Annotated in this window: 103 protein-coding genes and 2 tRNA genes (1 of these 105 running past the window's edge); 59 read left to right on the top strand and 46 right to left on the bottom strand. The window is 31.1% G+C overall.

All coding sequences use genetic code 11. From position 1 onward, the window contains the following. The 16 genes from ilvD to argH all read left to right on the top strand — a co-directional run. Positions 1-1,305, top strand: the 3' portion of a protein-coding gene (ilvD, locus tag CHB63_RS15600; RefSeq protein WP_089379416.1) for a dihydroxy-acid dehydratase. 378 nt of this gene lie to the left of the window's left edge; the window shows 1,305 of its 1,683 coding nt (coding positions 379-1,683); its start codon lies beyond the left edge, outside the window; it ends in the stop codon at positions 1,303-1,305. A gap of 4 nt (positions 1,306-1,309) precedes the next feature. After that, positions 1,310-3,043: a biosynthetic-type acetolactate synthase large subunit gene (gene ilvB, locus CHB63_RS15595; RefSeq protein ID WP_089379415.1), complete on the top strand. Its 1,734-nt coding sequence runs from the start codon at positions 1,310-1,312 to the stop codon at positions 3,041-3,043. Positions 3,044-3,045: 2 nt separating this feature from the next. Beyond that, complete coding sequence (ilvN, locus tag CHB63_RS15590) at positions 3,046-3,567, top strand: acetolactate synthase small subunit (protein WP_089379414.1); 522 nt, start codon at positions 3,046-3,048, stop codon at positions 3,565-3,567. 21 nt (positions 3,568-3,588) lie between these two features. Continuing rightward, complete coding sequence (gene ilvC / locus CHB63_RS15585) at positions 3,589-5,061, top strand: ketol-acid reductoisomerase (RefSeq protein WP_089379413.1); 1,473 nt, start codon at positions 3,589-3,591, stop codon at positions 5,059-5,061. An 8-nt stretch (positions 5,062-5,069) separates the two neighbouring features. After that, complete coding sequence (gene ilvA / locus CHB63_RS15580) at positions 5,070-6,335, top strand: threonine ammonia-lyase IlvA (protein ID WP_089379412.1); 1,266 nt, start codon at positions 5,070-5,072, stop codon at positions 6,333-6,335. 417 nt (positions 6,336-6,752) lie between these two features. After that, positions 6,753-7,367: a GNAT family N-acetyltransferase gene (locus CHB63_RS15575; protein WP_089379411.1), complete on the top strand. Its 615-nt coding sequence runs from the start codon at positions 6,753-6,755 to the stop codon at positions 7,365-7,367. A 1-nt stretch (position 7,368) separates the two neighbouring features. Continuing rightward, positions 7,369-8,556, top strand: coding sequence for an argininosuccinate synthase (argG, locus tag CHB63_RS15570; protein ID WP_089379410.1), 1,188 nt, complete (start codon positions 7,369-7,371; stop codon positions 8,554-8,556). Beyond that, positions 8,553-9,530: an N-acetyl-gamma-glutamyl-phosphate reductase gene (gene argC / locus CHB63_RS15565; protein WP_089379409.1), complete on the top strand. Its 978-nt coding sequence runs from the start codon at positions 8,553-8,555 to the stop codon at positions 9,528-9,530. Before argG ends, argC begins: the two co-directional genes overlap by 4 nt. Positions 9,531-9,553: 23 nt before the next feature. Beyond that, the gene (gene proC, locus CHB63_RS15560; RefSeq protein ID WP_089379408.1) at positions 9,554-10,348 is read left to right on the top strand and encodes a pyrroline-5-carboxylate reductase; all 795 of its coding nucleotides are present in this window, start codon (positions 9,554-9,556) and stop codon (positions 10,346-10,348) included. 11 nt (positions 10,349-10,359) lie between these two features. Beyond that, positions 10,360-11,490: an aspartate aminotransferase family protein gene (locus CHB63_RS15555; RefSeq protein WP_089379407.1), complete on the top strand. Its 1,131-nt coding sequence runs from the start codon at positions 10,360-10,362 to the stop codon at positions 11,488-11,490. Then, positions 11,487-12,680 (top strand): glutamate-5-semialdehyde dehydrogenase, encoded by a 1,194-nt coding sequence (locus CHB63_RS15550; protein ID WP_089379406.1) that lies wholly within the window; start codon positions 11,487-11,489, stop codon positions 12,678-12,680. The genes CHB63_RS15555 and CHB63_RS15550 overlap by 4 nt, the downstream gene beginning before the upstream one ends. Beyond that, positions 12,664-13,440, top strand: coding sequence for a glutamate 5-kinase (proB, locus tag CHB63_RS15545; protein WP_089379405.1), 777 nt, complete (start codon positions 12,664-12,666; stop codon positions 13,438-13,440). Before CHB63_RS15550 ends, proB begins: the two co-directional genes overlap by 17 nt. A gap of 2 nt (positions 13,441-13,442) precedes the next feature. Beyond that, on the top strand, positions 13,443-14,390 hold the full coding sequence (locus CHB63_RS15540; RefSeq protein ID WP_089379404.1) for an N-acetylornithine carbamoyltransferase: 948 nt from the start codon (positions 13,443-13,445) through the stop codon (positions 14,388-14,390). 131 nt (positions 14,391-14,521) lie between these two features. After that, on the top strand, positions 14,522-15,307 hold the full coding sequence (gene argB, locus CHB63_RS15535; RefSeq protein WP_089379403.1) for an acetylglutamate kinase: 786 nt from the start codon (positions 14,522-14,524) through the stop codon (positions 15,305-15,307). Continuing rightward, positions 15,307-16,365: a M20 family metallo-hydrolase gene (locus CHB63_RS15530; protein ID WP_089379402.1), complete on the top strand. Its 1,059-nt coding sequence runs from the start codon at positions 15,307-15,309 to the stop codon at positions 16,363-16,365. Before argB ends, CHB63_RS15530 begins: the two co-directional genes overlap by 1 nt. A gap of 87 nt (positions 16,366-16,452) precedes the next feature. Then, a complete protein-coding gene (gene argH, locus CHB63_RS15525; RefSeq protein ID WP_089379401.1) occupies positions 16,453-17,730 on the top strand; it encodes an argininosuccinate lyase in 1,278 nt (425 codons plus the stop codon). On the opposite strand, the gene CHB63_RS15520 is transcribed toward argH, so the two are convergent. Genes CHB63_RS15520 through CHB63_RS15510 form a run of 3 tightly spaced genes read right to left on the bottom strand, consistent with a single transcriptional unit; the run spans position 17,727 to position 19,794 of the window. Next, on the bottom strand, positions 17,727-18,413 hold the full coding sequence (locus tag CHB63_RS15520; protein WP_089379400.1) for an RluA family pseudouridine synthase: 687 nt from the start codon (positions 18,411-18,413) through the stop codon (positions 17,727-17,729). The two genes, argH and CHB63_RS15520, sit on opposite strands and share 4 nt — an antisense overlap. Position 18,414: 1 nt before the next feature. Then, entirely contained in the window at positions 18,415-19,026 is a 612-nt protein-coding gene (yihA, locus tag CHB63_RS15515; RefSeq protein WP_089379399.1) for a ribosome biogenesis GTP-binding protein YihA/YsxC, read from the bottom strand. Between the two features lie 3 nt (positions 19,027-19,029). After that, the gene (locus CHB63_RS15510; protein WP_089379398.1) at positions 19,030-19,794 is read right to left on the bottom strand and encodes an alpha/beta fold hydrolase; all 765 of its coding nucleotides are present in this window, start codon (positions 19,792-19,794) and stop codon (positions 19,030-19,032) included. A 207-nt stretch (positions 19,795-20,001) separates the two neighbouring features. Here CHB63_RS15510 and CHB63_RS15505 point away from each other — a divergent pair, with 207 nt between their 5' ends. The 16 genes from CHB63_RS15505 (at position 20,002) to CHB63_RS15435 (ending at position 36,861) form a co-directional block, all read left to right on the top strand. After that, entirely contained in the window at positions 20,002-20,475 is a 474-nt protein-coding gene (locus tag CHB63_RS15505) for a division/cell wall cluster transcriptional repressor MraZ (protein ID WP_089379397.1), read from the top strand. Continuing rightward, the gene (gene rsmH / locus CHB63_RS15500) at positions 20,462-21,358 is read left to right on the top strand and encodes a 16S rRNA (cytosine(1402)-N(4))-methyltransferase RsmH (RefSeq protein ID WP_089379528.1); all 897 of its coding nucleotides are present in this window, start codon (positions 20,462-20,464) and stop codon (positions 21,356-21,358) included. Before CHB63_RS15505 ends, rsmH begins: the two co-directional genes overlap by 14 nt. After that, positions 21,359-21,685 (top strand): FtsL-like putative cell division protein, encoded by a 327-nt coding sequence (locus tag CHB63_RS15495; RefSeq protein ID WP_317043616.1) that lies wholly within the window; start codon positions 21,359-21,361, stop codon positions 21,683-21,685. Positions 21,686-21,693: 8 nt separating this feature from the next. Further along, positions 21,694-23,679: a penicillin-binding protein gene (locus CHB63_RS15490; RefSeq protein WP_089379396.1), complete on the top strand. Its 1,986-nt coding sequence runs from the start codon at positions 21,694-21,696 to the stop codon at positions 23,677-23,679. Further along, positions 23,680-25,143, top strand: coding sequence for a UDP-N-acetylmuramoyl-L-alanyl-D-glutamate--2,6-diaminopimelate ligase (locus CHB63_RS15485; RefSeq protein ID WP_089379395.1), 1,464 nt, complete (start codon positions 23,680-23,682; stop codon positions 25,141-25,143). Positions 25,144-25,146: 3 nt separating this feature from the next. After that, complete coding sequence (mraY, locus tag CHB63_RS17220; RefSeq protein ID WP_176420410.1) at positions 25,147-26,373, top strand: phospho-N-acetylmuramoyl-pentapeptide-transferase; 1,227 nt, start codon at positions 25,147-25,149, stop codon at positions 26,371-26,373. Continuing rightward, entirely contained in the window at positions 26,374-27,705 is a 1,332-nt protein-coding gene (murD, locus tag CHB63_RS17215; protein WP_176420408.1) for a UDP-N-acetylmuramoyl-L-alanine--D-glutamate ligase, read from the top strand. It begins immediately after the preceding gene. Further along, positions 27,706-28,899 carry an FtsW/RodA/SpoVE family cell cycle protein gene (locus CHB63_RS15475; protein ID WP_089379394.1) on the top strand — a complete coding sequence of 398 codons (1,194 nt, stop codon included), beginning with the start codon at positions 27,706-27,708 and terminating at the stop codon, positions 28,897-28,899. It begins immediately after the preceding gene. Then, positions 28,883-29,977: an undecaprenyldiphospho-muramoylpentapeptide beta-N-acetylglucosaminyltransferase gene (gene murG / locus CHB63_RS15470; RefSeq protein ID WP_089379393.1), complete on the top strand. Its 1,095-nt coding sequence runs from the start codon at positions 28,883-28,885 to the stop codon at positions 29,975-29,977. Before CHB63_RS15475 ends, murG begins: the two co-directional genes overlap by 17 nt. Continuing rightward, entirely contained in the window at positions 29,978-31,324 is a 1,347-nt protein-coding gene (gene murC / locus CHB63_RS15465) for a UDP-N-acetylmuramate--L-alanine ligase (RefSeq protein ID WP_089379392.1), read from the top strand. Further along, the gene (locus CHB63_RS15460) at positions 31,314-32,036 is read left to right on the top strand and encodes a cell division protein FtsQ/DivIB (RefSeq protein ID WP_089379391.1); all 723 of its coding nucleotides are present in this window, start codon (positions 31,314-31,316) and stop codon (positions 32,034-32,036) included. Before murC ends, CHB63_RS15460 begins: the two co-directional genes overlap by 11 nt. 3 nt (positions 32,037-32,039) lie before the next feature. Beyond that, a complete protein-coding gene (ftsA, locus tag CHB63_RS15455) occupies positions 32,040-33,374 on the top strand; it encodes a cell division protein FtsA (RefSeq protein ID WP_089379390.1) in 1,335 nt (444 codons plus the stop codon). Between the two features lie 50 nt (positions 33,375-33,424). Continuing rightward, positions 33,425-35,362 carry a cell division protein FtsZ gene (ftsZ, locus tag CHB63_RS15450; RefSeq protein WP_245857044.1) on the top strand — a complete coding sequence of 646 codons (1,938 nt, stop codon included), beginning with the start codon at positions 33,425-33,427 and terminating at the stop codon, positions 35,360-35,362. A gap of 119 nt (positions 35,363-35,481) precedes the next feature. Further along, entirely contained in the window at positions 35,482-35,931 is a 450-nt protein-coding gene (locus CHB63_RS15445) for a GatB/YqeY domain-containing protein (protein ID WP_089379388.1), read from the top strand. 15 nt (positions 35,932-35,946) lie between these two features. Continuing rightward, a tRNA-Arg gene (locus CHB63_RS15440) sits at positions 35,947-36,020 on the top strand. 64 nt (positions 36,021-36,084) lie between these two features. Beyond that, the gene (locus tag CHB63_RS15435; protein WP_176420407.1) at positions 36,085-36,861 is read left to right on the top strand and encodes a zinc-dependent peptidase; all 777 of its coding nucleotides are present in this window, start codon (positions 36,085-36,087) and stop codon (positions 36,859-36,861) included. On the opposite strand, the gene CHB63_RS15430 is transcribed toward CHB63_RS15435, so the two are convergent. Genes CHB63_RS15430 through modA form a run of 4 tightly spaced genes read right to left on the bottom strand, consistent with a single transcriptional unit; the run spans position 36,858 to position 39,570 of the window. Continuing rightward, complete coding sequence (locus CHB63_RS15430; protein ID WP_089379386.1) at positions 36,858-37,733, bottom strand: sulfate/molybdate ABC transporter ATP-binding protein; 876 nt, start codon at positions 37,731-37,733, stop codon at positions 36,858-36,860. The two genes, CHB63_RS15435 and CHB63_RS15430, sit on opposite strands and share 4 nt — an antisense overlap. Continuing rightward, a complete protein-coding gene (modB, locus tag CHB63_RS15425) occupies positions 37,730-38,401 on the bottom strand; it encodes a molybdate ABC transporter permease subunit (protein ID WP_217898427.1) in 672 nt (223 codons plus the stop codon). The genes CHB63_RS15430 and modB overlap by 4 nt, the downstream gene beginning before the upstream one ends. Then, entirely contained in the window at positions 38,401-38,799 is a 399-nt protein-coding gene (locus CHB63_RS15420) for a TOBE domain-containing protein (RefSeq protein WP_089379384.1), read from the bottom strand. The genes modB and CHB63_RS15420 overlap by 1 nt, the downstream gene beginning before the upstream one ends. Next, complete coding sequence (modA, locus tag CHB63_RS15415; RefSeq protein ID WP_089379383.1) at positions 38,800-39,570, bottom strand: molybdate ABC transporter substrate-binding protein; 771 nt, start codon at positions 39,568-39,570, stop codon at positions 38,800-38,802. Between the two features lie 123 nt (positions 39,571-39,693). Between modA and CHB63_RS15410 the strand changes: the two genes are divergently transcribed. Then, entirely contained in the window at positions 39,694-40,128 is a 435-nt protein-coding gene (locus tag CHB63_RS15410; RefSeq protein ID WP_089379382.1) for a CBS domain-containing protein, read from the top strand. Here the strand turns inward: CHB63_RS15410 and rpe are convergent. Further along, positions 40,125-40,787 carry a ribulose-phosphate 3-epimerase gene (rpe, locus tag CHB63_RS15405; protein ID WP_089379381.1) on the bottom strand — a complete coding sequence of 221 codons (663 nt, stop codon included), beginning with the start codon at positions 40,785-40,787 and terminating at the stop codon, positions 40,125-40,127. The genes CHB63_RS15410 and rpe overlap by 4 nt on opposite strands. A 107-nt stretch (positions 40,788-40,894) precedes the next feature. After that, positions 40,895-41,758 carry a sigma-70 family RNA polymerase sigma factor gene (locus tag CHB63_RS15400; RefSeq protein ID WP_089379380.1) on the bottom strand — a complete coding sequence of 288 codons (864 nt, stop codon included), beginning with the start codon at positions 41,756-41,758 and terminating at the stop codon, positions 40,895-40,897. Positions 41,759-41,906: 148 nt separating this feature from the next. Between CHB63_RS15400 and CHB63_RS15395 the strand changes: the two genes are divergently transcribed. The 3 genes from CHB63_RS15395 to CHB63_RS15385 are packed head-to-tail and all read left to right on the top strand — an operon-like array spanning position 41,907 to position 43,524. Next, positions 41,907-42,476, top strand: coding sequence for an RNA polymerase sigma factor (locus tag CHB63_RS15395; RefSeq protein ID WP_089379379.1), 570 nt, complete (start codon positions 41,907-41,909; stop codon positions 42,474-42,476). Further along, positions 42,476-42,673, top strand: a complete 198-nt coding sequence (locus CHB63_RS15390; RefSeq protein ID WP_089379378.1) for a hypothetical protein — start codon at positions 42,476-42,478, stop codon at positions 42,671-42,673. The genes CHB63_RS15395 and CHB63_RS15390 overlap by 1 nt, the downstream gene beginning before the upstream one ends. A gap of 26 nt (positions 42,674-42,699) precedes the next feature. Beyond that, complete coding sequence (locus CHB63_RS15385) at positions 42,700-43,524, top strand: mechanosensitive ion channel family protein (protein WP_089379377.1); 825 nt, start codon at positions 42,700-42,702, stop codon at positions 43,522-43,524. Between the two features lie 410 nt (positions 43,525-43,934). Here the strand turns inward: CHB63_RS15385 and CHB63_RS15380 are convergent, their stop codons facing one another. Both CHB63_RS15380 and rpsO read right to left on the bottom strand, forming a co-directional pair. Continuing rightward, complete coding sequence (locus tag CHB63_RS15380; protein ID WP_089379376.1) at positions 43,935-46,163, bottom strand: polyribonucleotide nucleotidyltransferase; 2,229 nt, start codon at positions 46,161-46,163, stop codon at positions 43,935-43,937. Between the two features lie 129 nt (positions 46,164-46,292). Further along, a complete protein-coding gene (gene rpsO, locus CHB63_RS15375) occupies positions 46,293-46,562 on the bottom strand; it encodes a 30S ribosomal protein S15 (protein WP_089379375.1) in 270 nt (89 codons plus the stop codon). 208 nt (positions 46,563-46,770) lie between these two features. On the opposite strand from rpsO, the gene CHB63_RS15370 reads away from it, so the two are divergent. Continuing rightward, positions 46,771-47,640: a hypothetical protein gene (locus CHB63_RS15370; RefSeq protein WP_089379374.1), complete on the top strand. Its 870-nt coding sequence runs from the start codon at positions 46,771-46,773 to the stop codon at positions 47,638-47,640. 62 nt (positions 47,641-47,702) lie between these two features. Here the strand turns inward: CHB63_RS15370 and accD are convergent, their stop codons facing one another. The 3 genes from accD to tamL form a co-directional block, all read right to left on the bottom strand. Then, on the bottom strand, positions 47,703-48,563 hold the full coding sequence (accD, locus tag CHB63_RS15365) for an acetyl-CoA carboxylase, carboxyltransferase subunit beta (protein WP_089379373.1): 861 nt from the start codon (positions 48,561-48,563) through the stop codon (positions 47,703-47,705). Between the two features lie 104 nt (positions 48,564-48,667). Continuing rightward, complete coding sequence (gene fbaA, locus CHB63_RS15360) at positions 48,668-49,735, bottom strand: class II fructose-bisphosphate aldolase (RefSeq protein ID WP_089379372.1); 1,068 nt, start codon at positions 49,733-49,735, stop codon at positions 48,668-48,670. A 107-nt stretch (positions 49,736-49,842) separates the two neighbouring features. Further along, positions 49,843-52,308, bottom strand: coding sequence for a translocation and assembly module lipoprotein TamL (tamL, locus tag CHB63_RS15355; protein ID WP_245857039.1), 2,466 nt, complete (start codon positions 52,306-52,308; stop codon positions 49,843-49,845). Positions 52,309-52,386: 78 nt separating this feature from the next. Between tamL and CHB63_RS15350 the strand changes: the two genes are divergently transcribed. Continuing rightward, the gene (locus tag CHB63_RS15350; protein WP_089379371.1) at positions 52,387-53,115 is read left to right on the top strand and encodes a TrmH family RNA methyltransferase; all 729 of its coding nucleotides are present in this window, start codon (positions 52,387-52,389) and stop codon (positions 53,113-53,115) included. Here CHB63_RS15350 and porT read toward each other — a convergent pair. From porT to CHB63_RS15325, 5 genes are all read right to left on the bottom strand, one after another. Beyond that, entirely contained in the window at positions 53,112-53,804 is a 693-nt protein-coding gene (gene porT, locus CHB63_RS15345; protein ID WP_089379370.1) for a type IX secretion/gliding motility protein PorT/SprT, read from the bottom strand. The two genes, CHB63_RS15350 and porT, sit on opposite strands and share 4 nt — an antisense overlap. 3 nt (positions 53,805-53,807) lie before the next feature. Next, positions 53,808-54,536, bottom strand: a complete 729-nt coding sequence (gene ubiE / locus CHB63_RS15340) for a bifunctional demethylmenaquinone methyltransferase/2-methoxy-6-polyprenyl-1,4-benzoquinol methylase UbiE (RefSeq protein WP_089379369.1) — start codon at positions 54,534-54,536, stop codon at positions 53,808-53,810. A gap of 8 nt (positions 54,537-54,544) precedes the next feature. Beyond that, positions 54,545-55,447, bottom strand: coding sequence for a NifU family protein (locus CHB63_RS15335; protein WP_089379368.1), 903 nt, complete (start codon positions 55,445-55,447; stop codon positions 54,545-54,547). 104 nt (positions 55,448-55,551) lie between these two features. Then, positions 55,552-56,895, bottom strand: coding sequence for an OmpP1/FadL family transporter (locus CHB63_RS15330; protein ID WP_089379367.1), 1,344 nt, complete (start codon positions 56,893-56,895; stop codon positions 55,552-55,554). Between the two features lie 30 nt (positions 56,896-56,925). Continuing rightward, on the bottom strand, positions 56,926-58,158 hold the full coding sequence (locus tag CHB63_RS15325) for a hypothetical protein (protein WP_089379366.1): 1,233 nt from the start codon (positions 58,156-58,158) through the stop codon (positions 56,926-56,928). A 105-nt stretch (positions 58,159-58,263) separates the two neighbouring features. Between CHB63_RS15325 and proS the strand changes: the two genes are divergently transcribed. The 3 genes from proS to rpsT all read left to right on the top strand — a co-directional run bounded on the left by proS (position 58,264) and on the right by rpsT (position 60,181). After that, positions 58,264-59,742: a proline--tRNA ligase gene (gene proS / locus CHB63_RS15320; protein ID WP_089379365.1), complete on the top strand. Its 1,479-nt coding sequence runs from the start codon at positions 58,264-58,266 to the stop codon at positions 59,740-59,742. Between the two features lie 90 nt (positions 59,743-59,832). Continuing rightward, positions 59,833-59,904, top strand: a tRNA-Glu gene (locus CHB63_RS15315). Between the two features lie 25 nt (positions 59,905-59,929). Beyond that, the gene (gene rpsT, locus CHB63_RS15310; protein WP_089379364.1) at positions 59,930-60,181 is read left to right on the top strand and encodes a 30S ribosomal protein S20; all 252 of its coding nucleotides are present in this window, start codon (positions 59,930-59,932) and stop codon (positions 60,179-60,181) included. Between the two features lie 74 nt (positions 60,182-60,255). Here rpsT and rodA read toward each other — a convergent pair whose 3' ends face one another. The 7 genes from rodA to CHB63_RS15275 form a co-directional block, all read right to left on the bottom strand. After that, entirely contained in the window at positions 60,256-61,533 is a 1,278-nt protein-coding gene (gene rodA / locus CHB63_RS15305; RefSeq protein ID WP_089379363.1) for a rod shape-determining protein RodA, read from the bottom strand. Next, complete coding sequence (gene mrdA, locus CHB63_RS15300) at positions 61,523-63,379, bottom strand: penicillin-binding protein 2 (RefSeq protein WP_089379362.1); 1,857 nt, start codon at positions 63,377-63,379, stop codon at positions 61,523-61,525. The genes rodA and mrdA overlap by 11 nt, the downstream gene beginning before the upstream one ends. Then, entirely contained in the window at positions 63,380-63,886 is a 507-nt protein-coding gene (mreD, locus tag CHB63_RS15295) for a rod shape-determining protein MreD (RefSeq protein WP_089379361.1), read from the bottom strand. It lies immediately after the preceding gene. Next, entirely contained in the window at positions 63,879-64,709 is an 831-nt protein-coding gene (gene mreC, locus CHB63_RS15290; RefSeq protein ID WP_089379360.1) for a rod shape-determining protein MreC, read from the bottom strand. The genes mreD and mreC overlap by 8 nt, the downstream gene beginning before the upstream one ends. Before the next feature lie 21 nt (positions 64,710-64,730). After that, positions 64,731-65,759, bottom strand: coding sequence for a rod shape-determining protein (locus CHB63_RS15285; RefSeq protein ID WP_089379359.1), 1,029 nt, complete (start codon positions 65,757-65,759; stop codon positions 64,731-64,733). Positions 65,760-65,812: 53 nt separating this feature from the next. Then, positions 65,813-67,339 carry a bifunctional phosphoribosylaminoimidazolecarboxamide formyltransferase/IMP cyclohydrolase gene (gene purH / locus CHB63_RS15280; protein WP_089379358.1) on the bottom strand — a complete coding sequence of 509 codons (1,527 nt, stop codon included), beginning with the start codon at positions 67,337-67,339 and terminating at the stop codon, positions 65,813-65,815. Positions 67,340-67,695: 356 nt separating this feature from the next. Next, positions 67,696-68,148: a GAF domain-containing protein gene (locus tag CHB63_RS15275; protein ID WP_089379357.1), complete on the bottom strand. Its 453-nt coding sequence runs from the start codon at positions 68,146-68,148 to the stop codon at positions 67,696-67,698. Positions 68,149-68,187: 39 nt separating this feature from the next. Here CHB63_RS15275 and xrtF point away from each other — a divergent pair, with 39 nt between their 5' ends. The 3 genes from xrtF (at position 68,188) to CHB63_RS15260 (ending at position 69,657) form a co-directional block, all read left to right on the top strand. After that, positions 68,188-68,724 (top strand): exosortase family protein XrtF, encoded by a 537-nt coding sequence (gene xrtF, locus CHB63_RS15270; RefSeq protein ID WP_089379356.1) that lies wholly within the window; start codon positions 68,188-68,190, stop codon positions 68,722-68,724. Beyond that, positions 68,721-69,167, top strand: a complete 447-nt coding sequence (locus tag CHB63_RS15265; protein ID WP_089379355.1) for an exosortase F system-associated membrane protein — start codon at positions 68,721-68,723, stop codon at positions 69,165-69,167. Before xrtF ends, CHB63_RS15265 begins: the two co-directional genes overlap by 4 nt. Before the next feature lie 85 nt (positions 69,168-69,252). After that, entirely contained in the window at positions 69,253-69,657 is a 405-nt protein-coding gene (locus CHB63_RS15260; protein ID WP_089379354.1) for a heavy metal-binding domain-containing protein, read from the top strand. Between the two features lie 72 nt (positions 69,658-69,729). Here CHB63_RS15260 and CHB63_RS15255 read toward each other — a convergent pair whose 3' ends face one another. The 8 genes from CHB63_RS15255 to miaB form a co-directional block, all read right to left on the bottom strand. Next, positions 69,730-70,302, bottom strand: coding sequence for an adenine phosphoribosyltransferase (locus CHB63_RS15255; protein WP_089379353.1), 573 nt, complete (start codon positions 70,300-70,302; stop codon positions 69,730-69,732). A 141-nt stretch (positions 70,303-70,443) separates the two neighbouring features. Continuing rightward, on the bottom strand, positions 70,444-72,081 hold the full coding sequence (gene groL, locus CHB63_RS15250; RefSeq protein ID WP_089379352.1) for a chaperonin GroEL: 1,638 nt from the start codon (positions 72,079-72,081) through the stop codon (positions 70,444-70,446). A gap of 123 nt (positions 72,082-72,204) precedes the next feature. Then, positions 72,205-72,483 (bottom strand): co-chaperone GroES, encoded by a 279-nt coding sequence (locus CHB63_RS15245; RefSeq protein WP_089379351.1) that lies wholly within the window; start codon positions 72,481-72,483, stop codon positions 72,205-72,207. A 156-nt stretch (positions 72,484-72,639) separates the two neighbouring features. Then, positions 72,640-72,981: a preprotein translocase subunit SecG gene (secG, locus tag CHB63_RS15240; RefSeq protein WP_089379350.1), complete on the bottom strand. Its 342-nt coding sequence runs from the start codon at positions 72,979-72,981 to the stop codon at positions 72,640-72,642. Next, a complete protein-coding gene (locus CHB63_RS15235; protein WP_089379349.1) occupies positions 72,978-73,811 on the bottom strand; it encodes a hypothetical protein in 834 nt (277 codons plus the stop codon). The genes secG and CHB63_RS15235 overlap by 4 nt, the downstream gene beginning before the upstream one ends. 3 nt (positions 73,812-73,814) lie before the next feature. Beyond that, positions 73,815-74,324 (bottom strand): LptE family protein, encoded by a 510-nt coding sequence (locus tag CHB63_RS15230; RefSeq protein ID WP_089379348.1) that lies wholly within the window; start codon positions 74,322-74,324, stop codon positions 73,815-73,817. Between the two features lie 51 nt (positions 74,325-74,375). Then, on the bottom strand, positions 74,376-75,617 hold the full coding sequence (locus tag CHB63_RS15225) for a sigma-54 interaction domain-containing protein (RefSeq protein WP_089379347.1): 1,242 nt from the start codon (positions 75,615-75,617) through the stop codon (positions 74,376-74,378). 5 nt (positions 75,618-75,622) lie between these two features. Beyond that, entirely contained in the window at positions 75,623-77,056 is a 1,434-nt protein-coding gene (gene miaB / locus CHB63_RS15220) for a tRNA (N6-isopentenyl adenosine(37)-C2)-methylthiotransferase MiaB (RefSeq protein ID WP_089379346.1), read from the bottom strand. 262 nt (positions 77,057-77,318) lie between these two features. On the opposite strand from miaB, the gene CHB63_RS15215 reads away from it, so the two are divergent. From CHB63_RS15215 to CHB63_RS15180, 8 genes are all read left to right on the top strand, one after another. After that, the gene (locus CHB63_RS15215; RefSeq protein WP_089379345.1) at positions 77,319-78,569 is read left to right on the top strand and encodes an LVIVD repeat-containing protein; all 1,251 of its coding nucleotides are present in this window, start codon (positions 77,319-77,321) and stop codon (positions 78,567-78,569) included. Between the two features lie 149 nt (positions 78,570-78,718). Beyond that, a complete protein-coding gene (gene topA / locus CHB63_RS15210) occupies positions 78,719-81,217 on the top strand; it encodes a type I DNA topoisomerase (protein ID WP_089379525.1) in 2,499 nt (832 codons plus the stop codon). A gap of 49 nt (positions 81,218-81,266) precedes the next feature. Next, entirely contained in the window at positions 81,267-82,427 is a 1,161-nt protein-coding gene (locus CHB63_RS15205) for a formimidoylglutamase (protein WP_089379344.1), read from the top strand. Positions 82,428-82,541: 114 nt separating this feature from the next. Further along, the gene (porK, locus tag CHB63_RS15200; RefSeq protein WP_089379343.1) at positions 82,542-83,903 is read left to right on the top strand and encodes a T9SS ring complex lipoprotein PorK/GldK; all 1,362 of its coding nucleotides are present in this window, start codon (positions 82,542-82,544) and stop codon (positions 83,901-83,903) included. 40 nt (positions 83,904-83,943) lie between these two features. After that, positions 83,944-84,591, top strand: coding sequence for a type IX secretion system motor protein PorL/GldL (porL, locus tag CHB63_RS15195; RefSeq protein ID WP_089379342.1), 648 nt, complete (start codon positions 83,944-83,946; stop codon positions 84,589-84,591). A gap of 44 nt (positions 84,592-84,635) precedes the next feature. Beyond that, positions 84,636-86,177, top strand: coding sequence for a type IX secretion system motor protein PorM/GldM (gene porM / locus CHB63_RS15190; protein WP_089379341.1), 1,542 nt, complete (start codon positions 84,636-84,638; stop codon positions 86,175-86,177). A gap of 10 nt (positions 86,178-86,187) precedes the next feature. Then, the gene (porN, locus tag CHB63_RS15185; RefSeq protein ID WP_317043614.1) at positions 86,188-87,090 is read left to right on the top strand and encodes a type IX secretion system ring subunit PorN/GldN; all 903 of its coding nucleotides are present in this window, start codon (positions 86,188-86,190) and stop codon (positions 87,088-87,090) included. 76 nt (positions 87,091-87,166) lie between these two features. Beyond that, positions 87,167-88,207, top strand: coding sequence for an NAD(P)/FAD-dependent oxidoreductase (locus CHB63_RS15180; RefSeq protein ID WP_089379339.1), 1,041 nt, complete (start codon positions 87,167-87,169; stop codon positions 88,205-88,207). On the opposite strand, the gene CHB63_RS15175 is transcribed toward CHB63_RS15180, so the two are convergent. Beyond that, entirely contained in the window at positions 88,188-88,577 is a 390-nt protein-coding gene (locus tag CHB63_RS15175; protein ID WP_089379338.1) for a DUF983 domain-containing protein, read from the bottom strand. The two genes, CHB63_RS15180 and CHB63_RS15175, sit on opposite strands and share 20 nt — an antisense overlap. A 127-nt stretch (positions 88,578-88,704) precedes the next feature. On the opposite strand from CHB63_RS15175, the gene CHB63_RS15170 reads away from it, so the two are divergent. From CHB63_RS15170 to CHB63_RS15155, 4 genes are read left to right on the top strand one after another with little or no spacing between them, the layout of a single operon-like run. Then, complete coding sequence (locus CHB63_RS15170; protein WP_089379337.1) at positions 88,705-90,624, top strand: ABC-F family ATP-binding cassette domain-containing protein; 1,920 nt, start codon at positions 88,705-88,707, stop codon at positions 90,622-90,624. Continuing rightward, complete coding sequence (locus CHB63_RS15165; RefSeq protein WP_089379336.1) at positions 90,615-91,547, top strand: 1-aminocyclopropane-1-carboxylate deaminase/D-cysteine desulfhydrase; 933 nt, start codon at positions 90,615-90,617, stop codon at positions 91,545-91,547. The genes CHB63_RS15170 and CHB63_RS15165 overlap by 10 nt, the downstream gene beginning before the upstream one ends. Before the next feature lie 2 nt (positions 91,548-91,549). After that, positions 91,550-92,347 (top strand): glucosaminidase domain-containing protein, encoded by a 798-nt coding sequence (locus CHB63_RS15160; protein ID WP_089379335.1) that lies wholly within the window; start codon positions 91,550-91,552, stop codon positions 92,345-92,347. 14 nt (positions 92,348-92,361) lie between these two features. Then, positions 92,362-92,919 (top strand): sugar O-acetyltransferase, encoded by a 558-nt coding sequence (locus CHB63_RS15155; RefSeq protein ID WP_089379334.1) that lies wholly within the window; start codon positions 92,362-92,364, stop codon positions 92,917-92,919. A gap of 116 nt (positions 92,920-93,035) precedes the next feature. On the opposite strand, the gene CHB63_RS15150 is transcribed toward CHB63_RS15155, so the two are convergent. Beyond that, positions 93,036-93,515, bottom strand: coding sequence for a hypothetical protein (locus tag CHB63_RS15150; protein WP_089379333.1), 480 nt, complete (start codon positions 93,513-93,515; stop codon positions 93,036-93,038). A gap of 163 nt (positions 93,516-93,678) precedes the next feature. Here CHB63_RS15150 and CHB63_RS15145 point away from each other — a divergent pair, with 163 nt between their 5' ends. Together CHB63_RS15145 and CHB63_RS15140 are read left to right on the top strand one after the other, a co-directional pair. Continuing rightward, the gene (locus CHB63_RS15145; RefSeq protein WP_394335319.1) at positions 93,679-95,616 is read left to right on the top strand and encodes a YgiQ family radical SAM protein; all 1,938 of its coding nucleotides are present in this window, start codon (positions 93,679-93,681) and stop codon (positions 95,614-95,616) included. A 69-nt stretch (positions 95,617-95,685) separates the two neighbouring features. After that, on the top strand, positions 95,686-97,278 hold the full coding sequence (locus CHB63_RS15140; RefSeq protein ID WP_089379331.1) for a mechanosensitive ion channel family protein: 1,593 nt from the start codon (positions 95,686-95,688) through the stop codon (positions 97,276-97,278). 82 nt (positions 97,279-97,360) lie between these two features. Here the strand turns inward: CHB63_RS15140 and CHB63_RS15135 are convergent, their stop codons facing one another. The 7 genes from CHB63_RS15135 to CHB63_RS15105 form a co-directional block, all read right to left on the bottom strand. Continuing rightward, positions 97,361-98,347: a PorP/SprF family type IX secretion system membrane protein gene (locus tag CHB63_RS15135; protein WP_089379330.1), complete on the bottom strand. Its 987-nt coding sequence runs from the start codon at positions 98,345-98,347 to the stop codon at positions 97,361-97,363. A 12-nt stretch (positions 98,348-98,359) separates the two neighbouring features. Beyond that, positions 98,360-106,426 carry a T9SS type B sorting domain-containing protein gene (locus CHB63_RS15130; RefSeq protein WP_089379329.1) on the bottom strand — a complete coding sequence of 2,689 codons (8,067 nt, stop codon included), beginning with the start codon at positions 106,424-106,426 and terminating at the stop codon, positions 98,360-98,362. Between the two features lie 215 nt (positions 106,427-106,641). Further along, entirely contained in the window at positions 106,642-107,148 is a 507-nt protein-coding gene (locus CHB63_RS15125) for a phage tail protein (RefSeq protein WP_089379328.1), read from the bottom strand. Positions 107,149-107,169: 21 nt separating this feature from the next. Further along, positions 107,170-107,676, bottom strand: coding sequence for a phage tail protein (locus CHB63_RS15120; RefSeq protein WP_089379327.1), 507 nt, complete (start codon positions 107,674-107,676; stop codon positions 107,170-107,172). A 23-nt stretch (positions 107,677-107,699) separates the two neighbouring features. Continuing rightward, positions 107,700-108,212, bottom strand: a complete 513-nt coding sequence (locus tag CHB63_RS15115) for a phage tail protein (protein ID WP_089379326.1) — start codon at positions 108,210-108,212, stop codon at positions 107,700-107,702. 41 nt (positions 108,213-108,253) lie between these two features. After that, the gene (locus CHB63_RS15110) at positions 108,254-108,610 is read right to left on the bottom strand and encodes a hypothetical protein (RefSeq protein ID WP_089379325.1); all 357 of its coding nucleotides are present in this window, start codon (positions 108,608-108,610) and stop codon (positions 108,254-108,256) included. Between the two features lie 43 nt (positions 108,611-108,653). Beyond that, positions 108,654-109,208: a peptidase associated/transthyretin-like domain-containing protein gene (locus CHB63_RS15105; RefSeq protein WP_141107325.1), complete on the bottom strand. Its 555-nt coding sequence runs from the start codon at positions 109,206-109,208 to the stop codon at positions 108,654-108,656. A 238-nt stretch (positions 109,209-109,446) separates the two neighbouring features. On the opposite strand from CHB63_RS15105, the gene CHB63_RS15100 reads away from it, so the two are divergent. Then, positions 109,447-111,099, top strand: coding sequence for a dipeptidyl-peptidase 3 family protein (locus CHB63_RS15100; protein ID WP_089379323.1), 1,653 nt, complete (start codon positions 109,447-109,449; stop codon positions 111,097-111,099). A gap of 67 nt (positions 111,100-111,166) precedes the next feature. On the opposite strand, the gene CHB63_RS15095 is transcribed toward CHB63_RS15100, so the two are convergent. From CHB63_RS15095 to CHB63_RS17210, 3 genes are all read right to left on the bottom strand, one after another. After that, positions 111,167-113,665, bottom strand: a complete 2,499-nt coding sequence (locus CHB63_RS15095) for a zinc-dependent metalloprotease (protein ID WP_089379322.1) — start codon at positions 113,663-113,665, stop codon at positions 111,167-111,169. Between the two features lie 174 nt (positions 113,666-113,839). Then, complete coding sequence (locus tag CHB63_RS15090; protein WP_141107324.1) at positions 113,840-114,421, bottom strand: hypothetical protein; 582 nt, start codon at positions 114,419-114,421, stop codon at positions 113,840-113,842. 10 nt (positions 114,422-114,431) lie between these two features. Continuing rightward, the coding region (locus CHB63_RS17210) for a hypothetical protein (protein WP_217898422.1) at positions 114,432-115,343 on the bottom strand (912 nt) is incomplete at its 5' end.

Below are 115,343 nucleotides of genomic sequence, written 5' to 3'. Positions count from 1 at the left end.
ATGCCAGGAGCAATTATGGCGATGTTACGTTTAAATAGACCATCTTTAATGGTTTATGGAGGTACAATTGCTTCAGGAAGATATAAAGGAAGAAAACTAAATATAGTTTCTGCATTTGAGGCTTTAGGTCAAAAAATTGCAGGCGATATTTCAGAAGAAAAATACAAAGAGATTATAAAAAATGCAATTCCAGGAGCTGGAGCTTGTGGCGGTATGTATACAGCAAATACAATGGCTTCATCTATTGAAGCTTTAGGGTTTGCACTGCCTTATAATTCATCAATTCCAGCGGAAAATCCTATTAAAGAAAACGAAAGTGAGCGCATTGCTGCTGCAATTAAAAACTTATTAGAATTAGATTTAAAACCTTTAGATATTATTACTAAAAAATCGTTGGAAAATGCGGTTGCTTTGGTGAATGCTTTAGGTGGATCTACAAATGCAGTTTTACATTATTTGGCAATTGCACACGCGGCAGGAATTGAATTCACTTTAGATGATTTTCAACGTGTAAGCGATAGAACTCCTTTAATTGCAGATTTAAAACCAAGTGGTGAATATTTAATGGAAGATGTTCATGGAGTTGGTGGAACACCAGCGGTAATGAAATATTTATTAGAAAAAGGGTATTTACATGGGGATTGTATGACAATAACCGGTAAAACTTTAGCTGAAAATTTAGCTGATGTAAAAGCCTTAAGTTTTGAAGAAGATCAACAAGTAATTCACCCAACTGAAAAAGCCTTAAAATCTTCAGGAAATCTTCAAATTTTATTTGGAAACTTAGCAACCGAAGGTTCAGTGGCAAAAATAAGCGGTAAAGAAGGAAACTTGTTTGAAGGAAAAGCAGTAGTATTTGATGGAGAAGATGCAGCAAATGCAGGTATTGGAGCTGGTAAAGTTTCAAAAGGGGATGTTGTAGTAATAAGATATGTCGGTCCAAAAGGTGGTCCGGGAATGCCAGAAATGTTGAAACCAACTTCTATGATTATGGGTGCTGGTTTAGGTAAAACAGTTGCGTTAATTACAGATGGTCGTTTTTCCGGTGGAACGCACGGATTTGTTGTTGGACATATTACTCCAGAAGCGCAAAGTGGTGGTGCATTAGGATTATTAAAAGATGGAGATATTATTGTAATTGATGCTACAAATAAAAAAATAAATGTGAAATTAACTGATGATGAGTTGGCTAAAAGAAAAGCAAAATGGAAAGCTCCAGAGTTGAAGCACAAAAAAGGAATTTTATATAAATATGCAAAAACCGTTTCGTCAGCATCAGAAGGTTGTGTAACGGATAAATTTTAATTTTATGGAAACATTGAATAAGGAAGCTCAACAAAAACAAACTGCTAATACCGTTAGAATTTCAGGTGCAGAAGCAGTAATAAAATGTTTGTTGGAAGAAGGTGCTGATATGGCTTTTGGATATCCAGGAGGGGCAATTATGCCTGTTTATGATGAGATTTATAAATATCAAGATAAGTTTCATCATGTTTTAACTCGTCATGAACAAGGAGCTGCACACGCTGCTCAAGGTTTTGCTCGTGTAACTGGGAAGCCTGGTATTGTATTTGCAACATCGGGGCCAGGAGCAACAAACTTAGTTACGGGTATTGCTGATGCTCAAATTGATTCCACGCCCTTGGTGTGTATAACTGGTCAGGTAGCATCACATTTATTAGGTTCAGATGCTTTTCAGGAAACCGATATTATTGGAATTTCAACACCGGTTACAAAATGGAATTTTCAAATTACAAAAGCTTCAGAAATTCCAGAAGTAATTGCAAAAGCATTTTACATTGCAAAATCTGGTCGTCCGGGTCCTGTTTTAATTGATATTACAAAAGATGCGCAATTAGGTGAATTAGATTTTTCATATAAAAAATGTGAAAAAGTTAGAAGCTATAGAGCAGTTCCAAAGTTTGATATTGAAAAAATAAAAGAAGCGGCAACGGCAATTAATAATGCAAAAAAACCATTTATTGTTTGGGGGCAAGGTGTTATTATTGGTGAAGCTGAAAAAGAGTTTAAAAGTTTTATTGAAAAAACAGATATTCCTTCGGCTTCAACAGTTTTAGGGCTTTCAGCATTAGAAACAAAACATCCATTACACGTGGGGATGGTTGGGATGCATGGTAATTATGCGCCAAACGTGTTAACCAATTCTTGTGATGTATTAATTGCTATTGGAATGCGTTTTGATGATCGTGTTACAGGAAACTTAGCTACGTATGCAAAACAAGCAAAAGTGATTCATTTTGATATTGACCCTGCGGAAATTGATAAAAATGTAAAAACGGATATTGCTGTTTTAGGCGACGTTAAAGAAACATTAGCAGAAATAATGAATTATGTTGACACTGCCAATCATAAAAATTGGATGAAAGAATTTGATAAACTATATCAAATTGAAAATGATAGTGTAATTAAAGATCAGTTAAATCCTTCGAAAAAAGGATTAACAATGGGTGAAGTTTTAGGTGGAATTAATAAAGAAACCAATGGTGATGCTGTTATCGTTTCAGATGTTGGTCAGCACCAAATGTTTGCGTGTCGTTATGCTGATTTTATAAAAACAAGAAGTAGTGTTACTTCTGGTGGTTTGGGTACTATGGGATTTGCATTACCAGCAGCTATTGGCGCTAAAATTGGAACTCCAGATAGAGAAGTAATTGCAATTATTGGAGATGGAGGTTACCAGATGACTTGTAATGAATTAGGCACAATACTTCAAACAAAAGCGGCTGTTAAAATAGTAGTGTTAAATAATGGCTACTTAGGAATGGTTCGTCAATGGCAAGAACTATTTTTTGATAAGCGATATGCTTCAACAGAAATGGTAAGTCCAGATTTTGTAAAATTGGCTGAAGCATATGATATTGAAGCAAAACGAGTTTCAAATCGTGAAGATTTAGCAGCAGCAATAAAATCAATGGTTGAATCAAAAGATTCTTACTTTTTGGAAGTTGTAATTGAGAAAGAAGATAATGTATTTCCAATGATACCAACAGGAGCAAGTGTTTCAGATATAAGATTAAGTTAATTATGGAAGAAAATCAAAATTTTACAGTTTCGGTTTATACTGAAAATAATATTGGAATATTGAACCGTATTTCAGCAATATTTTTAAAACGTCATATCAATATTGAAAGCATGACTGTTTCAAAATCTGAAATTGAAAACGTACATAGGTTTACATTTGTAGTAATTGTTCCAAAAACGTTGATTAGAAAAGTTGTTGGTCAATTAGAAAAACAAATTGAAGTTATTCGTGCTTTTTATCATACCGAAGATGAAATTATTTATAATGAAACAGCATTATTTAAAATTTCGTCAGAACATTTATATGATGAACAAATTCAGAATAAATTAAAATTTAGAAGAGCACATATTATTTCAATAACAGAACGTTATTTTGTAATAGAAGCTTCAGGTTTAAAAAATGATATTGACAATATGTACGAAAAACTACAACCATATGGTTTGTTGCAGTTTGTACGTTCAGGGCGCATTGCAATAACACGACCTAAAATGGCAATATCAGAATTATTAGCAGAAATTAATTAAAAGAATACAAATACTAAAAAAATGGCAAATTATTTTAATACACTTTCATTAAGAGATAAATTAGATCAATTAGGAAAATGTAGGTTTATGGATTCTTCGGAATTCGGTGATGGTGTAAATGCATTAATTGGGAAGAAAATTGTAATTGTAGGTTGTGGAGCGCAAGGTTTAAACCAAGGGTTAAATATGAGAGATTCAGGTTTAGATGTTTCTTATACTTTAAGACCAACTGCTATTTCTGAAAAAAGACAATCGTTTTTAAATGCTTCTGAAAATAAATTTAAAGTTGGAACTTATGAAGAAATGATTCCAACAGCCGATTTATTAATCAATTTAACACCAGATAAACAACACACTGCTGTTGTATCCGCTGTAATGCCTTTAATGAAAAAAGGTTCAACTTTATCGTATTCTCACGGATTTAATATTGTTGAAGAAGGAATGCAAGTAAGAAAAGATATTACCGTTATTATGGTAGCACCAAAATCACCAGGATCTGAAGTTCGTGAAGAATTTAAGAGAGGATTTGGTGTGCCAACTTTAATTGCTGTACATCCAGAAAATGATCCAGAAGGAAAAGGATGGGATTATGCAAAAGCATATGCAGTTGGAACAGGTGGACATACTGCAGGAGTTTTAGAATCTTCATTTGTAGCTGAGGTAAAATCTGATTTAATGGGTGAGCAAACTATTCTTTGCGGTTTGTTACAAACGGGGTCTATTTTATGTTTCGACAAAATGGTAGCTGAAGGTGTTGAAGCTGGTTATGCATCAAAATTAATTCAATATGGTTGGGAAACTATTACAGAAGCTTTAAAATATGGTGGTATTACAAATATGATGGATCGTTTATCGAATCCAGCAAAAATTGCAGCATTTAATGCTTCCGAAGAATTAAAAGATATTATGCGTCCGTTGTTCCAAAAACATATGGACGATATTATGAGTGGTCATTTTTCTAGAACAATGATGGAAGATTGGGCAAATGATGATGTGAACTTATTAACTTGGAGAGCAGCAACCGGAGAAACTGCCTTTGAAAAAACTCCTGCAGCGGACATTGAAATTTCTGAACAAGAATATTTTGATAATGGTGTGTTAATGGTAGCAATGGTAAAAGCTGGTGTTGAATTGGCTTTTGAAGCAATGACAGAATCTGGAATTATTGATGAATCTGCTTATTATGAGTCGTTACATGAAACGCCATTAATTGCAAATACAATTGCACGTAAAAAATTATACGAAATGAATAGTGTAATTTCTGATACTGCAGAGTATGGATGTTATTTGTTTGATCATGCGTGTAAGCCTTTAATTGCAGATTACGTTAAAAAAACAGCAAATAATTATGTTGGTAGACCTTTTAATGAGGGTTCAAACGGAGTGGATAATAAAGAATTAATTGAAGTAAATGATGCAATAAGAAACCATCCAGTTGAAGAAATTGGTGAGTTTTTAAGAACTTCGATGACTGCAATGACTAAAATTGTTTAAACGATAAAATTTTGGGTGAAACTATTAAAAATAGCCTTTCATTAGAAAATATTTATAAAGCTCAACAGAGCATCAAAGGGGTTGTGCAAGCAACTCCTTTGGTTTTTATGAAGAATTTTTCTGAATATTATAGTGCAAACATCTACTTTAAAAGAGAAGATGTTCAAGTTGTTCGTTCCTATAAAATTAGAGGAGCTTATAATAAAATTCAAGGTTTATCTAAAAGTGAATTAGCTAACGGAATTGTTTGCGCTAGTGCTGGGAATCACGCGCAAGGAGTAGCTTTTGCTTGTAAAAAGCTAGAAACAAATTGTACTATTTTTATGCCGGTTACAACTCCAAATCAAAAAATTGATCAAGTTAGAATGTTTGGTGGTGAGTTTGTTACCATTCAGCTTTATGGAGATAGTTTTGATGATAGCCAAAAAGCGGCATCAGAATTCTGTTTTGAAAATAAAAGTACATATGTGCATCCATTTGATGATTTGGATGTAATTGCTGGTCAGGGAACTGTTGGATTGGAGATATTAAACGACTGTGATTCTCAAATTGACTATTTATTTATGCCTGTTGGTGGTGGAGGTTTAGCATCTGGTGTTGGAAGTGTTTTTAAGGTTTTAAGCCCAACAACAAAGCTAATTGGAGTAGAGCCAAAAGGAGCGCCATCATTAACAATATCATTAGAAAAAGGAGAAAATACTACATTAACTGAAATTGAAAAATTTGTTGATGGAGCGGCAGTAAAAAGAATGGGAGAAATAACCTTCGAGTTTTGTAAAAATTTATTAGATGCCACAGATACTATTTGCGAAGGTTTAATTTGTTCAACAATACTTAAAGTCTATAATGAAAATGCCTTAGTAGTTGAACCAGCTGGAGCACTTTCAATTGCGGCTTTGGAACAACATAAAGAGCAGATAAAAGGTAAAACAGTTGTTTGTATAGTAAGTGGAGGTAATAATGATATTACCAGAATGGAAGAAATGAAAGAACGGGCTTTATTGTACCAAGGATTAAAGCATTATTTTATAATTAAATTTCCCCAAAGAGCCGGTGCATTAAAAGAATTTGTTGTTGATGTATTAGGTCCAAATGATGATATAGCATATTTTGAGTATACTAAAAAGAATAACAGAGATAAAGGACCGGCAGTTATAGGAATAGAACTAGACTCCAAAGATGATTTTGAGCCTTTGGTTGAAAGGATGAAACAAAAAGGTTTCTTAGGTGAATACTTAAATGAGAACCCTGAGCTATTTCAATTTTTGATTTAGTGATGAAACCTCTTCTAAAACGTTATTTGTTAATTTTTAATAGTTTAAATTGTGATTTTGTTAATTATTCAACAATTAATATTTTGTATTACAATTTTATGTAATATTGTACTAATGAAAGTATATAATTTAAATACAACTGTTTTAACTCCCTCGCCTACTTTTAGGATGCGCCGCTTTATGCGTTAATTTTTCGTGCCCAAAAAAACAGTTTATTCATTTTATTTTCATTTCTATTTTGTATCATATTTTTAACATACTATTTAATTTATATTTTTTAATTATTTCAAATTTTTTTATTGAAATGATAAATCATTTTTTGCGCCCAATTTGGGCGTATCATTTTTTTAAAAACGGTTTTTCCGTTGCTACGGTAATTCATAAAATTTTTAATATTCAATTTAATAAAATAAGCCAATGAAGGTTGTAATTGCTAACGAGTCGCATGTGAAATATGCTCAATTAATTTGTGAAACTATAGAAGATTCCGCAAAAGTGAGAGGTACAGGTATTGCACAGCGAACGCCGGAATATATAACTAAAAAAATAGTGAATGGAAATGCTGTTATAGCAATTCATGAAGATCAATTTGCAGGTTTTTGCTATATAGAATTATGGGATAATTTAAAGTTTGTTGTAAATTCAGGATTAATAGTACATCCAGATTATAGAAATCAAGGTTTAGCAAAAAAAATAAAAAAGAAAATTTTAGAATATTCAAAAGAGAAATATCCAGAAGCTAAAATATTTGGTATTACCACAGGTTTGGCGGTTATGAAAATTAATTACGATTTAGGTTATCAGCCGGTTACATTTTCTGAACTAACAACTGATGAAGCTTTTTGGAATGGATGTCAGACATGTAAAAATTATGATATTTTAACGCGTACAAACCGAAAAATGTGTTTGTGTACTGGAATGTTGTATGATCCAAAACATGAAAAAAATATAAAAGAGCATAAATATGACTCAAAAGTATTGAGTAGATTAAAAAAAATTAAACAAGCATTATTTCTGAAAAAAAATAAATAACATGGAAAAAGTAGTTGTAGCATACAGTGGTGGTTTAGATACTTCTTATTGTGTAAAATATTTACAAAATGAATTAAACTTAGAAGTTCATAGTGTATTGGTAAATACAGGTGGATTTTCTTCGGAAGAATTAAAAGTTGTTGAGAAAAAAGCCTATGAAATGGGTGTAGTTTCTCATACCAACCAGAATATTTTAGAAGATTATTACCAAAAAGCTATCAAATTTATGGTTTATGGTAATGTTTTAAAAAATAATACATACCCATTATCTGTAAGTGCAGAACGAGTTTTTCAAGCTATTGAGGTAGTTGAATATGCTAAAAAAATAAACGCAAAATATATTGCACATGGAAGTACAGGAGCTGGAAATGATCAAGTTCGTTTTGATATGATTTTTCAGACTTTAGCTCCAAATATTGAAATAATAACACCAATTAGAGATTTAAAATTATCCAGACAAGAGGAAATTGAATATTTAGAGAAACACGGTGTTGATTATCCTTGGTCTAAAGCTAAATACTCAATTAATAAAGGTATTTGGGGAACAAGTGTTGGAGGTGTTGAAACGTTAACATCTCATAAACCTCTACCAGAAGAAGCATATCCAAGTCAGTTAGAAAAAACCGAACCCACAGATATTAAATTACACTTTAAAAAGGGCGAAATTGTTGGAATAAATGATGAGTTTGATACTTCAGTAAATACAATTTTAAAGATTGAAGAAATTGCTTCAAAATATGCAATAGGAAGAGATATTCATGTTGGTGATACCATTGTAGGTATTAAAGGTAGAGTTGGTTTTGAAGCTGCAGCAGCTACAGTAATTATTAAAGCACATCATTTATTAGAAAAACACGTGCTTTCTAAATGGCAACAAAACTTAAAAGAGAATTTAGGTAGTACTTATGGAATGTTATTGCACGATGGTCAGTATTTTGAACCAGCCATGAGAGATATCGAAGCTTATTTAACAAATTCTCAAAAAACAGTAACGGGAGAAGTTTTTGTAACGTTGAAACCTTATCATTTTAGTTTAAACGGAATTGAATCTAAACACGATTTAATGAAGTCTAAATTTGGTGAATATGGCGAAACCAACAAAGCTTGGACGGCAGAAGATGCCAAAGGATTTATTAAAATTCTTGGAACAGCAAATAAAATATATCACAGTGTAAATTCAGAATTATGATTAAAGTAGGAATCGTTGGGGGAGCAGGATATACAGCAGGAGAATTAATAAGACTAATTGTTAATCACTCTAAAATTGAACTTGATTTTGTATACAGCACATCTAATGCAGGTAATTATATTTATCAAGTGCATCAGGATTTATTAGGCGCATTAGATTTAAAATTTTCCAATAAAGTAAATACAAATGTTGATGTGCTTTTTTTGTGTTTAGGTCACGGAAATTCAAAAAAGTTTTTAGAAACTAATTTCTTTTCAAAGAACACAAAAATAATTGATTTAAGTAATGATTTTAGATTGGAAGCTGATGCAGTTTTTCAAGGTAGAGAATTTGTTTACGGAATTCCAGAATCCAAAAAAAGTGAAATTGAAAATGCCCAAAATATAGCAAATCCAGGTTGTTTTGCAACTACAATTCAATTAGCCTTATTGCCTTTAGCTAATGCTTCAAAAATAAATAGTTCTGTACATATTAACGCAACTACAGGTTCGACTGGGGCTGGAGTTTCACCAATGGCTACAACTCATTTTAGTTGGAGAGATAATAACTTTTCAGTTTACAAAGCTTTTACCCATCAGCATTTAGGTGAGATAGGAGAAAGTATTATAGGCCTTCAAAAAGATTTTTCTCAAGAATTATTTTTTATTCCAAATAGAGGAAATTTTAGTAGAGGAATTTTCGCCTCTATTTATTTAAAATTTGACGAAAGTATTGAAAAGGCTTATAAATTATTTGAAGATTTTTATAAAGAAGCTGAATTCACCCACATTTCAAAAACACCAATTCATTTAAAACAAGTTGTAAACACCAATAATTGTTTCTTGCATTTAGAAAAGCATGGAGATATGCTGTTAATTACATCCGTAATTGACAATTTATTAAAAGGAGCATCTGGACAAGCAATTCAGAATATGAACCTACTATTTGGCTTCAATCAAACGGAAGGATTAAAATTAAAAGCTAATTCTTTTTAGCCAATCATACTAAAACCAAACAGATGAAAATAGCAATAATAGGAACAGGAAATTTAGGGTATTCAATTGCCGTTGGTCTTTTAACACAAGACAATTTTAAATTGAAAAATCTATATTTAACCAAGAGAAATACGGAGCCTTTAGAATCTTGGAATAAACTACCAAATGTAAAAATTTCAACAGATAATAAAAAGGCAGTTCGGTTCTCAGATGTTGTTATTATTGCTGTTCAGCCAAAACAGTTGCCAGAAGTTTTAGATGAAATTAAGGATTTAATAAACATTAAGCGACACACCATTATTTCGGTAGTAACAGGAAGAAAAATTAGTGATATTGAAAATGTTTTGAGTACTGATATTTCTATAATTAGAGCAATGCCGAATACTGCAATTTCAGTTGGAGAATCTATGACCTGTTTAAGCTCAAATGCAAAAGGCAAAATAAATATAGATTTTGCCAAAATTATTTTTGATTCCCTTGGGAAAACAATGTGTATAGAAGAAAGACTGATGCAATCTGCAACCGTAATTTGTGCAAGTGGTATTGCTTTTTGGATGCGTTTAATACGTGCAACAGCTCAAGGAGCAGTGCAACTTGGTTTTCACGCAGATGAAGCTCAGGAATTAGCAGTTCAAACATGTTTAGGTGCAGCAAGTTTATTGGTAAAATCGGGAAACCACCCAGAGCAAGAAATAGATAAGGTAACAACACCAAGTGGTTGTACAATTGAAGGTTTAAATGAAATGGAACATCAAGGTTTAAGTTCATCCTTAATAAAAGGATTGGTGACTTCCTTCGAAAAAATTAATCAAATTTAAAAACGTAAAAAATGAATTTATTTGATGTTTATCCACTATACAATGTAACTCCAGTAAAAGCTGAAGGATGTTATGTTTGGGATGAAAATAATACGAAATATTTAGATTTATACGGTGGTCACGGAGTAATTTCTGTTGGACATACGCATCCAAATTATGTAGCTGCATTAACAAATCAGCTGCAAAAAATAGGGTTTTATTCCAATTCAGTTCAAATGCCTTTACAGGTTAAATTGGCAGAAAAATTAGGGGAATTATCAGGTTGTGAAAATTATAATTTGTTTTTATGTAATTCAGGAGCTGAGGCGAATGAAAATGCCTTGAAATTAGCCTCATTTACTAGTGGGAAAAGTAGAGTGTTATCCTTTACAAATTCTTTTCATGGACGCACTTCTGCTGCAGTTGCGGTAACCGATAATAAAAGTATTAATGCTCCAATTAACCTTCAACAAAAAGTTACTTTTTTACCGTTGAATGATATTGAATTGGTAATTCACGAAATTGGAAAAAACGATGTTGCTGCGGTAATTATTGAAGGAATTCAAGGTGTTGGAGGTTTGGATGAAGGTACAACACAATTTTTTCAAGAACTTCAACAAATTTGTAACAAAAAAAGAGTGTTACTTATTTTAGATGAAATACAATCTGGTTACGGTAGAAGTGGAAAATTCTTTGCATTTCAATATCATAATATTCAGCCGGATATTATTACAACCGCAAAAGGAATGGCGAATGGTTTTCCAATTGGGAGTGTTCTAATTTCTGATAAAATTGAAGCTAAATACGGAATGCTAGGTACTACTTTTGGTGGAAACCATTTAGCTTGTGCAGCCGCCATTTCTGTATTGGATATAATTGAAGAAGAAAATTTAATAGCCAATGTTAACGAAGTTTCTAATTATTTTATGGAGGAAATTAAACAGATTTCCAAAGTAAAAAAGGTAAAAGGAAGAGGCTTAATGTTAGGTGTCGAATTTGATTTTGAAGTAGGAGAATTAAGAAAAAAATTAATTTTTGAAAAACATATTTTCACAGGAGGTGCTAACAATAAAAAATTGTTAAGAATTTTACCTCCATTAACAATTAGTAAGTCGCAAATTGCGGAATTTATTAAAGCGTTAAAAGAAGTTTTAGCAGTATGAAAGGATTAACTTCAAACGAAAAAAATCGAGTTTTAAATTCAATGGCTGAATTAGTAGCTTCAGAAAAAGTTACTATTTTAAAAGCAAATAAAATTGATTTAGACAGTTATAGTGGTAAAGATATAGCAATGTATGACCGCTTAAAGGTTGATGATGCTAAAGTTGATGGTATGATTTTATCTTTAGAACAATTAATTGCTGATATAGATCCTATAGGGAAAGAATTATACAGCTTTACTCATGAGAACGGATTGAAAATGACCAATAAAACTGCACCTTTCGGGACAGTTTTAATTATTTATGAATCTAGACCAGATGTAACTGTTGAAGCTGCTGGAATTGCTTTTAAATCTGGAAATAAAATCTTGTTAAAAGGAGGAAAGGAATCTTTAAACTCTAATTTAAAAATAGTAGAGTTGTGGCATAAAGCACTTTCTGAAAATAATATTTCAACGGATTGGGTTGAATATCTAAATTACAACAGAACAGAAACGCAAGAATTTTTAACTAAGCCAACTCAAAAAATTGATTTAGTTGTTCCTCGTGGAGGTGAAAAACTAATTACTTTTGTAAAGCAAAATGCTACTTGTCCGGTAATTGTAAGTGGAAGAGGAAATAATTTTATTTATGTTGATACTGAAGCTGATTTAGAAATGGCCTTAAAGGTAATTATTAATGCGAAAGCTTCAAAAATATCAGCTTGCAATGCTTTAGATAAAGTTCTAATTAATCACAATTTAATAAATAAAGAAGCCTTTACTAAATCATTAATTAATAAACTAGTAGAACATAAAGTTGAAATTTTAGGAGATGATGACCTCTCTAAATTTGAAAAAGTATCAGCTTTTAAAGATCCAAATATTTGGTTTAAAGAGTTTTTAGATTACAAAATTGTTTTAGGGTTTGTTGATTCTTTAGATGAAGTAATTTTAAAAATTAATACATATGCTGGAGGACATTCAGCGGTTATCATCACCAAAAATGATGAAACTGCAAATCTTTTTATGGAGTCGGTAGATTCGGCGGCAGTATATCAAAACGCATCAACTAGATTTACGGATGGAGGTCAATTTGGCTTGGGAGGAGAATTGGCAATAAGTACAGATAAATTGCATCATAGAGGCCCAATGGGTTTACAGCATTTAGTAACTAACAAATGGTATATTTACGGTAATGGGCAAATCAGGTAAAAAGAGAATTTTATTAAAAATTGGTTCTAATGTGCTTACAAAGGAGACCAATCATATTTCTCGTGGTAAAATTGAAGATATTGCTTGTCAAATTGCCGATTTAAAAGAGGAGTATGAATTTGTAATTGTAAGTTCCGGAGCAATTGCTGTTGCAAAACAATTTGTTCAATTAGAGAGTAATGGCAAAGAAATAAATGTAAAACAAGCTTTAGCTTCAATTGGTCAACCGCATTTAATGCGTATTTATCAAGAGAGTTTTAGAGAACTTGGATTGTTAACTTCTCAATGTTTATTGTCCTATTCCGATTTCAAAAAAGAAGAATCAAAAACCAATATTAAAAACACAATAAATGTACTTGTTGAAAATAATTATATTCCAATTATTAATGAAAATGATACCGTAGCAACTGACGAAATAAAATTTGGAGATAATGATAAATTGTCGGCATTAACTGCTGCACTTTTAAATGTTGATTTATTAATAATTGCTACCAATACCAATGGTATTTACACAAAAGAATCTATGGATTCGAAAAGCCAAAAAAGCATCAAAGAAACTTCTAATATAGAGTTATTAAGGAGTCAAATTCAACAATCTATTTCATCGCACGGAACAGGAGGGATGTCTACTAAAATTGAAGCATCAGAAATTGCCCAAGGTGCCAAAATTGAAACTTGGATTGTAAACGGGTTAAAAGATAACTTTGTTGTGAATGCTATTAAAAATAAAAGTGAATTTACAAAAATAACCGTTCAATAATTATGCAACACTATACTAACATAAACGATTTGGATAGCTTAAAAAAAACTGTTGAAGAAGCTGTCGAATTGAAAAAAAACGAATTACAATTCAAAAATTTAGGCAAAGACAAAACTATTTGCTTGTTGTTCTTTAATAATAGTTTGCGTACACGTTTAAGTACTCAAAAAGCCGCACAAAATTTAGGTTTAAATGCCATTGTTATGAATTTTGGAAGTGAAGGTTGGGAGTTAGAGTTTGATGATGGAGTTGTAATGAATAAAAATAAATCTGAACATGTTAAAGAGGCAGCGAAGGTTATTGCACAATATTCTGATATTGTTGCAATTAGAGCTTTTGCATCCTTAACAGATAAAGAAAAAGATAAAGCTGAAATTGTTATTGAGAATTTCAAAAAGTATTCAGGAATTCCAGTTTTAAATATGGAAAGTGCAACGGGTCATCCGCTACAAGCATTGGCAGATGCAATTACTATGGAAGAGAATAAAGTTTCGCATAAACCAAAAGTTGTGTTGTCCTGGGCTCCACACCCAAAAGCATTGCCTCATGCGGTTGCAAACTCTTTTATTGAAATGATGCAATTGCAAGATGCAGATTTTATAATAACGCATCCCGAAGGTTACGAGCTGGATTCAGAAATCACTAAGAATTCAAAAATAGAATACAATCAAAAGAAAGCTTTTGAAAATGCTGATTTTGTGTATGTTAAAAATTGGAGCTCATTTAAAGAATATGGAGAAGTGATGAAAAGTGATTCTGATTGGATGATCACAGCTGATAAAATGAAGTTGACAAATAATGGAAAATTTATGCATTGTTTACCTGTTAGAAGAAACGTTGTTGTTGCTGATGAGGTAATTGATTCGGAAAATTCTATTGTTATTCAACAGGCAAATAATAGAACATATTCGGCTCAAATTGTGTTGAAAAAAATATTGGAGAATTTATAGGGATTAACACCAACTGTCATTCCTGCGAAGGCAGGAATCTATAGTGAGTTAAGTGTGGATTCCTGCCCAAGCAGGAATGACATTGGCAATTAAAAACACGAGTGAGACAAATAAATGGATTAACATAAATAATGAAAAAACAACTTTTAAAAATAGTTAAAATTGGAGGAAATGTAATTAATGATGAAATTGCATTATTTTCCTTTTTACAAGATTTTGCTTCCTTAGACGGTCCAAAAATATTGGTGCACGGAGGTGGTAAAAAAGCTACAGAAGTTTCTTCAGCAATGGGTTTACAACCACAAATGATAAATGGTCGAAGAGTAACAGATGAAGCTACTGTTGAGGTTGTAACAATGGTTTATGCCGGTTTGTTGAATAAAAAAATAGTGGCTCAATTACAAAAAAATAACTGTAATGCAATAGGATTATCTGGTGCTGATGCCAATTGTATTTTGGCGCACAAACGTATTGTAAAAGATATTGATTATGGGTTTGCTGGTGATGTTGATGCTGTAAATTCAAAATTTATAAATGTGTTATTGGAAAATGATGTAACACCAGTTTTTTGTGCAATTACACATGATAAAGAAGGGCAATTATTAAATACAAATGCTGATACAATTGTATCGGAAGTTGCAATAGGAATGAGTAGTTTGTATGAAACGGAGTTGAATTTTGTGTTTGAATTAAAAGGTGTTTTAAAAAATATTGAAGATAAAAATTCAGTAATAAAACAAATAAATTTAGAAAAATATAAAGAACTGATTGATGCTGGAATTATTGCCGATGGGATGCTTCCAAAAATGCATAATTGCTTTAATGCGTTAGAAAAAGGCGTAGGAAAAGTAAAAATTGGGGATGCTTCGTTACTGCAAAGTGATAATAAATTATATACAACATTAAGTTTAAAATAATGGTTAAAAAATTAACTCAAGAAGCTATTGAATTATTGAAAAAATTAATTTCAAAGCAGTCTTTTTCAGGTGAAGAAAATGAAACAGCTTTATTAATAATGCAATGGTTTTCTAGTCATAATATTAAGTTTGAAAGTGATAAACACAATGTTTGGGCAAAGAATAGATATTTTAACCCTTCTAAAAAAACAATCTTATTAAATTCTCATCATGACACTGTTAAGCCAAATAAAGGTTACACGCGTAATCCATTAAGTCCGGATTTGGAAGATGGTAAATTATTTGGCTTAGGAAGTAACGATGCAGGTGGTTGTTTAGTTTCTTTATTAGCAACATTTACTTATTTTTATAATCGAGAAGATTTAAAGTATAATTTTGTGATTGTCGCTTCAGCCGAAGAAGAAAATTCGGGACCAAATGGTTTAAACTCTATGTTGAAAATTATTCCCGATATAGATTTTGCTATTGTTGGAGAGCCAACTTTAATGAACTTGGCTATTGCCGAAAAAGGTCTAATGGTTATGAATTGTGAAGCTAAAGGAACTGCTGGTCACGCAGCTCATGGTATAGGAGATAATGCTATCTACAATTCAATTGAAGATATTAATTGGTTTCGAACTTATGAATTTCCAAAAATCTCTGAGACTTTAGGAAAAGTGAAAATGACAGTAACTCAAATTAATGCAGGTCATCAACATAATGTAATTCCGGCAACATGTAATTATGTAGTTGATGTTAGGGTTACAGATGCATATTCAAATCAGGAAGTATTTGAGATAATTCAATCAAATGTAAAATCTGAAGTATGTCCGAGATCGTTACGATTAAATTCATCTTCAATTCCAAAGGAGCATCCAATTGTTCAAGCCGGAATTAAACTAGGAAGAGAAACCTATGGTTCTCCAACATTATCTGATCAAGCTGTTTTAAATTGCCCTTCGTTAAAATTAGGACCTGGACAAAGTTTACGGTCACATACAGCTGATGAATTTATTTATGTAAATGAAATTGAAGAAGGGGTGCAATTGTATATTAAAATATTAGAAGAAATAGTATAATATTTGTCATATTGAGCGAAAGTGAAATATCTTTTACAGTAGTGAGATTCTTCACTGCATTCAGAATGACAAAAAAAAACAATAATTATGAAACTTTGGGATAAAGGATTTTCAACAGATAAAAAAATAGATTTATTTACAGTTGGTAACGATAGAGAACTCGATTTAATTTTAGCAAAATACGATGTTATTGGAAATTTGGCGCACGCTAAAATGTTGCATAAAATAGGGTTGTTAACTTCAGAAGAAATTAAAAATTTAGAGGTTGAATTAAATGCAATTTTAAAAACCATTGAAGCTGGGGAATTCATTATTGAAGATTCTTTTGAAGATGTGCATTCTAAAGTAGAGTATTTATTAACTGAAAAGTTAGGCGATACTGGTAAAAAGATTCACACAGCGCGATCAAGAAACGATCAAGTTTTGGTGGATGTGCATTTGTATTTAAAAGATGCTTTAACTGAAATTAATGAAGGAGTTGATGATTTATTTGATTTGTTAATTTTATTAGCTGAGCAATATAAAGATGTGCTATTACCGGGTTATACGCATTTGCAAGTAGCAATGCCTTCTTCATTTGGGATGTGGTTTTCAGCATATGCAGAAACCTTAATTGATGATATTTACTTTTTAAAAGCAGCTTATAAAGTGGCTGATCAAAATCCACTAGGTTCAGCTGCAGGATACGGAAGTTCTTTTCCAATAGATAGAGATGAAACTACTAAATTATTAGGTTTTGAAACTCTAAAATTTAACTCTGTTGCTGCACAAATGGGCCGTGGTAAATTAGAAAAATCAATTTCTTTTGGATTGAGTTCAGTTGCAGCTACATTGGCTAAAATGAGTATGGATATTTGTTTGTATATGAGTCAAAATTTCAATTTTATTTCTTTTCCAGATGAGTTAACAACAGGCTCAAGCATTATGCCTCATAAAAAAAACCCGGATGTTTTTGAGCTTATTCGTGGTAAATGTAATAAGTTGCAAGCTTTGCCAATGGAATTTACAATGATAACAAATAATTTACCAAGTGGTTATCATAGAGATTTACAATTGTTAAAAGAGGGTTTAATTCCTGCGTTTTCAACGTTAAAAGCTTGTTTGGAAATGTTAACGTACTCTTTAAAAAATATTAGAGTAAGAACAGATATTGTTGAAGAAGAAAAATACTTGTATTTATTTAGTGTTGAAGAAGTTAATAAGTTAGTTCAAAATGGAACTCCATTTAGAGATGCCTATAAAATTATTGGAAAAAACATAAATGAAGGGAATTTTAATCCGAATAAAACAGTTGTACATACGCATAAAGGAAGCGTGGGTAATTTATGTTTGGATGAAATTGTTGCTAAGAAAAATAAAGCCTAATTACAAGCATTCCAAATAACTTCATTTGGAGTTGGAGCAATTATAGAAATTTGCTCTTTAGTAACTGGATGAACAAATTCAATTTTACGCGCATGTAAATGTATGCTCGCATCTTTATTGCTTCTATCAAATCCATATTTTAAATCACCTTTAATTGGAGATCCAATAGAGGCTAACTGACATCTAATTTGATGATGTCTACCTGTTTCTAAATCAACTTCAAGTAAATGATAATTGTCTAATGATTTTATAACTTTATAATGAAGAATTGCCTTTTTACTTCCTTCAATTGCAGAAGAATAGGAAGTTGATTTGTTATTTTTTGGATTTTTTTTAAGGTACCCAGTAAGAGTGTCTTCTATTTTTTCAGGTAGGTTTTTAACAACAGCCCAATATGTTTTGTTAACCTTTTTATCACGTAACATTTTATTAAAACGCTCCAATGCTTTTGAAGTTTTAGCAAATACTATAACACCAGTAGTTGGTCTGTCTAACCTATGAACAACGCCCAAAAAAACATTGCCGGGTTTGTTATATTTATCTTTAATAAACTGTTTAACAATTTCACTGAGTGGAACATCACCAGTTTTATCTCCCTGAACAATATCGCCAGATTGTTTATTAACAATAATAAGGTGATTGTCTTCAAATAAAACTTCTAAATTGTTTTTGGTTGAAGCCATTTTAAGAATTTTCTTCTATTCCCTGATTTATTCCATCAATAAAATTAAGCAATTCTTCTTTTCCATCAGATGAAGTTGCCGATGTAATGAAATATTGAGGCATTTCTTCCCAGATAGTACTGGTCATTTTTTTAATATAATTTTGAATATTTCTATTCAATTCGGAAAGTTTAAGTTTGTCTGATTTTGTAAAAACTATGCAAAATGGAATTTCATTTTCACCTAAGAACTCCATAAATTCCATATCAATTTTTTGAGGTTCATGTCGAGAATCTATTAATACAAACGAACAAATAAGTTGCTCACGTTGCAAAAAATAATTCTTTATAAAGCTTTGAAATGTTTTTTTAATACTTTTTGAAACTTTAGCGTATCCATATCCTGGTAAATCTACCAAAAACCAATTATTATTTATTTTAAAGTGATTTATTAACTGAGTTTTACCTGGTCTTCCAGAAGTTTTGGCTAGTTTATTTTGGCCGGCTAACATATTAATCAATGAAGATTTCCCAACATTAGACCTTCCAATAAAAGCATATTCTGGAAGCCTTTCTTTTGGGCATTTTGATACGTCGCTATTGCTAATTACAAAATCAGCTGTTTTAATTTTCATTGTTTAAAGGTTTCTCTCTTTTAACCAGTTTTCAAGAATTTCGTTGAATTTTTCAGGATGTTCCATCATAGGAGCATGCCCACATTTATCAATCCAATATAGGTTAGCATCTGGCATTAATTTTTCAAAATCTACAGCAACTTCAGGCGGAGTAACTGAATCGTTTTTTCCCCATATTATACAAGTTGGTATGTTCATTGTTGGTAAATCTTTTGCCATATTATGTCGAATAGCACTTTTAGCAATAGCTAAGGTTCTTATTACTTTATGTCTGTCATTAACAGATTCATAGATTTCATCAACAGCTTCTTTTGTTGCAATTTTGGGATCGTAAAAAACTTCTTCAGTTTTTGTTTTTATATATTCGTAATTACCTCTTTTGGGGTAAGTGTCGCCCATAGATTTTTCATACAATCCAGAACTTCCGGTTAAAACTAAACCAGCTACATTTTTTTGATTTAATTTTGTAAAATATAAGCCTATGTGACCTCCCAAAGAATTTCCAATTAAAACGGCCTTATTAATTTTTTTAAAAGCCATAAAATCTTTTAAATATTTCGATAAGTTTTTAACATTCGTTTTTAATAATGGTAATGAATAAATTGGCAATTCAGGTATTATAACTTTATAACCTCTTGTTGAAAAATAGTTAAGGACATTTTCAAAATTACTTAATCCTCCCATAAGTCCATGAAGAACAATTAAAGGTTGACCTTCTCCTGCCTCAACGTACTTAAATTTCCCTTCTGTGATAAGATTATTACTCATTAAATATTAGTTTTTAAGCTAACCACAAAGGTAGCTTTTTTTTCTATAATATACTTTTTTTCAAAGCAGTAGTATATAAATATTTAAGAGGCTGTAATTCAATTTTATAGGTGAATTAGAGGTTAAAAAAGCAAAAGTTATCAACAAAGTGGGTGAAAGTGGAAAAATGTGGGAAAAAATTTATACTTTTGAATCATACACAAACTCATGATTAATTTAATTGGAACATACGAAGGTAAAGCTGACGCTAAAGGGAGAATAGTACTTTCTGCGGCCTTAAAGAAGCAGTTGATGCCTATGTTGCAAGATGGTTTTGTTTTAAAAAGATCAGTTTTTCAGCCGTGTTTAGAGTTTTATCCAATGGCAGAGTGGAATGTTTTAATGGCTCAAGTAAATAAGTTAAACAGGTTTGTAAAAAAGAATAACGATTTTATCAGAAGGTTTACTGCGGGTGTTAAAATTATTGAATTAGATGCTTCAGGGAGGCTTTTAATACCTAAAGATTTACAATTATTTGCGAATATTTCAAAGAATGTTGTTTTTTCTTCAGCGGTTAATATTATTGAAATCTGGGATAAAGAGAATTATGAAAAAGCGATAGATGATGCGGCTGATGAATTTGCAGATTTAGCTGAGGAAGTAATGGGAAATGTAATAAATGAGGACAATGGAATATCATAACCCAGTATTATTAAAAGAGAGTGTAGATGGTTTAAATATTAAACCTGATGGAGTTTATGTTGATGTGACATTTGGTGGTGGAGGTCATTCAAGAGAGATATTGAGTAGGTTGAATTCAAATGGAAAATTGTATGCTTTTGATCAGGATGAAGATGCGCAAAGAAATGTAATTGATGATCCTAGATTTACATTGATTCCTCAAAATTTCAGGTTTATAAAAAGGTATTTGAGATTTTATGGTGTTAAAAAAGTTGACGGAATTTTAGCTGATTTAGGTGTGTCTTCACATCAATTTGATGAAGCTGAACGTGGTTTTTCAACTCGTTTTGATGCAGATTTGGATATGAGAATGAATCAGGCAGGAGGATTGTCGGCTTTTGAAGTTGTCAACAATTATGATGAGGAGAAATTAAGTGATGTGTTGTTTCAGTATAGTGAATTACGAAATGCAAAAGCGATTGCAAGAAAAATTGTAGAAGCGCGTTCTGATAAAAAAATAAAAACAAGTTTTGAGTTAAAAGAGGTGTTGAAAGAGTTTGTTCCAAAATCTGTAGAGCACAAAATATTAGCCCAAATTTTTCAAGGTATTCGAATTGAAGTGAATCAAGAAATTGAAGTCTTGAAAGATTTTTTATTGCAAATACCAGAATTGTTGAATGATGAAGGAAGGCTAAGTGTAATATCTTACCATTCACTAGAAGATAGATTGGTAAAAAGATTTATAAGAAATGGATTGTTTGAAGGTGAGCCGGAAAAAGATATGTTTGGTAATGTTACTGTTCCTATGAAAAAAGTAGGAAAATTAATAGTTCCGAGTTTTTCAGAAATAAAAGAGAACAACAGAGCTAGAAGTGCCAAATTAAGAATTGCAACAATATTTTAAATGTCGATAATTAAATCTAGCATATATAGCCTTTTAAAGGGGAAGTTTTTAGTAAGTGAAGATTCATTTAAAAACTGGCGTTTTATACTTTTTATTGTTGGGTTGTTGCTGTTAATGATTGCAAGTTCTCATAGTTCAGATAAAAAAGTGATGGAGATTGCAAAACTAAATTATGAAATTAAAGAATTAAGAGCGGAGTTTTTAGATATGCGTTCAATCTCGATGAAAATGAAATTGGAGTCGACAATTAGAGTAAAAGTGGTTGATTTTGGGATAAAGCCAAGTGAAAATCCACCACAAGTAATAAAAGTAATCTCAAAAAAATAACGTAAAAATTGGCAGTAGCAAAAAAGAGCATATTAAATAAATTGTACGCTGTGTTTGTGTTTATCGCAATTTTTTTGATTGCCATAATTTTTAGGTTGACTACTATTCAATTTTCAGATGGGGAAAAATATAGAAATCTATCTGAACAACTTACCTTAAGACACGATACTATTTTAGCTAATAGAGGAAGTGTATTTTCTGCAGATGGTAGTTTATTGGCAACTTCAATGTCTCAATACGAAATCAGAATGGATGCTTTTACCGTTGATGGAGAGGTATTTGAGAAAAACATAAGAGACTTATCTAGTGAGCTTTCAAAAATGTTTGGAAATTCTACATCGCATTGGGAAACTAAAATAAGAAAGGCTCGTAATACTAAAAACCGATACTTGTTTATTGCTAGAAAGCTGGGTTATTCAGACTATATTAAAATTAAAAGTTTTCCAATTTTTAAATTGGGAATGTATAAAGGAGGTTTTATTGCAGAGCAATCTACTGTGAGAGCTCATCCGTTAGGTAAAGTAGCAGAACGAACAATTGGGTACGATGATTATAGAGGAGCGCCAGGAATTGAAGGTGCATATAGAAAATATTTGACCGGAAAAAATGGCCTAAGAATGAAGCAGAAAATTGCAAAAGGTCAATGGAAGCCAATTAATGATAGTAATGAAAAAGAACCTATTAACGGGAAAGATATTGTTACAACTTTAGATGTCAATATTCAGGATATTGCACACCACTCTTTATTAAGACAATTAGAATATTATGAAGCAGAACATGGTTGTGTGGTAGTAATGGAAACTAAAACTGGCGAGATTAAAGCTATTTCAAATTTAGGAAGAAGTTCTATTGGAAAATATTACGAAAAAAGAAATTATGCGGTTTATGAATCTCATGAGCCTGGATCGGCTTTTAAAGTAATGGCAATGGTTGCGGCATTGGAGTCTGGTAAAATCGATACAAGTACAATAGTTGATACCGGTAACGGTAGATATCGAATGTATGGAAGATATATTAATGATTCTCGCAGAGGTGGTTATGGTAAAATTTCTGCAGCTCGTGCATTGGAAGTATCTTCAAATATTGGTTTTGCAAGATTAATTGATGAGAACTTTGGGAAAAGCCCGGAAAAATTCATCAATTTATTAAAAGACATGCATTTGAATGATAAATTAGGATTGCCAATTAAAGGTGAAGGTAGTCCCGAAATACCTGGTCCTGGTGATGAAAAATGGAGTAAAAATGCGTTGCCTTCAATAGCTTATGGCTATAATTTAACTTTAACTCCTTTGCAAACATTAACATTTTACAATGCTATTGCTAATAATGGCGAAATGGTTAAGCCGAGGTTTATTAAAGAAATTAGATCGTGGAATAAAAATGTTGAATCCTTTGGAAAAGAAATTATAAATACTTCAATATGCTCAAAAGAAACTATAAATAAGGTACAAGAAGTATTAAAAAATGTGGTAGCTAGAGGTACAGGTAGTAAGTTATATTCTGAAGATTTTTCAATGGCGGGTAAAACAGGGACTGCTCGTACAGAATATTGGTTGGATGATTGGGAGACAAATAGACGATACATTTCTTCATTTACAGGTTATTTCCCTGCTGAAAATCCTAAATATTCTTGTATAGTAGTTATTCATAAACCAAATCTTAAAAAGGGATATTACGGTGCAGATGTATCAGGTCCAGTTTTTAAAGATATCGCACAAAAAATTTATTCAACAAATCATATTATAAACGAGATTGAAAATAAATCTCCTGATTTTGAGAATGTTAAAAATAATTTCGAAAAGTATTATACCGTATCTAATAAAGAGCTTAATTCAATCCCAAATGTAAAAGGAATGGCGGCTATGGACGCCATTTCTTTACTTGAAAATTTAGGTTTAAAAGTAGATTTTTCTGGAAATGGAAAAGTAATAGGGCAATCTATTAAGGCAGGTGAATTATTAGTTAAAGGATCAACAATTGTAATAAAACCGTAAGTGAAGTTAGTTAAAGACATATTGTATAATGTTAGTATTAATGCAGTTCAGGGAAGTACTGATGTGTTAATTAATGCAGTACAATTTGATTCCAGAAAAATTGAATCTAATGATTTATTTATTGCCCAAAAAGGATTGATTTTTGATGGGCATAAATTTATTTATAATGCGATTGAACTAGGTGCAAAAGTAATTGTTTGTGAAGTATTTCCTGAGAATTTAAATAAAAACGTAACATATATTCAAGTTGAAGATTCCAATGAGGCTTTAGCAATAATTGCTTCAAATTTTTACGACAATCCGTCGTCAAAATTAAAGTTAGTAGGCGTAACAGGCACAAATGGAAAAACTACGATAACTACATTATTACATAGTTTATTTCAAAAAGCAGGATTTAAAGCAGGGTTGTTATCAACAGTTAAAATTTTAGTTGGAGACACAAAATATGAAGCAACCCATACTACACCAAATTCATTAGCAATTAATAGCTATTTATATGAAATGGTTAAAGCTGGAGTGGATTATTGTTTTATGGAAGTTAGTTCTCATGGGATTCATCAAAAAAGGACCACTGGATTGCAATTTGTTGGAGGTGTATTCACCAATTTAACACACGATCATTTAGATTATCATAGCACATTTAAAGAGTACAGAGATGTGAAAAAATCATTTTTTGATGATTTGCCAAAAACAGCTTTTGCTTTGGTGAATATTGATGATAAAAATGGGGAAATAATGCTTCAAAATACTAAAGCAAAAAAGTACTCATACGCACTAAAAACAATGGCGAATTATAAAGCCAAAATACTAGAAAATCAATTTTCTGGATTGTTTTTAAATATTAATGACCAAGAGGTTTGGACTAAACTAATCGGAAGTTTTAATGCCTATAATTTATTAGCGGTTTTCGGTGTTTCACAATTATTAGGATTAAAATCTACAGAAGCATTAACCCTAATTAGCGAACTGGAAAATGTAAGTGGAAGATTTGAACATTTTATTTCAAAAGAAGGGGTAACAGCAATAATTGATTACGCACATACGCCCGATGCACTTAAAAATGTATTAGAAACAATTAACAATATACGAACAGGAAATGAACATGTGATTACCGTTGTGGGATGCGGAGGCGATCGAGATAAAGCTAAACGTCCTGTTATGGGGCGTATAGCATCTCAATTAAGTACAGAAGTAATTTTTACTTCGGATAATCCACGTAGTGAAAACCCTCAAACAATTCTTGATGAAATTGAGGCGGGAGTTGAACCTGAAAATTTCAAAAAGACATTGTCAGTTTTAGATAGAGAGCAGGCTATTAAAACGGCTACCAAACTAGCAAAAAAAGGAGATATTATTTTAATTGCTGGTAAAGGTCATGAAACATATCAAGAAGTGAACGGAATTCGTTCTCATTTTGATGATTACGAAAAAATTTCACAATTATTAAAAGCTATAGAAGGTTAAGAAATGTTATATTATTTATTTGAATATTTAGAAAAATACTACGATATAGCCGGAGCAGGTTTGTTTCAGTACATATCATTTCGTTCTGCATTGGCTTTTATAGTTTCTTTACTGTTTTCAACAATTTTTGGGAAAAGGATTATAAATTATTTGCAACGTAAACAAGTTGGTGAATCAATTAGAGATTTAGGTTTAGAAGGGCAAGTAGAAAAAGCGGGGACGCCAACAATGGGTGGGATTATAATTATTCTAGCTACACTAATTCCGGTATTATTATTAACTAAAATTGATAATGTATATATTATTATTCTGCTGGTAACCACCATTTGGATGGGGATTATTGGTTTTATTGATGATTATATTAAAATATTTAGAAAAAATAAACAAGGTTTAAAAGGAAGGTTTAAAATCTTAGGTCAAATAACATTAGGAATTTTTGTTGGTGCAATGTTGTATTTTCATCCGGATGTTACAATGAAGGAAAAATTACCTGAAAAACTTCAATATGAAACCGAAACGGGTGTTCCTGTATTATTTGCAACAGCCGAAAAATCTACAAAAACTACCATTCCATTTTTAAAGAATAATGAGCTTGATTATGCTGCTGCGCTGGATATATTTGGTGAAGGATTAAGAGATTATGCTTGGTTGATTTTTATACCAATTGTAATTTTTATTATAACAGCGGTTTCAAATGGAGCTAATTTAACAGATGGTATAGACGGTTTAGCAGCTGGGTCTTCAGCCATAATTGTACTTACTTTAGGAATATTTGCATGGGTTTCAGGAAATATCATTTTTGCTGATTATCTAGATGTAATGTATATCCCGAATTCCGGAGAAATGACAATTTTTATTGCGGCTTTTGTTGGTGGTTTGGTTGGGTTTTTATGGTATAACACATATCCTGCTCAAGTTTTTATGGGAGATACGGGAAGTTTAACAATTGGTGGAATTATTGCTGTTTTGGCAATTTCTGTTCGTAAAGAATTATTAATTCCAATTCTGGCAGGAATATTTTTAGTAGAAAATTTATCGGTGGTACTTCAAGTTGCGTTTTTTAAATACACAAAGAAAAAATATGGTGAAGGAAGACGAATTTTTAAAATGTCTCCATTACATCATCATTACCAAAAATCTGGTTACCATGAGAGTAAAATAGTAACTCGATTTTGGATTGTAGGTATAATGTTGGCAGTATTAACAATAGTAACATTAAAGTTGAGATAAATGAAATTAGTTGTTCTAGGAGCGGGTGAAAGTGGTGTAGGAACCGCAATTCTTGGAAAACAAAAAGGATATGAAGTTTTTGTTTCAGACAAAGGAACAATTGCAAAAAAGTATAAGGAAGTTCTTTTAAATAATGACATTTCTTTTGAAGAAGGAAATCATACTGGGTCTAAGATATTTGATGCAGATGTTGTAATGAAAAGTCCTGGGATTCCAGATAAAGCTTCTTTGGTTGTTGCTTTAAATGAGAAGAAAATTCCAGTGATTTCTGAAATTGAATTTGCTTCAAAATATACAGAAGGATTGATTGTAGGAATTACGGGTTCAAATGGTAAAACAACTACAACAATGTTGGTGAACCATATTTTAAAGAAAGGGAATATAAATGTTGGAATGGGAGGAAACATTGGAGAGAGTTTTGCGCAGCAAGTTGCAGAAAATAGCTTTGATGTTCATGTGTTAGAGTTGAGCAGTTTTCAATTAGATGGTATTGTAAATTTCGCTCCACACATTGCAATTTTAACAAATATTACTCCAGATCATTTGGATAGGTATGAGTATCAATTTGAAAACTATATCAATTCAAAATTTAGAATTACTGAAAATCAAACAGAAAATGATTTTTTAATTTATGATTATGATGATGAAGTGATTTCAAATTGGTTAAAAAATAATAAAGTAAAAGCGACATTATTGCCTTTTTCATTAGAAACGGAATTAGAACAAGGAGTGTATTTAAAAAATAATAATATTATAATAAAATATAAAACAGAAGAAAAAATAATGAACAAATCAACTTTAGTATTAAAGGGAAAACACAATACAAAAAATGCAATGGCAGCCGCTATGGCAGCTTCATTATTAAAAGTTAGAAAAGATACTATCAGGGAAAGTTTGGAGGACTTTGAGGGAGCGGAACATAGATTGGAGGCTGTTTTAAAAATAAATGGTGTGCAATACATCAACGATTCCAAAGCTACAAATGTAAATGCAACATATTATGCATTAGAGAGTATGAAAGCTCCTACTGTATGGATTGTTGGTGGTGTTGATAAGGGAAATGATTATTTGGATTTAATGCCACTTGTAAGAGAAAAAGTAAAGGCAATAATCTGTTTAGGAGTAGATAATCAAAAAATTGTACAAACTTTTTACAATGTTGTTGATTTAATTGTTGAAACAGCTGGTGCTGAAGAGGCAGTTAAAGTGGCCTATAAGGTTGCTGAAAAAGGAGATGCCGTTTTGCTATCTCCGGCCTGTGCAAGTTTTGATTTATTTGAAAATTATGAAGATAGAGGAAATCAATTTAAAAAAGCAGTGAGAGAACTGTAAATGAAGAATATATTAAGAAATATTGAAGGAGATCGTGCTATTTGGGCTGTTGTTGGCATTATGGCTTTGTTGTCATTTATGCCAGTTTATAGTGCAAGTACAAATTTGGTATATGTTGCAAACTCTGGAACAACTACTTACCATTTAATAAAGCATATAGTATTATTATTTTTCGGATTCTTAATTATTTATGGAGTACATAAAATTCCATATAGATATTTTAGTGGAGGTTCTGTTTTAATGTTGCCTTTAGTAATAGTTTTACTGATTGTAACCTTAACTAAAGGAACTGTTATTGGTGGAGCCAATGCGAGTAGGTGGATTACAATTCCATTTATTGGAGTAGGTTTTCAAACTTCAACTTTGGCAGGCTTAGTTTTAATGGTTTATGTAGCGAGATATTTAGCTAAAAACAAAGATAAAATAATCACTTTTAAAGAAAGTTTATGGCAATTATGGTTGCCAGTTGCAGCAACATTAATTTTTATATTACCTGCAAATTTCTCAACAACGGCCATTATTTTTTCTATGGTATTGTTATTAACTTTTATAGGGGGCTATCCTTTTAAATATTTAGCTTCTATCGTGGGGATGGGAGTTTTAGCATTGACTCTATTTGTGCTTACTTCAAAAGCATTTCCAAATGTGATGCCAAATAGAGTCGATACTTGGATAAGTAGAATTGAAAATTTTTCTGATAAAAATGCGGAGGAAGGTTATCAAGTAGAAAAAGCAAAAATAGCCATTGCAAGCGGAGGTTTACAAGGTAGAGGACCTGGAAAAAGTGTTCAAAAAAACTTTTTACCTCAATCTTCTTCCGATTTTATTTTTGCCATAATTGTTGAAGAATACGGTTTAATATTTGGAGCACTCACAGTAATTCTAATGTATTTATTATTGTTATTTAGAATTTTAGTTGCAGCCAAAAAAGCCACGACAATTTTTGCGACATTATTAATTATTGGAGTTGGATTGCCAATTATTTTTCAGGCTATAATAAACATGGCAGTAGCAGTGAACTTATTTCCTGTTACTGGACAAACTTTGCCGTTAATTAGTAGTGGTGGAACATCTATTTGGATGACTTGTTTTGCCATTGGAATAATTTTAAGTGTAACGGCCGATAAAGAAAAAATAATGAATCCAGATAATGAAGAAAACCCTTTAGATATTTTACATGAAGCAATCGATTAATATCATATTGAGCGGAGGTGGTACGGGTGGACATATTTACCCTGCAATTTCAATAGCAAATGAGCTAAAGGAAAAATATCCAGATGCTAATTTTTTGTTTGTTGGAGCTAGAGATAGAATGGAAATGGAGAAAGTGCCGCAAGCGGGTTATGAAATTAAAGGTTTATGGATTTCTGGATTGCAAAGAAAGTTAACGTTAAAAAATTTAGCATTTCCTTTCAAGTTATTTAGCAGTTTTTTTAATGCATTTAAAATCATTAAAAAATTTAAACCAACAATCGTAGTTGGTACGGGTGGTTTTGCAAGCGGACCAACTTTGTTTATGGCAAATAGATTAGGTGTTAAAACTGTGATTCAAGAACAAAATTCATATCCAGGAATAACCAATAAATTGTTAAGTAAAAAAGCAACTAAAATATGTGTTGCTTACGACGGTTTAGAGCGATTTTTTCCTGCTGAAAAAATTATAAAAACTGGTAACCCTGTTCGTCAGGATTTATTGGAAATTGAAGATAAGCGCGAAGAAGCATTTATTCATTTTGGTTTAAAAAAAGAGAAAAAAACACTTGTAGTAATTGGAGGAAGCCTTGGGGCTAGAGCCATTAATAATCTTATAAAAAAACATATTAATTGGTTAGTTGAAAATAATATTCAGGTGATATGGCAAACTGGTAAGTTGTATTACGATGAGTTTAAGAAATATGATGAATTGGAAGGTGTTCAAACACATGCTTTTTTAAACAGAATGGATTTAACCTATGCAGCAGCAGATGTTTTAATAAGTCGAGCTGGTGCTAGTTCTATTTCAGAATTGTGTTTAGTTGGAAAGCCAGTGATTTTTATTCCTTCGCCGAATGTTGCAGAAGATCATCAAACTAAAAATGCGCTATCTGTTGTAACAAAAAATGCGGCATTATTATTAAAGGAATCAGAATTAGAAATGTTTCAAACGATGTTTTTGGAATTAATAAATGATGCAAAATTACAACAAAAACTAAGTGAAAATATTAAAGCTTTGGCGTTGCCAAATGCTACAAAAGATATAGTATCAGAAATTGAAAAATTAATAATTAGTTAATTGAATTTAGACAATATACATAACGTTTATTTTGTTGGTATCGGTGGTATCGGTATGAGTGCAATTGCTAATTATTTTAAAAGCAATGGTAAAAATGTAGCTGGATACGATAAAACCCCAACCGAAATTACAAAGCATCTTCAAAGCATTGGGGCTGTTATTCATTTTGAAGATAACGTTAATTTAATTTCTGAGAAATTTAAAAATAATCAAAATACGATTGTGGTTTATACGCCGGCGGTTCCTAAAAATCATTCAGAACTGACTTATTTTTTAGAGAATAATTTCAGCGTCTTAAAGAGGTCTGAAATTTTAGGGGAAATTACTAAAAACACAATCTGTCTTGCTGTGGCTGGAACACATGGTAAAACTACAACTTCAACCATTTTAGGTCATATTTTAAAAGAAGCGAATACAAATGCTACTTCTTTTTTAGGAGGAATTTCAGAAAATTACAATTCAAATTTAATTTTAGGAGGAAGTGAAGTTTCTGTAGTTGAAGCTGATGAATTTGATAGATCATTTTTAAAGCTATCACCTAATATTGCATGTATTACATCAATGGATGCAGATCATTTAGATATTTATGGTGAACATGTAGAGTTAGAAAAATCATTTAAAGATTTTGCCAATAAAGTTTCTGATATTTTAATAGTGAGAAAAGGATTACAGATTCAAGGTCAAACTTTTGGTATTGAAGAAGATGCAGACTACAATGCTTATAATATTAGAATAGAAAATGGTGCATATATTTTTAATGTAAAAACACCAACAGAAAGAATTAAAAACGTAAAAATAAATTTACCAGGAAAACATAATGTGCTAAATGCGGTGGCAGCTTTGGCAATGGCAAATAGTTATGGAATATCATTACAAGTCATTGCTAAAGCTTTACTTTCATTTAAAGGTATAAAAAGACGGTTTTCTTATAAAATAAAAACTGAAAATCTGGTATTGATTGATGATTATGCGCATCATCCAACAGAGATTAACGCTGTTGTAGATTCTGTTTTAGAAATGTATCCTAAGAAGAAAGTTTTAGGAGTTTTTCAACCACATTTATTCAGTAGAACAAGAGATTTTGTAGATGAATTTGCTTCAAGCTTATCTCGTTTTGATGAATTGATTTTATTAGACATTTATCCGGCAAGAGAATTACCTATTGAAGGTGTTAATTCGCAATGGTTATTAGAGAAAGTTTCTTGTAAAAACAAACAAATTTCTTCAAAAGAAAATTTAGTTGAAAACATATTAAAATCTAACGCTCAAATTATCGTTGTAATAGGAGCCGGAGACATAGGTGAATTAGTTGAAATAATTAAAAATAGTTTGACAGTTGAAAATTAATTGGAATTACATAAAGGGTTTGCTGTTACTGGGATTAGTAGTATTTTTGTATGGTTTTTCACATCATAAACACAGTGTTAAAAAGATACGTGATATTAGCATTGAATTTGAAGAAGGAAATAACCTTTTTATGGATTACCAAATGGTTAATAAAATGTTAATACAAAATGGAAAGACAGTTGTAAATGAAGCAAAAACTGTTATAGATTTACACAAACTGGAGACGAAAGTTCTATCCCATTCTATGGTGGAAAATGCGTCTGTTTTTTTAACGGTTGATGGTTTGTTGAAATCTAAAATAAAACAACGAACACCTATTGCAAGAGTTATATCTGATTCTAAAAGTTATTACATTGATAGAGCGGCCAAAGTAATGCCATTATCAGCAAATCACTCAGCAAGAGTTATGTTGATTTCTGGAGATGTTAAAGAGGCAGATAAGGATGATATTTATCTCTTAGTAACGAAAATTTTGAATGATGAGTTTTTAAAAAAGCAAATTATTGGTGTAGAAAAAACACCTGATAAAGAGTTTATTTTAAAAACAAGAATTGGAGAGCAAAGTATTGAATTAGGGAAAATTAAAAATTTGGACTTAAAATTTAAAAATTTAAAGTCATTTTTTAACAAAACAATGACAGATAAAACTATTGATAATTATACATCAATAAATTTAAAATATAGCAACCAGGTTGTTTGCACAAAAAAGTAGAATATGGAACATAATGATATTTCAGTAGGATTAGATATAGGAACAACTAAAATTGTTGCTATGATAGGTCGTCGAAATGAATATGGGAAAATAGAGTTGTTAGGTACGGGGAAATCAAAGAGTTTAGGTGTGCACCGTGGAGTTGTTAATAATATAACACAAACAATTCAATCTATTCAAATTGCTGTTGATGAGGCTATTGCTGTTTCAGGAATTAAAATTGATGAAGCTGTAGTTGGGATTGCGGGTCAGCATATTAGAAGTTTACAACATAGTGATTATATAACAAGACCAAATTCTGAAGAGGTAATTAGTGATGAGGATTTGGAAAAGCTTGAAAAACAAGTGCACAAATTAGTAATGCTCCCAGGTGAAGAAATTATTCATGTGTTACCACAAGAATTTAAGGTTGATGGGCAAGCTGAAATAACTGAGCCGGTTGGGATGTATGGAGGCAGATTAGAAGCAAATTTTCATGTAGTTGTTGGTCAGGTTTCATCAATTAGAAATATTGGGCGTTGTATTAAAAGTGCAGGTTTAAATTTAGCTGGAATTACGTTAGAGCCATTAGCCTCGGCTGAAGCGGTTTTAAGTACTGAAGAAAAAGAAGCAGGTGTAGCATTAATTGATATTGGTGGTGGAACAACCGATTTAGCAATATTTAAAAACGGAATTATTCGTCATACAGCTGTAATTCCATTTGGAGGAAATGTAATTACTGAAGATATTAAAGAGGGTTGCTCAATAATTGAAAAACAAGCTGAATTATTAAAAACAAAATTTGGATCGGCTTGGCCTGGTGAAAATAAAGACAATGAAATTGTTTCTATTCCAGGATTGCGTGGTAGAGATCCAAAAGAAATAACACTAAAAAATCTTTCTAAAATTATACACGCACGTGTGGTTGAAATAATTGAACAAGTTTTTTTAGAAATTAAAAATTACGGTCACGAAGAACCAAAGAAAAAATTAATTGCAGGAATTGTTTTAACAGGTGGGGGAGCTCAACTTAAACATTTAAAGCAACTAGTTGAATATATTACTGGAATGGATACAAGAATTGGATATCCAAATGAAAATTTAGCAGGAGATTCTGATGAAAGTTTTTCTAGTCCACAATATGCAACAGCGGTTGGGCTTTTAATGAATGGTTTAAACAGGCTGGATAAACAAAAAGTAAAAGAGGCACAACACAATCATGAGAAAGATGAAGAATTAAAAAGTGAAGATGCAAATGTAGAAGATGATGATGAAATTGAAGAAGTTAAAGACCCTAAAAAATCAATTTTTGAAAAATGGGGAGATAAGTTCAGAGATTTTTTAGACAATGCAGAATAACAAAGAAAAAAGAAAAAGATCAAATAAAAAAACACCAATAAATTAATATTATGAGCAGTTCAGATTTTAGCAACATTTCATTCGATTTACCAAAAAATCAATCAAACGTAATAAAGGTCATTGGAGTAGGTGGAGGAGGTAGTAATGCCGTGAATCATATGTATTCACAAGGTATTAATGGCGTTGATTTTGTAATTTGTAATACGGATTCTCAGGCCTTGCAAAATAGCCCGGTACCAACTAAAATTCAATTAGGTGTTTCATTAACTGAAGGTTTAGGTGCAGGTGCAAATCCAGAAGTTGGTGAACAAGCTGCAATTGAAAGCATTCAAGAAATTAAAGATATGCTTTCTTCAAATTCTAAAATGGTATTTATTACCGTTGGAATGGGTGGTGGTACAGGAACTGGTGCCGCTCCAATTATTGCGAAAGTTGCTCGTGAATTGGATTTGTTAACCATAGGAATTGTTACTATGCCTTTTAATTTTGAAGGTAAAATGCGTAACGATCAGGCTCAAAAAGGAATTGAAAGATTGCGTGAATATGTAGATTCATTAGTAGTTATAAATAATAATAAATTAAGGGAAGTTTATGGCAATCTTGGTTTTAAAGCCGGGTTTTCAAAAGCAGATGAAGTTTTATCTACAGCTTCTAGAGGTATTGCAGAAGTAATTACGCATCATTACACACAAAATATCGATTTAAAAGATGCGAAAACAGTGCTGTCTAATAGTGGAACTGCAATTATGGGATCTGCAACAGCATCAGGGCCTAATAGATCTGAAGAAGCTATTTCAAAAGCGTTAGACTCACCGTTATTAAATGACAATAAAATAACCGGTGCTAAAAATGTGCTTTTATTAATAGTTTCTGGTTCTGAAGAAATTACAATTGATGAAATTGGTGAGATTAATGATTTTATTCAATCTGAGGCGAAATCAAATGTTAATATTATAATGGGAGTTGGTGAAGATGAAAGTCTTGGAGATGCAATCGCAGTTACAATTGTTGCAACAGGATTTAATAAAGATCAACAACATGAAATTTCCAATACTGAAGCAAAAAAAATAATACATACCCTTGGTGAAGATCAAGAAGCTACTTTTGATTTTTCAGAAAAAAGAATTATTGAAAGTTCAATAAATAAAGAAAATGAAATTAAAAGTCAACCAGCTGTTGAGGATAAGGTTATTTTTGATTTAGGAGAAGAGGAAGAGGAAGATTTTAAAATTATTCCTACAACAGATTTTATAAATAATATTGAAGTTGTTTATGAAGAAATTTCTTTAAACGAAATTAAAGAAGACGATTTTGTAATTACTCCAATTACAGCTAATATTGAAGAACAGCCAATTGTAGAAGAAGAAAAACAAATTGAATTTACTTTTGATATTCCGCTTTCACAAATTAAAAAGGAATCAATAGAAGAACCTATAAAGGAACCTATAAAAGAACCTAAAAAGGAAGAATCTAAAACAGTTTTAAACGAAATTGAAGTTGTTGGACATCAAGTAGTTCAACCACCTAAAAAAGTTGAAGAGGATGTGTATTTTTCATTGGAGGATTATACGGAACTGGAAGAAAATTTGACAAAAGCATCTAAACCAGCTATTACCGAAGTTAAAGAAAAAGTAAGTGAAGAGCTTAATTTCACCCTTCGTTCTAAAGCAGAAATAGATGTTAATGAAACTGAAGTTGTTGATTATAAGGAAGTTTCTCCTTTGGATTTAACAATTGCAGAATTGCAAAAAAGAGCTGAAGATAGACGATTGAAAATGAAAAATTTCAATTACAAGTTTATAAATAAAGTGAATCAAAATATTGATGAAATTGAAAAAGTTCCTGCTTATAAAAGGATGGGGGTTCAACTTGATGAAACTTCACATTCCTTAGAAGTTAATCAATCAAGAACGACTTTAGATATAGATGAAAATGATGATATTCAATTTAGATCAAACAATTCTTTCTTACATGATAATGTAGATTAAAAATATTGCCCAAAGACGAGCCTTAGATTTATTTCTAAGAATTAGACCCGGAAATCTTTAGTAAATTAAAGATTTTCGGGTTCTTTTTTTTTATCTTCGCAAAACAAAAATAATGGAATATGAGTTTACAAGAAAAATTAATGGTTAAAATGAAAGAAGCTATGAAATCTAAAGATAAAGTTGCTTTAGAATCATTAAGAGCTGTAAAATCTGAAATATTATTAGCTCAAACAAAAAGTGGTGCTTCAGAAGGATTAACTAAAGATGAAGAGATTAAATTACTTCAAAAATTAGTTAAGCAAAGAAAAGATAGTGCAACTTTGTATAAAGAGCAAGGAAGAGATGATTTAGCTGAGCCAGAATTAGAGCAAGTGGAAATAATTGCACAGTTCTTACCTGAACAAATGAGTGAAGATGAGTTAAAGAAAGTTATTGCTGGAATTATTGAAACTGTTGGAGCATCTTCAATGAAAGATATGGGGAAGGTTATGGGAATGGCATCAAAGCAATTAGCTGGTAAAGCTGATGGAAAAGCGATTTCTCTTGCTGTAAAACAATTGTTGGGTTAAATTTCTAAATTATAAGGCCTCGTGGCGCAACTGAATAGCGCACTGGATTTCGGCTCCAGCGGTTACAGGTTTGAATCCTGTCGGGGTCACTAAATTAAAGCTCTAATTAAAGATTAATTTAAATTAGAGCTTTTTAAATTTTAATAAATAAACTTGATTAGGTTATTTACATACTTCATTAATTCTATAAAAGGAATTTTATATGTTCAAACTAATTTACCTCAGTTAGTATTTTTTCCAAAAAAAATACTGGAAGAACAGCGGGTATATTTAAATAAGAGAAGTTATTTTTATAGCTGTTTAAATTCCAAAGACAAAATTATTTTTGAGCACAGAGTTTATAAGTTTATCAAAGGGCATAATTTTATTGGTAATGAAATTGAAATTACCCTTGAAATGAAAACTTTAGTAGCTGCAATGGCAACAACTTTAACCTTTGGCATGCATAAGTATTTGTTTTCACAAGTAAATTCAATTATAATTTACCCAGAATCATATTATTCAACTGTATTAAAACAAATGCATAAAGGGGAAACTAATCCAAAACTTCGTTTAGTTGTTTTTTCCTGGATCGATTTTTTAGATGGAGTCAAAGTGAAGAATGATAATTTGAATTTGGCATTACACGAATTTTCACATGCATTACATTTTGGTTTCTTGATAAATCAAAGTTACTCAGGTTTAAATTTTAAGAATTATTATAATAAAATTTTAATTCATTTGAAAAACAAAGACAATCAAAAAAAAATAATTGATGCAAATTATTTACGTGAATATGCTTTCGAAAATCAATATGAATTTCTAGCTGTACTTATTGAGCATTATTTTGAAACTCCTGAAATATTTAAAGAAAAATTACCAATAATATTTATGTATGTTCAAAAAATGCTAAATATTGATATCTTAAAGATTTATAAAATCAAATATTAACCAATTTTATGTATTACAGGATTAAAAGCTTTTGCTGAAACTAAAATATTATCACCTATTACTAATTGTTGACCCTCACTTTCATCAGCAACAACTTTTACTAGATCTTTCCCAATTCTTATAGTTAGAATATAAAGGAAATCCTGTTTTTCAATTTCTATAATAGTCCCGGTAAACTGAAATTTTGCATTTAATTCTTTATAATTAAAAACTTCGTTTGGTTTACCTTGTTTAATAATTTTCCCCTGATCAATTTCTAATACTTTATCAGACATTCTTATTATTTCTGAAATATCATGGCTAATTAATAGTGTAGTTAGATTGTACTCTTTGTGCACTTTTAAAATGTACTGTTGTAACTTAAATCGGATTTCAGAATCTAAGGCTGATAATGGTTCATCTAACATTAAAATAGAAGGTTTTTGAACCAAAGCCCTTGCTAGTGCTACACGTTGTTTTTGTCCGCCAGAAAGCGTATCTGGTTTTCTGTTTTGAAGTTCTCCTAGTTCAATGATATCAATTAAATGATTGATAATATTATCATCTTCACCTTTATTTAGAGCAAACTTTAGATTCTCTATAACCGTCATATTAGGAAACAAAGCATAATCTTGAAAAACAAATCCAATTTTCCTTTTTTGAGGTTTTAAATTTATTCCTTCACTGGTATTAAGCCAAGTGGCTCCGTTTACGTCGATTTTACCGTGATCAGGATTAAGTAAACCAGCCAATATTCTAAGAATTGTAGTTTTTCCAGCTCCAGATTTTCCATAAAGCGTTACCAAACTTCCTTTTTTAATTGCAGTATTAATGTTTAGCAACATTTCACCTGAAGCTGATTTTAATTTTTTTTGAATGGAAATTTCAATCATTTATAAAACTGTTTTAAATAGCCTCCATTTATTAAGTAAACCACCAATAAAATGCAAAATGTTAAAGCGAAGAGAATTAAAGAATACGTATTTGCAGCTGCATAATTTAATGATTCAACTTCATCATAAATAGCAATTGAAGCTACTTTTGTTTTTCCGGGAATATTTCCACCAATCATTAAAACTACACCAAATTCACCAATTGTATGCGCAAATGCAAGTACAATTCCAGTTAGTAAAGATGATTTTATGTTTGGAAGTAGTACTTTAAATAAAGTTGTTGTTCTGGTTTTTCCTAACACATAAGACATATCTTTTAAAGAGCTTGATAAATTTGAAAAACCTGATTGTATTGGGTGCACCATAAATGGTAAACTATAAATAATTGAAGCAATTAATAAACCTTCAAATGAAAACACAAGTTTTAATCCAAGCCAGTCGTTTAGCCAGCCACCAAATGAATTTGAAGGACTAAATGCAATTAATAAATAAAATCCGATCACTGTTGGAGGTAACACCAAAGGCATACTTACAAAAGTTTCTAAAACGGGCTTTAATTTAGATTTGGTAAAGGCCAACCAGTAGGCGAGTGGAATTGAAATTAATAACAATAAAATTGTTGTTATAAAAGCAAGTTTAAAAGTTAATATTAGCGGTTCCCAATCAATCATTCTGATAACATGATTTCGTTAGTTTTAATCATTGCAGTAACTTCAGATCCTACTTTTAGATTTAATTGATTTACAGCATTGGTAGTTATGATTGAGCTAATTTTTCCAACCGATGTATTAATAGTAAGTTTACTTAATAGTTCTTTACATTCTAAAATATCAATTATTCCTTTAAATTTATTTCTTAGACTAATGTTATCTGTATTTCCTTTTCCAATAATAACTTCAGTTTCTTTAAATACAACGGTTATAGTATTTCCTAATTTTAAATAAGGTGCTGCTTCGGATGTATCAATCACAATTGCAGACATACCAATGTTATTAACTTCAATTCCAATTAAAGTTAAACTTCCACTAACTGTTAGTTTTTCTATTTTTCCTTTTAAAATATTCATTTAGAAGTTGGTTGAATACCCAAATTTATTCAAAATATCTTGTCCTTTTTTTGAAAAAAGAAAGTTATAAAATTTTTCTTTTTTATCTATTGAAGTCGATGTGTTTTTTATAATTACAATTCCCTGTTTTATTGGCGCATAAGCTTGTTCATCAATATCTATCCAATTTCCTTTGCCTTTTATAAAAGGAGATAAAACAACAGATTTAGATGTGAATCCGATTTCTGCAGCTTTGGTGGTTATAAATTGATTAGTTTGAGCGATACTTTCGCCATAAACTAATTTATTTTTAATGCTATCATAAATTTTATAATGTTTTAAAACTTCCTCCGTTGGAATTCCATATGGTGCTGTTTTTGGGTTTGCTGTTGCAATATGTTTTATATTTTTATGAAGTAATAAATTTATAGATGGTTTTATACTATCTATCATAGACCATAAAACCAATTTTCCGAAAGCATATATTTTTGGTTTTTGAGTTGTAAAACCAGCATTATATAGTTCATTTGGATATTTCATATTTGCTGAAACAAATATATCATATGGTGCACCTTCTTTAATTTGAGCCGTTAATTTACCAGAAGAACTTAAAATTGTTTCACATTTAATGCCCGTTTCTTTGGTGAAAGAAGTTGTTAATTCTTCCATGGCAAATTGCATATTAGCCGCTGTAGCTATTGTTAAATTGTGAACTTTTTGTTGGTTGCAAGAAGAAATTAATATTGAAATTAGAATAGTTGAGAGAAATAACCATTTTAATTTATTCTTCATAATTATTAATTTTTTTGTGAAAGACTTTGCTAAGATAATACCTCTATTTTAGATAAAATGATTTTAATCATAAATATTTTGGTTGTTATTTTCGAACTTTAAGAGAATTAAAAATATTATTTTATGAAACGTCTTGAGCCTATATCGAAAATAATGACAAAGGAGCTTATAACGTTAAGCTTACATGATGATTTATTTAAAGCCGAAAAATTATTTAGAGAAAATCATATTAGGCATATTCCAGTAACAAAAAATAGACACATTGTTGGAATGCTTAGTTTAACAGATTTAAAACGCATTAGTTTTTTGGATTCGTACGATGCTAATGAAATTAAAATAGATAACACTATTTATAATATGCTTAGTATTGAGCAGATAATGGTTAAAAATCCAATTAAAGTTAATTCAAGCATTACAATTAAATCGGTGGTAGAAATATTATCTAAAAATGAATTTCATGCCTTACCAGTTGTTGATAATGATATTTTAGTTGGAATTGTTACAACTACAGATATATTAAATTATTTGCTAGTACAATATGAGTTGGAAGCTATTTAAATGCCTGATACCAGACCTTTTAAATCTGCAATAGTTTTTATTGGATCTTCACTTTTAAAAATAAAGCTTCCAGCTACAAAAGCATCAACACCAGCTTCAGATAGTTGTTCAATGTTTTGATCTGTAACACCACCATCAACTTCAATAATAGCTTTTGACCCACTAAATTCAATTAATGCCTTTAATTGTTGTACTTTTTTATAAGTGTTTTCAATAAAACTTTGTCCACCAAAACCTGGGTTTACACTCATAATTAATACTAAATCTAAATCTTCAATAATGTCTTCTAAAACAGCGATTGGTGTATGTGGATTTAATGAAACCCCAGCTTGCATCCCTTCAGCTTTTATTGCTTGTACAGTTCTATGTAAATGCGGACATGCTTCATAATGAACTGTTAGAATGTCTGCACCAACTTTTTTAAAATCAGAAATAAATTTATCTGGATTAACAATCATTAAATGAACGTCCATTGTTTTTTTTGCATGTTTCTTAATTGCACTAATAACAGGCATTCCAAAAGAGATGTTAGGAACAAAAACACCATCCATGACATCAATATGAAACCAATCTGCCTTGCTATTATTTACCATTTCAACGTCTCGTTGTAAGTTTGCAAAATCTGCAGCTAAAACTGAAGGGGCTATAATTTTATTCATTTCTTTGTAATTGTTTTTGCAAAAGTATCATTTAAAAAATAAAAACGCTCGAAATTTCGAGCGTTTTTATTCAGTAATCAAAAAGTTTATTAGTGTTAAATCAATATTTAACCTAAATATGTTTTTAAAATTTTACTTCTTGATGTATGTTTTAATCTTCTAATTGCTTTTTCTTTAATTTGACGAACACGCTCTCTAGTTAAATCAAAAGTTTCACCAATTTCTTCTAAAGTCATTGGGTGAGCATCACCTAAACCAAAGTATAATTGAACTACATCCGCTTCTCTTGGAGTAAGCGTTTCTAATGCGCGTTCAATTTCAACTTTTAAAGACTCATGTAATAATGCTTTATCTGGATTTGGAGATTCACCAGTATTTAAAACATCATATAAGTTAGAATCTTCACCTTCAATTAAAGGAGCATCCATAGATACGTGACGACCAGAATTTTTCATTGATTCTTTAACATCGTTCACAGTCATATCTAATTTCTTAGCAATTTCTTCTGCAGATGGAGGTCTTTCGTTTTCTTGCTCTAAGAAAGCGTACATTTTATTAATTTTATTGATAGAACCAATTTTATTTAAAGGCAAACGTACAATACGAGATTGTTCAGCTAACGCTTGTAAAATTGATTGACGAATCCACCAAACAGCGTAAGATATAAATTTGAAACCACGTGTTTCATCAAAACGTTTTGCTGCTTTTATTAATCCTAAGTTACCTTCATTAATTAAATCTGGTAAAGTTAATCCTTGATTTTGATATTGTTTTGCTACAGAAACAACAAAACGTAAATTTGCTTTTGTCAATCTTTCTAAAGCTGCCTGATCTCCTGCTTTTATTCGTTGCGCTAATTCTACCTCCATTTCGGCAGTAATTAAATCAACTTTTCCTATTTCTTGTAAATACTTGTCTAATGATGCGGTTTCTCTATTAGTAACCTGTTTTGTTATTTTAAGTTGTCTCATTTAGATACTAAAAATTTATTTATTAATATATATGCTATACAATATATACGTTGTATTTTTGAAAATGTTACAAAATAAAATAAATTTAATGTTTTTGTGACTTTATAAAAGCAAAAGTGTCCTAAAGATATAACCCAACTAGTAATTTTTGAAATCAAATAGTGATATATCGTTATTAAGTGATAACGAGTTAGTTCAAAGGATAGTACAGACAAATGATACCCATTTGTTTGCTGTCTTGTACGACAGATATGTCTCTATGGTTTATAATAAATGTTACGGATTTGCATCCTCAAAGGAGGAAGCACAAGATTTAACACATGATGTCTTTATTAAACTTTTTGTTAAACTAAGAACATTTAAAGGAACTGCTAAGTTTTCGACTTGGCTATATTCTTTTACGTATAATTTTTGTGTTAACTATGTTACTCGAAATAATTATAAAAAAAATGAAAAGAATTTTGAAGGGGAGATATCAGATGATAATAACGAATTAGATTCGAGTGATGAATCAATTTACAGTATGAAATCTGATAAATTGAAAAAGGCATTAGAGCTAATAGACCCAAATGAAAAAATGATTTTATTATTGAAGTATCAAGATGATTTTTCGATAAAAGAAATACAGGAAGCAATGGAGATTGGGGAAAGTGCAATAAAAATGCGATTGAAAAGAGCAAAGGAAAAATTAATTAGTGTATATAAAAATCTTAAATAATGGAGAATCCGTTTAAGAAAATATTACATAACGAAGAAGTGCCAAAAGTACTTAGAGAACGAGTAATTAATGATATTTCATTAATTAAACTCTCTATTGATGTGGCCGATCTATTTGTAATAAAGTACCCTAATACAATAGGAGAGTTCTTAGATACTGAATCAAAAACAATTAAAAATAATAAGAAAGAAAAATAAAATTTACTAACCCAAAATTTAATAAAATGAAAACAATAATCCAATTAGAAAATGTCAATTTAACATTTGCACAAGATTTATGGAGCCAATTTTTAAATGTAATTCCAAAAATTTTAATGGGCATAGGATTCATTATAATTGCTTGGATATTTTTAAAAGTTGTAAATGTTGTTCTTAAAAAGATATTAAAAATTTCAAAAATTGATTCGTTAACAACAAAGTTAAACGAAGCGGAATTATTCGGTAAAAGTGATTATACAGTAGTGCCATCTAAAATTATTTTAAAGTTTGTAAAATATTTGTTGATTTTAATTTTTATAGTTATTGCTTCAGATATGTTAGGCCTAAAAATGGTTTCCGAAGGAATTGGAAGTTTTATAGCATATTTACCAGTTTTAATAAGTGCCTTATTTATTTTTGTAATTGGAGTTTATGTGGGGTCGCTAATTAAAAATACGATTCAAGAAACATTTAAATCAATGGAACTTACAGGTGGTAATTTGGTTGGTAATATTGTGTTTTATTTAATAGTTATTTTTATTTCAATTACAGCATTAAATCAGGCAGGTATTGATACCGAAATTATTACAAGTAATATTACTTTAATATTAGGTTCTGTTTTAGTTTCTTTTACCATCGCATTTGGATTAGGGGCAAGAGATGTAATTACCAGATTGCTTTTTGGTTTTTATTCTCGAAAAAACTTTGAAATTGGGCAGCATATAAAAACTAAAAAGATTGAAGGTGTTATTCAACAAATAGATAATATATGTATTACAATTAAAACGGAGGAAGGTATAGTAGTGCTGCCTATTAAGTCTTTTGTTGATCAAAAAGTAGAGATAAAGTAAAATATATTTAGTAAAAATGTTTCTGTAAAAGGGAAATTTGTAAAGGAAAAAGAAAAATGTACTATTTAAGTTCTTATAGAATTTAAAGCAGAAATATTTTTTACTAAAACTTAATAGAAATACTGGGTTAGTTATTTCTATTATTAATGAGAGTTAGAAAGCCAATCATTAGCGAAAGCTAATGATTGGGACTCTCAAATTAAATGGATTATTAGAAATATTAATGGGTTAGTATCCTCTAATAATTCAAAAACAGAAGGAATTAAATGATTAGAATTCTTCTGTTAAAAAGAAAGAAGCCAAATTACAAATAAATTTATGTAATTGTAGGCTTCTTTTTGATTTAATACAGTTTATAAAAAAAGCTTCTCATTTCTGAGAAGCTTTTTAATAATTTATAATTTCGAGAATTAATCTCTAGGTCTAGGTTTTCTATCTCTATCTCCACCACGGTTATCTCTACCACGGTTATCACGTCCACCTCTATCATCTCTATCTCTAGGAGGTCTTTCTTTAAAGCCTTCAGGTTTTGGTAAAATAGCTTTACGAGATACTTTCTCTTTGCGAGTTCTAGGATCTTTTCCAAAATATTTCACATCAAACACATCACCCATATTAACAACATCAGTAACATTGTCAGTTCTTTCCCAAGCTAATTCAGAAATATGTAATAAAACTTCATTTCCAGGAGCTTCTGTATATTCTACAACAGCACCAAAGTCAAGCATTTTAATAACTTTTACTTCGTAAACGCTACCTACTTGTGGTTTAAACAATAAAGAATCAATTTTAGCTAAAACAGTATCAATACCATCTTGGTTTGTTCCTAAAATTTCAACAATACCTTCTTCAGTAACTGGATCTTCATTTATAACAATTGTACATCCAGTTTCCTTTTGCATTTCTTGAATAACTTTTCCTCCTGGTCCAATTAATGCACCAATAAATTCATTAGGAATCCTTCTTGAAATCATTTTTGGAGCATGTGATTTTACCTCAGCATTTGGAGCTGAAATAGTTTCAGTGATTTTTCCTAAAATGTGTAAACGACCATCTCTAGCTTGTTTTAGTGCATTCACTAAAATTTCGTAAGACAATCCTTTTACTTTAATATCCATCTGACAAGCAGTAATACCGTCTGCAGTTCCTGTTACTTTAAAGTCCATATCACCTAAATGATCTTCATCACCTAAAATGTCGCTAAGTACAGCATAACGATCACCATCAGAAATTAATCCCATAGCAATACCAGAAACTGGTTTTGTCATTTGAACTCCAGCATCCATTAACGCCATTGTACCCGCACAAACTGTAGCCATTGAAGAAGAACCATTAGATTCTAATACTTCAGAAACTATTCTAACTGTATAAGGGCAATCAGCAGGAACCATTCCTTTTAAAGCACGTTGCGCTAGGTTTCCATGTCCTACTTCTCTACGCGAAGTACCTCTTAAAGGTCTTGCTTCACCTGTACAGAAAGGAGGGAAATTGTAGTGTAAGTAAAATCTTTCTTCACCTTCATTTGTTGGTGAATCAATAATATTAGCATCTCTAGAAGTTCCAAGTGTAACTGTAGCTAATGCTTGAGTTTCTCCTCTTGTAAAGATTGATGAACCGTGAGTAGAAGGTAAGTAATCTACTTCAGACCAGATTGGTCTAATTTCATTAGTCTTACGACCATCTAGACGTAAACCTTCTTCAAGGGTTAAGTTTCTAATAGCACTTTTTTCTGCTTTGCTATAATATTTTGAAATTAAAGCTCCTTTTTCAGCCAATTCTTCTTCTGAAAATGTAGCCTTAAATGCTTCTTTTATTTCTGCGAATGCAGCGCTACGTTCATGTTTAGCACTTCCTGCTTTTGCAATGTCGTAAACTTTTTGGTATGAAAAATCGTGAGCTGCTTTTTCTAAAGCTTCATCAGTAGCTGCACCTTCATATTCACGTGTTTCTTTTTTACCAAAAGACTCTGCTAATGCAACTTGAGCAGCACATTGAATTTTAATAGCTTCATGTGCAAATTTAATAGCCTCAGCCATTTCTTCTTCACTACATTCATCCATTTCACCTTCTACCATCATTACAGAATCGGCAGATGCACCAACCATCATATCAATATCAGCTTCAGCTAATTGAGTTCTATTTGGGTTGATTATAAATTCACCGTTTACTCTTGCAACTCTAGCTTCAGAAATTGGAGTTTCAAAAGGAAGATCACTTAATTGGATAGCTGCAGAAGCGGCTAAGCCTGCTAAAGCATCAGGCATTACATTATCGTCATGAGACATTAATTGAATCATAACTTGTGTTTCTGCGTGGTAATCTTTAGGGAATAATGGACGTAAAACACGGTCTACTAAACGCATTGTTAATACTTCATTATCACTTGGTCTTGCTTCTCTTTTGAAGAAACCTCCTGGATACTTACCTGCAGCTGCAAATTTTTCTCTGTAATCTACAGTTAAAGGTAAAAAGTCAACATCACTTTGTCTGTAGTTAGAAACAACAGTACCTAATAACATGGCATCTCCCATTCTTACAACAACCGAACCATGCGCTTGCTTTGCTAATTTTCCAGTTTCAATTGAGATGGTTCTTCCATCTCCTAAATCAATAATTTGTGTATGAACCTTCGGTATCATAAATAATTTTTTAAATTTTAATTAAACAATTGGTTGTTGTTGTGTTGTGTTTTCCAATGAAAAGTTTAATCTATGCTTTCTTTTGTAATTCAATAAATAAAAAAAAGAGGCAATAGTTGCCTCTTTTTTTTATTTTCTAATTCCTAATTCTTGAATAATCTCACGATATCTTACGATATCCGTTTTAATCAAATAATCAAGTAAATTTCTTCTTTTACCTACCAGTTTAACTAATGAACGCTCAGTATTATAATCTTTACGATTTCCTTTTAAGTGCTCTGTTAAGTGGTTAATTCTGAAAGTAAATAAGGCAATTTGTCCTTCTGAAGAACCAGTGTCTGTTGCTGATTCATTGTGTTTTGCGAAAATTTCCGCTTTTTTCTCTTTTGTTAAGTACATGCTAACATTAATTTTTATTAATAATTTTTATGTATTAATACTGCAATATGCAGCTAATAGTCGGCAAAGATACTATTATTATTTTGAATACTCAATATATTGAGCCCAAGTTATTTATTTTGATATTGTTTTAAACTTTTTGTTTTTTTTAAGGTCTAAGAAATTATAGAAGTTTTTTTTAATTTTTTAAATATTTAATCTTATGAGAATGTATAATTTAATTTTTAGAATGTTTTTTGTTTTTATTGTTAGTACTTTAATTTTTACAAGTTGTGAAAATAATGATGCAATAGAACAGACCGTTCAAATATCTGAGGAAGAAACAATTACTCTGATTGAATCTGAGGATATATCTGATGAAATGGACAATATTGTGGATGATGTTATGTTTGAGGATTTTGCTACTAGTGGAAAGGAAGTCGCTTCAAAAGATGATGGAAATAATCATGGTGGAATGCCAGATTGCGCTACAAGAACTGTTGATATAGTTGGAACTACAAAGACAGTAACTGTGGATTTTGGAGAAGCATGTGAATTGCCAAATGGACATGTTCTATCCGGGAAAATTATTATGGTTTATGTTTATGATGAAAATTCCGCAACAGTTGTTGTAACAATTACATACGATGGATTTTATTTTAACGAAGTTGCAGTAGAAGGATCCAATATTATTGTTAAAACCAGAGAGAATGACAACGGAAACCCTCAATCTATTAAAACGATAAATATAACTTTAACTTGGCCTGATGGGGAGATTATTTCTAAAGAAGGAACAAAAACAAGAGAATGGATTGAAGGCTTTGATACAAGGGCTTGGAGTGATAATGTTTATTTAATAACTGGTAGTTGGACATCAATATTTAAAGATGGAACTGTGTTTTCGGGAAATATAATTGAGGCTTTAAGAAGAGAAATGTCCTGTAGATTTATTGTTAGTGGTATTGTTGAAATTGTTAGAGGTGAAACAACAGGTGTCATAAATTTTGGAGATGGAACTTGTGATGATATTGCAGTATTCACAGATAGTGAAGGCGTTGAAACGGAAATAGTATTAAGAAGAAGAAAAATGGGAAACTAAGGAAATAGTATTCAGTTTGGTTAGTTTGGTTAATAAAAAAGCGAGCATTTAGCTCGCTTTTTTTAGTTTCTTATTGGTAAATTTTGAATTAAATCAATATATAAATTTAATTGTTTTTTTAAATTTTTACGTTCAATAATTTTATCTAAAAAACCATGTTCTAGTACAAACTCAGATCTTTGAAATCCAGGAGGCAATTCTTTACCAGTTGTATCTTTTACAACACGTGGGCCGGCAAAAGCAACTAAAGCATTAGGTTCTGCAAAGTTAACATCGCCAAGCATAGCGTAAGAAGCCGTTGTTCCTCCAGTAGTAGGATCTGTACAAAGTGAAATGTACGGAATTCCAGCATCTGATAATTGAGCTAATTTTGCTGATGTTTTTACTAATTGCATTAAAGATAAAGATGCTTCCATCATTCTTGCACCACCTGATTTTGAAATCATTAAAAATGGTACTTTATGCTTAATTGAATAATCTATTGCTCTAGAAATTTTTTCTCCAACAACACTACCCATAGAACCTCCAATAAACGCAAAATCCATTGCCGCTATAACTAAATCTTTCCCAAAGGATTTCCCAACTGCTGTTCTAACAGCATCTTTTAATTTAGTTTTTTCATAAGCTTGCTTTAACCTATCGGTATATTTTTTTGTATCTGTAAATTTTAAGGGGTCTTTAGATACCATATCTTTGTCAAATTCTTTAAATTGATTATCATCAAATAGAATTTCAAAATATTCAGCGCTTCCAATTCTTACATGATATCCATCTTCTGGACTAACATAAAAATTTTCTTTTAATTCGTCGGTATCAACAACTTTTCCGCTTGGAGTTTTGTACCACAATCCTTTTGGTACATCTTTTTTATTTTCAGTAGGGGTTTGGATTCCCTTATCTTTTCTTTTAAACCAAGATGACATATAATTTTGTTTTAGTTGAAAATAGAGGTGCAAATTACTAAAAAAAACAAAGAGAACGTATAAAAATATGTTCTCTTTGTTAAATTAAGTTTTATTTTGTTAATTTATAGTGTGTCTACACAATTTAAATCTTTGAAAGCTTGAATTAAACGAGCCTTAAAAGTTTCTTCACCTTTACGTAACCATCCACGAGGATCATAGTACTTTTTGTTAGGCTTGTCTGCTCCATCAGGATTTCCAATTTGAGTTCTTAAGTACTCAATTTTTTCATTCATATAATCTCTAATTCCCTCGGTAAAAGCAAATTGCAAATCGGTATCAATGTTCATTTTAATTACTCCATATCCAATTGCTTCTCTGATTTCTTCTAAAGAAGATCCTGAACCACCATGAAAAACAAAATCTACTGGGTTTTTCTCAGTACCATTCTTCTTTTCTATATATTTTTGAGAATTGTCTAAAATTTTAGGAGTTAATTTTACATTTCCTGGCTTGTAAACACCGTGAACATTTCCAAAAGAAGCAGCAATTGTGAAATTGTCACTTACTTTTTTAAGTTCGTCATATGCATAAGCAACTTCTTCAGGTTGTGTATATAATTTTGAAGCATCTACATCAGTATTGTCAACACCATCTTCTTCACCACCTGTAATTCCTAATTCTATTTCTAATGTCATTCCCATTTTACTCATACGAGCTAAATAAGTTTTACATATTTCAATGTTTTCTTCTAAAGGCTCTTCAGATAAATCAATCATGTGAGAGCTATATAATGGAATTCCATTTTCTTTGTAAAATTGTTCTCCAGCATCTAATAAACCATCAATCCAAGGAAGTAATTTTTTAGCACAATGGTCTGTATGTAAAATTACAGGTACTCCATATGCTTCGGCTAAAGTATGCACGTGTTTTGCACCTGCAACTCCACCAGCAATAGCTGCTTTTTGTCCTTCATTTGATAATCCTTTACCTGCATTAAATTGAGCTCCACCATTTGAAAATTGAATAATTACCGGTGAATTTAATTCTTTTGCTGTTTCTAACACAGTATTTATTGTATTAGAGCCTATAACATTTACCGCTGGTAATGCGAAATTTTTAGCTTTTGCTAATTTAAAGATCTCTTGTACTTTGCTTCCTGTTGCAACTCCTGGTTTAATTGTATGACTCATAATGTTTTAATTATATTAATTGTATTAAGCTTGATATAGCAAAATTAATGAATTATAAGGATTAAATAGGCATTGGAAAGAAAAAAAACGAAATCGAAATAGTTTTTTTAAAAAGGATAACTAATACCAAAATTGTAAACATTGTTTTTAAAGTTTACATGTTGAAACCACTTGTTGCTTTCAAGATATGGTTCGTATGTTTTAAACCCTAAATCTAAACGTAATAGAATAAAACTCAAATCATATCTAATTCCAAAACCTGAGCCAATTGCAATATCTTTTAATGAATTAAATCCATTAAATTTTGCTTCAGGATCTGTCACTGCTGAGTTTGAGATATCCCAAATATTACCAGCATCAACAAATAATGCTCCTTTTACACTATTTATTATTTTAAATCGATATTCTAAACTGCTAATAAATTTTAAATTCCCCACATTAAATTCTAAACCACTTTGTGTAGATCCTGGGCCCAGATCATATATTTTCCAAGCTCTTAAATCATTTGGTCCTCCAATAAAATAACTTCTGCTAAATGGAATTGTACTTGAATTATTATAAGGAAATGCAATTCCTAAAAAGCTTCTGAATGCCAATACATTTTCAAAAGAAAGGTTCCAGAATTTTTTATATTCAAAATCAGTTCTAACATATTGAGCGATTTGAGTATTAAAAAGTGTTTTGATACCGTTTTCATCCTTTTTTGTAGCTAAAAGACTTGTTAAATTTCCAGATGAAACGAAACGAGCCCTAAAAAAGGAGAAGTCTGTATCTTTATAATTTTCACTATTATTATAGGTAAATGTATAAGTCGCAGAAGGAATTAATACATCTTCTGTAATAATATTGTAACGGTTTTTAATGTTTTGAGCAATTGTAAATTCAGTAGGATTTGAACTTTCAAAATTAGAATCAATATTTAAGTTTATAAAATCTACAACATCAGATGTTGAAATATCTTCATTAAAATATGTTGAAGCTATACTTTGGATTTCTTCAAATTCAGAATTATAGATGTTAAAATAGGAATCAATATTTAAATTTTTAATAAATTGAGCATTTAAAAGCTGGAAACTATGTTTTTTTGTAGTTGTAGATTCCCAGGTATAATCAATAATTCCAGTAAATTTTTGTTTATCTAACCCAATGTTTTTTTGCAAACTTGTACCAACAGTAAAAATTGTTTTAGGTGACATACTTTTTGGAATAATCTTGTTTGCTTTAAAAGGCAATAAAATTCTTGGAAGTTCTAAAGAAACATCGCCACCAATTTCCCAGGCATTTAACAGCTTTTCACTGTCAGCTGCATCTTTAGAGTCTAAAAAAGATCCTTGTACCGAGAATTTTAATATTTCAGATCCTTTAAAAATATTTCTGTTTAAAAAAGACAATTTCCCTGAAATACCAAGTTGTCTAATATTAGAATGTGTTAGTTCGGAGCTAAATCCTATTGAGTATTTTTTAAGAGGAGTCAAGTAAATAGAAGCCTCTAAAAAATCATTTTCTAATTCATTGTATTTAATTTCAACGGTTCTAAAATTATTTAATCTTCTTAAATTTTTTCTTGTTAATTCTCGGGTTTCATCTTTATAAATATCGTTTGGTTCAATAAAAACAGCGTCTAATAATAATTTAGGATTATATTTTAATTTGTTTTGGGTAAGAAAAAAATAGCCTTTGTAATTTAAACTGTCTTGTATTGGGTTGTCTTTAGTATTATAAGCGAAATCAGTATAAATATTTATTTTCTTTATTTTTTGAATTTTATAGGGGATATTTGCAATACTATCATTAATAATTAAATCAATATTAGATTTGTAATTAGATGTATCTGCATCAACTAAAATTGCATTCTTATTAAAATGATAAATACCAGAATTTCTAAACAAATTGGTAATTCTATTTTGTTCATTAATAAATAAAGAATATTTAAATTTCTCCCCTTTTTTTATAAAAGAGGCTTCTTTTTGAGATAAATAAATAGAGTCTAAAACTTTAGATTCAATATTAATAGTAATTGTATCTAGCGTATATGGTTTATCTGTATTTACGTAGTAGGTAACGGCAGCTTTTTTGTTTTTTAAATATGCAATATCATAATATGCTTTCACATTAAAATAGCCTTCATTATGATAATGTTGCATAAAATTATCAACCGTTTGAGTAGCTTTTTTCGAATCAAATATTACAGGTTCTTCCCCGTTATTTAGCCACCATTTATGGGTGTTGTATTTAAAATTATGTAATCCTCTGGTTTGTTTTTCTGAAAATACTTTTGTTGTAAAATTATAAGCTTTTGGATTGTCAATTTTCCACTGGTCATAATCAGATTCAAAATTTTTGTTTCCAATATTGTAAAAATGAAGAGGAAATGGAACACCAAGGACTAATGAATTTGGGCGTTGAACAACATAATCAGTAATTTCGTCATCAACATTTTTTTTATCATTTACTAAAATGATGTTTTTTGTAAGTAAATTTTCGTTTTCAGAAACATACTTTACAGTATTGCACGATGAAAAACCTGTAATTATACTTAATAAAATTATTAATATTATAAAATTGTTTTTCAACAAATAAGAGTTTAAATTTGTTTCAAATGTAAAACTTTTCGAACTATTACCCAATTACTATTTATTATAAATAAATCAATGAGTTTAAGTAAAAATCAGTTAAAGTTAATAACGAGTTTACAACAAAAAAAGTACAGAGTAAAAAGTAATTTATTTTTTGCTGAAGGAGTTAAGGTTGTTGATGAGTTTTTGAACTCAAATTTAGAATTGGAACAGATTTTTTGTGTGGATGATAGTTTATATAAAAACGGAGAAAACGTAACCGTAATTTCTGAAGTTGAATTGAAAAAAATAAGCGTACTAAAAACACCAAATAAGGTTTTAGCGCTATTTAAAATTCCATCTTCTAAATTGATAAAAACTGATGGATTAGTTTTGGCTTTGGATGAAGTAAATGATCCTGGAAATTTAGGTACAATTATTAGGTTGTGCGATTGGTTTGGTATTGATCAATTAGTTTGTTCAAAGGGAACAGTTGATTGTTATAATCCTAAAGTTGTACAGGCTTCTATGGGGTCTTTAACTAGAGTAAATATTGTTTATACCGACTTAGAAACTTATTTAAAAGCTACTGAAAAACCAACATATGCTTCACTAATGAATGGTGAGAACGTTTATAAAAGTAAATTACCCAAAGATGCTGTTTTGGTAATGGGTAATGAAGCAAATGGTATAAGTAAGCCCATTTTAAAATTACTAAACAATTCGGTATCTATTCCAAGATTTGGAGATTTGAAGCAAGCAGAGAGTTTAAATGTTGCAACCGCTACAGCAATTTTATTAAGCGAATTTAGACGCCTATCTTAATGAAAGGCGAATTTTATAAAGATTCCTCTTGTTCCAAAATAATCTACATTTCCAGTCCAAGGGCTATTTGAACTATAATCTCTAACTAATTCATCATTTATAGCAAAAACACCTCTAATTGAAGGAGAAAAAATGAAGTAAGGTAAATAAAAGTCAATTCCAGCACCAATTTCATAAGTAAAATTATTTTTTTTCATTCTAAATTCACCATTTGAATTATCATCTGGATTGTCTTGATTACTTGAAAAATTATAATCGTATGAAACACCACCTATAAGATAAGGTCTAATATTATTTAGTCTATCTGTGCTTAATTTAACTAATAAAGGAACTCTTAAATAAGTTGCATTTACATCTCTAATACTGTCTTTTGGGCCACCTTCAATATGTGTAAAAGCAAGTTCTTTAGTATTGCTGGAAAGTCCCGGCTCAATTCTTAAATTAATGTTTTTATGCAATCTTAAATCTCCAATAAGTCCCACTTCGAAACCCATAGATGGCGTAACATCAATAAAAGAGCCATCATATTGGTAAGTAATTTTGTAATCTTTTTGGTTTATACCTAAAAAATAACCCCAAAAAACAGTTTGCTTATCCCAGCTTTGTTTATACTCAACAATATCTCTTTTTTGAGCATTAATGTTGCTAACTGTAAAGACTAGTAAGATTACAACAACTATTTTTTTCATAAATTATTTCTTTGATACATAAATAGAAGCCACCCCAAGTGTTTGTGGTTTGTTTTCAATATCTATAAACCCAATTTTATCTAAAATATTGTTGAATGCCTTACCATAAGGAAAAGATGCTGCAGAATCTGATAAATATCTATATGCAGATTTATCTTTGGAAAATAATTTACCTATAATTGGTAGTATTTTTGAAGAATAAAATTTATATCCCTGTTTATATGGAGTTTTAGTAGGAACTGATGTTTCTAAAACAACAAAAGTTCCGTTTGGTTTTAAAACACGATAAATTTCAGATAAACCTTTTTCTAAATTTTCAAAATTACGTACACCAAATGCTACTGTAATTGCATCAAAATAATTGTCTGAAAATGGAATTTTTTCAGAATCACCCAATACCATTTCAATTTGATTGGTTAATTGAAGTTTTTCTATTTTTTGTTTTCCAACATTTAGCATTCCTTCAGAAATGTCCAATCCAATTATTTTTTCAGCATTTGTTTTTGTTAAACTAATTGCCAAATCACCGGTTCCAGTTGCTATATCTAATATTTTTTTTGGATTCGATTCTCCAACTATTTTAACAACTTTATTACGCCATTTTATATCAATTCCAAAAGATATTACACGATTTAACCCATCGTATTCTTTAGAAATAGTATCAAACATTTTAGCTACTTGCTCCTTTTTTCCTAGTTCGGAATCTTTATAAGGTTTTACTTTTTCTGCCATAAAATAGATTAGTAATTTACTGCTACTACTTCTTCAATTTTACCTGGAATCATTTGTTTCAACATATTTTCAATTCCATTTTTTAGAGTAATTGTAGATGATGGGCATCCGCTACAAGCGCCTTGTAAAAGAACATTTACAATTTTTGAATTTTCATCATACGATTGAAATAATATATTTCCTCCATCAGCTGCAACTGCAGGTCTTATGTATTCATCTAAAATACTTACAATTTGTTTAGAAACATCATCTAAATTTTCAGCTTCAGATATTGTGTTTTCAGTTTCGTTTTTTGTTGTATTTGGTTTAGTACCTTCCAAAACAATTGTTTTAGCTTCTGCCACAAATTGTTTAATATAGCTTCTAATATCATTGGTTACTTCATTCCATTCAACTACATCAAATTTAGTTATTGATACATAGTTTTCAGAAACAAAAACTTCCTTTACAAAAGGAAAATTGAATAATTCAGTAGCTAAAGGAGAATTTTTGGCTTCTTCAATATTTTTATATTCTAAATCGAATTCAACTAGTTTTTTGTTTGAAACAAATTTTAGAACAGTTGGATTTGGAGTAACTTCTGCATAAACTTCAACAGGAACTAATTTTTTTGTTGTTTCTTCTGTAATTAAAACACCTCCATTGTTTAAATAATTTTCAATTTGTTCTTTTACTTCTTTCTGAACATCTGCCCATTCAACAATAGAAAATCGTTCTAGTGCAATAAAATTTGCAGAAATTAGAACACGTTTAATAAAAGGTAAATGAAATAATTGTTGCGCTAATGGTGAGTTTTTTGCTTCATCAACATTATTATATTCGTGACTGCCACTAGTTAAAATACTATTAGCTGTAAATTTTATAATAGTATCTGAAGTAGTGTTATTTATAGATAAAGAAATAGTTTCCATTTTTTAAAATATTTGTGCAAAAGTACTAAAACAATTTTAGGTATTTGGTTAAAATTAAAATACGCCTCTTTTTAAGGAGGCGTTTATGTTTTTATGATTTTTAATTAGATGTTTAAAACTAAAGTGGCAGTGATTTTAGAATTATCAATGTTTAACTCAGCAGCATTTACTTGGTTGTATTGCGGGTAAAAATTATAAGCGCCGGTATTTGAGCTATTTTGATAAGAAAAATCTAGTTTTCCACCTCTAAATTTGTATCCTGCACCTAAAGAATACCCTTCTATGCTATCTGAATCTAAAGCGTTTTTATATGGTGATTTTTCAATGTGGTAACCGCCACGTAATGAAATATTGTCAAATCTCCATTCTGTACCAATTCTTAATTCTCCAGTACTTTCTAAATCAGATTTAAAGGATGAGTTTTCTGCTGAAAAATTTGATTTACTTAATTTTATATCGCTGTAATTTTTATAAATATAATCTACGCTTATTAAACCTTGTTTTTCAAAAGTATAAGCGAAACTACCAGTAAATTTACTTGGAGTTTTTAAATTATAGTCAAATTTATTTATTCCTGAATAATCGGTAATTAATTCATCTGTATTACTTACATAAACTTCAAGATCGTAATCTAAATAATCTTCAGAGAGTCTGTACCAAACAGGTGATTTATATGCTAATCCAATTCTAACATTATCATTTGGTTTAGAAATTAAACCTAAATTAAAAGAAAATCCGTCACCAAAAGTTAATAATTCTTGAATTAATGATGCATCTAAATTATTCCCATTACCGTCATTATTATTTTCTTCCAGCAACGTTTGTTGATAATGTTCAATATCATAAGTGCTAATTGAAGCTCCTAAATATAAATTATCATTATACTCTGATGCAAATGTAAAAGTGTATTTATTGTTGGATCCATCAGTTAAATTTTCAAAATATTGCCCATCTGAATTTAGATATAAAATATTTTCATCGTTTGGATCATCTATCCAGGTTGGGTAATTACTATTACCGTTTGCTATCCAAAAATTCTCAAAATCATTTGCTAAAGTAAAATTAAAACCAATAGCTATTTTGCCCCAATTTGAATTTCTGTTATAATTATTATTAAAAACAAAAACACCACCAGATTGTGAAATATTGGCATTGCTATTTTCTGAAAATTCATTAGTACCGTAGTAGTTGGATGTCGTCTCTATATCTTCAATGTTAAAAGTAATTGCGAATTCACTTTTTAAAAATACAGCAGCACCGGCAGGATTTGTTTCAATTGAAGATAAATCTCCACCCAGAGCTCCAAAGGCTCCACTCATAGCATTATAGCGTGCGGTTCCATTAATGTTTTCAGATGAAAATAATACACCAATATCATTGTAGCCTAAAGTTTGAGCGTTAGAAATGAAAGCAATGCAAAGCATTGCAGCTAAAAATAATTGTTTCATAATGTTAAAGAATTATTATTTATAAGTTTTTTAATTTCTTCTAGAAGAGCCTCTTGATGAAGATCTTGAAGAAGAAGAGGATGATGATCTACTTGCAGATGAACTTGATGAAGATGAACTCCTTGAGTAAGAACTATTTGATGTTGAACTTGATCTAGATGGAGATGAACTTGTTGTGCTTCTTGCAGTTGATGTGTTATTTCTAGTAGCTGATCGAGTAGGAGTTGTTCTGCTTGTAGAGCTATTATTTACAGTTCTTTGATTAGATCTTACTTGACTTGAAGAAGTGTTATTTGGGTTGCCTCTTCTTGTTGAATATCTAACGGTTGATGGAGTATTATTATATGCTGAATTACGTCTTGTATTGGAAGACGATTGTCTCGTAGAAGATTGTCTTGTTGGAGAAGTACTTCTTTGAATAGTACTATTTGATGACCTAGAAGGTTGTCTATTTATAACCCGATTATTAGAATTACTATTTTTATCAATAGTTCTGGTTCTATTAACCGTACTAGTAGATCTTCTAGTTGAATTATTTACATTATTTGAGTTTGTAACACTACTTCTTCTAGTAATTACTGAAGAATTGTTGTTGCCAGTTCTTCTTGAAGTTGTGTTATAAGTAGTTCTTTTTCTGTAATTATCGTATCTTCTATAGTTGTTATTATTAGAGTAATAATTATAAGGATTGTAGCCGTAATAGTTGTGGTACCCATAATACCCTCTGTTATATGGATAGTAGTTAAAATAATTGTAAGAATAAAAACCATTATACAACCCACCATACATGTAAGGATTGTAATATCTCCAAGGGCTGTAATAATTTTGATAATATGGGTAGAAGCTATCATAACCATAGTTATAATAAAAAGGGTTATGCCAATAATAACCTAAACTTCCGTAACCTGAATTAATATTAATAGTTACATTATCAGTAAATTCCCAAGGTTCGTAATTCTCATTATTTAATTCTTGTTCATCATAAGATTCATCGTAATAATAATCATCAATATCAGTAAAAACATCTTCCTCTCCAATATTTTGAATTTCATCAAGTTGACGAGAAAAATAATTTTTATCAAATTCAGATTTCTCAACAATTACAATCTCTTCATCAATTTTTTGATTATTAGAAGTGTAAATGCCATCGTCATCATAATTGTAGGCACTTTGATAAGTTCCACAAGAATACAAACTAACAAATAGTATAAAAAGAAGACTTATTCGAGAGCTTTTTGAGTTAAATATATTTGAAACTTCCATAATCAATTAAAATTTTTATTGTTAACAATTCAAAAAAAACTAATTTTGTCGAAATTAGCATTTTTATAATAAAAAAGATGCAATATTTATGCCAAAGTTTTGATTATGAGTAAGAATTTAACAAAGAGAGAAGTAGATTATTCTAAATGGTACAATGAGTTAGTTGTGAAAGCTGATTTAGCTGAGAATTCCGCTGTGAGAGGGTGTATGGTTATAAAGCCATATGGATATGCGATTTGGGAGAAAATGCAAGCCGAACTAGATAGAATGTTTAAGGAAACAGGACATGAAAATGCGTATTTTCCATTATTTGTGCCTAAAAGTTTATTTGAAGCAGAAGAAAAAAATGCAGAAGGATTTGCCAAAGAATGTGCTGTTGTAACTCATTATAGATTGCAAAATGACCCTGATAATCCAGGGAAACTTCGTGTAGATCCATCAGCTAAATTAGAAGAAGAGTTAGTTGTTCGTCCAACTTCTGAAGCAATTATATGGAGTACCTTTAAAGGATGGATTCAATCTTATAGAGATTTACCATTATTAATAAATCAATGGGCAAATGTTGTGCGTTGGGAAATGCGAACGCGCTTATTTTTGAGAACTGCAGAATTTTTATGGCAAGAAGGACATACTGCTCATACAACTAAAAAAGAAGCATTATCAGAAGCTATGCTAATGCAAAAAGTGTATGCAGAGTTTGCAGAAACCTTTATGGCAATGCCTGTAATAAAAGGTTCTAAGTCGGAAAGCGAACGATTTGCTGGAGCAGATGAAACCTATACAATTGAGGCTTTAATGCAGGATGGAAAAGCTTTACAAGCAGGAACGTCACATTTTTTAGGACAAAATTTCGCTAAAGCTTTTGATGTAAAATATACTTCTAAAGAAGGGAAACAAGAGTATGTATGGGCAACTTCCTGGGGGGTATCTACGCGATTAATAGGAGGATTGATAATGACACATTCTGATGATTTTGGATTGGTGTTACCTCCAAGACTAGCGCCAATTCAAGTTGTAATTGTTCCAATTTATAAAGGAGATGATCAACTGGCTGAAATATCCAGTAAAGTTGATGGGTTTGTGAAAGAATTTAGACAGCAAGGAGTCTCAGTTAAGTTTGATGATAGAGATACCTATAGGCCAGGCGCAAAATTTGCTGAATATGAATTAAAAGGTGTTCCGGTAAGAATTGCAATAGGAAAAAGAGATTTAGAAAATAATACTGTTGAAGTTGCAAGAAGAGATACTTTAGTAAAACAAACAGTCTCTCAGGATGATGTAGTTGATTTTGTGGCTAACTTATTAGTTGAAATTCAGGATAATATGTTTGATAAAGCGGTTTCTTTTAGAAAAGAACATACAACTGAAGTCAATACATTTGAAGAATTTAAAGAGGTTATAAAAACCAAAGGTGGATTTGTGTCTGCGCATTGGGATGGTACATCTGAGACTGAAGATAGAATTAAGGATTTGACAAAAGCAACAATTAGATGTATTCCAATAAATAATAAAATTGAGGAAGGAGCCTGCGTATTTACTGGGAAAAAATCAATTCAAAGAGTATTATTTGCAAAAGCTTATTAAATTTTTCAAAAAATATTTTGCAGAATAAAAAATAGTTGTATTTTTGCATCCGCAATGACGAAATAATGTCATTTTTGCAAAACAATTAATGGTCCGTTCGTCTAGGGGTTAGGACGCCAGGTTTTCATCCTGGTAACAGGGGTTCGATTCCCCTACGGACTACAAAAATTTAATAAAAAATTTTACAATGGCAAATCACAAGTCAGCACTAAAGAGAATAAGAAGTAACAGTGTTAAGCAATTAAGAAACAAATATCAGCATAAAACTACACGTAATGCTGTAAGAGACTTACGTGCTACAACTGAGAAGAAAGAGGCTGAGGAATTATTTCCTAAAGTTGTTGCAATGTTGGATAAACTTGCAAAAAGAAATATTATTCACAAAAATAAGGCGGGTAACTTAAAATCTAAATTAGCTAAACAAGTAGCTTCTTTATAGTTTAACGCAAATAAAATATTTAAAAAGCATCCTAATTTAGGATGCTTTTTTTGTTTTATCCATTAATCTTAATCTTACCATTCATAAGACCTATTTGCGTCTAAGCGAATAAATATAAAAAGAAGTGCCGTAAAGCCCCATAGTGCCGAGCCACCATAACTAAAAAAAGGTAAGGGAATTCCAATTGTAGGTAGCAATCCTATTACCATTCCAATATTAATAGTGAAATGGGTAAAAAATATAGCGGCAATGCTATATCCATAAACCCTACTGAATTTTGACTTTTGTCGTTCCGCGATTTGTATGATTCTTAAAAGAAACAATACAAATAAAACAATAACGATACTGCTACCAATAAACCCCCATTCTTCACCTACAATAGTGAAAATATAATCTGTTTGATGTTCTGGTACAAAATTTCCTTGGGTGCGTTCGCCTTCTAGAAACCCTCTGCCTTTTAAACCTCCAGATGCTATTGTTGTTACAGATTGGTTGGTATTATAGCCTATGCTTTTAATGTCTGTTGTTTTACCCAATAAAATATTGAATCTATCTCTGTGACGCTGTTCAAATACATTATTAAAAACAAAGTCTACACTAAAAATGAAAAGGGCTGAAATTAAATAAATGCCAAGTATTTTTATCCAACCTTTTTTAAATGCTTTTTTTCTGTAATAGTTAAAATATAATAGAATAACAATTAAAAGTAAAAACGAGGCAATAATTGTGTTAGAAAACCCAAAGTAGAGTGTAATAACAAACAAGAATAATGTTATAAAGCCAATAGTTATATAATAAAATGGCAATCCTTCTCGGTATAAAACAAATATAAATGCAGTGTAAACCAACGCGGAACCTGGGTCAGGTTGAAGAGTAATTAATATTGCAGGAATAAATAAGATTATTAAAGCTTGTAATTGTGTGTTTAACTTTGAAAGATTAAATTGTTTATCACTTACAAGTTTGGCTATTGCTAAAGCGGTAGCTGCTTTTGCAAATTCAGAAGGTTGCAATCCAACTCCTCCAAAATTATACCATGAAGTTGCACCGTTTATGTTTTTACCTAGAATGAATAATCCTGCTAAGGATACTAAACTTACTAAGTAAATAATTGATGCATATTTTTCATAAAATTTTGCTTCAAATAGCAAAATTAAAAGAATAAGCGGTATACTAAGTCCAATCCAAATAAGTTGTTTCCCATATTCAGAAGAGAAGTTTATTAAATCTACTTGTGAATCAGTTATTGTTGCAGAATATATATTTATCCAACCAAAAAAAATGAGGATAAAATAAAAGAGTATTAATACCCAGTCGATTCCATAAAAAATATTGTTTCTTTTATTTCTCAATGTTTAAAGTATCTTTTATTTGTTTGTCATATTCTTCTTGCAAGCTTCCATTAAACATTTCTTGTTCTTTCCAAGGCCTAATAGTTTCTCCATTTAAGTATTCTTCAATCATTAGACTGGCAATTGGGCCCGCCCAACGAGACCCCCAATAGCCATTTTCTACAAATACGGCAATTGCTATTTTAGGATTGTCTTTTGGAGCAAATGCAATAAAAATAGAATGATCTTGTCCATGTGGGTTTTCAGCAGTTCCAGTTTTTCCACATATTTCAATTCCTTTTACTTTAGACCAGCTCGCCGTTCCTCTTGGGTTTTCAAACACATTAAACAATCCTTCTATTACAGGTTCAAAATATTTTTCATCAATAGTTGTATGTTTTGGCGTTGTATATTTTTCATTTAATTCTTTTCCTTTTATGTTTTTTACAATATGTGGTGTAAAATAAAAGCCTCTATTTGCAACAGTTGCAGTCATATTAGCCAATTGAATTGGAGTTGTTAGCACCTCGCCTTGTCCAATTGCGTTTGAAATTGTTGCTGTTGATCTCCATCGACCGTTTGGATACCATTTATTATACAAATCCCCAGTAGGAACTAATCCTTTTTTACCTACAGATAAATCGTTATTTAAATAATTCCCTAATCCAAAGCTTTTAACATGTGTACTCCAAGCATTCATACCCTCAGAAGCGTCTGGGTATTTTTCTATAGTTTTTCTATAAGCATTTGAAAAGTAACTATTACATGACCTATATATTGCTTTATTTAATTCAACCGGACTTCCATGTGTTCCACAATGACACTCCATAAAGGCATCTTTACCAGATCCATATTTATAACCACCAAAACATTTTATAGTTGTTGTCGTATTAATTACATTCTCTTGCAAGGCCACTAATGCTGTAACTACTTTAAATGGTGATCCTGGAGGATATTCACCTTGTAAACCTCGATCTAATAATGGCTTGCTTATGGAATCAAGAAATAATTTCGTGAAGTTTTTTGATCGTTCTCTTCCAATTAATAAATTGGGATTGAATGTAGGTGTTGAAACCAGCGCTAAAATTTCTCCTGTTGAAGGTTCTAAAGCAACAACTCCCCCTCTTTTATTAATCATTAATGCCTCACCATATTGTTGTAATTTACTATCAATAGTTAGAGTAATATCATTTCCAGGTATTGGAAGTGTATCATAAATTCCATTTTTGTAAGGTCCAATCTCTTTATTAAATCGATCTCTTTGAATGTGTTTAACGCCCTTTATTCCTCGTAAGGTTTCTTCGTAAGTTGTTTCAATTCCCGCAGTACCAATTAATTCACCTAATTGATAATATGGATTTTTTTTTATCATATTTTCATTAACTTCACTTATATACCCCAATACGTTGGGAGCGGAATTTAAGGGGTATTCTCTTAAAGATCTTTTTTGAATGTAAAACCCAATAAATTTGTGCATTTTTTCCTGTAAATAAGCATAGTCGCTTTTAGATAATTGTGCAACAAAAGTTGATGGAATACGAGTTGAATATTTTTTGGCTCTTTCAAATTTTTTGATAAATTCTTTCTTATTGATTTTAAGTAGGGTACAAAACTCTAATGTATCCAAAGGTTTAACTTCTCTGGGAATAACCATAATATCATAAGAAAGTTGGTTTGCAACTAATAAAACACCATTTCTATCATAAACATATCCTCTTTCAGGATAGTCATAGGTTACTTTTACAGCAGAGCTATTTAGGGTGGGCACTGTATAAGAGTTATCTAATATTTGTAAATAAAAAAGACGACTAATAAATACTAACGCAATAAAAATAATTAAAAAGGTTAACAAGCCTGATCTCTTCATTTATTTCTTTTTTGAGAATAATATAATACCTAAAATAATTATAATTATTGTGAAAACACTTGTTAAAATTGTGTTAGAAATAATTGGGTAGAAAGAATTAAGGCTGAAATATTCTAAACTAAAAACAATAAAGTGATGGATTATAGTTAAAATTACTATAAAAATAAAGGCTTTACTAAATGAAACAGCTCTAAGGTTAAATAATAAAAAATCAAAATCTGTTTTTCTTAAAACCATCTTTAAAATTGGAAGTCTAATAAAAGCAATTGCTAATGTAGCTGCTGCGTTAATTCCTCCTGAATCGGAGAAGAAATCTATAGAAAGGCCTAAAAGAAAACTTAATATTAGAAATAAACTTTTATTTTTTCTTATTGGGAATAATAGAATCCATGCTATGTAAACCATTGGGTTTAAATACCCAAATAAATTTATATGATTGAAAATCAATACTTGTAAAAGTACTAAGCCAATAAAACGTAATGAATTATTTAATATTAAACTATTCATTTAAACTTTCTTTTTCTAAATTTAATTGTTCAGTTCTTTCAAGGTTTTTAACAATTTGAACATAGCCAATTGAGCTCATATCATTAAATAATTGAATGTTGATATCTTGAAATTGATTATTTTCAAATTTAAAATTTTTGATAACTCCAATTTTAATTCCCTCTGGGAAAATTGCAGATTTACCTCCTGTAATTATTGTATCACCATCTTTAAATTGTGCTTGTCTTGGAATATCAATTAGTTGTAAAATATTGTAATCCTTTCCATCCCAAACTAAAGTACCAAAATGGTTACTATTTTTAAGGCGAACATTAATTTTAGAATTGTTATTTAAAATAGATAAAACAGTTGTATAATTCGAAGAGGTACTTTTAGTAACTCCAATTATTCCTTTACTATTAATCACGCCTAAATCTGAAGTAATTCCTTGTTTAATCCCTTTGTTAATTGTTAAAGTATTGTTTCTATTTGTGTAGTTGTTATTAATAATTTTAGCATAAGTGTACTCGTACTTTTGGCCATATTGTGCAGAGTCATTTAATTTAAATGAATCTTGATTTTCGCTTAGATTTTTTATGCTTAGGGAATTTTTTAAAGCTGTGTTTTCTTCAATTAAACGTTCATTTTCCGTTTTTAAATGAAAAAATTCGTTAATTGAATTCGTTTTATTATAAATTCCTCCACTTATAGAATTTGCAGAATTAACAAATTTACTTTTATGATATGAATGATGTTGAATTATAAACGTAAAAGCTAAAATTTCTAAAAGTAAAAAAAGCAGAAAGTATCTAAATTTTCTAATAAAATAAATGATTTGCTGCATATGTAAATTTAGGGCGTTGTATTATTTCATTAATACATTTTTATATTTTTCAAGATCTTTTAAAGCAATTCCAGTTCCTCTAACAACGGCTCTTAATGGATCTTCGGCTACATATACAGGTAAATCTGTCTTTCTAGATAAACGTTTATCTAACCCACGTAACATAGAACCACCACCAGCTAAATAAATACCAGTATTGTAAATATCTGCAGCTAATTCAGGTGGAGTTTTAGAAAGTGTTTCCATTACCGCGTCTTCAATTCGTAAAATTGATTTATCCAGTGCTTTTGAAATTTCTCTAAAAGATACCTGAACCTGTTTTGGTTTTCCACTTAATAAATCACGGCCTTGCACCAACATGTCTTCTGGAGGAGTTTCTAAGTCTTCAGTAGCTGCACCAATTTGAATTTTTATTCTTTCAGCGGTGCGTTCACCAACATATAAATTATGTTGAGTTCTCATATAGTAGGCTATATCTGAAGTAAATACATCTCCAGCAACTTTAACCGATTTATCACATACAATACCACCTAAAGCAATTACTGCAATTTCCGTAGTTCCACCACCAATATCAATTATCATATTCCCTTTTGGCTGCATAATATCAATTCCAATACCAATAGCAGCTGCCATTGGTTCGTGAATTAAATAGATTTCTTTAGCATTCATATGTTCAGCAGAATCTATAACAGCACGTTTTTCAACTTCAGTAATTCCAGACGGAATACAGATAACCATTCTTAATGAAGGCGTGAAAAATCTCTTTTTTATACTCGGAATGTTTTTGATAAATTCTTTTATCATTTGCTCCGAAGCTTCAAAATCTGCAATTACACCATCTTTTAAGGGTCTAATTGTTTTAATATTTTCGTGAGTTTTTCCTTGCATTAAACTGGCTTTTTTACCAACTGCAATTATTTTCCCGGTTGATCTATCTCTAGCCACAATTGATGGCGCGTCAACAATAACTTTACCATCATGAATTATTAAAGTATTTGCCGTACCTAAATCAATCGCAATGTCTTCGGTCATAAAGTCGAAAAAACCCATATATTTTTATTGTTTTTTAAATTTTTTAATCAAACTTCTCAAAGTTACTAAAATTAGTGTTTAAAATGACGCGTTCCAGTAAAAACCATTCCTATATTATTATCATTACAATAATCAATAGATAATTGATCTTTAATTGAGCCTCCAGGCTGAATAACAGCTTCAATACCAGCTTTTCCAGCTATTTCTACACAATCTGGGAAAGGGAAAAAAGCATCACTCGCCATTACAGCACCTTTTAAATCAAAATTAAAAGTTTTTGCTTTTGTTATAGCTTGTTCTAAAGCATCAACTCTAGATGTTTGTCCTGTTCCACCTGCACATAATTGTTTATTTTTAACTAAAATAATAGTATTTGATTTAGTATGCTTGCATATTTTTGAAGCAAATAATAAATCTTCAATTTCTGAATCAGAAACAACTTTTTTAGTAACGTTTTTTAATCCTTCTTTAGTATCTGTAACATTATTTGGATCTTGAGCTAAAACTCCGTTTAGAGCAGTTCTGTAACTAATATTAGGGAATTCAACATCTTTTTGAACTAAAATAATTCTGTTTTTCTTACCTTTTAATATCGGCAAGGCTTCTTCCGAATAAGAAGGGGCAATTACAACTTCACAAAACAAACTGTGAATTTCTTTAGCAGTTGCTTCATCAATTTCTCTATTGGCTATTAAAACACCACCAAAAGCAGATGTTGGATCTCCAGCCAAAGCATCTATATAAGCTTGCACTAGCGTATCTCTTTGCGCTAAACCACAAGCATTATTATGTTTTAAGATTGCAAAAGTTGGAGCATCATTTTTAAATTCTCTAATTAAATTAACAGCAGCATCTACATCTAACAAATTGTTGAAAGAAAGTTCTTTTCCGTGCAGTTGGTCAAATAATTCATCTAAATTTCCGTAGAAAAAACCTTTTTGATGTGGATTCTCTCCATAACGTAATTTTTTAGCAATATTAAAGCTTTGTCTAAATACAGGTTGACCATCATTCATATAATTGAAGATTGCTGTATCATAATGACTGGAAACTGCGAATGATTTGGTAGCAAATGATTTACGTTGCGCTAAAGTTGTAGCTCCATTGTTTTCAGAAATAATCTTTAAAAATTCATCATATTGATTCATTGAAGAAACACAAATTATATCTTTAAAGTTTTTAGCAGCTGCTCTTATTAATGAAATGCCTCCAATATCAATTTTTTCAATAATGTCTTGTTCTGGCGCTCCGCTAGCAACTGTTTTTTCAAAAGGATACAGATCAACAATTACAATATCTAATTCAGGGATTTCATACTCATTCAATTGAAAAAGGTCACTTTCATTTTCTCGCCTTGCTAGAATACCTCCAAAAACTTTTGGATGTAAAGTTTTAACTCTTCCTCCTAAAATTGAAGGGTAAGAAGTTAAATCTTCTACGGGTATTACATTAATACCTAATTCTTTAATGAAATTTTCTGTTCCGCCTGTTGAATAAATTGTAACGCCAAGTTCGTTTAATTTTTGAACTATTGGTGCCAATCCATCCTTGTGAAATACTGAAATTAGTGCTGATTTTGCTTTTTTAGATATATCCATTTGTTGTATTGTTGTAGTTGCGCAAAGCTAATAATTATCAACAGTTTAAACAATATAAATTACATGGAATTTTAGCTGTATTTTTTAATTTTTGAGTAAAAATTATTAACTAATTCGTTATAGTTTTCATTTGAGGATTTGTATTGTTGCTTTTTAAATATTTTAAAGAAATATTTATGCAGGGATTTAAGCATATTAATTAACTAATTAGGGGGTTAGGTTAAGTTTTGAATAAAATACAAAATTGTATTAATTAGTAAAAATAGAAAAATAAACTATTTATTACAAATTTTAAATAATTTTAGAAATAGTATTTTTGGTGTTTAAATAGTTTTATGATAATTTAAAAATAAAACTTATAATGTTTTAGCCACTTTTAAACATACATATTCTAACAAGTCCTCATCATCCTTAGAGAAAGGATTTACTGAATGAGAATCTATATCAATTTGACCAACATTTTCATTATTCACAAAAATAGGTATTACAATTTCGCTTTTAACTTTCCAACCACAAGAAATATAATTATCCTGACTGGATACATCCTGAACTACAAAGTTTTGATTGCTTAAAGCAACTTGACCACATATGCCTTTACCAAATGGAATAATTGTATGTTCTGTAGGTTCTCCTGCAAATTGAGCTAATTTCAATTCTTCTTTATCTCCATTTTTAAAATAAAAGCCAACCCAGTCATAATACGTAATTTCCTGTTTTAATAAATCGCAAATTGCTTGAAGAATTATTTCAATTTTGGAATGTTCATCAAAGATTGAGCTAACAGATTTTTTTAATTCAGTAATATTCATAATAATTTGTAATTTTAAGCAAAATTAAAATTCTTTTTTGTGCAAAATAATAAAACGGTGCTATTTTTTATTTTAAAGTTTTTTGGAACTTATTTAATACTGTTTTTAATTTATTCATTTTATTTATCAAAGAATCAAAAAACCTCTGATATTTTTGCGTGTGCTCCTGTAACTAAAACTGTCGCAAATAAAACAAAGAGTTTGTTGACGTTTTTGGGTTATAGTACAGAAATTGAGCAAGACACCAAAGAGTTGTCAGTTAATTTATATGTTGAAAATAAATTTTTGGCGAGGATAGTTGAGGGATGTAATGCAATAAGTATTATCATTTTATTTATATCATTTATAATTGCTTTTGCGAGTGATTTTAAGCGTACTGCATTATTTATTTTATTTGGAAGTCTTATTATATATTTTACAAATATTATAAGGATTGCAATAATTGTAATAGCGATTAACAAATATCCGCAATATCAAAACATACTTCATGATATTGTTTTTCCTAGTTTAATTTATGGAATTACATTTTTACTTTGGTTTATTTGGGTTCAAAAATTTTCAAAAATTAAAAAATGAAGAAAACAACTCGAATAGGTTTAATAGTTTTAATGCTTTTTTTATTAATAAGTATTCGAGCATTTCTTGAACCTTTCTTTTATGATCCTCTTATAAATTATTATAAAAGTAATTATTTAATGAATTCAATTCCTGAATTAAAATTAGGAGCTTATTTTTTAAACCTTTTTTTAAGATATTCTATAAATTCAATAATTTCAATTTTAATTATTCATTTAATATTTAATAATTTTAGAACAATTAGATTTGTTGTAAAGTTTTATGTTTTTGCATTTATAATTCTAAGTATATTATTGTTTCTTTTTTTACAATTTGAACCATTATCAAATAAACTAATGATCTTTTATTTAAGAAGGTTTTTAATTCAACCATTATTTTTATTTATTTTATTACCAGCTTTTTATTATCAAAAATTGAAGTTTAAGGATAATTTTATAAAATAATTGAAACAATAAATTAATAAAATGCAAGTTTTTATTATTTTAGGCGACGAATGAGTAAATAATTATATAATAATAAAACAAAACAATGAAAAAAACAATTTTAGTATTGACAGCAATATTTTCATTTACAGTGCTTTTTACTGCATGTAAAGAAACTAAAAAAGAAGAGGTAAAAGAAGAAGTGAAAATGGAGAATCATGATGGTCATGATCATTCAAAAGAAGAAATGGCATCTAAAGATGTTTACCAATGCCCAATGGATTGTGAAAAAGGGAAAACTTACGAAGGTGAAGGAGCTTGCCCTGTTTGTAAAATGGATTTGAAAGTAAAATCTGTTGATTCTGATGCTATGCATGCTGAGGGATGTAAATGTAAAGAAGCTGGTGAGTGCACTTGTGAAGGAGGAAAATGTGAGTGTAAAGCTGGAGTTGCTTCTAATGATATGGAGTGCACAAAATGCGAGCCAGGAACATGTGAATGTAAAGCATAAGTTTCAAAATAATATAAATAATAAAAAATCCGATTAATTTGATTAATCGGATTTTTTTATTTTAAAGCCATTTTAAAATTCTAAAAGTGCTTTTATTTTGTCATTGTCTACATATTTTTGAAGTACTTTTCTTCCCGGTAAGAATGATAAATCCATAATAAAATTAAATCCGGCAATTTCCGCACCACATTTTAAAATAATTTCTGCAGCTGCACCAGCTGTACCTCCAGTAGCTAATAAATCGTCGTGAATTAAAACTTTATCTCCTGGATTTATTAAGCCAGCTTGCACTTGTATTTCATCTAATCCATATTCTTTTTGAAATGATTGCGTAATAACTTCTCCAGGAAGTTTCCCCGGTTTTCTAGCAAGAATCATTGGTGTTTTTGATGCTTTTGCTAAATCAAAACCAAATAAAAAACCTCTGGCATCAAAACATAAAATTTTATTGAATAAAAAATTATTTGCTCCTTGTTTAGGAAGCAATTCTTTTAAATAATGGGAGGTTATTAGAGCCAATTCAGGATTGAATAATATACTTTGAACATCTTTAAAATTTACTCCTTTTTCAGGCCAGTCTGGAAATGTTTTAATTTCAGCAGTTAATAGCTTTCTACATTCTTCAATAGTGGTAATAGCGTCCATTTTTATTGTTGATTTGTGGTTGTTATAACTATTTATCAAAAATACTTAAAATTGTATTAATATAAATTCTATTTCATTTTTAAAAAAACAAAAAACCACTTATCTTATTAAGTGGTTTTTTGTTTTTTATTTGATTGAATATTACATCATTCCTGGCATTCCACCACCACCCATTGGAGGCATTCCACCAGCAGGAGAATCTTCTTTAATATCAACTAATGTACAAGCAGTTGTTAAAATCATTCCAGCAACAGAAGCTGCATTTTCCAACGCAATTCTTGTTACTTTAGTAGGATCTATAATTCCTGCTTTAAACATTTTTGTATATTCATCGGTTTTGGCATTATAACCAAAATCACCTTTTCCTTCAATTACTTTTGCAACAACTACAGAGCCTTCACCACCTGCATTTTCTACAATTTGACGTAATGGTTCTTCAATAGCTCTTGCTAAAATTTTAATACCAGTTACTTCGTCTAGGCTATCAGTAGTAATTGATTTTAATACTTCAATTGTTCTAACTAAAGCTACACCACCACCAGCAACAATTCCTTCTTCTACAGCAGCACGAGTAGCATGTAAAGCATCATCAACTCTGTCTTTCTTTTCTTTCATCTCAATTTCACTTGCAGCACCAACATATAAAACGGCAACACCACCAGCTAATTTAGCTAAACGCTCTTGTAGTTTTTCTTTATCGTAATCAGATGTTGTAGTTTCAATTTGAGATTTTATTTGTGCAACTCTTGCTTTAATAGTAGTTGCATCTCCAGCACCATTTACAATTGTAGTATTGTCTTTGTCAATAGTTACTCTTTCAGCAGTACCAAGCATTTCTAAAGTTGCTTTTTCTAATGTTAATCCTCTTTCTTCTGAAATAACTGTACCACCAGTTAAAATAGCAACATCTTCTAGCATTGCTTTTCTTCTATCTCCAAAACCAGGAGCCTTTACAGCTGCAATTTTTAAAGCGCCACGTAATTTATTCATTACTAAAGTAGCTAAAGCTTCTCCTTCAACATCTTCTGCAATAATTAATAATGGTTTACCACTTTGTGCAACCGGCTCTAATATTGGTAATAAATCTTTAAGATTTGTAATTTTCTTTTCGAATAAAAGAATATATGGATTTTCTAAATCCGTTAACATTTTATCAGCATTGGTAACAAAATAAGGAGATAAATAACCTCTGTCAAATTGCATTCCTTCAACTATGTCTACATAAGTTGTAGTTCCTTTTGCTTCTTCAACAGTAATAACTCCTTCTTTTCCAACTTTAGTAAAAGCTTCAGCAATTAAATCACCAATTGTCTCGTCATTGTTTGCTGAAATAGATGCAACTTGTTTTATTTTATCTGATTTATTTCCAACTTCTTGAGATTGCTCTCTTAAGTTAGCAACAATTGCTTCAACAGCTTTGTCTATTCCACGTTTTAAATCTAATGGGTTTGCACCTGCAGCAACATTTTTCAATCCTTCTTTTACAATAGATTGTGCCAATACAGTTGCAGTTGTAGTTCCGTCTCCTGCTAAATCGTTCGTTCTAGATGCAACTTCTTTTACCATTTGTGCACCCATATTTTCTAAAGGATCTTCTAACTCAATTTCTTTAGCTACAGTTACACCATCTTTAGTAATTGCGGGTCCCCCGAAAGCTTTACCAATTACAACATTTCTTCCTTTTGGACCTAATGTTACTTTTACAGCATTTGCTAAAGCATCAACTCCACGTTTTAAACCATCACGTGCTTCAATATCAAAAATTATATTTTTTGCCATTTTATTTTATTTTTTATGCAATAAACTGTTAGTTTTAAACCAATAACTTATTGCGAATTTATTTTTATATTTAATTAAAGATTTTAAGCCAATTGAAAAATATAAAAGGCTAAAAGCTAAAATTTAAACAATTGCTAAAATATCGCTCTCTCTCATTATTAAATATTCAGTACCTTCTAAAACAAGTTCTGTTCCAGCATATTTACCAAATAGAACAGTATCGTTCACTTTTACGGTCATAGGTTCGTCTTTAGTACCTTTTCCAACTGCAATTACAGTACCTTTTTGTTGTTTTTCTTTAGCTGAATCTGGAATTATAAGTCCAGATGCAGTTGTAGTTTCAGCTTCAAGAGGTTTTACTAAAACTCTATCAGCTAATGGTTTAATATTTATTTTACTCATTTGTAATTGATTTAAAATTATTAATTCTACGAATTAAGTTGTCTAAAAGTGTGCCAATAATTTAAAACTGACAAATATACTTTTTGAAGAAAAAAATCATAAAAAAAATGCCAATGTGTGTGACACGTTGGCATTTTTAAATGTTTTTATAAAATATTATTGAACTGTGTCAAGAGTTGTTGCAGCTGCAGGTTGAACTGGAGTAGCAGGAACTTCACGATTTTCAATAGTATTTTCAATTTCTGAACTTGTATCAACGGCATTTACTTTTGGAGCTGCAAAGTTAGATAACAATATTAGCGCCAATAAAACTACTGAAAGTGTCCAAGTACTTTTATCTAAAAAGCTAGTAGTATTTTGAACTCCACCTAATGATTGAGATCCACCACCACCAAATGAAGAAGATAATCCACCACCTTTAGGATTTTGTACCATAATAATTAAGATTAGTAAAAATGCTACTATCATAATCAGAACTAAGAATAATGTATACGTCATGACTTATTTTTTTGTAAAATTTTAATTGCTTTAATTCGGTTTGCAAAGAAACTACTTTTTTCTGGATATTTCAAACTTAAAATGCGGTAAGCTTTAATCGCATTATCATATTTTTTTTGTTCTAAATAAACCTTAGCTAAAGTTTCTGTCATTATGCTTTCACTTTCATCAGAATTTTCATTTGAAATTTCTAAGTTTTGCGAATTTTTATCTATTGGTTTTATCTTGGGGTTAGACTGAATAAATTTATCAATTAAGTTAAATTTGGATTCGTTTTTTGAGGTTTCTTTAGGAGATTCAACTGGAGTTTCTCTTTGTATTGGCTCTCTTGAAATTAATTGCATCCATTCGTTAAAAGAATGTGGTTCAGCACTTTTAAAATCAATAGGTTTTCCTATTTCTAATAATTCAGTAGCTTTTTCTTTAGAATCAACAATAGTAATTGGTTCTTTCTCTTTAATTTCGTTTATTTCTACTTCTTTTGTAGTTTCTATAAAAGAATCTGTTATTTTTTTATGAAGAATTTCAATAGTTTCAGGTTCAATTACATCAATTTCTTCTAATATTTCAATTTGATGATTGGTTTTTGAAATAAATTTTTGAGAGGTGATAAAATCAAAAAGAACTTTTCTATCTATTGTGTAGGCACCTGTTTTCTTTAATGCTTGATTGTATTTAAAATTATTCGTTTTATTTAAACCTTTTAATTGAAGTGCTCTCGCAAGTTGAAAATATGGATATTCATTAATAACTACATTTAACTGTTCCGTTTTTAAAGCATCTATTGTTGCTGTATTTTGCATTAAAAAAGTAAAATCAGTACTATTCATAGTTTACCATTTTGCTACTGAAGCATTAAAAATATCTTGTGCAATTCTTTCAATTATTTCATCAAAAGCATCATCTAAGATACCTCCAACTAATTGTGAGTTAGCATCAAAATCGTAATAATGAGAAAATGTTTTTTCAAAATTATCTTCTTCAAATTTATTATTGAAAAAGCGAACATTTATTGTAATTGTTAATCTGTTTTGAGCAGCAGTTTGTTGTGCAGTTGCTGTCATTGGATTAATTTTATACCCTGTAATTTCACCTTCAAATTGCAAATCACCACCAGAACTAACAGAAGTTAAGTTAGTTTGTGTATCAAATAAATCTCTAAGTTCTTGTGTGAAAGTTTGACTTAAAGAGGGTTCGACCAATATAGCTTCATTTGGAAAATAATCTATTTGAACTGATTTAACGTCTGGATTAATATTAGTTCCTGTAAAAGAATATACCCAACAACTTTGTGTTGTTAATAAAAGTAATAAGGCAATTATAAGGTTAAATATTTTTTTCATTTGATAAATTTAGTGATTTAAAAAAAGCTATTTTAAAGTTAATTATATAAACTATAAATCGTATTGTTTTATTTTACGATACAAAGTTCTTTCAGAAATTCCCAACTCTTTGGCGGCAAGTTTTCTTTTACCATTGTTGCGTTCTAATGATTTTTTTATCAACTCAATTTCTTTGTCTTGAATGGATAAACTTTCATCAGCATCTATTGTTTCAGCAAATTCATAATCATTTTCATCGTTATATTTGTCATTAAATCTAACTACTTCAACGCTGTTTTCTTCCTTAAAGTCTAACGTGTCTTTTTCTTCTTTGTATATTTTTTGAATTAATTTTTTATTTTCTTCTTGTAATTTATCAACATTATCACCTTTCATTAAATCAAGCGTTAACTTTTTTAAATCGTTAATGTCATTACGCATATCAAACAAGATCTTGTACATAATTTCTCGTTCTGAATTAAAATCACTTTTAGAATTTTCACCCTTAATTACTGAAGGTAAATTTGTTCCTTTGCTTGGTAAATATTGCATTAAACTTTGAGTAGAAATAACTCTGTTTTCTTCAACAACAGAAATTTGTTCAGCAATATTTCTTAACTGACGAATATTACCAGGAAAGCCATAATTTTCTAAAATTTTTACAGCATCATCTGTTAATCTAACAGTTGGCATTTTATATTTTTGAGCAAAGTCTGAAGCAAATTTTCTAAATAATAAGTGAATATCCTCTCTACGCTCACGTAACGGCGGTAAGTTTATTTCAATAGTACTTAATCTATAATATAAATCTTCTCTAAATTTTCCTTTGCTAATTGCTTCGTGCATTTTTAAATTGGTTGCAGCAACAATGCGAACATTTGTTTTTTGAACTTGTGATGATCCAACTTTAATAAATTCTCCATTTTCTAAAACACGCAATAAACGAACTTGTGTTGTTAAAGGAAGTTCTCCAACCTCATCTAAAAAAATAGTTCCGCCATCTGCAACTTCAAAATATCCACTTCTAGCTGCAGTTGCTCCTGTAAAAGATCCTTTTTCGTGACCAAAAAGCTCACTATCAATGGTTCCTTCTGGAATTGCACCACAGTTTACAGCAATATATTTGGCGTGTTTTCTATGCGATAAATGATGAATTATTTTCGGAATACTTTCTTTACCAACACCGCTTTCGCCCGTTACCAAGACTGAAATATCTGTTGGTGCAACTCTTATTGCTTTTTCAATTGCTCGGTTTAAATGAACATCGTTACCAATAATTCCAAAACGTTGTTTTATAACTTGTAGTGATTCCATAATTTTTAAACTCTTTTTCCTAATAGGGTAGCTGACGTACAATCTTCAATATAAACGTTTACAAAATCACCAATTTGTTCATCTCCTTTTGGGAAAACAGCAACAGCATTTTGGGAATTTCTACCTTTCCAATGTGCATCAGATTTTTTTGATGAACCTTCAATTAAAATTTCAACAGTTTTTCCAACAAATTGTTCTAAATGATATAAACTGTGTTTTTGCTGAACTAATATTATTTCAGCTAAACGTCTTTTTTTAACTGCGAGAGGTATATCATCTTCCATATTTTTGGCAGCAGGCGTTCCTGGGCGTTCAGAATAGGCAAACATAAAACCATAGTCGTATTTTACATATTCTAATAAACTTAATGTTTCCTGATGTTCTTCTTCAGTTTCACCGCAAAAACCAGTCATCATATCTTGTGATAAAGAGCAATCAGGAATTATTTTTTTAATGTTATCAATTAATTCTATATACTCTTCACGCGTATGCTGTCTATTCATTCTTTTTAATACAGAAGTGCTTCCAGATTGAACGGGTAAATGAACATAGTTGCAAATATTTTCGTGTTTTGCCATAGTATGAATAACATTTAAATTCATATCCTGAGGATTAGATGTAGAAAATCGAATCCTTATTTTTGGAAATGCATCAGCAACCATATCTAGTAATTCGGCAAATCCAACAGCAGTTGTTTGTGCAATTTCTGAAGCTTTTTTAAAGTCTTTTTTTAATCCGCCTCCATACCAAAGGTAACTATCAACATTTTGACCTAAAAGAGTTACTTCTTTATAATTCTGTTCACTAAGTTGTTTAATTTCTTCTAATATGCTTTTTGGCTCGCGGCTTCGTTCTCTTCCTCTAGTAAATGGAACAACACAAAAAGTACACATATTATCGCATCCTCTTGTTATGGATACAAAGGCAGAAACACCGTTGCTATTTAATCTTACCGGTGAAACATCTCCATAGGTTTCTTCTTTTGATAAAATTACGTTTACAGCATCGCGTCCAGATTGCACTTCTTCTAATAAGTTTGGTAAATCTCTGTATGCATCTGGTCCAACAACTAAATCAACAATTTTTTCTTCTTCTAAAAATTTAGCTTTTAAACGCTCTGCCATGCAACCCAAAACACCAACCTTCATTTTTGGATTTATTTTTTTTACGGCATTGTATTTTTCTAAACGTTTACGAACAGTTTGTTCAGCTTTTTCTCTAATTGAGCAGGTATTTACTAGAACTAAATCGGCTTCTTCAATTAAATGAGTGGTGTTATATCCTTGTTCAGATAGTATTGAAGCTACAATTTCACTATCGTTTAAATTCATAGCACAACCATAACTTTCTATATATAGTTTTTTGCTATTTCCTTTTTTTTCTTCTGTTAACAAGGCTTGGCCTTGGTTTTTTTCATCTATTACTTTTTCGCTACCCATATATCTTTTATTCGATTGCAAAGATATAACCAATTTTTTAAAATTATGACAGATTGGCAGAAATTTAACAATCGGATAAGCAAGGCAAATAAAGTTGATTTTTTGGAAAAGTTTTAATTTGAAAATCGAATTTTACAATACTTGTAGCGTTTTAATTATTATTTACGTATTAGTAGTAATAAGAACTTGGAAAATGTGATTTAAATTTACTGAGTGTTTTAATAATTGACTTAATAACAATAACTATCTAAATTTTTATAAAATGAAAATCAAAAATCTTTTTTTATTGATTGCAACTTTTGTTTTTATTATGTCTTGTGATACAAATAGTGAATATGAAACAGTAAGTGTTGCAAAAGCAGAATATATGACTTTGGATGCCTTAAGGTCATCAGCAAAAATTACTTCGCCAATTCCAATTGTTGAGTCAGGAAAAATTTATGCCTACAATAATTTAGTGCTTATAAATGATATAGATAATGGAATTCATATTATCGATAATTCTAATCCGGAAAATCCAGTTAAAATTGCATTTATTAAAATTGTAGCAAATAAAGATATGGAGGTTAAAGGCAATTATTTATATGCTGATAGTTTAATGGATTTATTGGTTTTTGACATATCTAATATAAATGATATCCAAGAAGTTGCCAGATTAAAAGATGTTTTTCCTGGTTATATTACGCTACCTTTTATTGACAATTTAGTAGTTGATTATGGTGAAAATGGATACAATTCTGGGGAAGTAATTGTTGGGTGGAATATTACAGAAGAACAAAGACTAATTGAAGATAGAAGTAATGATTATACAAATGGAGGGGTAGTTTTTGACACTGCACTGGCTTCAGCGTCTGCAGAATCAACAGGGCAAGGAGGTTCTTTAGCTCGATTTAAAATTGTAGATGATTATTTATATGCTGTTGATAGTCATAATATTAATGTTTTTTATATTGATAATTTGGAATCACCAGTTGAATTAAAAGATATTCATGCGGGTTTCGATATTGAGACCATATTTAATAAAGAGAATCTATTGTTTTTAGGAAGTATGAGCGGCATGTATATTTATGATATTTCATCTCCTGCAACACCTGAATTTATTTCAGAATTTCAACATGGCACAGCTTGTGATCCTGTTGTGGTGGATGATAATTATGCATATATAACTTTACGTGCAGGTAATTTTTGCGGAGCTTTTGAAAGTAGTTTAGAAATTGTTGATGTTTCGGATATTTATAATTTGGAACTAGTAAAATCTTATTCAATGGATAATCCTTATGGTTTGGGTGTTAAAGATAATTTACTTTTTATTTGTGATGGAACTTCAGGTCTAAAAGTTTATAATAAATCGGATGTTGAAAATTTAGAACATATAAAAACTTTTAAAAATATAACTGCTTTTGATGTTATTCCTATGGAGAATAATTTGTTATTAATTGGAGATAATACCTTGTTTCAATATAGTTATTCTAATAATAGCCTAGATTTATTAAGTGAATATCACTTAAATTGAAAATAGTTTTCGCTAGTAAAAACAGGCTCTTCAGCCTGTTTTTGTTTTTTTTTACAAATAGTTTTTGATAAGTATTAAAAATCTTATATACATTTGCAAACCGAAATCACCTATATATATATGGTGTGGTTTTCGTTAAAAAAAGATTTATGGCAAAGAATTTAGTAATAGTTGAGTCACCTGCAAAAGCAAAAACGATAGAGAAATTTTTAGGAAAAGATTTTCAAGTTGAATCAAGTTTTGGTCATATTGCAGATTTACCTTCTAAAGAAATAGGAATAAATGTTGATGGTGATTTTATGCCAAATTATAAAGTGCCTTCCGATAAAAAGGCATTAGTAAAAAAATTAAAAGATTTAGCAAAAAAAGCAGATACTGTTTGGTTAGCTTCGGATGAGGATCGTGAAGGAGAAGCTATTGCGTGGCATTTATTTGAGCAATTAAAATTAAAAGATTCTAGTACAAAGCGTATTGTTTTTCACGAAATTACAGAAAAAGCAATCTTAAAAGCAGTAGAAAACCCAAGAAGTATTGATTATAATTTGGTAAATGCTCAACAAGCACGTAGGGTTTTAGATAGATTAGTAGGTTATGAATTATCTCCAGTATTATGGAGGAAAATAAAAGGAGGCTTATCTGCTGGTAGAGTACAATCAGTTTCAGTGAGATTAATTGTTGAAAGAGAGCGTGAAATTATTAACTTTAAACCTGTAGCAACTTATAAGGTTGTGGCTGAGTTTGCAAATTCAGAAGGTAAAAAGTTTAAAGCTAACTTACCAAAAAACTTTGACACCAAAGAAGAAGCAGAATCATTTTTAAATTCTTGTATTGGTGCAAATTTTAAAGTTGAAGATTTGCAGAAAAAACCTGCAAAAAAATCTCCGGCAGCACCATTTACAACATCAACTTTGCAACAAGAGGCATCAAGAAAGCTGTATTTTCCAGTTGCAAAAACAATGATGATTGCACAACGTTTGTACGAGGCGGGACTTATTACTTATATGAGAACTGATAGTGTTAATTTATCAGATGATGCTAAAAATGATGCGCAGGAAGAAATTATTTCTTCCTATGGTGAAGCATATAGCAAACCCAGAAATTTTAGCAATAAATCTAAAGGTGCCCAAGAAGCTCACGAAGCAATTAGACCTACAACTATGAGTCAATCTTCAGTTTCTATTGACTATGATCAAGATAGATTGTATGATTTAATTTGGAAAAGAACTATTGCTTCCCAAATGAGTGACGCACAGTTAGAGCGTACAAATGTTAGAGTCTCAAATTCTAATAACCGCAATATATTCACTGCAAACGGTGAAATGATAAAGTTTGAAGGGTTTTTAAAAGTGTATTTGGAAGGGACTGATAATGAGGATGAAGAGCAAGAGGGAATGCTTCCAAATTTAACAAAAGGAGATTCTTTAATCAATAAAAATATTCTTGCTACAGAGCGTTATTCAAGACCGCCATATAGATATACGGAAGCTTCATTGGTAAAAAGATTGGAAGAGTTAGGAATCGGACGCCCGTCTACTTATGCGCCAACAATTTCAACAATTCAAAGAAGAGAATATGTAGAGAAAGGTACAGTTGAAGGTGTTGATAGAGAATATACCCAAATAAAATTAAAAGGAGGTAAAGTAGAATCCAAGCTTTTAACCGAAAAAGTAGGGTCAGATAAAGGGAAATTAGTACCTACAGATATTGGTAACATTGTAAATGACTTTTTAGTTGAGAATTTTTCAAATATTTTAGATTTTGGTTTTACTGCAAAAGTTGAATCAGAGTTTGATGATATTGCTGAAGGAAAAGAAGATTGGATTTCAATGATTAAGGATTTTTATAATAATTTCCACCCAATTGTTGAGGATGTTTCTGCAAATGCAGAAAGAGCAAAAGGTGAGCGATTATTAGGCATAGATCCTAAAAGCGGTAAAAATGTGTATGCACGTTTAGGTAGATTTGGAGCTATGGTTCAAATTGGAGAAGCTACTGATGAGGAAAAACCAAAGTTCGCAAGTTTACAAGGTGATCAAACATTATCTTCAATAACTTATGAAGAAGCAATGGATTTATTTAAACTTCCAAAAACAATTGGAGGTTATGAAGGGAATGATATTATTGTGGCAAGTGGTCGTTTTGGGCCATATATTAAATATGATACAATGTTTGTTTCTATCCCAAAAGATGATAACCCAATGTCGATTGATGTAAATAGAGCTATTGAGTTAATTCAGGAAAAACAACGAGCAGATGCTCCAATTGGTGAGTATGAAAATTTACCAATACAAAAAGGAGTTGGGCGTTTTGGACCTTTTATAAAATGGAATAATATTTTTATAAATGTGAATAAGAAATATGATTTTGATAATTTAAAACAATCAGACCTTGAAGAATTAATTGAAGACAAGAAAAGAAAAGATATTGAAAAAGTACTTCATAATTGGGAAGAAGAAGGAATAAGAGTAGAAAAAGCCCGTTGGGGAAGATCAAATATATTAAAAGGTAAAATTAAAATTGAATTACCTAAAACTGTAGATGCAACTAAGCTAACTTTAGAAGAGGTAAAGGATATAATTGAAAAGAAAACTCCAAAAAAGAAAACTCCAAAAAAGAAAACAACTAAACGTAAAACAACAAAAAAATAATTTTTTAATTACCTTGCAAGAAATAATGTCATTTTATTAACCCCAAAGAATGAACTTCGATTTCCTTAAACCCGTCGACAATACATTATTGAATTTTGCTAAAATGCAAACGAATCGTTCGTTTGGACAATGCATCGATATTTATACATCTCCCGATGATTTTCCAGATCTTACAAATAAGAAAATAGCAATTATTGGAGTTTTAGAGGGGAGAGCATCAGTTGGAAACTATGGAACAGGTACTAGTTTAGACGAGATTAGAAAAGAATTATATAAATTATACCCGGGGAATTGGCCTATAAATGTTGCTGATTTAGGTAATATTGAAGAAGGTAACAGCATTGAAGATACTTATTTTGCTTTAAGTGAAATATTAAGCTTCCTAATTAAAAAGAAAATTATTCCAATTATAATTGGTGGAGGTCAAGATTTAACTTATGCAAATTATAGGGCTTATGACAAATTAGAGCAAACTGTAAATATTGTTGCAGTTGATAATAAGTTTGATTTAGGCTCAATAGAAGATGAATTATCTTCTCAATCTTATTTAAGTAAGGTGGTTATGAACCAGCCAAATAACTTATTTAATTTTTGTAACATTGGATATCAAACTTACTTTAACTCTCAAGACGAAATAGCTTTATTAGATAGTTTACATTTTGAATCATGTAGATTGGGAGAGGTTTCAAATTCAATTCAAATAGTAGAACCAATTTTGAGAGATGCAGATATTGTAAGTATAGATTTGTCATCAATAAAAAATGCAGACTCACCTGCAAATAATAACGCATCTCCAAATGGGCTTTCAGGTTCAGAAATTTGCGCAATTTCAAGATATGCGGGCATTAGTGATAAGGTTTCTTCATTTGGTATTTTTGAATTTAATCCTAAATTGGACACTAAAAATCAAACGGCTCAGTTAATTTCCCAAATGATTTGGTATTTTATTGAAGGTGTTAATTTTAGAGCCAATGATTACCCATTTGGATTAAAAGATAATTACAAAAAATTTATAGTTCCTATTGAAGACCAAATTTTAAATTTTTATAAAAGTAATAAAAGTGGCAGATGGTGGATGGAAATAGCGTTGAATGATAATAATAAATTTAAAAGACATGCGTTAATACCTTGTACATATCAAGATTATATCAGTGCAAGTAATCAGGAAATTCCTGAAAGATGGATAAGAACTTTAAAAAAGTTAGTATAAATTTTAAAATTAATATAATAAAATTCAATTTTTTAAGTTTTAAACAGATTAAATAAAATATTGTATTTTAAAATAATTAGTAATAGGTTTGTCGTAATAGATTAAAAAATTAATATGAAGAAAATATCATTGTATATTTCACTAGCGTTTGTTGTATTAAGCTGTGGCTCTAATGATCAGGGTGAATTAGTTGGAGTTAGCTCTTCAAGTAATTGGCATTCTGAAAGACCATTAGGTATGACTTTAATTCCTGGAGGATCGTTTACAATGGGTAAGCAAAGTGAAGATGTTGCAGGTTCATTAAATTCCCCGGCAAGAACTGTAACTGTGCGTCCTTTTTATATGGATGAAACAGAAATCACAAATAGTGAATATAAAGAATTTGTTCAATGGGTAAGGGACTCAATTGTAAGAACAGAGTTGGCACTGTATTCAGAATTAATGTCTTCTGATGGAGAACCTGTGTTAGAAGAATATAGGTTTTTAAATATTGATTCTTCAGAGATGTCTCCATATCAAAAGTATATGATGAAAACTTATGGAAGCTTAGGTGATATAAATTCTCCAACTCAAGGTAAAATGTTAAATTGGGATGAGGAAATTGTATGGAATGTTCATGAGTTTCCAAGTGAAGAATATACTGAAGTAATGATCGATTCAATTTTCACACCAATGGAGGATAGCTTTGAAGGTAAAAGGATGATTGATGTAAATAAATTAAAGTTTAAATACTTTTGGTTAGATCAAGAGGCTGCAGCTAGAAATAAAGGGAGTAGAAGAAATTTTATAAAACAGGAAACAGTTAAAATTTATCCAGATACTACTGTTTGGATAAGAGATTTTAATTATTCATATAATGATCCAATGCATCAAGATTATTTTTACCATCAAGCGTATAATGATTATCCTGTAGTTGGAGTTTCTTGGCTACAAGCGAAAGCCTTTTGTAAATGGCGTACAAAAAAGAAAAATGATTTTTTAAATGCAAAAAGAAAGCCTACTCAGGTTCCACAATTTAGATTGGCAACTGAAGCAGAGTGGGAATATGCCGCAAGAGGAGGTTTAGAAAACGGTACTTATCCTTGGGGAAATCCTTATACTACTAGTGATAGAGGGTGTTTTTTAGCTAATTTTAAACCAAGTAGAGGTAATTATGCCGTTGATGGTGCTTTATATACCGTTGAGGCGAAATCATTTCCTCCAAACGATTATGGTTTATATAATATGTCTGGTAATGTTTCCGAATGGACAAATACCGCATATAGTGAGGCATCATATTATATAGGTTCAACAATGAACCCTAATGTAGAAATAGATAAAAACCATAGAAAAGTTATACGAGGTGGATCTTGGAAAGATGTAGCTTATTTTTTAGAAGTTAGTACACGTGATTACGAATACGCTGACTCGGCAAGAAGTTATATTGGATTTAGAACAGCGCAAGACTTTTTAGGTACAGAAATAAATGGAAATTAAAAATCAACTATATATTACAAACTTAATATTGAATTAAATTATGGCACAGTCGAAAAAAACAAAAAAAATATTTAATATGGCCTATGGCCTAGGAGCATCAATTGTAATTATTGGAGCTCTTTTTAAACTTACTCATTTTCATATTGGTTTTTTAACTGGTGGAGTAATGTTAGCTATTGGTTTAATAACAGAAGCAATTATTTTTGCTATTTCAGCATTTGAACCAGTTGATGACGATTTAGATTGGTCATTAGTTTATCCTGAATTGTCGGGAGGAAGTTTACGTGATAGAGATAGAGCTGAAGCTACAGAAACGCAAGGATTGTTATCTCAAAAACTTGATGATATGCTAAAAGAAGCAAAATTAGATGCTGGGTTAATGAAGAGTTTAGGTGATAGTATTCAAAATTTCAAAGGTGCTGCAGATAATATTGCACCTGCTGTTGATTCAATTGCTGCTACCAATAAATACAGTGAGCAATTATCATTAGCGGCTGCTCAAATGGAATCTTTAAATAGTTTATACAAAGTTCAATTAGATAGTTCTAGCAGACAGGCTGAAATTAATGAACAAGTAACGGTAAATGCTGGTAAATTAAAAGAGCAAATGGAATCGTTAGCAACGAACTTATCATCGCTTAATGGTGTTTATGGAGGTATGCTATCTGCGATGTCAACAAAAAATTAATTAGTTATTCATGAATTTAATTATTAACAAAAAAACTAATTAATATGGCTTCAGGTAATTTATCACCAAGGCAGAAAATGATTAACTTAATGTACTTAGTTTTTATTGCAATGTTGGCAATGAACATGTCTAAGGAAGTTTTATCTGCTTTTGGTTTTATGAATGAAAAATTAGCAGATAACAATATAACTGCTACAATTAAAAACAGTGAAATACTTGCAAATCTTTCAACAAAAGCAAGTGAACAACCAGAAAAATATAGTTCTTTATTTGGTGTAGCTCAAAAAGTAGATCAATTATCGAAAGATTTTGATAGTTACTTAGAGTCAAAAAAAGTTTTATTTCTTGAAGAACAAGAAGATAAAAAAAATTATGAAGCAATGGATCAATCTGTAATAGTTGATGAGCATTTCTTTAAAAACAATCAGTTAACTACAGAAGGTCAAGAATTTCTTGATTATATTAATGGATATAGAGATTCAATAATTCAATTATTAAATCCAAATAGCCCTTTAGTAGCTTCAATAAAAAAAAGATTTGATACTTCAGATCAACCGATAGCTGATGCATTAAAGCCGCAGCCTTGGTTAAATAATAGATATGAAGGTTTTCCTTTAATTTCTACTGTAACCAATTTAACATCTATGCAAACTGACATTAAAACAACTCAGTCTGATGTTTTTGGAAGCCTATTAGGAGGACAATTAGAAAGTGATGTTTCTTTAACCAACTATGAAGCAATTGTTGTTGCAGATAAAACTGCATTTTTTCAAGGTGAAAAATTTACTGGAAAAATTTATTTAGGTAAAAAAGATCCTACTTTAAAAGCAGATGTTGTTGAAATTGGAGGTAGAGCATTACCTGAGTCTAGCATTCAAGCTGGTCAGGTTTTATTAGATTTTCCTGCAGGTAATGTTGGTGAGCATGATATTAAAGGTAAATTTGTTTTTACAGAAAATGGTAAACCGGTAGAAATTCCTATTACAAGTTCTTATGCAGTAATTCCAAAACCTAATAGTGCGGTAATTTCTGCGGATAAAATGAACGTTGTTTATATGGGTGTTGCAAATCCAATGACAATTTCTATTCCTGGTATTCCTGATAATTTGGTTACAGCATCAGCAAATGGATTAAGAAGAAGCACAGGTTCTGGTAAATATATAATGACACCTTCAGGTGGTAGAGAAGTTTCAATAAAAGTTTCAGGAAAACTACCTAATGGGCAAATGGTTAGTTCTTCTCAAAATTTTAGGGTTAAGCAAATACCTTCACCTCAAGGAACTATTAGAAAGCAATCAGGTCATGTAAAAATGCCAAAAGCTAGTTTAGAAAAATCAACAGTTGGAACGGAGTTACCAGATTTTGATTTTGATTTAAATCTTAGCACTACAGGATTTACACTTAAAGTTCCTGGACAAGGAGCTGTAGTTGTTAGAGGAAGTAGAATGGACGCTGCAGCTAAAAAAGCAATTGCCAAAGCTAAAAGAGGTGATGTAGTTACAATATTTGATATTAAATCATCGTTAGTAGGAAATAGCGGTTATAAAATTAAAAATGCTTCACCAGTAAGTGTTGAAATTCAATAAATTAAATTAAATGATGAGTAAGAAGGGTTTTGGAATATTAATTTTGGTTTTTGTGCTGTTTCAAACAACATTTGCACAATCGAATCTTTTAAATGCTAAAAGACCTTCCGATATTGGTGTAAAAACAGCTGAACAACAAGCTGTTGATAATGATAAGCCCTTAGAATATGGTTATGTAGATGATAGAGATATTTTATGGTCAAAGGTTGTTTGGGAATATATCGATTTAAATGAACGGATTAATTTACCATTGTATTACCCTGTTGATACTACAAATGTTTCAAAAAATAGACGCTCATTATTTGATACCTTAATGAAAGGGATAAAAAATGATGAGATTACTGAAGTTTATGATGATTCTTACTTTACAGCGAAGCTTACAAAAGCTGAAATAAACAAAAAATTATTTAGAATTGATACTACAGATGCTGGTTTTGATGAAATGAATGCAGGAGCAACTAATATTGAAGAATACGTTGATAAAATTAATTTGACATCTCAAGATATTGAAGGATTTAAAATAAAAGGACTTTGGTATTTTGATAAACGTCAGGGAGAATTAAAGTATAGAATGTTAGCGATAGCTCCAATTGCACCAGATGTGCAAACTATGGGTAGAGAGGATATTGATATTACTGAGCAATTACCACTATTTTGGGTTTGGTTTCCGGATTCAAGAAATTTATTGCATAAAATGAAAGTTTTTAATCAAAAAAATTCAGCATACCCAATTTCATTTGATCATTTATTAAACGCAAGACGTTTTAGTTCAATTATTTATAAAGAGGAGAATATTTATGGAGATAGAGATGTTTCACAATATGTAAAAGGAAATTCATTATTTCAGGTAATAGAGTCTAATAAAATTAAAGATCAAATTAGAAATAAAGAACTTGATATGTGGAATTACTAAAACATATTATTTCATAATACAAATTAAACTCTTGCATTTAGCAGGAGTTTTTTGTTTTTAAAATTACACTATAATTATGCAAGTAGATTATATTATTGTTGGTTTAGGATTGGCAGGATTAGCTTTTACAAGAGAGTTGGAGAGCCATAAGAAATCTTATATTGTTTTTGAGAATAACTCTCAAAATTCATCAATTGTAGCTGGTGGAATGTACAATCCTGTAATTCTTAAACGCTTTACACCAGTTTGGAATGCCGATGTTCAACTAGATATTGCATTGCCATTTTATGATGAATTAGAAAAAGAATTCATTAATAAATACCATTATAAAGTTGATATTTATAGAGTGTTTAAGTCCGTTGAAGAGCAAAATAATTGGTTTGTAGCTTCGGATAAACCAATGCTTTCAAAATTTATGGACTCTAAAATTGTTCAGGAAAAACATGAAGGTATTATTGCTGATTATGGATATGGGAAATTAAAAAACACAGGCAGAATTGATACCAAAAGATTACTTAATGATTATAGAGAATATCTAACCAATAAAAATTTACTCAAAACAGAGACTTTTAATTATTCCAATTTAGAAGTGAATGTTGAAAATGTAAAGTATGGAGAAGTAAATGCTTCAAAAGTAATTTTTTGTGAAGGTTTTGGACTTAAAAAAAATCCATTTTTTAATAATTTACCAATGCAAGAAGCAAAAGGCGAATTGTTAATTATTCATGCGCCAAATTTAAATGTTGATTTTCTTATTAAGGCTGCTGTTTTTGTATTGCCGTTGGGGAATAACTATTATAAAGTTGGAGCAACTTTTAATTGGAAGGATAAAACAAAGCTTCCAACTGAAAAGGGAAAACAAGAATTGACAAAAAAATTAGAATCCTTTATTACTGTGCCCTACAAAATTGTTGAACAAATTGCTGGCATTAGACCAACTGTTAAGGATAGAAGACCTTTAGTTGGTAAACATTCCATTCATAAAAATTTAGCCATTTTAAACGGCTTGGGAACTCGTGGAGTAATGATAGCTCCAATGGCGGCGAAAGCGCTATACAACCATTTAGAATATGAAACTGCTTTAGATGAAGAAATAGCTATTGATCGTTTTTATTAAACTTTTTAGTATAATTAACAAAAATATTAATCCATATAATTCTTGAAAAGCGAAGAGAAATAGGAGCGGTTAAAATTAATATTATCACAATTGGTATAAAACTTTCTAATAAACTTAAATTAAAAACTAAAGTGGCAATTATAAAAGTTACAATTGAAACTCCAACCGTAAGACCATAAGTTACATACATTGCTCCATAATAAAAAGAAGGTTCCATCATGTATTTTAAATCGCATTTTGAACATTTTTCATTCATTTTAAATGATTTTCGAAGTTTAAAAATGTTTTTCTCTTCCATAAAATCACCTTCATGACATCGTGGGCATTTATTAAATAAAATGCTATATAGTTTCGTTCCTTTTTTAAACATATTTGATTGGAAAATATAGAATAGTTAATTTTTAAAATAAAAATTTTAATTGAGTTCCAAACTTTTTTATAGTAAGTTTGCAAGGTTTTTATAAAAACACAAATTTACATTAAATAATAAAATATCAATGCTTAACGTACACAATTTAACGGTTTCTTTTGCCGGCTCTGATTTGTTTTCAGGAATTACTTTTAAATTAAATAAAGGAGATAGAATAGGATTAATTGGAAAAAATGGGGCGGGAAAATCTACGTTACTAAAAGTAATTGCAAAGGATATTGAAAGCTCTAGTGGTACCATGGCTTTTGATAAAGATATACGTATTGGTTTTTTGCGTCAGGATATTGATTTTGATGAAGGAAGAACAATTTTAGAAGAGGCTTATCAAGCTTTTGAAGAAATAAAACAATTAGAGAAGAAATTAGAAATTATCAACCAAGAATTAGCGGAAAGAACTGATTATGAAAGTGAGTACTATCATGACTTAATGGTTAATTTAAATGAATATTCTCATCGTTATGAATTATTAGGTGGATATAATTACCAAGGAAATACAGAGAAAATATTACAAGGTTTAGGTTTTCAACGAGAAGATTTTGACAAATTAACCAATACTTTTTCTGGAGGTTGGCGTATGCGTATTGAATTAGCAAAACTATTGTTACAAGATAATGATATATTGTTATTAGATGAGCCAACCAACCACTTGGATATTGAATCAATAGTTTGGTTGGAAAATTTTTTAAAATCGTATGCAGGTGCAATTGTGTTAGTTTCGCATGATAAAATGTTTTTAGACAATGTTACTAACAGAACTATCGAAATTTCTTTAGGTAAAATTTATGATTACAAGAAACCTTATTCCCAATTCTTGTTATTACGTGGTGAAATAAAAGAGAAACAATTACAAGCACAAAAGAATCAGGAGAAAGAAATTAAAGCAACTCAATTATTAATAGATAAGTTTAGAGCCAAAGCAAATAAGGCGACTATGGCTCAATCTTTAATTAAAAAATTAGATAAGGTTGAACGTATTGAAGTTGATAGCGATGATAATGCGGTAATGAATATTCGTTTTCAAATCTCAAAAGACCCTGGAAAAATAGTTGTTGAAGCTGAAGATTTATCTAAAAGTTATGGAGATAAACATGTATTAGAAAATGTTGACTTACTAATAGAAAGAAATAGTAAAATTGCTTTTGTTGGACAAAACGGACAGGGAAAATCTACGCTAGCGAAAATTTTGGTGGGTGAAATTCCACATGGCGGTCATTTAAAATTGGGACATAATGTAGAAATCGGATATTTTGCTCAAAACCAATCAGAATATTTGGAGCCAGAGCAAACGGTGTTAGAAATTATGGAAAATGCTGCAACTGATGGAAACAGGGCTCGAGTTAGAGATATGCTGGGGTCATTTTTATTTAGTGGTGATTCAGTTGATAAAAAAGCGAAAATGTTGTCTGGTGGTGAACGAAATAGATTGGCATTATGTAAGTTGTTATTGTCTCCTTTTAATGTTTTGATAATGGATGAGCCTACAAACCATTTAGATATTGCGTCTAAAAACGTGTTAAAACAAGCATTAAAAAAGTTTGATGGAACATTAATATTAGTATCGCATGATAGAGATTTTTTACAAGGATTGGCATCAACTGTTTATGGTTTTAAAGACAAAGTAATAAAAGAATATTTAGGAGATATTGATTATTTCTTGGAACAACATCAGTTGGATAATTTAAGAGAAGCAGAAAAGAGAACTGTAGTTGATAAAAAAGAAGATCCAGCTAAAAAACAAACTTCTCAATTATCTAGAAAAGAAGATAAAGAGTTGAAAAAGATGAAAAATCAATTGTCTAAATTAGAAACTCAAATTGACGAATACGAGCAAAAAATTATAGAAATGGATGCTGCTTTAGAAGAAAATTTTGAAGGGGTCTCATCTGACCCAGACTTTTTTAATAACTATAAGGCTACAAAGTTAAAAGCCGAACAGTTGATGGAAGAGTGGGAAGCATTAGAAGAAAAAATTGAAAATTGTATCTAGAAAATAAAAATAGTAGCATACAGCAAATTCATTTTTCTGAAATTTCAGATAAGGAAGTTTCCTTGTTTATAAAGCGTGAAGATGAATTACATCCTTTTATTTCAGGTAATAAATATCGTAAGTTAAAATACAATTTAATTGAAGCTTCTAACCAAAATAAAAAAACTTTAGTAACATTTGGAGGGGCTTATTCCAATCATATTGCGGCAACCGCTGCGGCAGGATTTCAATTTAGGTTTAACACAATTGGAATTATAAGAGGTGATGAATTAGCTGCTAATTTAGAGAAAGTTCTACAAAATAATGCTACCTTAAAGTTTGCCTCAGAACACAATATGCAATTTGAATTTGTTTCCCGAAGTGAATACAGAAACAAAACTTCAATTGAATTCATCAATAATCTAAGCGATAAATTTGGAGATTTTTATTTAGTTCCAGAAGGAGGAACCAACCAATTTGCTATAAAAGGGTGTGAGGAAATTTTAACTAAAGAAGACGAAAAATACGATGTTATTTGCGCTTCAGTTGGTACTGGTGGAACTATTTCAGGGATTATAAACGCTACTAAAAAGCATCAAAAAGTCATTGGTTTCTCAGCTCTTAAAGGCGATTTTTTAAAAGCCGAAATAAAAAAGTACGTACTAAAAAAGGATAATTGGAGTTTAAATACTAATTACCATTTTGGAGGTTATGCAAAAGTTTCTGAAGAACTAATTACTTTTATAAATATTTTTAAACAAGAAACGGGTATTCCTTTAGATCCTGTTTATACAGGTAAAATGTTGTTTGGAATTGTAGATTTAATTAAAAATGATTATTTTGAAAAAGGAACTAAAATTTTGGCTATTCACACAGGTGGACTGCAAGGAATTGAGGGGATGAACGTTTATTTGAAAAATAAAAAATTAGCACAAATAGTTTAATAATGAAAGGAAAGTATTTTTTAATAGGATTTTTAGCATTAACTTTAATGATAAGTTGCAAATCTAAAAAGAAACTTGCTAAAAAAGCGGAAATTTCTCGTAAAGAGATAGTTATCAAGTCTTCTGAGGAGATTAAAGAAATACCAGTTAGCTCAACTGGAAATTCATACATAAAAAATTCAACTATAAATTATATAATTCAGTTTAAGCAAGAAGCTATGAACGAAATGCGTGAGTTTAAAATCCCGGCTAGTATTACATTGGCACAAGGTATTTTGGAATCATCTAGCGGAAATAGTCAATTAACAAGAAAGTCAAATAATCATTTTGGAATTAAATGCCATAAAGGTTGGGAGGGCGGTAGAACTTATCACGATGATGATGAAAAAGGCGAATGTTTTAGAGTTTATGATGACCCTAAAAATTCATATAGAGATCACTCTTTATTTTTAACAACCCGCTCTAGGTATGAAAAATTATTTAAGATAAAAAAAGGAGATTATGTCAAGTGGGCTAAAGGTTTGAGTGAGGCTGGTTATGCAACAGATAGAAGATATCCTGCAAAATTAATTGCCCTTATAGAAAAATATGAATTGCATAAATATGATGCTGAAGTTTTAGGGAAACCTTTTAAAAGCAATTTTGAAGTTAATGAAATTACAAATCATATTGTAATTAAAGGAGATACACTGTATTCAATTTCAAGAAAATATGGGTTATCTGTAAATGAACTTAAAAATATTAATGGTTTAAATTCTAATGATATTAGTATTGGACAAACTTTAGTGCTTGTAAAATAAGCTAAGCTTTCAATATGACAGAAAAGGAAAAAATGCTTTCAGGTAAACTTTACAGTGCAAGTGACCCACAACTTTCTTTAGAAAGGCACAAGGCACGCTTATTGTTTCAAAAGATTAATTCTATTGGTGAAGATAAAAAGGATGAAAGAAATAAATTATTTTATGATTTGTTTAGTAAAGCAGGAAATTCATTATGGATTGAACCACCATTTTATTGCGATTATGGCTATAATATTGTTTTAGGGGACAATGTTTTTTTTAATTTTAATTGTTGCATACTAGATGTTATGGAGGTTAGCATTGGAAACAATGTGCTAATTGGACCAAATGTTCAAATTTATACAGCTACACATCCAATAAATGCAAAAGAAAGAGCCACAATGCTTGAATTTTCGAAACCAATTAAAATAGGAAATGATGTTTGGATTGGTGGAGGTGCAATTATTTGTCCGGGAGTAACAATTGGAGATGGCGTGGTAATTGGTGCGGGGGCAGTGGTTACTAAAGATATAAGAGATAATGTTTTTGTGGCAGGAAATCCTGCAAAAGAGATAAAAAAAATAGATAATTAAAAGAGCGCTATTTTTCTTAAATTATTACTGTTACTTATATTTTAGAAGTTTATACAAAAAAAACGCTGCATTTTATTGCAGCGTTTTTAATTAAAAATCAAAACAATTAACTAAACTTAATTTCTGTTGTTGAAATTTCTTTTTGATCCGCTTTTATTGCTTCTTCTTGGGGAATTACAGTCTGCATTTTGTCTTCTATTCATATTCATTTTACCCATAATTTCACTTTCCCATTTTTCATATTGATTCTCATTAAGAATCTTTTTCATTGCTTTTTTGTGTACTAATTGTCGTTCAATACGGTCATTTTCAAATGTAAATTGCTCATCGGCAGTTAATTCACCACTTTGTTTTTTTTCCCTATACTCAGTTCTTTTTTTATTGCGCTCTTCTGCACTTTGTAAAAGCATTTTTTCAACTTCTTTCTGTTGATTTGCATTTAAATCTAATCGTAATGTCATTTTTTTAGTTTGTAGCGTGGCTTTTTGTTCTGCAGTAAGTTTTGAGCCTTGTCTGTTTCCACCATTTCTTCCTTGTGCGCTAACGGTTAAAGAAAATAAGATAACGATTGCAGTTAATCCAATTAATTTTTTCATAATATCTAATATTTTAAATTTTGTTATACCTCTTTGACTTTTACAAAATTGAAAGGTTTAATTTGTTAACACTCATTAACATTTATTAACTTTATGAAACCATTTAACTATATTTTACAGTACTTATATAGAATTGTTATAAATAGTGTATTTTTGCACAATTATGATGAATAAACTTTCAGATTGGTTACCTACAACTAATAAAGAGGTAAAGCTTAGAGGTTGGGAAGAATTAGATGTAATTCTTTTTAGCGGTGATGCCTATGTAGATCATCCAGCATTTGGTCATGCCGTTGTTGGAAGAATTCTTGAAAGTTATGGGTTAAAAGTGGCTATTGTTCCTCAGCCAAGTGTAAATGATAATTTACAGGATTTTACAAAATTGGGAACTCCAAGATTGTTTTTTGCAGTTACTGGAGGTTGCATGGATCCAATGGTTAGTAATTATACAGCAAGTAAAAGAAGGAGAGATAATGATGCATATACTCCAAATGGAGAAAAAGGATTTAGGCCAGATTACGCCACTACCGTTTACACAAATATTTTAAAAGAGAAATTTCCAAATGTTCCTGTATTAATTGGAGGAATAGAGGCTTCATTAAGAAGAGTAACACATTATGATTATTGGAGTGATACGTTAAAGCCAACTATTTTAAAAGATTCTAAGGCAGATTTATTGGTTTATGGAATGGGAGAACAGCCATTGCGCGAGATTGTTAATTTATTACAAAAAGGAGTGCCTTTTTCTAGTTTAACAACAGTAAATCAGACTGCTTTTTTATTGGATAAAAAGGAAGAGATTCCTAAAAATAAGAATTGGAAGGATGTTACAATTCACTCACATGAGGTTTGTTTAAAGGACAAGAAATTATTTGCTTCAAATTTTAAAGTGATTGAGCAAGAGTCTAATAAGTTGTTTGCTGATCGTGTTTTTCAAGATGTTGGTGATTCAAGATTGATTATTAACCCTCCATATGAAACAATGACGGAAGCAGAAATAGATGCTTCTTTTGATTTGCCATTTACGCGTTTACCACACCCGAAATACAACAAGCGAGGACCTATTCCTGCTTTTGAAATGATTAAATTTTCAATTAACATTCATAGAGGTTGTTTTGGAGGGTGTAGTTTTTGTACTATTTCGGCACATCAAGGAAAATTTATTGCAAGTAGAAGTCAGGAATCTATTTTAAAAGAAGTTGATGTTGTTGCAAATATGCCTGATTTTAAAGGTTATTTGTCTGATATTGGTGGGCCTTCTGCTAATATGTATAAAATGAAAGGGAAAGTTCAGGAAATATGTGATAAATGTGTTTCTCCATCTTGTATTTCACCTGTTATCTGCCACAATTTAGATACATCTCACAAGCCATTAACAGAATTATACAAAGCGGTTGATAAGCATCCAAAAGTAAAAAAATCATTTATTGGAAGTGGAATTAGACATGATATGTTGGTTCCGGAATTTAATAAATTAGCGGATCCAAAAGAATTAGATGCCTATACTGAAGAAGTGATGACTAATCATATTTCGGGAAGATTAAAAGTAGCGCCGGAACATACTTCAGATCCTGTTTTAAAATTAATGCGAAAGCCGTCGTTCACTTATTTTCATAAGTTTAAAGAACGCTTTGATAAAATAAATATTCGTAAAAAATTAAACCTTCAATTAATACCATATTTTATTTCCAATCATCCAGCTTGTGAAGTTGAGGATATGGCAAATTTAGCTGCAGAAACAAAAGATATGGGATTTCAGTTAGAGCAAGTTCAAGGATTTACTCCAACTCCTATGACGGTTGCAACTGTTATTTATTATAGTGGGTACCATCCATATACTTTAAAACCGACAAAAACCCCAAAATCCAAACAAGAAAAGGAAGAACAGCATCGTTTTTTCTTTTGGTATAAAAGGGAAAATCAGGCTTGGATTAGAAAAACATTATCAAAAGTTGGAAGAGAAGATTTGTTGCAAAGATTACTTCCTTCAAATAATTCATGGAGAAAGAATAAAGGAGAAAAAGCTAAAGATACTTTTAATGACACCGTGAATTTCAATTCAAGAAAGAAAAAGAAATTCAACAAAAGAAAAAAAAGGTAATATTTCCATAGAATACAATTACTTCTAAGAAGAAAAATCTTAATTTTGAAAAAAATTAACACTATTAGAATGAAGAAAATAATTTTATTTTTTTTATTGCTTTCATCTACACTCATTGCTCAAAATGAGATTAAGGTTGATTTAAGTAATCCAAATTCAACTATTTATACGCATTTGTATTTTTTACAACCAAATTCTTATGAGCCAGCAAAATCAGCACAAACAATTTATGGTTTTGAAGGAGAAGAAGCTGAAGAAATAGCAATTAAATTAAAGAAAATACTGGATGGGAAAGGGCTGAAAGTTGATTTTTCCAAAGTTCCTAAATATGGAAAATTTTCAGATACTACTGATTATAAACTTGAAAACAGGTATGTATTATTCCCATATAGGTTGCCAGAAGTTTATGTTGAAAGGGTAGGAGGTAATTGGTATTATTCATATGAAACTACCAGCAATATTAATGCGCTTTATAAAAGTATATTCCCTTGGTATACTGAAAAATTACAACAAATAATTCCTGAAATTGGGCATAAAAAATTTTTTAAAATAGAATTATGGCAATATTTGGGGTTGCTAATTTTAGCACTTATTTGTTTTGGTTTATTTTATATTTTGAAAAAAATAGTTTATCTCATTTTGCGAAAATTGCAATTTTGGATTATTCGTAAATCTAATGATAAAATTAAATTAGCATTAAAAAAATTAACACGTCCAATTGTTTTTTTGTTATTAATTTGGTTTATTAAGAGAGAACTACCTTCATTAACATTACCATTAGATATAAACTCTGTAATATTTTTAGCATTAAATATAATGGTTACGGTTTTTTGGATTTATGTGTTCTTAAAATTAGTGAGAGTAATTGTAGATATTTATGCTGATTATGCGGAAACTACACACGGGAAATTAGATGATCAATTAGTTCCAATTTTATATAATTTTTTAAAAGGTGTAGTAATATTTGTTGGGTTTCTTAAATTACTTACTCTTTTTGGGATTGAGCCTGTAACTGTTATTGCTGGAGCTTCCATTGGAGGTATTGCTGTTGCATTGGCCTCGCAGGATACGGTAAAGAACTTGATTGGTACCGTAATGATTTTTGTTGATAAGCCATTCCATATTGGTGATTGGATTGAGGCTGGAACTGTTGTTGGAACAGTTGAAACAGTTGGGTTTAGATCCACAACTGTGAGAGCTGCAGACACTTCCGTTTTTCAAATACCTAATAGTGCTTTGTCTGAAATGGTGGTAAATAACAAAGGTTTACGTGCATTTAGAAGATATACAACCAATTTAGGAGTGCGTTATGATACACCACCTGAACTTATTGATGCTTTTGTAAAAGGAGTTAGAAAAATTATAGAATTGCATCCAGATACACGTGATGATGCTTTTAATGTTGAATTTTCAGGGTTTGGAGATTCTTCATTATTAATACTTTTGAATGTATATTTTGTTCAATTAGATTGGAATTCTGAACAAGCTTCTAAACATAGTTTACATATGAAAATTTTAGGATTAGCAGCTGATTTAGGTGTTGAATTTGCATTCCCTTCTACAACAGTTATGATAGAGCAATTTCCAGAGAAAAAAGGTTTAGCAACAAAATATAATGCTGAAGAAAAACGAATAAACGCTATTATTGATAAGATCAAATAATATTTATTAAAACAAAAAAACCAAGCAATTTGCTTGGTTTTTTTGTTTTAATAAATAAGGATAAGAATTGTTTAGAAAGTATCTATTCTTCTATTTCTTCTTCATCATCCATTTTTTGTATCTCTTCTGAGTTTTTCTTTTTCATCCAATAAAGTGGCGGCTGTCTTTTATGATCGCTTCTTTTGTTTTGACCAAGATTTAGGATGATACTAAATTCGTGTGATCCGTTATTATAATTGGATAAGTCAGAAGTAATAGCATCATAGGTATAACCTACTTTTAAGTTATCAGTTAAACGGAGTTGAAAGAGTCCTGATACGGATTCATCAATTCTGTGCGAGATTCCGAACTCCAATTTATCAAGCCATAAGATACTCGCCGAGATATCTGTAGAAAGCGGACTTCCATTTGCGCCTCTCATCATAAAAGAAGGTCTCAATTTAAAAGCATCCCCTAAATCAAAAACATAACCGGAAGAGATATAAAAAATCATTTCATCAGAAGCACTGGAAACCACCGTGCTGTTTTTATCATAATGTTTACTTTTTAAAATATTTACTGTAGATAAACTTGCAAAAAATCGGTCAGTATAATAAAATACTCCAGCTCCAATATTCGGATTAAACTCACTAATGTTTTCACTAAACAGGTTGTCATTTTCAATACCTAATTCTAATAAGTTTACATCTAAAAAGCTACCCCCTGCTTTTAAACCAAAAGCCAGTGTTGAAGATTCAGAAGGATAAATAGAATAAGAAAAATCTGCGTAAATATCTGTTTCTTTTAATACATATACTTTATCATTAACAATGGACAAACCCAATCCCACATTTTTACCTGTAGCTCCATGCAGCGATAAGGTTTGTGTTTCCGGACTTCCGGCTTCACCAGCCCATTGGCTGCGAATATTGGCCGTAGCAGTAAACAATCCGTGACTACCAGCGTAGGCAGGATTGATTAAGCTAAAGTTATTATAGTATTGCGTATATAAAGGATCTTGTTGCGCATTACTTTTTAGAATTACTAAAAAAGCACTTACAATTACGAGTTGTTTTAATATATTTTTCATTTGATTTTTTTCTTAATAATTGATGTATACCCAACCTTTAACAATTTTACTACCGCCATTAATACTTAGTACATAAAAGTACGGAGCAGCAGGGAGTCGTCTTTCCTTTTTGTTTCCAATACCATCCCAATAGTTTTGATATGCATTGGATTCATACACCATATTTCCATAGCGATTATAAATTTGAATACTATTGTTAGGATGTTTATGTAATCCTGCAATAATAAATTCATCATTTGTTCCATCTCCATTAGGAGAGAATCCTCTTGGGATTTCTAGTTCACCTTCATCGCAAATATCTCCAATTCCATTTCTGTCTAAATCTGCCTGATTTGAGTTTGAAACTGTTGGACAATTATCTATTGAATTATCAACGCCATCACCATCAAGATCATTATCACATGCATCAGCAATTAAATCATTGTCTAAATCATCAGAAGTAAAGGTTACCAATGCCATTTCAGATGTGCTGTTACCAGCATTGTCTGTAACAGTTAATGTTACAGTATGATCATCTAACGTTGGACAATTAAAGGTTGTGATATCTAAACTCATAGAAGCGATACCGCAAGCATCAAAACTTCCATCATCAATATCTTGAGCAGCTATTGTTGCATTTCCATTACTATCTAACTCAACAGAAATATTTTGAGTAATTACAAGCGGATCAGTACTATCTTCAATAGTAATTGTAGTTGTACAAGTATCACTATTGCCGTTCGTATCAGTTACTGTTAAAGTAACCAAATTGTCACCAACATCATTACAATCAAAAGAGTCTTTATCAATTTCTATGGAAGCAATTTCGCAATTATCAGAACTTCCATTATTTATATCATCAACTGAAATAGTTGCACTTCCTGTATCATCTAAAGCTAAACTAAACGGAGCTACACAACTTGTAATAGGCATCACAGTGTCTACAATTGTTACAGTGGCAGAAGTATTGGCACTGTTACCATGAATATCCGTAGCAGATAATGTTACAATATTTTCACCCACAGAACTACAATCAAAAGAACTAACATTAATACTCATAACATCAATACCACAATTATCCAAAGAACCATTATCAATGTCAGCAAAAACGATGTTTGCAACACCATCAGCGTCTAATTCAACAGTTATATTTTGCGCAATTACAGTAGGCGCACTATTATCTTCAACAGTTACAATTGCATCAGCACTTGCACTATTTCCATTTACATCGGTAACTGTAAGTATCACATTATTTTCACCAATGTTAGTACAATCAAATGTTGTGGTATCTAAAACTAAACTTTCAATTTCACAATTGTCAAAAGAACCGTAGTTTATGGCATCAACTGAAATAGTTGCGTTTCCATCAGCATCCAATTGTACAGTAATATTTTGTGTAATTACAGTAGGAGCAAGGTTGTCTTCAACAGTAACCACAGCATTTTCACTTGTACTATTTCCATTCACATCAATAACAGTTAAGGAAACCGTATTTTCTCCAATGTTAGCACAATCAAAAGTAGTAATGTCTAATGCTAAAGAAGCTATTTCACAATTGTCAGTTGAACCATTATCAATTTCTTCAGGAGTAATTGTTGCATTTCCATCAGCATCTAGTTCCACAGAAATATTTTGAGTTATTACAGTAGGAGTATTATTATCTTCAACAGTTACAATTGCATCAGCACTTGCGCTATTTCCGTTCACGTCAGTAACGGTTAAGGAAACCGCATTTTCACCTACGTTAGTACAATCAAAGTCTGTAATGTCTATAGCTAATGTTTCAATTTCACAATTATCAAAACTACCATTATCAATGTCAGCAACAACAATACTTGCAGCACCATCTTCATCTAATTCAATAGTTATATTTTGTACTAATACATTAGGAGCAGCGGTTTCTAAAACTGTTACAGTTGCAAAACAACTGGATTTATTTCCTCCACCATCTCTAACTATCAATTCAATTTGATTTTCTCCTATAAAAGAACAGTCTAACGTTTGTTCTGTAAAATACTGTGTGTTATTAATTTTAAATCCTAAAGCTAGGGCTATACAATTATCGGTTGAGCCATTGTCTATATCTTTTGGAGCTATCTTAACCTCTCCATTTTCATCTAACTCTAAAGTAAGGTTTTTACAAACTGCTGTTGGTGGAATGTTGTCTTTTACGGAAACAATTGCATCCTCTGATGCTACATTACCATTAACATCTGTTACGGTTAAAGTAACTGTGTTTTCTCCAAAATCTGCACAAGTAAAAGTATTTGGAAAAACTGTTATTGAAGCTATTTCACAAGAATCTGAAGAGCCATTATTAACAGCAGAAGCGCTTAAAGTTGCTTGTCCATTTTCATTTAAATAAACTGTACTATTTTGAGTAACAACCGTTGGAGGTATATTATCTTCTACAGTAACATCTTCAGAGACACTAGATGTGCATCCGTTAGTATTTGTAAATGTATAGGTAATAGTAATAATTCCTTCACCCGATATACTTGAATCAAAAGTATAAGTTAATCCATTACCATCATCTGTAACACCTGGGCCAGAATAAACGCCTCCGGCTGGAGATCCTCCTCCAAGGTCAGTTGATATTGTGTTAGGGCAATATGGACTAGCTGGCGCTGTAAATGTTACAACTGGTAAAGCAAATACCTCTAAATTGTCCGAGGCACTGCTAATACAAGTATTTCCATCAGTATAAGTATAGGTTATAGTATGTGTTCCAACACCAGCTGCTGCCGGGTCAAAACTATAGGTCATTCCATTTCCATCATCAGTAATTCCTGATCCTGAGTAAACTCCCATATCTTCTGCAATAGTTCCTTCAATTGGTGTTCCACCACCTAGTCCAGCTTGTACACCTGCATCAACACACAAGTCAGATGGAGCAGTAAAAGCAACAACTGGTAAAGCAAATACCTCTAAATTGTCCGTTGCACTACTAATACAAGTATTTCCACCAGTATAAGTATAGGTTATAGTATGTATTCCAACACCAGCTGTCGCTGGGTCAAAGCTATAGGTCATTCCGTTACCATCATCGGTAACTCCTGGTCCTGAGTAAACTCCCATATCTCCTGTAACAGTTCCTTCAATTGGTGTTCCACTACCCAGACCAACTTGTACACCTGCGTCTATACAAAGATTTGCTGGAGCTGTAAATGTAACAGTTGGTAAAGCAAATACCTCTATGTTATCTGATACACTAGCTGTACATCCATTAGTATCAGTAAATGTATATGTTAGCATATGTGTTCCAACACCAGCTGCTGCCGAGTCAAAACTATAGGTCATTCCATTTCCATCGTCGGTAACACCAGGTCCTGAATATACACCACCCATTGGCGTTCCGCCACCAAGGCCAGTTTGTACTCCTGCATCAATACAAAGATCAGCAGGTGCAGTAAAAGTTACGGTTGGTAAAACAAATACTTCAATATCATCAGAAGCAGAATTTGAACATCCATTTCCATCTGTAAAATCATAAGTAATTGTATGAATTCCAACTCCAGCTGCTGCTGGATCGAAACTATAGGTCATTCCGTTTCCATCGTCGGTAACACCAGATCCTGAATAAACACCTCCTGTTGAAGTTCCACCACTCAGTCCAGCTTGAACTCCAGCGTCTATACAAAGATCTGAAGGGGCTATAAAAGTTACAGTTGGTAAAGAAAATACTTCTACACCATCAGAAGCAGAATTTGAACATCCATTTCCATCTGTAAAATTGTATGTTATTGTATGAACTCCAACTCCAGCTGCTGCTGGATCGAAACTATAGGTCATTCCGTTTCCATCGTTGGTAACACCAGGTCCTGAATAAACACCTCCTGTTGAAGTTCCACCACCCATTCCAGCTTGAACTCCAGCGTCTATACAAAGATCTGGAGGGGCTGTAAAAGTTACCACTGGTAAAGCAAATACTTCTACACCATCAGAAGCAGAATTTGAACATCCGTTTCCATCTATAAAGTTGTATGTTATTGTATGAACTCCTACTCCTGCGGCTGCCGGGTCAAAACTATATGTCATTCCATTTCCATCGTCGGTAACACCAGGTCCTGAGTATACACCACCCATTGGCGTTCCGCCACCAAGGCCAGTTTGTACTCCTGCATCAATACAAAGATCAGCAGGTGCAGTAAAAGTTACGGTTGGTAAAGCAAATACTTCAATATCATCAGAAGTAGAATTTGAACATCCATTGACATCTGTAAAAGTATAAGTTAGCGTATGTGTTCCAACACCAGTTGTTGCAGGGTCAAAACTATAGGTTGTTCCATTTCCATCATCAGTAACACCAGGTCCTGAATAAACTCCTCCTGAAGCAGTTGCCCCACCAAGTCCAGCTTGTACCCCTGCATCAACACAAAGATCAGAAGGTGCGGTAAAAGTTACAGTTGGCAATCCGAAAACTTCAACATTATCTGACTCACTCCCTGAGCATCCATTAGTATTGGTAAAAGTATAAGTAATTGTATGTGTTCCAACACCAGCTGCTGCTGGGTCAAAACTATAAGTTGTTCCATTTCCATCGTCAGTAACACCAGGTCCTGAATAAACACCACCAGTTGAAGTTCCTCCGCCAAGACCAGCTTGTACGCCTGCGTCAAGACATAGATCTGCGAGTGCAGTAAAAGTTACCACTGGTAAAGTAAATACTTCTACATCATCAGAAGCAGAATTTGAACATCCATTGGTATCGGTAAAAGAATATGTAATTGTGTGAACTCCAACACCGGCAGCAGCTGGGTCAAAACTATAGGTTGTGCCATTTCCATCGTCGGTAACACCAGGTCCTGAGTATACACCACCCGTTGGCGTTGCTCCCCCTAGTCCAGCTTGTACGCCTGCATCGAGACAAAGATCTGGAAGAGCAGTAAAAGTTACGGTTGGTAAAGCAAATACTTCTAAACTATCAGAAGCAGAATTTGAACATCCATTTCCATCTGTAAAGTTGTATGTTATTGCATGAACTCCTACTCCAGCTGCTGCTGGGTCAAAACTATAGGTTGTTCCATTTCCATCATCAGTAACACCAGGTCCTGAATAAACACCTCCTGATGGAGTTGCTCCACCAAGACTAGTTTGCACACCTGCATCAACACAAAGATCTGCTGGGGATGTAAAAGTTAAAGTTGGTAATCCGAAAACTTCAACATTGTCATTTGCTGATCCTGAACATCCGTTTCCATCTGTAAAATTGTATGTTATTGCATGAACTCCTACTCCAGCTGCTGCAGGGTCAAAACTATAAGTTGTTCCATTTCCATCATCGGTAACACCAGATCCTGAGTATATTCCACCCGTTGGCGTGCCGCTACCAAGACCAGTTTGTACACCTGCATCGAGACAAAGATCTGGAAGGGCAGTAAAAGCTGCCACTGGCAGTGCAAACACTTCTATGTTATCGGTTAAAGGAGTTCCGTTTGTGTATGTTAAGGTATGTACACCTAGGCCAGCTGCTGCAGGGTCAAAACTATATGTTGTTCCATTACCGTCATCTGTAACTCCAGGTCCTGAATAAACTCCACCTGATGGTGTTCCTCCACTAAGTGAAGTTTGTACCCCAGCATTTAAACAGAAATCATTAGGGGCTTCAAAGGATGAAACAATTAAACTACAACTTGAATAAGCTGCAGGATTGTAAGGTGTAGTATCATTAAAAATCCAATATTGAATATCGTTGAAAATTGCAGCAAGTTCGACAGGTGTTCCTGAAATAGGAGCACCACCTGGAACTAGAGAGCAATCAAATTGCCAGTTATCAACTTCAGTTTCCGTATTATGAAGTCTCACAGCATTTGTGCCATTGGTAAGTTGATCGGGAAGTGCAGATGTATTTCCATCGCTATTTGATCCATCCCAATTCCCATCAGATGTTCCTGTTATTGCCGAAGTATGAATTCCAGCAATAAATGTTGGACTTGCAGAAGACCCTTGGTAAGCAAATAATTGATCACCTAAATTTGAGAATGAAACGCCAATAGAATTTCCTTGAAGTTCAATTACAGTCCCTGCCGATTGATCGGTTGCAGAAAACCATGTATAACTTGAATCACTCACGCCGTTACAGCTTATAGTGTTTGGGTCTGTAACTCCACAATCTGTAAATGTTATATTAGTTCCTGCCAAGATGTTTTTTAATAAAACAAAAGCGAAAGAATCATCACCATCTTGATTAATACCTATAAAAGCAATGTCTCCAGCAACTAATGTTGTTGCTACTATATTGTTTACAGTTAAATCTATCGTACAAGTTGCAGTATTACCAGCCTCATCAGAAACATATAATGTTACAGTGGTTACACCAGCTGTAATAGTTGTACCAGCTGAAGGTGATTGTATAATTGTTAAATTAGGTATAGTTGTAACATCATCGGTTGCAATTACAGCAGTTGTTAAATCAGGTACGCTGGTATTTCCTGATGTGTCAGCAGTAATATCTGCTGGTGTTGGACCACAGTCTGAAATTACAGGAGATGTTGTATCGCCAGAAATAACAACACTAAATGAGCAACCACTATTGTAAGTCGGTGAATATTCTGTAGTATCGTTATGAATCCAATAGGCAAGATTATTTATTGTTGCTGCAATATTAGCAGGTGTTCCCGTAAGAGGAGCACCCCCTGGAACTAGAGAACAATCAAATTGCCAGTTATCAACTTCAACTTCCGAATTATGTAATCTAATGGCATTTACTCCATTTATAAGCTGATTAGGAAGTGCTGATTCATCATTAGTAGTGTTTTGACCATCCCAATCAGCATCATTGGTTCCACTTTCTATATTACTATGAATACCAGCAATAAAAGTGGGTGTTGAAGAAGTCCCTTGATAGGCAAATATTTGATCTCCTATGGAAGCCAGTGTGCTTCCTGTAATAAAACTACCTGGTAAAGTAATTACATCACCTGCTGTACCAGCAGAGGATGAGTACCAAGTTGCGGTACCTTCACCAGTTCCAGCACAACTTATTGTGTTTGGATTTGTAATTCCACAATCTGTAAATCGAATATGTGTTCCTGCAATAATATCTTTTAAAAGAATAAATGCAAAAGAATCTGTTCCGTCCAAATTAAAACCAACAAAAGCGATATCTCCAGCACTTAAAGTAGTTGAAGCTGGTTCGTTTACAGTTACGTTAATTGCACAAGTATCCGTGTTTCCAGCTTCATCTGTTGCTGTTAAAATCACAGTATGAACACCTGAACTCACTATTGTTCCCGCTGCAGGAGATTGGGTAATTATTATCGCTCCTGGAGCTGAAATGTCATCCGTAGCGGTAGTTCCAGTTACTAAGTTTGGAATGGTTGCTGTTCCACTATTTCCTGCTGTAATTGGGCCAGGAGTAGGAGCACAAGTAATAACTGGATCTGTAGTATCAGAACCAACTATTACAGTTATACTACATCCTGCTTCAGCCGGAGGGTTATAACCGGAAGATGTATTCGTATTCCAATTAGATGCATTATGTAAAATTGCCCTTATTTGAGCTGGTGTACCAGAAATTGGATTGCTACCTGCTATTGCGCAACTAAATTGAAAATTATCTTCTTCCAAACCTGAAGGATTCCCAACAAGACGAACAGCAGTATCTCCGGTAGTTAATGTATTTGGTAAATGAGATTCATCGTTATTGTCTGACACATTGTCCCAATTTGAATCTCCAGTTCCAGGTTCAATATTAAAATGTAACCCTGCTATAAATGTTGGAGATGCAATACTTCCTTGAATGGCAAATAATTGATCTCCACTAATAGAATATACACCACTATTACTTAATACACCACTTGAAAGATCAATAGTAATAATATCACCTGCAGATCTAGGTATGCCAGAAGTCCAGGTAAACTCTCCGTCGCCGGCTACATTCGTAAATCCAGAGGTATCATTCCATCCTCTATCAGTAAAAATAATTGTAGTAGCAGCGTCGATATCCTTTAAAAGTACAAAAGTGGCATTATCATTTGTGGTACTTCCGGAATCGGTATTACTTCCTATAAAAGCGATATCCCCTGGCGCTAGAACCGTTTGTGCATGTCCAATTAGGCTAAATATTATTAGCGCTACAAATAATGTAATTTTTTTCATAGTATTAGTTTGTAAGTATTTTAATTGGGGTATTTATGCTTTTAAATTTAATAGGATTTCTAAATATGACTAATTATAATGCAATTGGAATTTAGTAAGTAAAAGCCCGTAATTGAAAAAAATACATTACGGAGCTATTTGTAGAAAATCTCTACTGTATAAAACAAATTACCTTCTTAAATAAATCCACATTGATTGTATTTTTAAGCTTAATATTAACTTCTCGAAGGGTATTGTCCGTCAAGCGATATAATAAAATTCACACATTGAAATGGTTGAATATTATTAATAGGTTGAGAACTACCAGTATTTGAAACTGCTGCATTATTCATATTCACATCAGAAGTAGTTCCAAATGCTTGAGTTCCAGAACCAGCAATAAAGTTTCCGTTTGGATCGTCAGTATTACCTTCTTCTCCAGCTTTAAGGCCATGGTTATGAGAAGGCATTTGCGTAATATTTAACGTGTTAGTTTCGGTACCACCTCTTTGCCCAAGCCTTCGAGATGTTAACCCAGGTCCGTGGCCAGTGTGCATTGGAGCCCTACTTCTTAAATCGGGTAAAGCAAAAGTGGTTCTGCCATCTCCACCATACGTTGTACCTATAATTGAAAATAAGGCTGTATTTTGCGCTATTGGCATTAGTTGTCCGTTACAAAATGCCCAGCCTCTTGGAGCAAAATTTGACCCGAACATAATAATATCTCCTATATATGGTTCCATAGTTTTTCTATTTTTAAATTGTTAGCTTCGTGAAGGAAAAGTTCCTTGAAGTGCTATTATAAAATTGATACATAAAAATGGTTGAAGATTATTTACCTGTTGACCATTTCCAGTATTAGTAATTGCAGTGTTATTCATATTTACATCAGAAGTAGTTCCAAATGCTTGAGTACCACTTCCTGCAATGAAATTTCCATTGGGATCATCGGTATTACCTTCCTCTTTAGCACGTAAGCCGTGATTATGTGGTGGTAGTTGGGTTACATTTAATATATTTGTTTCTGTACCGCCTTTTTGTCCTAGAGTTCTAGATGATAGTCCATTACCATGACCTGGGTGCATGGGTACTCTTCCTCTTAAGTCGGGTAAAGCAAAGGATGTTCTTCCATCACCACCGTAAGTGGTTCCAAGTAAAGAATATAGCGATTGGTTTTGGTTTATTGGCAATATTTGACCTTCACAAAAGGCCCAGCCTCGCGGGGCAAAATTACCCGCAAACATTATTATTTGTGCTAAAAATGGTTCCATATTTAATTTTTTTATAGTTATTATTAACTTCTTGAAGGATATACGCCAAAAAGTGCAATTACGAAATTTGCACACTCAAATGGCTGCATGTTATTTACTGGTAGTCCTCCTCCAGTATTTGATATAGCTGTATTATTCATTGTTGCATCTGAAGCGGTACCAAAAGATTGAGTACCAGATCCAGCAACAACGTTTCCGTTAGGGTCATCAGTATTTCCTTCTTCTTTAGCCCGTAGGCCATGATTATGAGAAGGAAGTTGATTTGTGGTTAAATAGTTTTGTTCTAGTCCACCTTTTTGCCCGAGTCTTCGTGGTGTTAAACCTGGTCCATTGCCAGGATGCATAGGCAATCTACCTCTTAAATCGGGCAATCCAAAAGTGGTACGACCGTCACCTCCGTAAATTGTACCTAAAATAGAAAATAAAGCGTCATTTTCTGAAACAGCCATTAACTGTCCATTGCAAAATGCCCAGCCGCTTGGGGCAAAATTACCTGTGAACATTTCAATTTGTCCTACAAATGGGTTTGCACTCATAATTTTTGTTTTTTTTAATTAATAATTTAATTTGCAAATATTTACTTAATAACAAGCTCAGGCAATGAAATTGAAATCATTGTTCCGTTTGAAGTTGAAAGCGTACAAGTACCATACATATCTACAACTGCGGTTAGTTCCCCACCACCTTCATACCTATAATAAGCTTCCACTGTGCTTGTTCTTACCAATACTCCCCAAGTTTCAGTGACGGTAGGGTAGCCAGGAATTTTATGATCGCCTAGATCAATAAAGGCCATTTCTCCAATTCCAGGAATGCTTAAATAGCAATTCCCTTGTTTAGTGAATGTTGCAGCATCTCCTTTTGCGTTGATAACTTTATTACCATTGGCCATTATTGCCCAGGTGTAGTTGTTTTTAATGTTTAATGTGTACATAGCGTTATTAATTTTAGTTAGTAATTAATTATATCTTCAATATTTATATTGATATGTTAAAAGTTACTTTCGAAAAATTTGAATAATTTTCTTTAATAGGAAGTAATTTTTCCCTTAATTTATTATTCTCTTCCCAGTGTTTTCCAGTAATATGAGCTCCAAAATCGTTTACCAACAATTCAGTAAAATAAGTAGTACTGTTATTTGATACTTTAAAATAGATTCTAGGCATTTTGCCATTTTCTCTGTTTGGAAAGTCCGTAACAAAATTATATTCACCATTATTGTTGGTTGTTAATTTTGCATGATGTTTGTATTTATTAGAATTTGGTGATAAGTGCCAAACTTCTATTGTTGTACTAGGAAGTGTAAATGTTCCTGTGTTATCGTAAATTTTTCCTTTTACAGTTATATGCTTACCAAATATTGAAGACTTTCTTAAATCAGTAGTTTCTTCAGCATAAGGATTATACCCTTCAAAAGGGCTATCATCACTAGTAAAAGTATTTGCAAATGTTGTTGAAGAAAATATGGCTACACCCGTGGTTGCTATTGCGGATTTTCGCAAAAACAACCTTCGGGAAGGTATGTTTTTCATTTTAAAATAGGTTAGTTAGCGAAGTAAATGTAATAAAAGTTACATAAGAATGCAAATCATTAATTGTATTTATTCAAATAAAATGCGTTAAAAATTAAGAATAGACTAAAAAAATAATTAAAAGATTAAATAGTCTTTAATATGTGATTAATAAAATTTATTTATACCAATCTATTTTTATGAGTACTATCTCCCATATTTTTTCCTTAATTTTAATACTTTAATTTAAATTATAATCATGAAAAAAATAATAGTTTTAATTGCTGTAATTATATTAGTTTCTTGCAAAGAAAATAAAGAAGCGCGTAAACCAGTAAAACAGGTAACAGTAGAAAATAATCATACTGAAATGAGTGCAAATCTTAATAAGTACGTTTCATTTAAATTAACTTCAGATACAAGTGTTTTAAGTGAAAACGAACAAAAAATGTTGCCGATTTTAATTAAGGCAGCTAATAAAATGAATGAATTATTTTGGTATGAAGCTTATGGAGATAAAAGTGAGTTATTATCAAAAATTGAAGATGAAGAAACTAAAAAATTTGTTGAGATAAATTATGGTCCTTGGGATAGATTAGCAGGGAACGCACCTTTTGTTGAAGGAATTGGTGAAAAACCAGCAGGAGCAAATTACTATCCAAGTGATATTACAAAAGAAGAATTTGAAAATTTTGCTGATGAAAGTAAATCTAGTTTATACACTTTTGTTAGAAGAAATGAAGATGGAAGTTTAAAAGCAATTCCATATCACAAACAATTTGAAGCTCAGGTTAAAGAAGTTTCATCATTATTATTAGAGGCTTCAAAATTAGCTGAAGATGCAGGGTTGAAAAAATATTTAGAATTGCGTTCTCAAGCATTTTTAGATGATAAATACCAGGCAAGTGATTTTGCCTGGATGGAGATGAAAACCAATAGATTGGATATTGTAATTGGCCCAATTGAAACTTATGAAGATCAATTATTTGGAAATAAAGCATCACATGAAGGTTATGTGTTAATTAAGGATATGGTTTGGAGTAAAAAATTAGAAAAATTCGCACAATTTTTACCAGAATTACAAGTTGGATTACCAGTTGATGAGGCATATAAACAAGAAACCCCAGGTACAGATTCTGAATTAAATGCTTATGATGTGGTTTTTTATGCAGGTGATTGCAATGCAGGTAGTAAAACCATTGCTATTAATTTACCAAATGATGAAGAGGTTCAGTTAAAAAATGGATCTAGAAGATTGCAATTAAAGAATGCAATGCGTGCTAAATTTGATAAAATTTTGATGCCAATTTCAGAAAGTTTAATTGATGAAAGTCAAAGAAAGCATATTACTTTTGATGCATTTTTTGCAAATACAATGTTTCATGAAGTTGCACATGGTTTAGGAATAAAAAACACCATTAATAATAAAGGAACAGTTAGAAGTTCATTAAAAGAATTGGCTTCTGCTTTAGAAGAAGGAAAAGCGGATGTTTTAGGATTGTATATGGTGCAGCAATTGCATAAAAAAGGAGAATTGGAGGGTGATATGAAAGATTATATGACCACTTTTATGACGAGTATTTTTCGTTCTATACGTTTTGGAGCTTCAAGCGCACATGGGAAAGCAAATATGATTCGGTTTAATTTCTTTAAAGAAAAAGAAGCTTTTACCAAAAATGAAGACGGAACTTATAAAGTGAATTATGATAAAATGGAAGGAGCAATGAAAGATTTATCCAGCTTAATTTTAACTTTACAAGGAAATGGTGATTATGATGGTGTAGCAAATTTAGTAGCCGAAAAAGGAGTGATTTCAGAAGATTTACAAAGTGATTTAGATAAGTTAAGTAAAGCTAATATTCCAGTTGATGTTATTTTTGAACAAGGTGTTGAAGTGTTAGGTTTAAAATAAGACTTTATTAAATTAAAAAGAGCCTCCAATCGGAGGCTCTTTCTGTTTCCAAAAAAATCAATCAATATTATTTTGGATTTAATATAGCATCAATACGTTTTGCAATATCTTGTAAATGATATTTTTTAGTGGTATTACTTGTTGCTGCTGCCGCTCTTTGCGCATCTCTTTTAAGTCTGTTTAACTCTCCACGGACAACAGGAATAATATCCGATTGTTTTACTTTAACTGTTGTAGTTTTAACATAACTTGATTGTCTTGTAGATTTTTTTACATCTTTAGCAGTCATTAAAGAACCTAACTTTTCAATATGTGCTCTTTGTAGATTTCTTCTGTAGGTATCAATAGTTTTACCAGTACGTAATTCAGACCAAATTCCATTACGTAAATCAGACATCATAGCTATTAATGTATAGGCCTCATATCCATTTAGAGTTTCATTTTCAATCATACGAGTCATTCGCCCCAAATCAAGAATATTGTTTAATGTTTTAACTTGTAAATCTCCAATTCTTTCTGTAATTCCAGAAAATTCTGTTCTACCAATTATATCTTTATCAATTAACCAAGTTGGTGTTTTAAACAATTCATTATTAATGAATTTTAAACAGTTTTTTTGATGCTTTTTATCAACGTGAGCATATACATTTCCTTCTTGATCGGATGTTTTATAATTTTCATAAACACCACCAATGTTTGAAGAAACATGTCCCATATATCTATTGTACTGAGAAATTACATGTCCATACATAGATTTTAAATCATCATAATTTTCACCCTTTTCAGAAGTCCAATCTATTAAATTAGGCACTATACGCTTTAAGTTAGCAATACCATAAGTACTTGCTTTTATGGCGTCATTTCCCAAATCTTCAGTTTGAGAACTTGGATCAACAACTCCACCAGCTTGTTGATGTCCAAAACGATACCAAGAATCACCTGCGTGTTCTAAAATCCAATTATCTAATGTTTCTTTTTCGTCTTCAGCAGTTTCTGCATCTAAAATTGGACGGTATCCCCATTTTGCAGCATATTTATCATAAACACCAATATTTGGCATCATTGCAACATCTTTATCTCCTGGCTGAGCAACATAATTAAAACGTGCATAATCCATTATTGAAGGTGCGGTTCCATATTTTTTAGTGAAGGTTGCAGATCTTAATGAGTCAACAGGATACGCTGAACTACTTCCCATATTATGAGGAAAACCTAACGTATGACCAACTTCATGTGAAGAAACAAATTTGATCAATTCACCCATAACTTCATCTTTAAATCCAACACGTTGAGCATCTGGATTTATAGCTGCGGTTTGAACAAAATACCATCCTTGTAATAAACTCATTACATTGTGATACCAATTGATATCCGATTCTAATATTTCACCAGAACGAGGATCACTAACGTGTGGTCCGTTTGCATTTGGAATAGGAGAAGCTAAATATCTTACAACTGAATATCTAACATCTTCCGGACTCCATTCTGGATCTGCTTCTTTAGTTGGAGGGTCTTTTGCAATAATGGCATTTTTAAAACCAGCAGCTTCAAAAGCTACTTGCCAATCTTCAATACCTTGTTTAATAAATGGCCTCCATTTTTCTGGAGTTGCTCGGTCTATATAATAAACAATTTGTTTTTTAGGTTCAACAAGTTCACCTTTCTTAAATTTTTCTAAATCTTCATCTTTTACTTCTAATCTCCAGCGATCTAAAAAGGTTACTTTTTCGCTTTTTTGAGCTTCAGAACCATAGTCTGTTTGACTTGTGGTAAACCATCCAACGCGTTCATCAAATATTCTACGTTTCATAGGTTCTTTAGGTAATAATATCATAGAATTACTCATTTCAACTGAAACTGTACCTGTACTTGAGTTTGACGGTGGAGCAGAAGCGGCATATGTTTTTACATGACGAACTTCAATATTTAAAGGGTATGAATTAAAACTATCTATAAAAGATTTATTAGCTTCTAATCGGGTTATTTTGTAACCTTTTCTTACATATTCTGGTAATCCCAGAGCTTTAACATCCGTAGAAAATAATTCTGTTGCATCTATAACAGTTGCGGTTTTATCATCAGAAAAAGCTTTTATTGGAAATGTAAAAAGAACAGGTTCAAAATTGGAATTTACTACTGCCTCATGAACAGGTAATTCTTCATCTGCAACAATTTTATGAGACACCACACGTAATAAAATTTTCTTATCCTTTTTTTGCCATCTCAATACTTGAACATTTGCTTTTTGACCCCCAAAACTTCTATTATTGGAAGTGTTTTTTGCAATTCGAGTAACCATTAACATTTCTCTTTTAAGCAATGAATCCGGAATTTCAAATAGATATTTATCATCTACAAAATGAATTTTAAATAAACCTTCATCGGTTTTAGCTTCTTTTGTAACAACTTTGCTATAAGGCTCTATTGCTCCTTTTTTTGGTTTAGGAGGTGTTGGTTTAACGGTTGCTTCTTTCTCTTTCTTTCTCTTTCGTTGGGCATCGGCCGTAGTTGTAATACCTATAATTAACAAAAGTGTTAATAGGCCTGTTAAGAAATGTTTATTCATAAATAATAGTTAATTTGATTGAAAAAATAATTTTTCTAAATTATTAAAAAGAAGTCTAAAAAACCTTAATTATATGTTAAAGAAAAAACCGTTTTATGTATAACAAAACGGTTTTTATAATTAATGATTTGAAATATATAACTCAAAATTAAGTAAGTTTCAAATATTCTAATTTCACTCTTTTTTGGGTACTTGTATTTTTTTTTCCTGTTCTCTAAAATAGGCGATATAACCAACAATTTCTTTTGTGCGTCGTAAATAGTCCTCAAAAATATCTGGGCGGTAGATATTAGGTTTTCCATTTTCAATTGTTGTTATTTTAGGGTCGAAAAAAGCGTAAGTATAAAAAGCTCCTACTACCAATTTATCAGATGGTATTACCTTATCGTATGCATAAATATATTGTAATATATGTTCTTTATTTGCGGGATATATATTTAATAATTGCCAGACAGCCTTTTGAAATTCGGATTTTGAAAGGCTTTCCTTCACATCTTCATAGGTGTATAATTCTTTATAGACTTCAGAACGATAATTTGGCTCATTAATAAGCCTCATAGCTTCCTTGCTAAAAATCATCTGATCACCACTAACAATTACACCTGGAGTTTGAAGTTGTTCTATCCATTCTTTTACAGCTATTTCATTTTCATTAATTATTTGGGCTTGTTCAGCTGTAATAGTTATTTTTTTTTCAACTGTTTTATTCTGCCCGATAATTATATTACTTAAAAATGTTAAGCAAACTATTAACAATATATTCTTTTTAATTTTGACTAACATAGTTGGATTTGTTTTTTTCTACAATATTAAGTTTTTCTGAAATACTATTTAATTTAGAGGTTAAATCATCAAATTTTTTATCAAAATTTTGTTGTTGTTTTTCAATTGATTTAACATTTTTACTCCAATCTCCATTATGCACCCCAACAACAGTATTTACCATTTTAGGGCCTTTATTTGAGTTATTTTCCCAAGATCTTCCTACAGCTAAGACATAATTTTCAGCATTCATTTCTTCTGGGTGAATTGCAATTCCATAACCCTTAATTTGTGGGTTAGCCACAATATAATCTCCTGATTGAACCGCCCCCATTACTTTTACAGGTACTTGCCCCATAAAAGCAATATTATTCCCTTTATATTCTTCACCTTCTTTAGGAGCATTTCCTAGAATAATAGGTTTATGAGAAACAACCATAATCTGTTGAACATTTTCTAAATCTCTTGTTATTTTACCCCCTTTGACAGCTACAATATCTCCTGCAGTCAAATACTCATTTGCATTTAAACGCTCTAACCACTCCGCATAATCCCCATTTCCAGAAGAATATTCTACACCTATTTTGTTGAATGCATCTACTAAATTTGTAATTTCCACTATCCCCGAGGTCATGCCGTCTAGTAAATCTATCCCAACAAAACTAGACATTACATTTAATAAATAGACATTATCTAAAACTGTATTATCTCTAAAATCTTGGGTAGATTGTGCTCTGATTGTTCCAGTAGTTCTGCCATCTTTATCCTGAAATGTGATGTATTGATTTTCCTTTGATAAGGAGTTGTTTACGGTTGTAACTGTAAAATTCGGTATTGTTAAACTTGGTAATCCTCCAGTTGGTATGTTTGGAATTCTTGGGATTACATTTGGAATTGCAGGTAATATTGGAATTTC

The organism is Lutibacter flavus (assembly GCF_900188355.1).
Taxonomy (GTDB): domain Bacteria; phylum Bacteroidota; class Bacteroidia; order Flavobacteriales; family Flavobacteriaceae; genus Lutibacter; species Lutibacter flavus.
Note: the sequence above shows the minus strand (reverse complement) of the source record. Positions and strands in the feature narration are given on the sequence as shown.

Bases quoted from the DNA above. Each gene is read 5' to 3' on its own strand.
- CHB63_RS15335 (WP_089379368.1), bottom strand. From the start codon at position 55,447: ATGGAAACTATTTCTTTATCTATAAATAACACTACTTCAGATACTATT.
- murD (WP_176420408.1), top strand. From the start codon at position 26,374: ATGAAATTAGTTGTTCTAGGAGCGGGTGAAAGTGGTGTAGGAACCGCA.
- CHB63_RS15555 (WP_089379407.1), top strand. From the start codon at position 10,360: ATGAATTTATTTGATGTTTATCCACTATACAATGTAACTCCAGTAAAA.
- rpsT (WP_089379364.1), top strand. From the start codon at position 59,930: ATGGCAAATCACAAGTCAGCACTAAAGAGAATAAGAAGTAACAGTGTT.
- CHB63_RS15420 (WP_089379384.1), bottom strand. From the start codon at position 38,799: ATGAATATTTTAAAAGGAAAAATAGAAAAACTAACAGTTAGTGGAAGT.
- proS (WP_089379365.1), top strand. From the start codon at position 58,264: ATGAGTAAGAATTTAACAAAGAGAGAAGTAGATTATTCTAAATGGTAC.
- CHB63_RS15505 (WP_089379397.1), top strand. From the start codon at position 20,002: ATGATTAATTTAATTGGAACATACGAAGGTAAAGCTGACGCTAAAGGG.
- CHB63_RS15095 (WP_089379322.1), bottom strand. From the start codon at position 113,665: ATGAATAAACATTTCTTAACAGGCCTATTAACACTTTTGTTAATTATA.
- CHB63_RS15575 (WP_089379411.1), top strand. From the start codon at position 6,753: ATGAAGGTTGTAATTGCTAACGAGTCGCATGTGAAATATGCTCAATTA.
- CHB63_RS15105 (WP_141107325.1), bottom strand. From the start codon at position 109,208: ATGAAAAACATACCTTCCCGAAGGTTGTTTTTGCGAAAATCCGCAATA.
- porN (WP_317043614.1), top strand. From the start codon at position 86,188: ATGATGAGTAAGAAGGGTTTTGGAATATTAATTTTGGTTTTTGTGCTG.
- CHB63_RS15150 (WP_089379333.1), bottom strand. From the start codon at position 93,515: ATGAAAAAATTAATTGGATTAACTGCAATCGTTATCTTATTTTCTTTA.
- CHB63_RS15175 (WP_089379338.1), bottom strand. From the start codon at position 88,577: ATGTTTAAAAAAGGAACGAAACTATATAGCATTTTATTTAATAAATGC.
- CHB63_RS15385 (WP_089379377.1), top strand. From the start codon at position 42,700: ATGAAAACAATAATCCAATTAGAAAATGTCAATTTAACATTTGCACAA.
- ftsZ (WP_245857044.1), top strand. From the start codon at position 33,425: ATGAGCAGTTCAGATTTTAGCAACATTTCATTCGATTTACCAAAAAAT.
- mrdA (WP_089379362.1), bottom strand. From the start codon at position 63,379: ATGAAGAGATCAGGCTTGTTAACCTTTTTAATTATTTTTATTGCGTTA.
- ilvC (WP_089379413.1), top strand. From the start codon at position 3,589: ATGGCAAATTATTTTAATACACTTTCATTAAGAGATAAATTAGATCAA.
- CHB63_RS15520 (WP_089379400.1), bottom strand. From the start codon at position 18,413: ATGGCTTCAACCAAAAACAATTTAGAAGTTTTATTTGAAGACAATCAC.
- CHB63_RS15400 (WP_089379380.1), bottom strand. From the start codon at position 41,758: ATGAGACAACTTAAAATAACAAAACAGGTTACTAATAGAGAAACCGCA.
- CHB63_RS15445 (WP_089379388.1), top strand. From the start codon at position 35,482: ATGAGTTTACAAGAAAAATTAATGGTTAAAATGAAAGAAGCTATGAAA.
- CHB63_RS15245 (WP_089379351.1), bottom strand. From the start codon at position 72,483: ATGAGTAAAATAAATATTAAACCATTAGCTGATAGAGTTTTAGTAAAA.
- modA (WP_089379383.1), bottom strand. From the start codon at position 39,570: ATGAAGAATAAATTAAAATGGTTATTTCTCTCAACTATTCTAATTTCA.
- CHB63_RS15110 (WP_089379325.1), bottom strand. From the start codon at position 108,610: ATGTACACATTAAACATTAAAAACAACTACACCTGGGCAATAATGGCC.
- argH (WP_089379401.1), top strand. From the start codon at position 16,453: ATGAAACTTTGGGATAAAGGATTTTCAACAGATAAAAAAATAGATTTA.
- ilvN (WP_089379414.1), top strand. From the start codon at position 3,046: ATGGAAGAAAATCAAAATTTTACAGTTTCGGTTTATACTGAAAATAAT.
- CHB63_RS15285 (WP_089379359.1), bottom strand. From the start codon at position 65,759: ATGGGTTTTTTCGACTTTATGACCGAAGACATTGCGATTGATTTAGGT.
- CHB63_RS15215 (WP_089379345.1), top strand. From the start codon at position 77,319: ATGAAAATCAAAAATCTTTTTTTATTGATTGCAACTTTTGTTTTTATT.
- argG (WP_089379410.1), top strand. From the start codon at position 7,369: ATGGAAAAAGTAGTTGTAGCATACAGTGGTGGTTTAGATACTTCTTAT.
- CHB63_RS15540 (WP_089379404.1), top strand. From the start codon at position 13,443: ATGCAACACTATACTAACATAAACGATTTGGATAGCTTAAAAAAAACT.
- CHB63_RS15100 (WP_089379323.1), top strand. From the start codon at position 109,447: ATGAAAAAAATAATAGTTTTAATTGCTGTAATTATATTAGTTTCTTGC.
- CHB63_RS15275 (WP_089379357.1), bottom strand. From the start codon at position 68,148: ATGAATATTACTGAATTAAAAAAATCTGTTAGCTCAATCTTTGATGAA.
- CHB63_RS15550 (WP_089379406.1), top strand. From the start codon at position 11,487: ATGAAAGGATTAACTTCAAACGAAAAAAATCGAGTTTTAAATTCAATG.
- CHB63_RS15140 (WP_089379331.1), top strand. From the start codon at position 95,686: ATGAAGAAAATAATTTTATTTTTTTTATTGCTTTCATCTACACTCATT.
- porL (WP_089379342.1), top strand. From the start codon at position 83,944: ATGGCACAGTCGAAAAAAACAAAAAAAATATTTAATATGGCCTATGGC.
- CHB63_RS15255 (WP_089379353.1), bottom strand. From the start codon at position 70,302: ATGGACGCTATTACCACTATTGAAGAATGTAGAAAGCTATTAACTGCT.
- CHB63_RS15260 (WP_089379354.1), top strand. From the start codon at position 69,253: ATGAAAAAAACAATTTTAGTATTGACAGCAATATTTTCATTTACAGTG.
- argB (WP_089379403.1), top strand. From the start codon at position 14,522: ATGAAAAAACAACTTTTAAAAATAGTTAAAATTGGAGGAAATGTAATT.
- accD (WP_089379373.1), bottom strand. From the start codon at position 48,563: ATGTCATCTTGGTTTAAAAGAAAAGATAAGGGAATCCAAACCCCTACT.
- CHB63_RS15265 (WP_089379355.1), top strand. From the start codon at position 68,721: ATGAAGAAAACAACTCGAATAGGTTTAATAGTTTTAATGCTTTTTTTA.
- CHB63_RS15160 (WP_089379335.1), top strand. From the start codon at position 91,550: ATGAAAGGAAAGTATTTTTTAATAGGATTTTTAGCATTAACTTTAATG.
- yihA (WP_089379399.1), bottom strand. From the start codon at position 19,026: ATGAAAATTAAAACAGCTGATTTTGTAATTAGCAATAGCGACGTATCA.
- CHB63_RS15475 (WP_089379394.1), top strand. From the start codon at position 27,706: ATGAAGAATATATTAAGAAATATTGAAGGAGATCGTGCTATTTGGGCT.
- porM (WP_089379341.1), top strand. From the start codon at position 84,636: ATGGCTTCAGGTAATTTATCACCAAGGCAGAAAATGATTAACTTAATG.
- CHB63_RS15495 (WP_317043616.1), top strand. From the start codon at position 21,359: ATGTCGATAATTAAATCTAGCATATATAGCCTTTTAAAGGGGAAGTTT.
- CHB63_RS15235 (WP_089379349.1), bottom strand. From the start codon at position 73,811: ATGAATAGTACTGATTTTACTTTTTTAATGCAAAATACAGCAACAATA.
- CHB63_RS15145 (WP_394335319.1), top strand. From the start codon at position 93,679: ATGATGAATAAACTTTCAGATTGGTTACCTACAACTAATAAAGAGGTA.
- CHB63_RS15410 (WP_089379382.1), top strand. From the start codon at position 39,694: ATGAAACGTCTTGAGCCTATATCGAAAATAATGACAAAGGAGCTTATA.
- mreC (WP_089379360.1), bottom strand. From the start codon at position 64,709: ATGCAGCAAATCATTTATTTTATTAGAAAATTTAGATACTTTCTGCTT.
- secG (WP_089379350.1), bottom strand. From the start codon at position 72,981: ATGACGTATACATTATTCTTAGTTCTGATTATGATAGTAGCATTTTTA.
- CHB63_RS15225 (WP_089379347.1), bottom strand. From the start codon at position 75,617: ATGGAATCACTACAAGTTATAAAACAACGTTTTGGAATTATTGGTAAC.
- rpe (WP_089379381.1), bottom strand. From the start codon at position 40,787: ATGAATAAAATTATAGCCCCTTCAGTTTTAGCTGCAGATTTTGCAAAC.
- ubiE (WP_089379369.1), bottom strand. From the start codon at position 54,536: ATGGCAGAAAAAGTAAAACCTTATAAAGATTCCGAACTAGGAAAAAAG.
- CHB63_RS15530 (WP_089379402.1), top strand. From the start codon at position 15,307: ATGGTTAAAAAATTAACTCAAGAAGCTATTGAATTATTGAAAAAATTA.
- CHB63_RS15510 (WP_089379398.1), bottom strand. From the start codon at position 19,794: ATGAGTAATAATCTTATCACAGAAGGGAAATTTAAGTACGTTGAGGCA.
- proB (WP_089379405.1), top strand. From the start codon at position 12,664: ATGGGCAAATCAGGTAAAAAGAGAATTTTATTAAAAATTGGTTCTAAT.
- porK (WP_089379343.1), top strand. From the start codon at position 82,542: ATGAAGAAAATATCATTGTATATTTCACTAGCGTTTGTTGTATTAAGC.
- CHB63_RS15205 (WP_089379344.1), top strand. From the start codon at position 81,267: ATGAACTTCGATTTCCTTAAACCCGTCGACAATACATTATTGAATTTT.
- argC (WP_089379409.1), top strand. From the start codon at position 8,553: ATGATTAAAGTAGGAATCGTTGGGGGAGCAGGATATACAGCAGGAGAA.
- rpsO (WP_089379375.1), bottom strand. From the start codon at position 46,562: ATGTACTTAACAAAAGAGAAAAAAGCGGAAATTTTCGCAAAACACAAT.
- CHB63_RS15115 (WP_089379326.1), bottom strand. From the start codon at position 108,212: ATGAGTGCAAACCCATTTGTAGGACAAATTGAAATGTTCACAGGTAAT.
- CHB63_RS15380 (WP_089379376.1), bottom strand. From the start codon at position 46,163: ATGATACCGAAGGTTCATACACAAATTATTGATTTAGGAGATGGAAGA.
- miaB (WP_089379346.1), bottom strand. From the start codon at position 77,056: ATGGGTAGCGAAAAAGTAATAGATGAAAAAAACCAAGGCCAAGCCTTG.
- CHB63_RS15125 (WP_089379328.1), bottom strand. From the start codon at position 107,148: ATGGAACCATATATAGGAGATATTATTATGTTCGGGTCAAATTTTGCT.
- CHB63_RS15390 (WP_089379378.1), top strand. From the start codon at position 42,476: ATGGAGAATCCGTTTAAGAAAATATTACATAACGAAGAAGTGCCAAAA.
- CHB63_RS15325 (WP_089379366.1), bottom strand. From the start codon at position 58,158: ATGGAAGTTTCAAATATATTTAACTCAAAAAGCTCTCGAATAAGTCTT.
- CHB63_RS15330 (WP_089379367.1), bottom strand. From the start codon at position 56,895: ATGAAACAATTATTTTTAGCTGCAATGCTTTGCATTGCTTTCATTTCT.
- ilvB (WP_089379415.1), top strand. From the start codon at position 1,310: ATGGAAACATTGAATAAGGAAGCTCAACAAAAACAAACTGCTAATACC.
- ftsA (WP_089379390.1), top strand. From the start codon at position 32,040: ATGGAACATAATGATATTTCAGTAGGATTAGATATAGGAACAACTAAA.
- fbaA (WP_089379372.1), bottom strand. From the start codon at position 49,735: ATGAGTCATACAATTAAACCAGGAGTTGCAACAGGAAGCAAAGTACAA.
- proC (WP_089379408.1), top strand. From the start codon at position 9,554: ATGAAAATAGCAATAATAGGAACAGGAAATTTAGGGTATTCAATTGCC.
- CHB63_RS15155 (WP_089379334.1), top strand. From the start codon at position 92,362: ATGACAGAAAAGGAAAAAATGCTTTCAGGTAAACTTTACAGTGCAAGT.
- CHB63_RS15230 (WP_089379348.1), bottom strand. From the start codon at position 74,324: ATGAAAAAAATATTTAACCTTATAATTGCCTTATTACTTTTATTAACA.
- CHB63_RS15130 (WP_089379329.1), bottom strand. From the start codon at position 106,426: ATGAAAAAAATTACATTATTTGTAGCGCTAATAATATTTAGCCTAATT.
- mraY (WP_176420410.1), top strand. From the start codon at position 25,147: ATGTTATATTATTTATTTGAATATTTAGAAAAATACTACGATATAGCC.
- CHB63_RS15180 (WP_089379339.1), top strand. From the start codon at position 87,167: ATGCAAGTAGATTATATTATTGTTGGTTTAGGATTGGCAGGATTAGCT.
- CHB63_RS15350 (WP_089379371.1), top strand. From the start codon at position 52,387: ATGAGTTTAAGTAAAAATCAGTTAAAGTTAATAACGAGTTTACAACAA.
- CHB63_RS15170 (WP_089379337.1), top strand. From the start codon at position 88,705: ATGCTTAACGTACACAATTTAACGGTTTCTTTTGCCGGCTCTGATTTG.
- groL (WP_089379352.1), bottom strand. From the start codon at position 72,081: ATGGCAAAAAATATAATTTTTGATATTGAAGCACGTGATGGTTTAAAA.
- CHB63_RS15120 (WP_089379327.1), bottom strand. From the start codon at position 107,676: ATGGAACCATTTTTAGCACAAATAATAATGTTTGCGGGTAATTTTGCC.
- purH (WP_089379358.1), bottom strand. From the start codon at position 67,339: ATGGATATATCTAAAAAAGCAAAATCAGCACTAATTTCAGTATTTCAC.
- porT (WP_089379370.1), bottom strand. From the start codon at position 53,804: ATGAAAAAAATAGTTGTTGTAATCTTACTAGTCTTTACAGTTAGCAAC.
- CHB63_RS15135 (WP_089379330.1), bottom strand. From the start codon at position 98,347: ATGAAAAATATATTAAAACAACTCGTAATTGTAAGTGCTTTTTTAGTA.
- rsmH (WP_089379528.1), top strand. From the start codon at position 20,462: ATGGAATATCATAACCCAGTATTATTAAAAGAGAGTGTAGATGGTTTA.
- murG (WP_089379393.1), top strand. From the start codon at position 28,883: ATGAAGCAATCGATTAATATCATATTGAGCGGAGGTGGTACGGGTGGA.
- CHB63_RS15370 (WP_089379374.1), top strand. From the start codon at position 46,771: ATGTATAATTTAATTTTTAGAATGTTTTTTGTTTTTATTGTTAGTACT.
- mreD (WP_089379361.1), bottom strand. From the start codon at position 63,886: ATGAATAGTTTAATATTAAATAATTCATTACGTTTTATTGGCTTAGTA.
- CHB63_RS15430 (WP_089379386.1), bottom strand. From the start codon at position 37,733: ATGATTGAAATTTCCATTCAAAAAAAATTAAAATCAGCTTCAGGTGAA.
- topA (WP_089379525.1), top strand. From the start codon at position 78,719: ATGGCAAAGAATTTAGTAATAGTTGAGTCACCTGCAAAAGCAAAAACG.